The sequence below is a fragment of the Salipiger sp. PrR002 genome, from assembly GCF_010500775.1.
Lineage (GTDB): Bacteria > Pseudomonadota > Alphaproteobacteria > Rhodobacterales > Rhodobacteraceae > Salipiger.
In genome coordinates this window covers 1-94,702 of record NZ_JAAGOU010000017.1, presented here as the reverse complement: position 1 = coordinate 94,702, position 94,702 = coordinate 1, and the positions used below count along the sequence as shown (strand labels likewise).

The 94,702-nt window shown below is 65.7% G+C and carries 90 protein-coding genes; 34 read left to right on the top strand and 56 right to left on the bottom strand.

Features of this window, described 5'->3' with window-relative positions:
• Positions 1-100: 100 nt before the first annotated feature.
• From G0A00_RS17005 to G0A00_RS16960, 10 genes are all read right to left on the bottom strand, one after another.
• Positions 101-2,761, bottom strand: coding sequence for a Hint domain-containing protein (locus tag G0A00_RS17005; protein ID WP_164180855.1), 2,661 nt, complete (start codon positions 2,759-2,761; stop codon positions 101-103).
• Positions 2,762-2,940: 179 nt separating this feature from the next.
• Positions 2,941-3,330 (bottom strand): RidA family protein, encoded by a 390-nt coding sequence (locus G0A00_RS17000; protein ID WP_164180853.1) that lies wholly within the window; start codon positions 3,328-3,330, stop codon positions 2,941-2,943.
• On the bottom strand, positions 3,327-3,959 hold the full coding sequence (locus tag G0A00_RS16995) for a TetR family transcriptional regulator C-terminal domain-containing protein (RefSeq protein WP_164180851.1): 633 nt from the start codon (positions 3,957-3,959) through the stop codon (positions 3,327-3,329). The genes G0A00_RS17000 and G0A00_RS16995 overlap by 4 nt, the downstream gene beginning before the upstream one ends.
• Positions 3,934-4,578, bottom strand: coding sequence for an NAD(P)H-dependent oxidoreductase (locus tag G0A00_RS16990; RefSeq protein ID WP_164180849.1), 645 nt, complete (start codon positions 4,576-4,578; stop codon positions 3,934-3,936). The genes G0A00_RS16995 and G0A00_RS16990 overlap by 26 nt, the downstream gene beginning before the upstream one ends.
• 18 nt (positions 4,579-4,596) lie before the next feature.
• On the bottom strand, positions 4,597-5,607 hold the full coding sequence (locus G0A00_RS16985) for an ABC transporter substrate-binding protein (protein WP_164180847.1): 1,011 nt from the start codon (positions 5,605-5,607) through the stop codon (positions 4,597-4,599).
• 26 nt (positions 5,608-5,633) lie between these two features.
• Complete coding sequence (locus tag G0A00_RS16980; RefSeq protein WP_164180846.1) at positions 5,634-7,025, bottom strand: FAD-binding oxidoreductase; 1,392 nt, start codon at positions 7,023-7,025, stop codon at positions 5,634-5,636.
• Complete coding sequence (locus G0A00_RS16975; RefSeq protein WP_164180844.1) at positions 7,022-8,197, bottom strand: amidohydrolase family protein; 1,176 nt, start codon at positions 8,195-8,197, stop codon at positions 7,022-7,024. Before G0A00_RS16975 ends, G0A00_RS16980 begins: the two co-directional genes overlap by 4 nt.
• A 1-nt stretch (position 8,198) precedes the next feature.
• Entirely contained in the window at positions 8,199-9,074 is an 876-nt protein-coding gene (locus G0A00_RS16970) for an ABC transporter permease (protein ID WP_235952987.1), read from the bottom strand.
• Complete coding sequence (locus G0A00_RS16965) at positions 9,055-9,870, bottom strand: ABC transporter ATP-binding protein (protein ID WP_164180842.1); 816 nt, start codon at positions 9,868-9,870, stop codon at positions 9,055-9,057. Before G0A00_RS16965 ends, G0A00_RS16970 begins: the two co-directional genes overlap by 20 nt.
• Positions 9,871-9,880: 10 nt before the next feature.
• The gene (locus G0A00_RS16960; RefSeq protein WP_164180840.1) at positions 9,881-10,681 is read right to left on the bottom strand and encodes a creatininase family protein; all 801 of its coding nucleotides are present in this window, start codon (positions 10,679-10,681) and stop codon (positions 9,881-9,883) included.
• 405 nt (positions 10,682-11,086) lie between these two features.
• On the opposite strand from G0A00_RS16960, the gene G0A00_RS16955 reads away from it, so the two are divergent.
• From G0A00_RS16955 to G0A00_RS16945, 3 genes are all read left to right on the top strand, one after another.
• Positions 11,087-12,010 (top strand): AraC family transcriptional regulator, encoded by a 924-nt coding sequence (locus G0A00_RS16955; protein ID WP_164180838.1) that lies wholly within the window; start codon positions 11,087-11,089, stop codon positions 12,008-12,010.
• Between the two features lie 44 nt (positions 12,011-12,054).
• Positions 12,055-14,187 carry a TonB-dependent siderophore receptor gene (locus G0A00_RS16950; RefSeq protein ID WP_164180836.1) on the top strand — a complete coding sequence of 711 codons (2,133 nt, stop codon included), beginning with the start codon at positions 12,055-12,057 and terminating at the stop codon, positions 14,185-14,187.
• An 88-nt stretch (positions 14,188-14,275) separates the two neighbouring features.
• Positions 14,276-15,976, top strand: a complete 1,701-nt coding sequence (locus tag G0A00_RS16945; protein WP_164180834.1) for an ABC transporter ATP-binding protein — start codon at positions 14,276-14,278, stop codon at positions 15,974-15,976.
• Positions 15,977-16,042: 66 nt separating this feature from the next.
• Here the strand turns inward: G0A00_RS16945 and G0A00_RS16940 are convergent, their stop codons facing one another.
• From G0A00_RS16940 to fliL, 4 genes are read right to left on the bottom strand one after another with little or no spacing between them, the layout of a single operon-like run.
• The gene (locus G0A00_RS16940) at positions 16,043-16,696 is read right to left on the bottom strand and encodes a MotE family protein (RefSeq protein WP_164180832.1); all 654 of its coding nucleotides are present in this window, start codon (positions 16,694-16,696) and stop codon (positions 16,043-16,045) included.
• Positions 16,697-16,701: 5 nt separating this feature from the next.
• Positions 16,702-17,067, bottom strand: a complete 366-nt coding sequence (locus tag G0A00_RS16935) for a flagellar motor switch protein (protein WP_066111174.1) — start codon at positions 17,065-17,067, stop codon at positions 16,702-16,704.
• Entirely contained in the window at positions 17,051-17,992 is a 942-nt protein-coding gene (locus tag G0A00_RS16930) for a flagellar motor switch protein FliM (RefSeq protein ID WP_164180830.1), read from the bottom strand. The genes G0A00_RS16935 and G0A00_RS16930 overlap by 17 nt, the downstream gene beginning before the upstream one ends.
• Positions 17,989-18,564, bottom strand: coding sequence for a flagellar basal body-associated protein FliL (gene fliL / locus G0A00_RS16925; RefSeq protein WP_164180828.1), 576 nt, complete (start codon positions 18,562-18,564; stop codon positions 17,989-17,991). The genes G0A00_RS16930 and fliL overlap by 4 nt, the downstream gene beginning before the upstream one ends.
• 148 nt (positions 18,565-18,712) lie before the next feature.
• Between fliL and fliF the strand changes: the two genes are divergently transcribed.
• The 5 genes from fliF to G0A00_RS16900 are packed head-to-tail and all read left to right on the top strand — an operon-like array spanning position 18,713 to position 23,342.
• Positions 18,713-20,422 carry a flagellar basal-body MS-ring/collar protein FliF gene (gene fliF / locus G0A00_RS16920; RefSeq protein WP_164180826.1) on the top strand — a complete coding sequence of 570 codons (1,710 nt, stop codon included), beginning with the start codon at positions 18,713-18,715 and terminating at the stop codon, positions 20,420-20,422.
• Positions 20,419-21,087: a FliH/SctL family protein gene (locus G0A00_RS16915; protein ID WP_164180824.1), complete on the top strand. Its 669-nt coding sequence runs from the start codon at positions 20,419-20,421 to the stop codon at positions 21,085-21,087. Before fliF ends, G0A00_RS16915 begins: the two co-directional genes overlap by 4 nt.
• Before the next feature lie 3 nt (positions 21,088-21,090).
• Complete coding sequence (locus G0A00_RS16910; RefSeq protein WP_235952986.1) at positions 21,091-21,423, top strand: FliM/FliN family flagellar motor switch protein; 333 nt, start codon at positions 21,091-21,093, stop codon at positions 21,421-21,423.
• Positions 21,420-22,271: a flagellar type III secretion system pore protein FliP gene (gene fliP, locus G0A00_RS16905; RefSeq protein WP_164180822.1), complete on the top strand. Its 852-nt coding sequence runs from the start codon at positions 21,420-21,422 to the stop codon at positions 22,269-22,271. The genes G0A00_RS16910 and fliP overlap by 4 nt, the downstream gene beginning before the upstream one ends.
• Positions 22,272-22,292: 21 nt before the next feature.
• Entirely contained in the window at positions 22,293-23,342 is a 1,050-nt protein-coding gene (locus tag G0A00_RS16900; RefSeq protein WP_164180820.1) for a flagellar motor switch protein FliG, read from the top strand.
• A 54-nt stretch (positions 23,343-23,396) separates the two neighbouring features.
• Here the strand turns inward: G0A00_RS16900 and G0A00_RS16895 are convergent, their stop codons facing one another.
• The 7 genes from G0A00_RS16895 to G0A00_RS16865 all read right to left on the bottom strand — a co-directional run bounded on the left by G0A00_RS16895 (position 23,397) and on the right by G0A00_RS16865 (position 28,099).
• Positions 23,397-24,218, bottom strand: coding sequence for a DUF1217 domain-containing protein (locus tag G0A00_RS16895; protein WP_164180819.1), 822 nt, complete (start codon positions 24,216-24,218; stop codon positions 23,397-23,399).
• Positions 24,215-24,649: a flagellar biosynthesis repressor FlbT gene (locus G0A00_RS16890; RefSeq protein ID WP_164180818.1), complete on the bottom strand. Its 435-nt coding sequence runs from the start codon at positions 24,647-24,649 to the stop codon at positions 24,215-24,217. The genes G0A00_RS16895 and G0A00_RS16890 overlap by 4 nt, the downstream gene beginning before the upstream one ends.
• Entirely contained in the window at positions 24,618-25,055 is a 438-nt protein-coding gene (locus G0A00_RS16885) for a flagellar biosynthesis regulator FlaF (protein WP_066111477.1), read from the bottom strand. Before G0A00_RS16885 ends, G0A00_RS16890 begins: the two co-directional genes overlap by 32 nt.
• A 140-nt stretch (positions 25,056-25,195) precedes the next feature.
• Positions 25,196-26,134 (bottom strand): flagellin, encoded by a 939-nt coding sequence (locus G0A00_RS16880; protein ID WP_164180817.1) that lies wholly within the window; start codon positions 26,132-26,134, stop codon positions 25,196-25,198.
• A gap of 112 nt (positions 26,135-26,246) precedes the next feature.
• Positions 26,247-26,657, bottom strand: a complete 411-nt coding sequence (locus G0A00_RS16875) for a flagellar protein FlgN (protein ID WP_164180816.1) — start codon at positions 26,655-26,657, stop codon at positions 26,247-26,249.
• Positions 26,654-26,974, bottom strand: coding sequence for a rod-binding protein (locus tag G0A00_RS16870; RefSeq protein WP_235952984.1), 321 nt, complete (start codon positions 26,972-26,974; stop codon positions 26,654-26,656). The genes G0A00_RS16875 and G0A00_RS16870 overlap by 4 nt, the downstream gene beginning before the upstream one ends.
• A gap of 12 nt (positions 26,975-26,986) precedes the next feature.
• Positions 26,987-28,099: a flagellar basal body P-ring protein FlgI gene (locus G0A00_RS16865; protein WP_164180815.1), complete on the bottom strand. Its 1,113-nt coding sequence runs from the start codon at positions 28,097-28,099 to the stop codon at positions 26,987-26,989.
• Positions 28,100-28,298: 199 nt separating this feature from the next.
• On the opposite strand from G0A00_RS16865, the gene G0A00_RS16860 reads away from it, so the two are divergent.
• On the top strand, positions 28,299-29,063 hold the full coding sequence (locus G0A00_RS16860) for a response regulator transcription factor (RefSeq protein ID WP_066111145.1): 765 nt from the start codon (positions 28,299-28,301) through the stop codon (positions 29,061-29,063).
• Here G0A00_RS16860 and G0A00_RS16855 read toward each other — a convergent pair.
• The 4 genes from G0A00_RS16855 to G0A00_RS16840 all read right to left on the bottom strand — a co-directional run bounded on the left by G0A00_RS16855 (position 29,028) and on the right by G0A00_RS16840 (position 34,791).
• A complete protein-coding gene (locus tag G0A00_RS16855; RefSeq protein ID WP_164180814.1) occupies positions 29,028-30,089 on the bottom strand; it encodes a flagellin in 1,062 nt (353 codons plus the stop codon). The two genes, G0A00_RS16860 and G0A00_RS16855, sit on opposite strands and share 36 nt — an antisense overlap.
• Positions 30,090-30,103: 14 nt before the next feature.
• Positions 30,104-31,516 carry a flagellar hook-associated protein FlgK gene (gene flgK / locus G0A00_RS16850; protein ID WP_164180813.1) on the bottom strand — a complete coding sequence of 471 codons (1,413 nt, stop codon included), beginning with the start codon at positions 31,514-31,516 and terminating at the stop codon, positions 30,104-30,106.
• Positions 31,517-31,539: 23 nt separating this feature from the next.
• Positions 31,540-32,841 carry a flagellar hook protein FlgE gene (locus tag G0A00_RS16845; RefSeq protein ID WP_164180811.1) on the bottom strand — a complete coding sequence of 434 codons (1,302 nt, stop codon included), beginning with the start codon at positions 32,839-32,841 and terminating at the stop codon, positions 31,540-31,542.
• Positions 32,842-32,985: 144 nt separating this feature from the next.
• Entirely contained in the window at positions 32,986-34,791 is a 1,806-nt protein-coding gene (locus G0A00_RS16840; protein WP_164180809.1) for a hypothetical protein, read from the bottom strand.
• Between the two features lie 144 nt (positions 34,792-34,935).
• Here G0A00_RS16840 and flgF point away from each other — a divergent pair, with 144 nt between their 5' ends.
• From flgF to G0A00_RS16815, 5 genes are all read left to right on the top strand, one after another.
• Complete coding sequence (gene flgF, locus G0A00_RS16835; RefSeq protein WP_164180807.1) at positions 34,936-35,682, top strand: flagellar basal-body rod protein FlgF; 747 nt, start codon at positions 34,936-34,938, stop codon at positions 35,680-35,682.
• 13 nt (positions 35,683-35,695) lie between these two features.
• Entirely contained in the window at positions 35,696-36,481 is a 786-nt protein-coding gene (gene flgG, locus G0A00_RS16830) for a flagellar basal-body rod protein FlgG (protein ID WP_164180805.1), read from the top strand.
• A gap of 3 nt (positions 36,482-36,484) precedes the next feature.
• A complete protein-coding gene (flgA, locus tag G0A00_RS16825) occupies positions 36,485-37,168 on the top strand; it encodes a flagellar basal body P-ring formation chaperone FlgA (RefSeq protein WP_164180803.1) in 684 nt (227 codons plus the stop codon).
• Positions 37,165-37,929 carry a flagellar basal body L-ring protein FlgH gene (locus G0A00_RS16820; protein ID WP_164180801.1) on the top strand — a complete coding sequence of 255 codons (765 nt, stop codon included), beginning with the start codon at positions 37,165-37,167 and terminating at the stop codon, positions 37,927-37,929. The genes flgA and G0A00_RS16820 overlap by 4 nt, the downstream gene beginning before the upstream one ends.
• Before the next feature lie 97 nt (positions 37,930-38,026).
• Positions 38,027-38,668: a hypothetical protein gene (locus G0A00_RS16815; protein WP_164180799.1), complete on the top strand. Its 642-nt coding sequence runs from the start codon at positions 38,027-38,029 to the stop codon at positions 38,666-38,668.
• A gap of 21 nt (positions 38,669-38,689) precedes the next feature.
• Here G0A00_RS16815 and G0A00_RS16810 read toward each other — a convergent pair whose 3' ends face one another.
• The 7 genes from G0A00_RS16810 to G0A00_RS16780 form a co-directional block, all read right to left on the bottom strand.
• Positions 38,690-39,364, bottom strand: a complete 675-nt coding sequence (locus G0A00_RS16810) for a flagellar hook assembly protein FlgD (protein WP_164180797.1) — start codon at positions 39,362-39,364, stop codon at positions 38,690-38,692.
• Between the two features lie 15 nt (positions 39,365-39,379).
• Positions 39,380-40,729 carry a flagellar hook-length control protein FliK gene (locus G0A00_RS16805; RefSeq protein WP_164180796.1) on the bottom strand — a complete coding sequence of 450 codons (1,350 nt, stop codon included), beginning with the start codon at positions 40,727-40,729 and terminating at the stop codon, positions 39,380-39,382.
• Positions 40,726-41,475 carry a sigma-70 family RNA polymerase sigma factor gene (locus G0A00_RS16800; RefSeq protein WP_066111122.1) on the bottom strand — a complete coding sequence of 250 codons (750 nt, stop codon included), beginning with the start codon at positions 41,473-41,475 and terminating at the stop codon, positions 40,726-40,728. The genes G0A00_RS16805 and G0A00_RS16800 overlap by 4 nt, the downstream gene beginning before the upstream one ends.
• A gap of 76 nt (positions 41,476-41,551) precedes the next feature.
• Complete coding sequence (locus G0A00_RS16795; protein WP_164180795.1) at positions 41,552-42,277, bottom strand: hypothetical protein; 726 nt, start codon at positions 42,275-42,277, stop codon at positions 41,552-41,554.
• A gap of 378 nt (positions 42,278-42,655) precedes the next feature.
• Positions 42,656-43,651 (bottom strand): flagellar motor protein MotB, encoded by a 996-nt coding sequence (locus G0A00_RS26825; protein WP_164180794.1) that lies wholly within the window; start codon positions 43,649-43,651, stop codon positions 42,656-42,658.
• 9 nt (positions 43,652-43,660) lie between these two features.
• The gene (locus G0A00_RS16785; protein ID WP_164180793.1) at positions 43,661-44,083 is read right to left on the bottom strand and encodes a MucR family transcriptional regulator; all 423 of its coding nucleotides are present in this window, start codon (positions 44,081-44,083) and stop codon (positions 43,661-43,663) included.
• Between the two features lie 173 nt (positions 44,084-44,256).
• Positions 44,257-44,526: a MucR family transcriptional regulator gene (locus G0A00_RS16780; protein ID WP_164180792.1), complete on the bottom strand. Its 270-nt coding sequence runs from the start codon at positions 44,524-44,526 to the stop codon at positions 44,257-44,259.
• Between the two features lie 129 nt (positions 44,527-44,655).
• On the opposite strand from G0A00_RS16780, the gene G0A00_RS16775 reads away from it, so the two are divergent.
• Positions 44,656-45,321 carry a response regulator transcription factor gene (locus G0A00_RS16775; RefSeq protein WP_164180791.1) on the top strand — a complete coding sequence of 222 codons (666 nt, stop codon included), beginning with the start codon at positions 44,656-44,658 and terminating at the stop codon, positions 45,319-45,321.
• Here the strand turns inward: G0A00_RS16775 and G0A00_RS16770 are convergent.
• Genes G0A00_RS16770 through G0A00_RS16760 form a run of 3 tightly spaced genes read right to left on the bottom strand, consistent with a single transcriptional unit; the run spans position 45,318 to position 49,569 of the window.
• Positions 45,318-47,174, bottom strand: coding sequence for a hypothetical protein (locus tag G0A00_RS16770; RefSeq protein ID WP_164180790.1), 1,857 nt, complete (start codon positions 47,172-47,174; stop codon positions 45,318-45,320). The genes G0A00_RS16775 and G0A00_RS16770 overlap by 4 nt on opposite strands.
• Positions 47,171-48,502 carry an FkbM family methyltransferase gene (locus G0A00_RS16765; protein ID WP_164180788.1) on the bottom strand — a complete coding sequence of 444 codons (1,332 nt, stop codon included), beginning with the start codon at positions 48,500-48,502 and terminating at the stop codon, positions 47,171-47,173. Before G0A00_RS16765 ends, G0A00_RS16770 begins: the two co-directional genes overlap by 4 nt.
• The gene (locus tag G0A00_RS16760) at positions 48,499-49,569 is read right to left on the bottom strand and encodes a hypothetical protein (RefSeq protein WP_164180786.1); all 1,071 of its coding nucleotides are present in this window, start codon (positions 49,567-49,569) and stop codon (positions 48,499-48,501) included. The genes G0A00_RS16765 and G0A00_RS16760 overlap by 4 nt, the downstream gene beginning before the upstream one ends.
• 134 nt (positions 49,570-49,703) lie before the next feature.
• Between G0A00_RS16760 and motA the strand changes: the two genes are divergently transcribed.
• The 7 genes from motA (at position 49,704) to G0A00_RS16725 (ending at position 55,629) form a co-directional block, all read left to right on the top strand.
• Positions 49,704-50,570 (top strand): flagellar motor stator protein MotA, encoded by an 867-nt coding sequence (gene motA, locus G0A00_RS16755; RefSeq protein ID WP_066111107.1) that lies wholly within the window; start codon positions 49,704-49,706, stop codon positions 50,568-50,570.
• Positions 50,567-50,836, top strand: a complete 270-nt coding sequence (locus tag G0A00_RS16750; protein ID WP_164180784.1) for a hypothetical protein — start codon at positions 50,567-50,569, stop codon at positions 50,834-50,836. The genes motA and G0A00_RS16750 overlap by 4 nt, the downstream gene beginning before the upstream one ends.
• Positions 50,826-51,254, top strand: coding sequence for a flagellar FliJ family protein (locus tag G0A00_RS16745; RefSeq protein WP_164180782.1), 429 nt, complete (start codon positions 50,826-50,828; stop codon positions 51,252-51,254). The genes G0A00_RS16750 and G0A00_RS16745 overlap by 11 nt, the downstream gene beginning before the upstream one ends.
• Before the next feature lie 67 nt (positions 51,255-51,321).
• Positions 51,322-52,431 carry an FAD-binding oxidoreductase gene (locus G0A00_RS16740; RefSeq protein ID WP_164180780.1) on the top strand — a complete coding sequence of 370 codons (1,110 nt, stop codon included), beginning with the start codon at positions 51,322-51,324 and terminating at the stop codon, positions 52,429-52,431.
• On the top strand, positions 52,418-52,738 hold the full coding sequence (locus G0A00_RS16735; protein ID WP_164180778.1) for a (2Fe-2S)-binding protein: 321 nt from the start codon (positions 52,418-52,420) through the stop codon (positions 52,736-52,738). The genes G0A00_RS16740 and G0A00_RS16735 overlap by 14 nt, the downstream gene beginning before the upstream one ends.
• On the top strand, positions 52,735-54,207 hold the full coding sequence (locus G0A00_RS16730) for an NAD(P)/FAD-dependent oxidoreductase (RefSeq protein ID WP_164180776.1): 1,473 nt from the start codon (positions 52,735-52,737) through the stop codon (positions 54,205-54,207). Before G0A00_RS16735 ends, G0A00_RS16730 begins: the two co-directional genes overlap by 4 nt.
• A 237-nt stretch (positions 54,208-54,444) precedes the next feature.
• Complete coding sequence (locus G0A00_RS16725; RefSeq protein WP_164180774.1) at positions 54,445-55,629, top strand: carbohydrate porin; 1,185 nt, start codon at positions 54,445-54,447, stop codon at positions 55,627-55,629.
• Between the two features lie 99 nt (positions 55,630-55,728).
• Here G0A00_RS16725 and G0A00_RS16720 read toward each other — a convergent pair whose 3' ends face one another.
• From G0A00_RS16720 to uxuA, 18 genes are all read right to left on the bottom strand, one after another.
• The gene (locus tag G0A00_RS16720) at positions 55,729-57,345 is read right to left on the bottom strand and encodes a hypothetical protein (RefSeq protein WP_203595413.1); all 1,617 of its coding nucleotides are present in this window, start codon (positions 57,343-57,345) and stop codon (positions 55,729-55,731) included.
• A 100-nt stretch (positions 57,346-57,445) separates the two neighbouring features.
• Positions 57,446-59,440, bottom strand: coding sequence for a CocE/NonD family hydrolase (locus G0A00_RS16715; RefSeq protein WP_164180772.1), 1,995 nt, complete (start codon positions 59,438-59,440; stop codon positions 57,446-57,448).
• 42 nt (positions 59,441-59,482) lie between these two features.
• On the bottom strand, positions 59,483-61,084 hold the full coding sequence (locus tag G0A00_RS16710) for an ABC transporter ATP-binding protein (RefSeq protein ID WP_164180770.1): 1,602 nt from the start codon (positions 61,082-61,084) through the stop codon (positions 59,483-59,485).
• Positions 61,081-61,905 carry an ABC transporter permease gene (locus tag G0A00_RS16705; RefSeq protein WP_164180768.1) on the bottom strand — a complete coding sequence of 275 codons (825 nt, stop codon included), beginning with the start codon at positions 61,903-61,905 and terminating at the stop codon, positions 61,081-61,083. Before G0A00_RS16705 ends, G0A00_RS16710 begins: the two co-directional genes overlap by 4 nt.
• A 1-nt stretch (position 61,906) precedes the next feature.
• The gene (locus tag G0A00_RS16700; RefSeq protein WP_164180766.1) at positions 61,907-62,866 is read right to left on the bottom strand and encodes an ABC transporter permease; all 960 of its coding nucleotides are present in this window, start codon (positions 62,864-62,866) and stop codon (positions 61,907-61,909) included.
• The gene (locus G0A00_RS16695) at positions 62,866-64,419 is read right to left on the bottom strand and encodes an ABC transporter substrate-binding protein (RefSeq protein ID WP_164180764.1); all 1,554 of its coding nucleotides are present in this window, start codon (positions 64,417-64,419) and stop codon (positions 62,866-62,868) included. Before G0A00_RS16695 ends, G0A00_RS16700 begins: the two co-directional genes overlap by 1 nt.
• A gap of 168 nt (positions 64,420-64,587) precedes the next feature.
• A complete protein-coding gene (locus G0A00_RS16690; protein WP_066111475.1) occupies positions 64,588-65,478 on the bottom strand; it encodes a LysR family transcriptional regulator in 891 nt (296 codons plus the stop codon).
• An 89-nt stretch (positions 65,479-65,567) separates the two neighbouring features.
• On the bottom strand, positions 65,568-66,917 hold the full coding sequence (locus G0A00_RS16685) for a PepSY domain-containing protein (protein ID WP_164180762.1): 1,350 nt from the start codon (positions 66,915-66,917) through the stop codon (positions 65,568-65,570).
• 99 nt (positions 66,918-67,016) lie between these two features.
• The gene (locus G0A00_RS16680; protein WP_164214215.1) at positions 67,017-67,286 is read right to left on the bottom strand and encodes a hypothetical protein; all 270 of its coding nucleotides are present in this window, start codon (positions 67,284-67,286) and stop codon (positions 67,017-67,019) included.
• 263 nt (positions 67,287-67,549) lie between these two features.
• Positions 67,550-68,641, bottom strand: a complete 1,092-nt coding sequence (locus G0A00_RS16675) for an NAD-dependent epimerase/dehydratase family protein (protein WP_164180758.1) — start codon at positions 68,639-68,641, stop codon at positions 67,550-67,552.
• A 495-nt stretch (positions 68,642-69,136) separates the two neighbouring features.
• A complete protein-coding gene (locus G0A00_RS16670) occupies positions 69,137-70,444 on the bottom strand; it encodes a TRAP transporter large permease (protein ID WP_164180755.1) in 1,308 nt (435 codons plus the stop codon).
• Positions 70,441-70,944, bottom strand: a complete 504-nt coding sequence (locus G0A00_RS16665; protein WP_164180753.1) for a TRAP transporter small permease — start codon at positions 70,942-70,944, stop codon at positions 70,441-70,443. The genes G0A00_RS16670 and G0A00_RS16665 overlap by 4 nt, the downstream gene beginning before the upstream one ends.
• A gap of 5 nt (positions 70,945-70,949) precedes the next feature.
• A complete protein-coding gene (locus G0A00_RS16660; protein WP_235952983.1) occupies positions 70,950-71,918 on the bottom strand; it encodes a TRAP transporter substrate-binding protein in 969 nt (322 codons plus the stop codon).
• 114 nt (positions 71,919-72,032) lie between these two features.
• A complete protein-coding gene (locus G0A00_RS16655) occupies positions 72,033-73,217 on the bottom strand; it encodes a LysR family transcriptional regulator (protein ID WP_164180751.1) in 1,185 nt (394 codons plus the stop codon).
• Positions 73,218-73,311: 94 nt separating this feature from the next.
• Positions 73,312-75,135, bottom strand: coding sequence for an SLC13 family permease (locus tag G0A00_RS16650; protein ID WP_164180749.1), 1,824 nt, complete (start codon positions 75,133-75,135; stop codon positions 73,312-73,314).
• Between the two features lie 60 nt (positions 75,136-75,195).
• Positions 75,196-75,813 (bottom strand): GNAT family N-acetyltransferase, encoded by a 618-nt coding sequence (locus G0A00_RS16645; RefSeq protein ID WP_164180747.1) that lies wholly within the window; start codon positions 75,811-75,813, stop codon positions 75,196-75,198.
• A 163-nt stretch (positions 75,814-75,976) separates the two neighbouring features.
• Positions 75,977-77,431 carry a mannitol dehydrogenase family protein gene (locus G0A00_RS16640; protein ID WP_164180746.1) on the bottom strand — a complete coding sequence of 485 codons (1,455 nt, stop codon included), beginning with the start codon at positions 77,429-77,431 and terminating at the stop codon, positions 75,977-75,979.
• Positions 77,428-78,645, bottom strand: a complete 1,218-nt coding sequence (gene uxuA / locus G0A00_RS16635; protein ID WP_164180744.1) for a mannonate dehydratase — start codon at positions 78,643-78,645, stop codon at positions 77,428-77,430. The genes G0A00_RS16640 and uxuA overlap by 4 nt, the downstream gene beginning before the upstream one ends.
• A 134-nt stretch (positions 78,646-78,779) precedes the next feature.
• On the opposite strand from uxuA, the gene G0A00_RS16630 reads away from it, so the two are divergent.
• The 5 genes from G0A00_RS16630 to G0A00_RS16610 all read left to right on the top strand — a co-directional run bounded on the left by G0A00_RS16630 (position 78,780) and on the right by G0A00_RS16610 (position 83,459).
• Positions 78,780-79,478: a GntR family transcriptional regulator gene (locus G0A00_RS16630; protein WP_164180742.1), complete on the top strand. Its 699-nt coding sequence runs from the start codon at positions 78,780-78,782 to the stop codon at positions 79,476-79,478.
• 47 nt (positions 79,479-79,525) lie between these two features.
• Positions 79,526-80,503, top strand: a complete 978-nt coding sequence (locus G0A00_RS16625; protein WP_164180740.1) for a TRAP transporter substrate-binding protein — start codon at positions 79,526-79,528, stop codon at positions 80,501-80,503.
• A gap of 114 nt (positions 80,504-80,617) precedes the next feature.
• Positions 80,618-81,118, top strand: coding sequence for a TRAP transporter small permease (locus tag G0A00_RS16620; RefSeq protein ID WP_164180737.1), 501 nt, complete (start codon positions 80,618-80,620; stop codon positions 81,116-81,118).
• A gap of 1 nt (position 81,119) precedes the next feature.
• Complete coding sequence (locus G0A00_RS16615) at positions 81,120-82,397, top strand: TRAP transporter large permease (protein WP_164180736.1); 1,278 nt, start codon at positions 81,120-81,122, stop codon at positions 82,395-82,397.
• A 9-nt stretch (positions 82,398-82,406) separates the two neighbouring features.
• Complete coding sequence (locus tag G0A00_RS16610) at positions 82,407-83,459, top strand: L-idonate 5-dehydrogenase (protein WP_164180734.1); 1,053 nt, start codon at positions 82,407-82,409, stop codon at positions 83,457-83,459.
• Between the two features lie 97 nt (positions 83,460-83,556).
• Here the strand turns inward: G0A00_RS16610 and G0A00_RS16605 are convergent, their stop codons facing one another.
• A complete protein-coding gene (locus G0A00_RS16605; RefSeq protein ID WP_164180731.1) occupies positions 83,557-84,069 on the bottom strand; it encodes a hypothetical protein in 513 nt (170 codons plus the stop codon).
• 222 nt (positions 84,070-84,291) lie between these two features.
• Here G0A00_RS16605 and G0A00_RS16600 point away from each other — a divergent pair, with 222 nt between their 5' ends.
• On the top strand, positions 84,292-84,756 hold the full coding sequence (locus G0A00_RS16600; RefSeq protein ID WP_164180729.1) for a GNAT family N-acetyltransferase: 465 nt from the start codon (positions 84,292-84,294) through the stop codon (positions 84,754-84,756).
• Positions 84,757-84,783: 27 nt separating this feature from the next.
• Here G0A00_RS16600 and G0A00_RS16595 read toward each other — a convergent pair whose 3' ends face one another.
• Entirely contained in the window at positions 84,784-85,299 is a 516-nt protein-coding gene (locus tag G0A00_RS16595; RefSeq protein ID WP_164180727.1) for a DUF2478 domain-containing protein, read from the bottom strand.
• A 78-nt stretch (positions 85,300-85,377) separates the two neighbouring features.
• Here G0A00_RS16595 and G0A00_RS16590 point away from each other — a divergent pair, with 78 nt between their 5' ends.
• The 4 genes from G0A00_RS16590 to glp are packed head-to-tail and all read left to right on the top strand — an operon-like array spanning position 85,378 to position 89,553.
• A complete protein-coding gene (locus G0A00_RS16590) occupies positions 85,378-86,253 on the top strand; it encodes a formate dehydrogenase accessory sulfurtransferase FdhD (protein WP_164180725.1) in 876 nt (291 codons plus the stop codon).
• On the top strand, positions 86,250-86,900 hold the full coding sequence (mobA, locus tag G0A00_RS16585; RefSeq protein WP_164180723.1) for a molybdenum cofactor guanylyltransferase MobA: 651 nt from the start codon (positions 86,250-86,252) through the stop codon (positions 86,898-86,900). The genes G0A00_RS16590 and mobA overlap by 4 nt, the downstream gene beginning before the upstream one ends.
• Positions 86,897-87,388, top strand: coding sequence for a molybdopterin-guanine dinucleotide biosynthesis protein B (mobB, locus tag G0A00_RS16580; protein ID WP_164180721.1), 492 nt, complete (start codon positions 86,897-86,899; stop codon positions 87,386-87,388). Before mobA ends, mobB begins: the two co-directional genes overlap by 4 nt.
• Positions 87,385-89,553, top strand: coding sequence for a gephyrin-like molybdotransferase Glp (glp, locus tag G0A00_RS16575; protein WP_164180720.1), 2,169 nt, complete (start codon positions 87,385-87,387; stop codon positions 89,551-89,553). The genes mobB and glp overlap by 4 nt, the downstream gene beginning before the upstream one ends.
• A gap of 2 nt (positions 89,554-89,555) precedes the next feature.
• On the opposite strand, the gene G0A00_RS16570 is transcribed toward glp, so the two are convergent.
• Positions 89,556-89,795 (bottom strand): sulfurtransferase TusA family protein, encoded by a 240-nt coding sequence (locus tag G0A00_RS16570; protein ID WP_164180717.1) that lies wholly within the window; start codon positions 89,793-89,795, stop codon positions 89,556-89,558.
• A gap of 154 nt (positions 89,796-89,949) precedes the next feature.
• Here G0A00_RS16570 and G0A00_RS16565 point away from each other — a divergent pair, with 154 nt between their 5' ends.
• Positions 89,950-91,644: an NAD(P)H-dependent oxidoreductase subunit E gene (locus G0A00_RS16565; protein ID WP_164180716.1), complete on the top strand. Its 1,695-nt coding sequence runs from the start codon at positions 89,950-89,952 to the stop codon at positions 91,642-91,644.
• Between the two features lie 110 nt (positions 91,645-91,754).
• Positions 91,755-94,523 carry a formate dehydrogenase subunit alpha gene (gene fdhF / locus G0A00_RS16560; protein ID WP_164180715.1) on the top strand — a complete coding sequence of 923 codons (2,769 nt, stop codon included), beginning with the start codon at positions 91,755-91,757 and terminating at the stop codon, positions 94,521-94,523.
• Positions 94,524-94,702 lie beyond the last annotated feature (179 nt).

Genomic DNA, 94,702 nt, shown 5'->3' with positions numbered 1-94,702 from the left:
TTGCGGGGAGAGTGACATTCCTGAATTGTTCATGGGTGACATTTTAGCTTTGCCGCTACAGCGGCGCGTCCCGTGTAATCTGTCTTATGGTTAATTTGTGTTAAGCCTTCGCGCGCCGTGGCAGGCCATAGTCCGGCCCGGGCAGCAACGGCAGCAGCGGGCCGTCGCCGCCGCGCATATCGGCGCCGGGCAACACCGGCAGCACGGCGGGACCATAGAGGGCGCTCACTGGCTCGAGACCCCAGATCGCAGGCGCGAGCTCGGGTCTGACCGAAGCGAGTTCAAGCTGTGCCTTGGGGCCGAGCGCGCGCAGCGCCGTGGGACCGGGCCAGAGGCTCTCGACCAGCAGACCGCCTGCATTCAGCAGCGCGTGGCTGGGCAGCAGCAGGTGGTGGTAGCTGACCCCGCGCACCCCGCGCGCAAGCCGCAGGCGGCTGCCGCGGCGCTGCGCCAGATGCCCGGCGCGGGCCAGAGCGGGCTGGCCGCTGGCGGGGTCGGTGACCGCGATGCAATGCTGGCGCGACAGGCGCAGTTCAGCAGCATTGCCGAGCGCGCCGGGCTGGATCACCACCGGGGCAAGCATCGGGTCGGCCTCGATCTCATCGCCGGTCACGCTGCGCGCCCCGGCCCAGAGGATCGGTTGCGCGCCGCTTTCTGTCATCACCAGATCGCCGGGCTGCAACTCTTCGACCGGGGTCCAGCCGCCCGGTGTCGCAATCGGTGTGCCCGCCACGAGACAGGGCACACCCATGGCATAAAGCGTCTGATCGGCGGTGACGCTTTCCGGAGAAACTCCCATCAGAACAACGCTCTCGCCGGTCGGGAAGGTCAGCACGGCATTGCCCGAGCCGTCGTCGCTGACCACGACATCCCATGTGTTGACCGTCTCGCCCGCGTCGTCGAGCAGCCCGCTGGTGTTGAGCTGGTCGATGGTGCGATTGTCACCGTCCAGCGTCATGTCGAAGTCGGTGATCGTGTCGGCGCCACCGTCGGTGGTCAGGCTGAAACTGTCGCTGCCCGCGCCGCCGGTCAGCGTGTCATCGCCCTCGCCGCCGGTGATCGTGTCGCTGCCATCTCCGCCGCTGATCGAATCCGCGCCGCTGCCACCGGTGAGGCTGTCGTCGCCCGCGAGACCATATAGCTCCGCGTCGGCGTCGCTGGCCGAGGCGTCGATCGTGTCGCTGCCGGATCCGCCGACAACCTGCTCGATTTCCCAGAACTGGCCGGTGGAACCGGCGGCACCCACCTCGTAGCTGCCGAACTCCCAGCCGTCGAAAGTGACCGAGACCGGGTCCGTCGCATAGGTGAAGTCGAGTGCGTCTGTGTCGCTGTCGTCGCCATCCTCACCGCCATACACCATGTCGAAGTCTTCGGTGTCGGTGAAATAGAAGCGGTCCGATCCGGTGTCGCCCCACAGCCAGTCGTCTCCGGCGCTACCCCAGAGGACGTCGTCGCCCGCGGCGCCGTCCATCGAGTCGTTGCCGTCCTCGCCGAGCAGGTAGTCGTTGCCGTCCCCGCCCCAGATGGTGTCGGCGCCGGTGCCACCCCAGAGCGTGTCGCTGCCAAGGCCACCATCGAGCGTGTCGGCGCCATCTTCGCCGTAGATCAGATCGGTGCCGCCGTTGCCTTGGATCGAGTCATCGCCGGTCCCGCCCCAGATCTCGTCAGCGCCCGTGCCGCCGGAGATGCTGTCGTTGTCGGCGTCGCCATAGACCGTGTCATTGCCCGATCCGGCGGTGATCGTGTCGTTGCCGCTGCCGCCCCAGATGCTGTCGTCGCCGCCTTCGGCGTTGATCTGGTCGGCCCCGGCGTCGCCATAGACCGTGTCCGCGCTGTCGCCCGAGAAGATCGTGTCGTCGCCGTCGCCACCGTGGAACTCGTTGCCGCCGGTCAGGATCGGGCCGGTTTCGTCGTCGATGCGGTCGTTGCCCGCGCCGCCATAGACGGTGTTCGAACCGCTGCCCGCGTCGATGGTGTCGTTGCCGTCGCCGCCTTCGATATAGTCGTCGCCCGCGCCGCCCTCGATCGAGTCGTCGTCACCCTCGGCGTAGATCGTATCGTTGCCGTCGTCGCCATAGATGGTGTCGTTGCCGTAGCCGCCGTAGATCAGGTCGTCGCCCGCGCCGCCGTGCAACTCGTTCGCGCCGTAATATTGCGAGCCGGAGATATCGTCGATGTAGTCGTTGCCATCGCCACCGTAGACGGTGTCGGCGCCCTCGCCATAGATGATCGTGTCGTTGCCGCCGCCGCCTTCGATGGAGTCGTCGCCCGCCCCGCCATCGAGGGATTCCGAGAAATTCCCACCTTCCATGGTGTTGGCGTCGTCGCGCTCGTAGGCTTGCGGATCCAGCGCGCTATAGGCCACGCCCTCGGCGGGCAGCGTGCCCGCGCCGCCGTAGGTGTAGGTGACGCCGGGCGTGATCGGCTGGTCGGTGGCATAGCCGACAACGCCGTAGCCTTCGATCGCCAACTCATAGACGTTGATGGCGGTGCCATCGGGCGCGTAGACGATGTTGACGCTGCTGACGTAGAGCTTGCCCGTGGCGAGCACCGTGCCGTCGGCGTCGGTGGCCGTGGCGGTCTGCTGGCTGCCGTCGAGCGCGGCGCCGCCACCGCTGAGGTAATCCTCATCGTCGGTGACCGCGACGGTGACCCGCTGGCTCTGTTCCCAAGTGGGTGTGACGCCGGCACCAGCCACACCATCTTCGGAAAGGTAATAATAGTCGCCTACTGAAAAGGCGCTGATTTCGTAACTTGCCACAACACACTGCCTCTCATTCGGAAGCGCGGCCGCTGTACCCGACCGTTGCGGCAGCACTGGCACGCAGCCTGCGATTTCGCAACGTCAGGCAGCCAAACGGCGCCCACAGCGTCACCGGCGCGAGAGGGTTGTTGCACGAAAGTGTCTAATTTTGCCTTAAATGCTGGCGGCGCTCGCCCTTAAGAAGAAGGCCTGCGCAAAGCAATCGCCTCAATCTCGACAAGGAATTCCGGCCGGGTGAACCCCGAGACGATCATCAGAGTCGAGGCAGGCTTCACCTGCAGGTCCGCACAGGCGCGGTCGCGGGCGGCCATATAGCCCTTCATGTCTTCGCGCCGGGTGACATAGGCCGAGACCTTCAGCACATCCGAGAAATCCAGCCCGTCTTCGGCGAGGATCGCGCGCAACGCGTCGAAACAATAGTCGGCCTGCGCCTCGACGCCCTCGGGGATCGAGCCATCGGGACGCAGCGCAAGCTGGCCCGAGGTGACGGCGATGGGCCCGGCGGAAATGCCGTGCGAGTAGTGCCCGAAGGGCGCGGCGATGGTGTCGGGGGTCAGGGATTTCATCGGGGTCTCCTTGGCGCTCGGGCCAGTCCGGCGCGCATCAGGAACAGCTGCACCGCCTCATCGGCGATACGCTCGAAGTCCAGCGCGCCCTCATCGGGCACGTCGAGCACGCGGCGGCTCTGCAACTGATAGTCGGCGTAATGCTGGGTGACGGCCCAGATGTTCATCATGAAAAGCACCGGATCCACCGGCTTCATCCGGCCCTCGTCGATCCAGCGGCGGATCACCCCCGAGGCTTCGTCAACCGAGGCGCGCAGCCCGGCCCAGTGATCCTCCATTTCGGGCGCGCCGCGCAGCAGTTCCTGCACGAAGAGCCGCGAGCCCTCCGGCTGGTCGAGACAGAGTTTCAGCTTGCGGCGCACATAGCCGGTGATCACCTCGGCGGGATCGTCCTGCTCGCCCTCGACAAAGAAGATGTCGCGCCACTGCGCGATGATCCCTTCGAGCACCTCGCGGTAGAGGTCCTCTTTCGAGGTGATGTAGTAATGCAGCTGCGCCTTGGTGATCCCGGCGGCCTTGGCCAATTGCTGCGTCGAGGTGCCCGCCAGCCCGGTGGCGGCAAACTCGCGCAGCGCGGCCTCGCGGATCGCGCCGTGGATCTCCTTACGCTTCAGACTTGCGGCATTCATCGCCCCTACCCCTGTTCTTTTCGCCTCCAAGCCGCGACAGGCGGCGGTCGACCTTGGCCAGAAAGGCCTTCAGGTCCTTGGGCTTGCGGTGGTTCATGTCGTGTAGCTGCAACCACGTGATCCGGCAACGCGGATGAAACAGCACCCGATAGCCGCGCGTCAGCATAGAGCGTCCCGGATCGCGGATCAGCCGCAGCCACCACCAAGGAGAGCCCGAGGTGGTGATCACCGCCAGATGGCGGATGTTCTGCAGCCTGCCGGTGGCGCGCTTCTTGGTGGCGCTGGCCACTTCGAAGGCGACGCCGGGCAGCCAGACCCGCTCCATCCAGCCCTTGAGGATGGCGGGCGGGCCGTACATCCACGTCGGATAGACCATCACCAGCGCCTCGGCCCGGCGCAGGGCCGAGACATGGCGGTCCAGTTTCGCGATCAGCCGGTCGGTATCGCTCAGGTAGTCGGCCCAATCCTCGGCAGTGAGCACGGGATCGAAGCCTTCGGCGTAGAGGTCGATCACCTCGACCTCATGCCCGGCGCGCAGCAGGCTCTCGCGCGCGGTGGCAAAGAGGGCGGCGCCATAGCTTTCGCGGCCCGGATGGGCAAAAACCATCAGCACACGCATGACGCCGCCCTCTGCCGGTCAGTTGCCTTCGGCGGCGGCTTTGATGTCCATGCCGTGGCGCTGGTTGACGAAGGAGGTGTCGGCCACTTTGGTCAGATCGACCGAGCCCTCTTCGAGGATGCCGCTGCTCACCGCCGTCTCGTAGAATTTGGCGATCCGCGCCTCGGTCAGCGCGCCAATGCCCAGATCCAGCGCGTCGCCGCTGTCGATGATGCCGAGCTTGGCCATCTGCGCCATTTCGGCGTCCAGCTTCTCGACGGTCAGATCGGGGTTGGCCTCGATGATCGCCTCGTAACCGGCGGTGTGATCGCCGTAGAGGAAGGTGTACCAGCCCTCGATCGAGGCATCGACAAAGCGCTGCACCACGTCCGGGTTCTCGTCGATCATCTGCTGGCGGGTCTCGATGGTGGTGGCGTAGGTGTTCCAGCCGTAGTCCGCCATCAGATAGGTCGCCACATCCGCGCCCTCAGCGGCAGCATAGAGCGGCTCGGCAGTGGCATAGGCCTGCTGCACCATCTTCTCGTCGCCGAGGAACTGCGCGAGGTTGTAGCCGTAGGGGCGCACCTGCTCGTCGCGGAAGCCAAAGTCCTGCACCATCCACTTCCAGTAGGAGAACTGGCCGTCCTTGCTGAGCAGGATCTCGGGCGCGGTGGCGAGGTCTTCCCAGCTCTCGTAGGCACCTTCATGGGCGATCAGCGCCTGCGGGTCCTTCTGGAAGATCGCGGCGACCACGGTGGTGGGGATGCCGTTGCGCACGTTGTCGAACGAGAGCAGCAGGTTGCCCGCCATCAGGAAGTCGAGCTTGCCCGCGATCAGCATGGGGCGGTTGTTCACCTGCGGGCCACCCTGACGGATCTCGACCTCAAGGCCGTATTTCTCGTAGGTGCCGTCCGCCAGCGCCTGATAGAAACCGCCGTGGCCGCCCTGTGCCAGCCAGTTGGTGCCGAAGACAACCTTGTCACCGGCGAAAGCGGCGGAGGCGGCCAGCGACGCGGCGAGTGCCGTCAGCGAAATTCCGAGTTTGGTCATGGTTTTTGTCCTGTTGGTGGGTCGTGTTATGCGCTGCGCGCCATGTCGGGGCGCCAGCCCCGGGTCTTGCCCGGGTTCATCAACCCGTAGGGATCGGCGCGCTTCTTGAAGTCGATCTGCGCCGTGTCGATGGTCTTCATGCCGCCATCCTCGATGGTGACCACATGCGGATCGAAGATCGTGCAGCCGTCGGCCTCCAGCTCTGCGATCAGCGCGTACATCGCGTCCTTGCCGCGGAAACGCACCAGCGGCAGGGCGAAGATTTGGATCTCGCCGTCCTGTCGCGCCATTTCGTGGTGCCAGAACATCTCGTCGCCGTAGCGGGCCATCTGGCGCATCACCAGATCGATGTCGAAGGGCCGCGGATAGGCGACCTGCAGATAGGTCCAGCCCTTGTCCACTTTCAGCGCCTGCAGCGTGGTGTGGTTCCAGCCGCACTCATAGGCGGGCTGCAGGCGGTTGGCGTGGATCTCTTCCATGGTCATGGCAAAGGAGATCGTGGCGCCCTCGGCCTCGGCCCTTGCGCGGAAACGGTCCATGTCGCTGGGCGCGACCATGGCGAAGACGGCGTCGCGATCCTCGGGGAAATAGCCCTCGAACTTACGATAGTAGGGGGCAAAGCGGCGCTCTACCGGGGTCAGCAAGTAGCAATCCAGCCCGTCCTCCTGCGCGGCGGTGGCAAAGCGCAGCGCCTTGTCGTAGCCATCAAAGAGCGCGGCGGTGTGCAGCCAGTCGGTCGAGGGGGTGAGCGCAAGGCCAACCTCCAGCACGATGCCGTTGGTGCCATAGGCGTGGTGCACCTTCTGCACATCGGCGCCGCGCAGTTCGATCACCTGCGGCTCTTCTTCGAGGGTCAGCACCTTGAGATAGGTGAGGTTCCCCTCATCGCGCAGCATCCCGTGGCGCAGCGAGCCGATGCCGCCCGAGCCGCCCGCGATGAAGCCGCCGATGGTGGCGAGGCTGCGGGTCGAGGGGTACATGGTCAGCTCCTGCCCGGTCTCGCGCGCCGCATCGTCGAGCTTGGACATGCGGATGCCCGCCTCCACATGGGCGTGGCCGGGGGTGATCTCGAGGATCCGGTTCAGCCGTGTGAGGTCGACGACCAGCCCGCCCTCGAGCGGCACGCATTGCCCGTAGTTGCCGGTGCCACCGCCGCGCAGGGTGACCGGCACCTTGTGGCGCGCGGCGGCAGCGGCGACGCGGATCACCTCGTCCTGCGTTTGCGGGATCACCACCAGTTCGGCGCGCTTGTCCTTCAGTTCGGCATCAAGGATCTGGCTGTACCAGAAGTAATCCTTGGACCGCGCTTCGAGCGCGCGTTCGTCGTCATAAAAGCGCAGCCCGTCGAGTTCCTGTCGCAGCGCGGCGAGCGCCTCGGCGTGGCGGCCCTGTGGTTCGGCCAGTTGCGTATCGGTCATGCGGGGTCTCCGGAGGTCTCGGGGATGGGGGCGCCATCGCGCCAGACGGTGCGGACCGCGCGCGGGCGGTTCAGAGCATCGTCGAGGCTGCTGGCGGCGATATGGATGAAATCGGCGGGGGCACCGGCCTTGATCTGGACGTCATGGCCGAGCCACTGCGCCGGGGTCTCGGTGACGCTGGAAAGCCAGCCTGCCGGGTCGAGATGCCCGGCGAGCACGGCCATGCGGTAGACGTCGAATAGATCGTAATCGCCCTGCGGGTAGAACGGATCGCACACGTTGTCCGAGGCCAGCATCACCGGCATCCCGGCAGCGCGCGCCTCATGCACCGGCGCAAGCCCGCGCAGCCGCGGCGTGCGGCCGGGGGTGGCGTCCTGCAAAAAGGCGTTGGTGGTCGGCAGGGTGCAAAGGGCCATCTCAGCCTCCCCTGCCCGTCCCAGCAGATCGGCGACCTCGCCCTCGGGGCGGACCGAGAGCGCACAGCAATGCCCCACAAGCACTCGGCCCGCCATGCCCCGCGCTTCGGTCTCGTGCAGGATCGCATCGAGCCCCTGCGCGTCCGGCTCCAGCCCCTCGTCCACGTGGAAGTCGAGCTGCAGGTCGTGCTTTTCGGCCAGATCGAAGACCCTGCGCAGCTTTCCGGGAATGTCGTCGTTGCGGTAGACGAAGGCACCCAGCACGGCGCCGGTCCCGGCGATCTCCTGCGCGATCCGCGCGCCGAGATCGGCAAAGGCATCGAGCGGTGTCAGCGTGGCAAGCTGCAGATCGACGCTGCCGCGCCATTCCTCGGCCAACGCGCGCAGCACCGGCAGCGCCTCGGGCATCTCCGTCTCGGTCCAGTCCACGTGGCTGCGCATCGCCTTGGTGCCATTGGCAAAGGCGCGGCGCAGCCCGCGCGCGGCACGCTGGCGCAGGTCGTTGGCGGTCCAGTTCGGCTTGTCTCCGGCCATCAGCTCGATGGCGTCATGCAGCGACTTTGGGCGGCTCGGCACGCGGGCGACGGTGAAGGTCTTGTCGAGATGCACATGCGCGTCGGCAAAGCAGGGCAGCAGCAGCCCGCCCCCCTGCGCTTCGGACGGGGCGAGCGCCGTGATCCGTGCGCCCTCCAGCGTCACGTCCCACTGCCCCTCGCGCCCGGCCAGCGCGACGCCGTTCAACGTGGTCACGCTCATCTCAGCCCTGCCGCTTGATCTCGCTCTCGTGCCAGTGACCCAGCACGGCGCGAGAGAGCCACGAGGTGGCGAGGAAGATCACAATGCCCAGCATCGACACCAAGAAAAGCGCCGCGAACATGCGGGGGATCTCGCCCCGGAAGCTGCTTTCGAGGATGCGCGAGGCCAGCCCCGTGTTCTGCCCGGCGGTGCCCGCGACGAATTCCGCCACCACGGCGCCGATCAGCGCGAGACCCCCGGCGATCTTCAGCGCGGCCATGAAATAGGGCAGCGCCGAGGGGATCAGCAGGTAGCGCAGGCGCTGCCATTTGCTGGCCTCGTAGAGGGTGAAGAGGTCGCGCAGATTGTGATCGGCGCTGCGCATGCCGATGGCGGTGTTCGACAGGATCGGGAAGAAGGCGACGATCCACGCGCAGATCAGCAGCGCCGCGAAGGTGCTGTCCACATAGATCAGGATCAGCGGCGCGATGGCCACCACCGGCGTCACCTGCAGGATCACCGCGAAGGGAAAGAGGCTGCGCTCGACGGTGCGCGAGAGCGCAAAGATCATCCCCAGCGCCACGCCCCCGATGATCGCGAGCCCCAGCGACAGCAGCGTCAGCTTGACGGTGAACCATGCGCTCGACAGCAGCGAAGGCCCGTCGGTCCAGAGCGTCTTGGCGATGAGGCTGGGCGCCGGGATCAGGTAGTGCGGGATCTCGTTATAGCGCACGAGGAATTCCCACAGCCCAAGCGCGCAGAGCAGCGCGGCGCAGGGCATGAGGATCTGCAGGTGCCGCTCGCGCCGGGCGGCGCGCAGCGCGGAGTCTTCTGCGGTGTCTTTTGCGGGGGTGGCCTGCGGGGCCATGGTCACGGGGTCAGTGGTTGAGGTCGACATCGTCCATGGTCCCTTCCAGTGCATCGGAGACGAGACGGCAGGTCTCGGCATATTCAGGCGTGGTGCGGTAGTGCGCGTCGCGGGCAGAGGCATCGGGCAGCGCCATGTCGTGCACCACGCGGCCCGGACGCGGCGCCATCACCACGACGCGGCTCGACAGGTAGACGCTCTCGAACACCGAATGGGTCACGAAGATCACCGTCAGCCCGTTGCGCCGCCAGAGGTTCAGCACGTCGTTGTTGAGCTTGAAGCGGGTCATCTCGTCGAGCGCCGCGAAGGGCTCGTCCATCAGCAGCAGCTTCGGTTTGGTGACCATGGCGCGGGCGATCGAGACGCGCATCTTCATGCCACCCGACAGCTCGCGCGGGTAGCTCTCGGCGAATTTCGCCAGCCCGACCATCTCCAGCGCCTCGGTCACCTGCGCTGCGGCCTCGCGGCGGCCGAGCCCGCGCAGCTTCAGCGGCAGATAGACATTGTCGAAGACCGTGGCCCAAGGCATCAGCGTCGGCTCTTGGAAAACGAAGCTGACATCGCCGCCCTGCACGCCCTCTCCGGGGGCGTGGCCGTTCACGGTGATCTGGCCCGAGGACGGTGCCAGCAGCCCCGAGATCATCCGCAGCGCCGTCGACTTGCCGCAGCCCGAGGGCCCGAGAAGACTGACGAACTCGCCTTGCCGGATGGTGAGGTCCATGTCCTGCAGCGCCAGCGTGCCATTGTCGAAACGCTTGAAGACATGAGACATCTCGATCTGTGCGGCAGCCTGCACAGAGGGGGTGGCGGAGGTGTCGAGGGGCATGGCGGGCTCCTTACCAATCGGGATGCGCATCAAGGCGCGACAGCGGCGCGCGGTCGATCTCGTCGAAGATCCGGGTGAGCTGTGTCACCGCGTGATCGAGCGTCGCCTCGCCTTTTTCGGCGCTGGCGAGATGTGCCTCGCCGCAGGCTCCTGCGCTACTGAGATCCTGCGTCAGCCACGCCGGTTTTGCCGGTCCGGGCAGCGCGATCGAAGGGGTCTCCTGCGCCCAGACCTCTGCCTGAGAGGGGAAATCACGGGCCTGCGACATGTCGACGTTCGCAGGATCCAGCGTCAGCATCACCGAGGTTTCCATATCGCCCGCGTGAATGCCGTGGCGGCGTTCGCGCTCGGAATAGACCCCCTCGGGCATGCCGGCGGCGAACCAACTCAGCGCAAAGGCCATCATCTGGTGTTTCTCGCGCAGCTCGCGGGCGACGATGTCCATGGCGGGAATGTTGCCGCCGTGCCCGTTGAGCAGGACGATCTTGCGCACGCCCGAGCGCGCGACGCAGGCGCCGATCTCGGTCCATGCGCGCAGCAGCGTCTCGGCCGAAAGCGTCAGACTGCCGGGAAAGGCGCTGTGCTCATTGCTCTTGGTGATTGCTTGCGTGGGCAGGAAGACGACCGGGCTGGTCTCCGGCAGCGTCTCGGCGAGACGCGAGACCACGCCGTTCACCGTGCAGCTGTCGACCGACATGGGCAGATGCGGGCCGTGCTGTTCGATGGCGCCCAGAGGCAGCACCGCGATCAGCTTCTCGCGTTCGAGCGCGGCAAACTCGCGGCTGCTGTAATCGGCCCAGTATCGTTTCATGCGTGCCCCTTCATCTGTCTGCCCAGTGTGCTTGCCCGGTGTGCTTGCCTGCGCTGCTCTATGTCGGTTCATAGCAAGTGATCAAACCATTTGGTATGAAAATGCCGGTTGCCGCAACGGCGCAGCGGCGGCTTGGCTGTGCCATGGGCAAAAGATGCATCGAAATTGTGCAAAACCCGGGCGCGTCGCGTGGTTCCACAGGGCGGGGTGCGACAGGATCAGCCGAATCGAGCCGTGGAAAGGCTGGATGGGGCGGTACGAAGACCCATTGCTTGACTAAACTACTCAGGAAAGGCTATTGCGGGGTGACCCTATGGACCTGTCGGCCCGTGCAGGATCCTCTCCACGACGCTCCGCGGGGTTCCGGCCCAGCCCGGCCCCCACCCTTCTCCGATGCAGGCCGCCATGACCTTCATGCCTCGCATGACCTCTCAGACCCGAGCCATCCACCCACTGCGCCCCCTGCGCTGGCGGCGCTGGGGCGGTGCGATCGCCGATGTCTGGCATGTGCGGGGCGAGGCGGGCGGAGGCGGCTTCTACAGCTCTCCCGATCCGCGGCTGGTGGTTTTTCTCGGCGCTTCGGACAGCGCGCTGCGCTTGCGCACCGGCCCGGATGCGGCGTGGATGGAAGGGATCGCCGCCTTCTATATTCCAGCGGGAATGCCGCTCTGGAGCGAACTGACCGAGGGGCGGGACTATGCGCATCTGGATCTGCATCTGGAGGCGGGTCCCTTGGCGCAGCGGCTGCGCGCCCCCGGTGGCGGGTCGCAGATGGAACGCGCGCATTTCCTCTCCGGCGGCACCCGCGCTGCGGCGCTGGCGGCGATGCTGGCGGATGAGGTGCAAGCCCCTGCCCGGCCCGAGATGATGCTCGACGGGCTGCTGTCGGCCCTGCTTTGCGAAGTGCTCGACCTTGGCGTCACCGAGCAGGCCCCGCGCCGCGGCGGCCTTGCGCCGCATGTGATCCGCGATCTGCGCAGCCATGCCGTCGCCGCGCTGCACCGGCGGATCGAGGTCGCGGAACTGGCGGAACTCGCGGGCCTGTCGGAAAGCTGGCTGACCCGCGCCTTCAAGCAAAGCCTCGGCACCACCCCGCAACGCTGGCTGACGCAATTGCGGCTGGAGGCGGCGATGGCGCTGATGACCGACAGCCCCATGCCGCTTGCCGAGATCGCCGCCGAAGTGGGCTTTGCCGATCAGGCGCATCTCACCCGTGCCTTCCGCAGCGCCCATGGCGAGACGCCCGGAGCATGGCGGCGGGCGCGTTTGAGCGCGATTTCGTCAAATCACGGCGGTCTGGTTCAAGCGGGCGATGATTTCCCGAGTTAAATGCTCGGAAAATCAAAACAGACATCCGTATCTTGGGACGAGACATGACCAGCACCCCCCGCCTGTCCTTTATGGCCAGCGCCAGCCTGATCGCCATTGCCGGCGCGGCGCAGGCGCAATCCACCGCAGACCTCTTCGATCTCGGCGAGATCGTTCTTGAAGGCGAATATGATCCCTCGGACCCGGTGCCGGGCTATGTCGCAACCACCGCGCAGACCGCCACCAAGACCGGCACGCCGATCCTCGAGACACCGCAGTCGATCTCGGTGATCACCGGCGAGCAGATCGAGGATCAGGGCGCCACCACTCTGGGCGACACGCTGGGCTACACCTCGGGCCTGCTGGCGCAGCCCTATGGCACCGACCCGCGCTTCGATTCGCCGACCATCCGCGGCTTTGACGGCAGCAACGCGCAATATCTCAACGGCCTGCGGCTGCTGCGCGACTTCGGGGCGCCTGCCTTCGAGATCTATTCTCTGGAGCGTGTCGAAGTGCTGAAGGGCCCGGCCTCGGTGCTTTATGGTGCTGGCATCCCCGGCGGCGTGATCAACCAGATCCAGAAGCGCGCGCAGTTCCTCAGCTTCGGCGAGGTCGGCGTTGGTCTCGGCGATCCCAAGGCGACCGAAGGCTTCATCGATTACAACCACGCCTTCAGCGACACCTTCGCCGCCCGCGTCACCGCCGTGGCGCGCGACAGCGAGGAAGACGTCGAGGACCTGGAAAATTCCCGCAAGTACCTCGGGCTTGCCACCCGCTGGGAGCCGACCGAAGGCACCTCGCTGCAGGTCCTCGGCTCGTGGCTGAAGGACAGCCCGATCACCCCGGCCGGTGTGCCCTATGATCTGATCGGCGATGCCGACGATGAAGACCTGCGCGAGTTCTACGCGGGCGACAGCAGCGACGACGAAAGCGAGCGTGAGACGCTCAACCTCGGCTTCGAGCTAAATCAGGAACTGAGTGCAAACTGGGATCTGGACGTCAATTTCCGCTACCAGAAGTTCGACTGGGACTACACGGGCTTTTACGTCAACAACGGCGTGACCGACGGCGACACCATCACGCGCGGCGCCAATATCACCTCCGAGGACAGCTTCACCCAGAACCTCGACGCGCGGATCACCGGCACCGTCGACACCGGCCCTGTCGCGCATACGCTGCTCTTTGGCATGGACCTGCGCCGCTACGGCATCAAGGACTCCACCGGCTTTGCCTTTGCCGACGACATCAGCTTCTCGAACCCGTCGTACAATGGCGCGAACCTTTCTGATGCGTGGTACGTCGAGACCAACGACCTGACGCTCGAGCAATTCGGCATCTACGCGCAGGACGAGATGGCCTTTGGCAACTGGCGCGCATCGCTGGCGCTGCGCCACGACTGGTCCAGCCAGGAAGGCACCAGCACGATCTACAGCGCCTATGCCTCGCCGACGACCTCGAGCACCAAGATTGATCAGGACGACGAGGCCACCACTGGCCGCGCGGGTCTGAGCTATGTCTTCGCCAATGGCGTCGCGCCCTACGTCAGCTATGCCACCTCTTTTGATCCCGAGATCGGGGCGGACAACAGCGGCAACACCTACGAGCCGACCAAGGGCGAGCAGTGGGAACTAGGCGTGAAATACCAGCCGCTCGGCTTCAACGGCTTCTTCAGCGCGGCGATCTATGACCTCAAGCAGACCAACCTGCTGACCGCGACGACCGACGCAAACGGCGTGGGCGACTACAACCAGATCGGCGAGGCGCGCTCGCAGGGGCTGGAACTGGAAGGCTCGGTTGACCTCGACAACGGCTGGAACCTCCGCGGTGCCTATAGCTGGAACCTCGCCGAACAGACCGAGGGCGACAACGAGGGCAACGATCTGCCGAACGCGCCGATGCACAATGCCAGCCTCTGGGCCAACTACAGCTTTGCGCCCGATACGGTGCTGGCGGGCCTGACCGTTGGCGGTGGTGCGCGCTACATCGGCGAGCGCTACGGCGATGCGGCCAACACCTACCATATGGAAGATGTCACGCTGCTCGATCTGCAGGCGGCCTATGCGATCACCGAGGACATGCAGGTCTCGGTCAACGTCAGCAACCTGACCGACGAGGCCTATGTGGCCAACTGCGGCTCTTTCGGGTGCTACTATGGCGACGGCCGCACGGTGCAGGCGCGCCTGACCTACAAATGGTGATCCGCGCCAGCTGACACTTCGGGGCGCCGCACGACAGGTGCGGCGCCTTTTGCCGTAGAAAGACCATACCGCCTCAGGAGACAGCCGGATGCTTCGCCAGTTCTTCGCCTACTATCGCCCCCATATGCGCCTGTTCTGGCTCGACTTCGGCTCAGCCGTCGCCTCGGGCCTGCTGGAACTGGCTTTCCCGCTGGCCATCGCGGGCTTCATCGACCACCTGCTGCCGGGGGGCGACTGGACGCTGACCATTCTGGCGGCGATCGGGCTGGTGCTGGTCTATCTGGTCAACGCCGGGCTGATGATCGTGGTCACCTACTGGGGTCACAAGCTGGGCATCAACATCGAGACCGAGATGCGCAGCCGCGCCTTCGCCCATCTCACCAAGCTCAGTTGGCGTTGGTACGACCGCGCCGAGACCGGCAAGCTGGTGGCGCGGGTGACCCGCGACCTCGAAGAGATCGGCGAGGTCGCCCACCACGGCCCCGAGGACCTCTTTATCGCGATCATGACCTTCGCCGGGGCCTTTGGCCTGATGGCGTGGATCCATCTGCCGCTGGCGCTGATGACGCTGGTGATCGTGCCGGTGATGGTCTGGCTGGTGGCGGTCTACGGCGGGCGCATGACCCGCGCGTGGCAAGAGATCTATGGCAGGGTCGGCGCCTTCAACGTGCGTCTGGAAGAAAGCCTTGGCGGGATCCGGGTGGTGCAGGCCTTCTCGAACGAGCCGCATGAGCGCGCGCTTTTCGAAGAGGACAACCGGCGCTACCGCGAAACCAAGCTCGACGCGTACCGTGTCATGGCCAAGCTCACCGCCCTGCATTACGGCGGCATGCGGCTGGTGCAGGTGGTGGTGATGGTGGCGGGCGCGGGCTTCGTCTTTAACGGCTCGCTCAGCGAGGGCGGCTTTGTCGGCTTCCTGCTGCTGGTCAACGTCTTCTTCCGCCCGCTGGAGAAGATCGCCGCGGTGATGGAAACCTACCCGCGCGGCATCGCGGGCTTCCGCCGCTACACCGAACTGCTGGAAACCGAGGCCGATATCGCCGACGCGCCCGACGCGCAGGAAGCCCCGAAATTTCGCGGCGAAATCACCTTCGATCAGGTCAGCTTTGCCTATGACGGTGCGCGCGGGGTGCTGCATGATGTCTCGCTCGACATCCACCCCGGCGAGACCGTGGCGCTGGTCGGCCCGTCGGGCGCGGGCAAGTCGAGCCTGATGGCGCTGCTGCCACGGTTCTACGAACCCACTGGCGGCGAGATCCGCATCGACGGTGTGCCGGTCCACAAGATGACCCTCGCCTCGCTGCGCAGCCAGATCGGGCTGGTCTCGCAGGATGTCTTTCTGTTCGGCGGAACGCTGCGCGACAATATCGCCTACGGCAAACTCGGCGCGAGCGAAGAGGACATCCTCGCCGCCGTGGCCCATGCCCAGCTTGGCCCGCTGGTCGAGTCCCTGCCCAAAGGGCTCGATACGGTGGTGGGCGAGCGCGGCGTGATGCTGTCGGGCGGCCAGCGCCAGCGGGTGGCCATCGCGCGGGTCTTCCTGAAGAACCCGCCGATCCTGCTGCTCGACGAGGCGACCTCGGCGCTCGACCGGACAACCGAACGCGAGGTGCAGGCGGCGCTGTCTCGGCTCGCGGTCGGGCGGACCACGCTGGTCATCGCGCACCGGCTCAATACCGTGCGCGACGCGGATCATATCGTGGTGCTGGAGCGGGGCCGTGTGGTCGAGCGCGGCAAGCACGAGGCGCTGATCGAGGCGAAAGCGGCCTATTACGAACTGGCTAGCTGATCGCGAGCCCAGCAAAAAGCGCCGACCCACATGCGTGAGCCGGCGCTTTTCACGAGGGAAACCCGTTCAGAGTTTGATGTCGTCGAGCCGCTGGTCGCCCGGCAGCTTGGAACGCTCGAGGATGATCTGCGAGATCGCCCGCGCCCGCACCGGGTTCAGCGCGGCAAGGATCGGCGCGGCGTCGCGCTCGTTCATCGTGCCCAGCACCATGACCGAAACCTCGATGTCGAGATCGTCCATGATCACCGCCGCATCCTTGGGCTTCATGTTCCGGTAGAGCGCCACCAGCCGGTCCACATCCGAGGTATGCGCGGCCTTCACCTTCTCCAGCAGACCATCGAGTTCGACCTTCAGATCGGCCAGCCGCTGCTGTTCGACCTCCAGCGTCTCGGACGCGAGATCGAGCTCGGCTTCGCGGGCGTCGTTGCGCTCTTTTTGGGAGACCAGAAGCGCACGTTCTTCGCGGATCTCGGCCAGCAGTTCCTCGGGGCCGTCTTCGCATTGCAGCGGCGCGTCGCTGGCGGCGCTGACCTTGGGTTTGGCAGCGGGTTCCGGCTCTTCGCTGGCCGCAGCCGCCGCCGCGCCGACAAAGAGCGTCTGCTCGGGTTTGGGCGGCGTGTCGGTGAGCAGCGCCAGTTTCGGCTGTTCAGCCAGCGTCAGGGCGATCTTCGAGACCACCGCGACCGCAAGGCCGATCATGACGAAGGATATCGGTCGCATTGGCATCAGGCCTCGCGGTTGCGCACGGTCTCGAAGAAACCGCGCACCAGTTCGGATTTGCCCGACACAGACGCCGTGCCATTGGGGCGCGACGGCCGCTCACGGGTGGTGCGGAAGGAGGGCGCCTCGTCGCGGGACACCTCGGGTTCACGCTGCCGGCGCGCGCGCTGGTCGGCGACCTGCTCGCCCGCGCTGCGCAGGGCCGTGACCGTGCTTTCGGATTTGTCCACCGCGGCCGAGAAACTGCCGATCATCGGCTCGAGGTCCTTGAGCGCCGCCATCAGCACCCGCACCCGGCGGTCAACGACCCACGCATAGGTGAGCGTTCCGACGAGCAGCACCAGAATGGCAATGTCAATCAAGAAGGACATCTGGCAATTCCTCTTCTTCGTACAATTTATCAGAAACTTTGAGGGCGATTTTGCCGTTCTTCCGGCGCCCCACTTCGGCCTTCGCGATATCCTTGCCGATCACCGAAATGGTGACCGGGTCATCCACCTGCATCCCCAGATCGAGCACCTGCCCCGGCATCCACGACAGCACGTCGCGCAGCGGCATCACCGCCTGCCCCAGCACCGCCGAGACCGGGATCGCCGTGGTGCCCAGCTTCTCGGTGAGCTTCAGGCGCCAGCCCGTGTCGCCGCCAAGCTGGCCCCCGGTGAAGTTCTGCGACAGCACGTCGCCGACGCTGTCGAAGGCGGTGTTGGGCAGCAGGAAGACCATCTCGCTCACCCGGTCCTCGATGTTGAGGCTGAGCACCGCGCGCGCGCAGGAACTGGTCGGCGGCGCCAGAAGCAGCGCCTTGGGATTGGTCTCGAGGTGGCTGACCTCGAACTTTACGGGCGTGACCTTCTCGAAGGCCGACGAAAGCTCGCCCAGCGTCTGCTCGCAAAAGCTCTTGCCGACGCGCTTTTCGATCCCGGTGAAACTGCGGGCGCTGCGCGGGCTTTCCGGCACGGTGCGTCCGCCGAAGGTAATCTCCAGAACCGAATAGAGCAGATCGGGGCGCATGACCGCGGCGATCGTGCCGTTCCAGTCAAAGGCCTCGGTGACGGCGATCAGCGAGGGGTCGGGCAGCGCGTCGATGGCGTCCTGACAGGTCAGATAGTCGACCTGTTTGAGCGTCACATCAACCATCGCACCGAGGTAGCTTTTCAGCACCTGCGCCAGCGACAGGGCAAAGCGGTCAAAGACCACCTCGAGCATGGGCAGCCGGGTGTAAGATCGTTTCGCGCGCTCGACGATCAGTTCTTCGACCGCCCGTGTGTCGATGGTGATTTCGCTGTGCTCGGTCATTGGATGATGAGATCCGCGATGAGGAATTCCTGCGGTGCGTCGCTGCCGGTGATCGCCCGCGCCCGGCGCAGCAGCTCGGCCTTCAGCTTCGCCAGCCCGATCGAGCCCTGCAGATCGCTTTCGTTGAGCTGCCGCAGATAGTCCTGAAAGCTGTCACGCATGAAGAGTTGGCGGCTTTCGATCTTCTCGGATCCTGCGATGCGCGAGTCGTAGACGATGGCGAGGTTGAGCTTCAGGAACCGCGTGGTCTGCCGCCCGGTGGCCGTGGTCGCGGTGATGTTGACGATGATCTCTTGAAACGGCAGCACGACAATATGCTCATCGGTGCTGACGCTCTGCGCCCCGGGGCCCTGCGGCGCGCCATGCGCGTCGGTGCCGCCATGTGCCTCGTCAGGAACGGCTGCGGGGGGCTCTCCGGTGATCAGCGACATCAGCTGCCCCGGACCGGCCGAGGCCAGAAGGCCGATCAGCAGGGCCAGCGTACAGGCAAGCGCAACGGCGAGCCCGATGATGAGCTTGCCCCTCTTGGAGCCGCCGCCGGCACCATTTTCCGTTGTTGTCGCGTCAGCCATGAACCGTCATCGGCAGTGGTGGTTAATCTTGTAATATTATGGTCCGGATCTTCGCGTTAAGCAAGCAGAACCTCCGGTATAGTTCTTGATGATCAAGAACAGTTGTGTTTATTCTTGCTGTGGGTGACAGGGCAGGACAACGAGACACGTGCAGGCGCTACTGGAAAATCTGAAATCGCTGGGCTGGAAGCGCCTGTCGGTGCTGGGCGGAACGGGCCTAGCGCTTGTTGTTGCGCTGTTTTTCGGCCTGTCGGTTGCGACCACGCCCGAATATGTCTCGCTCTACCGCGATCTCAATCCGGCGGATGCGGCCCGCATCGTCGACTCACTCGACGCCGCGGGCATCCGCAGCCGCACCGACACCGCAGGCACCGCCGTCAGCGTTCCCGCCGAAGAAATGGCGCGCGCCCGTATGGAGCTTGCCTCGCTTGGCCTGCCCAGCGAGGGCACGCCGGGCTGGGAGCTCTTCGACGAGCAGAGCGGGCTCGGCATGAACAGTTTCATGCAGCGTGTGAACCGGATGCGCGCGATGGAGGGCGAGTTGGCCCGCTCGATCCAGACCATCGACGGGGTCGAGGCCGCGCGGGTTCACCTCGTGCTGCCCGAGCGCGAGCCCTTCACCCGCGAGCGCCCCACGCCGTCGGCCTCGGTGATCGTGCGCGGCTCGCGGCAGATCGGCATGAAGCAAGCCCATGCGATTCGCTCTCTGGTTGCATCCGCCGTGCCCGATCTCGCCCCGGCGCAAGTCACCGTGCTCTCGGCCTCGGGCGAGACGATCCTTGCGGATGATGGCGAGGCGGGCAGCGAGGCGTCGCTGCAATCGGCGCGGGCGCAGATCGAGGACCGGCTGAGCCAGCGCATCAATCAGATCCTCTCGGCCCGGGTCGGCGCGGGCAACGCGCGGGTCACCGTTAGTGTCGATCTCACCAGCGAACGGCAGGTCGTGCGCGAGCAAAGCTATGATCCCGATCAGCGGGTGGTGCGCTCGACCGAAACCCGAGAAGAGGTGACGCAGGACCAGCGCGCCGCAAGCGGTGAGGTCGGTGTCGCCGATGACGTGCCCGCCGCTCTGGCCGACGCGGTGCCCGGCGGCAACACCAACAGCTCGAACACCAACAATGAGATCGTCAACTACGAGATCGGCGGCAAGCAGGTCGAGACTGTGCGCGAACCCGGCGACGTCGAGCGCATGTCGGTGGCGGTGCTGGTCAACGGCATCTACAACGTGCAGCCCGACGGGTCGGTGGAATACGAAGAGCGCAGCGCCGAAGAACTGGACCGGCTCGAAGCCCTTGTGCAAAGCGCCATGGGCTTTGACGAGGCGCGCGGCGACAGCATCGAGGTGGTGAGCCTGCGCTTCATGGATTACTCGATGGACGTGGGAGAGCCGGTTTCGCGCAGCTTCACACAGATCCTGTCCGAGAATATCGGCACCATCCTGCGCGGGCTCTTTGCGCTGGCGCTTGTGGCCGCTGTGCTGATCCTCGGGGTGCGCCCGGCGCTGAACCGCCTGATGGTCGCCAACGAGGGTGAGGGCGAGGCCGCTGGCGGCCTTCCGGCCCCTGCCGCCGCCCCTGCCCTGCCGGGCGCTCAGGGCGCTCAGGGGCAGATCGGTCAGAGCAACGTCACCCACATTCATTCGGCGCAGCAGGGCGGCAATCGTGACGAGACGGTCTATCACAGCGGCACCGTGCTCGACCCGCTGCCCGACGGGTCCGACGAGATGGTGGCCGTGGCCTCGGTGCAGGGCGGCGTGCAGCGCGGCTGGATCAACACCGTGGGCGAGCTGATCGAACGTGAGCCCGAAGACGCGATCAAAGTGGTGAAGAGCTGGCTGGCAGAAGGGTCCGCGACATGAGCTTCATCTTCGACCGCAATTTCGATGCCGAGGCAGAGGCCGCCGCGCGCGGCCAGCAGATCCGCGCCGGGGCGATCTACACCCGCGCCGAATTCGACGCGGCGGTGGCCAAGGCCCATGCCGAAGGGCTCGAGGCCGGGCTGTCGCAGGGCCGCGACGAAGCCTCTCAGGCGGCGCAGCAAAGCGCCAGCGCCCGTCAGGTGAGCGCGCTCGAAGCGGTCGCTCCGGCGCTGCAGGCACTGTTTGCCGATGCCGACGCGCATCACGCCGTGCTGGAAGCGCAGATGGTTGGCTTTGCCCTGTCGGTGCTGCGGCAGGTGGCCCCTGCGGCCAGCGCGGCGCTGTCTGAGGCGGAGGCCACGCAGGAAGCCCGCAGCGCGGTGCGCATGGCGCTTGGCGCGGCGGAGCTGAAGCTGTGGTTCGCCCCCGAGGCTACGGAACGCGCCAGCGCCGAGGTGCATCGGATCGCCCGGCAGTCGGGCTTTGGCGGGCGTCTGGAAGTGAAATCCGATCCCTCTCTCGCCGCCGGTGACGTGCGGGCGGAATGGGACCACGGCGTGATGAGCTACAGTTTCAACGACATCTGTCAGCGGATCCTCGGCGCGCTCGAGGACAGCAAGGCGCGGATCGACGCTGCCATCGGGCAGGATCAGGCAGGAGAATAAGAGATGGCTGACGAGGCAGAGACCAAGCAGGAAGAGATCGGCGCCGAGGCAGCGCCCAAACCCGCGCCGGGCAAGGCGGACAGTCAGGGCATCGACGCGATGCTCAACGTCGGGCTGAATGTGCAGATCGTGCTGGGCCAGACCCGGATGCCGATCGCGCAGCTGCTCAAGCTCAGCCGGGGCTCGATCATCGAGCTCGACAAGAGCATCGGCCAGCCGGTCGAGGTGATGATCAACGAGCGCCTCGTGGCGCGCGGTGATCTGGTGCGGCTGCCGGACGACCGGCTTGGGGTCTCGCTGATCGAGATCGTCAAGGATTACGTGTCCGAAGAATGACCCAGCGATGCGGCCAGCTTGGAACGGTGCTGACCTGCCTGCTTCTGGCGGCGGGGCTGTTTCTTGCGGCTGCGGGCTCTGTGCACGCGCAATCGGCTGGCTCGGACCTTCTGGGCGCGATCGGGGATGCGCTGAGTTCCTCCCCGGCGGGCTCGGACGAGCGGGCAACGCTGTCGGGACGGATCATCCAGCTGATCGCGGCGATGACCGTACTGTCGCTGGCGCCGGGCCTTCTGGTGATCATGACCAGCTTCACCCGCTTCGTGATCGTTTTTTCCATGCTGCGCTCGGCGCTCGGCCTCAACCAGACGCCGCCCAATATGGTGCTGACCGCCATGGCGCTGTTCATGACCTTCTTTGTCATGCAGCCGGTGTTCGAGGACGCGTGGGACGGCGGCGTGCGGCCGCTGATGGAGAACTCGATCACCGAAGAGCAGGCGCTGGAGCGGATCGGCGCGCCCTTCAAGACCTTCATGTACGTCAACACGCGCGAGAAGGATCTGGCGCTGTTTCATGACTACGCCGCGCGCAGCGACGCCGGCGGCGCAGCGGTGGAGCCGGGTCCGGTGCCTACGACGCCCGAGGCGGTCGGCTGGCGCGAACTTGTCCCCTCTTTCATGATCTCTGAACTGCGGCGGGCCTTCTCGATCGGCTTTCTGATCTACCTGCCGTTTCTGGTGATTGACCTGATCGTCGCCTCTGTGCTGATGAGCGCGGGCATGATGATGCTGCCGCCGGTGCTGATCTCGCTGCCGTTCAAGGTGATCTTCTTCGTGCTGATCGACGGCTGGTACATGCTGGCCGGAAGTTTGATGGAAAGCTATTTGCCCCTCGCTGGTGGGGGATAAACCTATGATTGGAGCCTCCTGATGGCTGCTGCGAACGTGCAACGCACCACCACCTCCGACCCTGCCCCGACGCGGCGCAAGCTGTCGGGCCCGCAGAAGGCCGCGATCCTGTTCCTTTGTCTGGGCGAAAAGCGCGGCTCTGCCCTGATGCAGCAGCTCGACGACGACGAGATCCAGCGCGTGACCCGCGCCATGTCGGGCCTTGGCTCGATCTCCTCCGAGACGGTCGAGCAGGTGCTGAGCGATTTCGTCGAGGGGATGACCAACGGCGGCGGGGTCGTCGGCTCCTTCGCGGTGGCCGAGAACCTGCTCCGCTCGCTGCTGCCCGGCGATCAGGTCGAGGGCATCCTCAAGGACATCCGCGGCCCGCTCAAGGAGCGGGACCTCTGGGCGCGCTTCAGCGGGCTGTCCGAGAATGTCATCGCCAACTACCTCAAGGGCGAGCACGAACAGACCGTCGCGGCGATCCTGACCAATGTGCGCACGGATGTGACCGCGAAAGTGCTGCCGCTCCTTGGGCCGGAGAAGATGAACTCCGTGGTCGAGCGGATGATCCGCATGGAAGCGGTGCCGCACCATATGATGCGGCAGATCGAGGAGTCGCTGCAGAGCGACATCATCAACGCCGGGGCCCAGCCGACCGCGACCGAGCAGCACCAGCGGATGGCCGATCTGTTCAACAAGCTCGACCGGGGTGCCTTCGACGCGATGGCTCCCGCGCTCGAGGCCACGATCCCCGATGCGTTCATGGCCATCAAGGCCAAGATGTTCACCTTCGAAGACCTCGTGAAGCTCGAGCCGATGGATCTTGCGCGGATCATGCGCGGTGTGCCCGGCAACACGCTGCCCACCGCGCTGCGCGGTGCCAGTCAGGACGCGCGCGATGCCTTCCTCAACGCTCTGCCGGGGCGCTCGCGGGATATGCTGGTCGAAGAGATGGAGAGCATGGGGCCGGTGCGCCGCCGCGACGTGAACGCGGCGCAGACCCTGATGCTCGACTATGCGCGCCAACTGGCGGACGAGGATCAAATCCGTCTGCCGATCGGCGACGACGAAGACGAGGTTTACTGATCCGCGTCATTCCGAGAGAGCGGGTCCGGGACCAGCGCCGGGCCCGGCTTTGCGTCAGCGCAGTTTGTAGCCGCTGAACCCTTGGATGCTTTCGATGTCGATGGTCACCGGCACGAAGCTGCCCGAGCTGTTGCTTATGGTGCTGCTCATCAGCTGAACCGCTGCGTTGGTCGAGCTCAGGTCGGCGTTGGCGTCGGTGATCGCCACGTATTTCTGCACGAGGCTTTCCACGTAATCCGCATCGCCCAGCCGGTCGATGTCGATGCGCCGCGCGATCAGCGCCGCCTGTTTGTCGATATCACCGCTGGCGATCTCGTCGGGCAGGCCAAGCGCGGTGCGGACAAACTCGGCCAAATCCTCATCTGCAAGGATCTCATAGGCGCTGGTCACCTCTGCGGCCTTGCGGCGGAACTCCAGCAGCGTGCCGAGCGCCTCATTGTCGTCCGCCTTCGAGTTCACATAGGTGGTGTCCACATAGGCCGCGACGATGGTCGCCTTCCAGTCGTCGTCGACGGTGTTGAGGTTCGCCATGCCGTCTTCGCTGAAGCCCATGGCGTTGTAGAAGGTCTCGAAGCGGTCATCGGTGAGCCGGTTCACCAGCGCCTCGTCGTCTTCGATGTTGCTCTTGAGAACCTTCTCCATCATCGCCTTGCCGAAGATCTGATCCTCGAGGTCATAGGCTTTCATGACAAAGCTGTAGAGTTTGTAATCGTCCATCAGATCGTCGACGGTTTCGACGTTCTCGATGTTTTCCATGAAGTATTCGATCGCGCGCTGATGTTCCGCCTCGCTCTCGATCATCTCCTTTTCCTTGTCTTCCGTCTTGTCGATGATGCGGAGAGCAAGGCTGGTGGACAGGCCGTAAACCGAAATCATGTGGAGATCCTCGTTTGATCACCGGCCGAAACTTCGCTGCCCGGCGGCGGGCCGAGCACTTCGTCTTCGCGTTTGATCAGGGGGCGGAGCTGGCGCAGGGCGGCGAAATATTCGCTCTGGCTGACGTTGTTGGCGGCTTCGAACACATGGCTGCGCAACTCGGTGCCAAAGGCTGTGGCCAGTTTGGCCAGCTGCTGCTGCGCGGCACTGGCGAGTTTGTCGCGGCGTTCGGGATAGATCAGCGCGCTCTGGATAAGGAAATAGGCGGCGCGCACCGGAGTGGCGGCGGCCTCCGGTTTCAGAAGGTCGGTCTCACGGATGATGTCGGCGCGGTTTTCGATGGTCAGCGTGCTCTTGCGCCCGCCGTTCCGCATCATGCAGCCGTTTACGACAATCCGTTCATACGGTTTTAGCGTAAGGTTGAGCGCCATCTTGATCCACCCCTGACACGGCCGGACGCGCGGCAGAGAGCCCGGCAAGAATACTGTGGTTCACATCTATCAGGGCTGCGAGCCCCTCGCCACCTCCGATCACCGCGCCGCAGGTGCGGTCGGCCCAGAGCGAGATCGACAGAAGGTTCGCGCGCAGCGCCTCGGGCAGCGCGTTGCGGTTGCTGGACAGATCGTCGCGCAGCTGACCCCAGAGCTTGCGGTTCTGGGCGACGGCCTCGCGCAGGCCATCGGCGAGGATGGCGTGGCGTGCAGATCGGTCCTTTGCGGCGGACCAACTGTCGCGGTGCAGTTCCATGGCGCCAGTGATGCGCGAGAAGACCCGGGCTTCGATCTGGCGCGGCGACTCGCTTTCGCGGATCGTGCGTTTGTATGCGGAGATGCTCATTCCGTTCCTGCCTTTGCTCCCCCGACGATATGCGGGGTGACCTGTAAGCCGGGCCCGGTTTGTCCGATGCTCCGACGGAAAGGGGGCGCCTGTGGCGCCCCCTCATTATGCCATCAGAAGTTGTGTCACTTCCAGAGAAATTACTGGAACAGCGACAGAATATTCTGCGGCGAGGAGTTGGCGATCGACAGCGACTGCGTGGCCAGCTGTTGCTGAACCTGCAGAGCCTGAAGCCGTGCCGCTTCCTCTTCCATGTCCGCGTCGATCATCGCGCCGATGCCGCTGTCGATGTTGTCGACAACCGCCGTCAGGAATTCCTGCTGGTTCTCGATCGACTGCTCGGACTGGCCAAGCTTGGTTGCGATATCGGTGGTCAGACCCAGCACGCTTTCTGCCGAGGACAGAGCGCCGGCGAGGAAGGCCGCGCCAGTTGCCGAGTTGTCGGCGGCTGCTGCGAAGCCGGTGGCCAGCGTCTTGAAGCCGTCAACGAGGCTCGCGAGGTCATGCTCGGAGACCGAGATGGTCGTGGTGCCGAAGGTGCCACCCGCGCGGCTGATGCCGGTCACGACGTCACGCGATCCGCTGGCGGTCGTGAAGTTGGTCGAAAGGCTCAGCACGCCAGTGGTCGCCACGACGGCGGCACCGGTGATTGCGGCCGTGCCGTAGTCGCCAGCGGCCAGCATGTCGTCGCCGTTGAAGGTCGACTGGCTGAGCGTGGTTTCCATTTGCTTGACCAGCTCGTTGAGATCGTTCTCGATCTCGGTCTGGCCGCCTTCGGCGCCCTGCGCGAAGGAGATTTTGTCGAGGAACTGCTGAGCAAGGTCCTGGATCGTTTCGGCGCCGAGGCGCGCGGTGGCGACCGAGTTCTTGGTCAGGGTCAGACCTTCGTTGATCGACGAGTAGGCCGAGCTGTCGCCCTGCATGGTCTCGGAGATCGAGAAGTAGGCAGCGTTGTCTTTGCCCGACTCAACTTTGAGGCCGGTCGAGATGCGGCTTTGGGTGGACTCGAGGTCCTTGTTGATGCTGCGCAGCGTCGACAGCGCGTTCATCGCGCTTGTGTTGGTATTGATGGAAGACATTGTATCTGCTCCGATTTCTATCGTTGTTCTTCGCCTTTCTGGCGAAAACGGTCCTGCCGTGCGGTCACCGTATCACGTGAGATTGGAGCAAGGAGTTAAAGCAAAGTTAACGCTACACCGAGTGGTCGTAGCGTTGCGTCTGGGTAACGCATTGTGGCTTTTTCGAGCCATCTCTGCCATAAACACCGCGCAGACTTTGGCGTTCGCGGATCCGATCGATCTCGCGGGCCACGGCGCCGGTCGCTTCGGTCATGCGCTGCAGCAGCGACAGGTCGCTGTGAATCAGTTTGCGCAGATCTGAAAGGCGCGCGCGCAGCTTGGCCGAGGCCGCATCTTCGCCTTCCAAAAGCGCCTCGGGGTCGGCGAAGACGGTTTCGATCTCTGCCAGAAGCTCTTGCTTGCGCGGAAAGAGTTCCTCGACGCGGGCCAGTTCACCCTTGCCGATGGCGGCGATCTCATCGCGCAGCAGCCGTGCCAGCCGGTCAACGAGCGCGGTGGCGCGGGCGGGGGTCATTTCGGTCATGTGGTGCCTCCACGGCGGGCGGTTGCGTCATAGGCGGCCATCGCCTGTTCTAGGTTGCGCGCAATGCCGGCGCCGCCCTGTTCGGCCAGTTCCTTGCCGAAGGCTTCGGCGAGGAAATAGCGCCATTGCTCTTCGGCCTTGCCGCCACCGAAGTCGCCCAGATCGACCTCTTTGAGCATCTCGTCGACCATCTCGGTGAGGAACATCGCCTCAAATTCCTTGGCGGCGCTGGCCGGAGCGTCCGGCGCGATGGCGCCGGGCTGTGCGATCTGCGCGCCGGTGACCTGCAATGCGGCCATGGATGTCTTCACGTCCATTGGGTCCCTCCCCTAGATGATTTCCAAGTCGGCGTGCAGCGCGCCCGCGGCCTTGATCGCCTGCAGGATCGAGATCGTCTGCGTGGCGGTGAGGCCAATGGCATTGAGCGCATCGACGAGCCGCTGAAGGCTGACGTCAGCGCCTTCGAGAATGGTGAAATGCGCTTCCGCTTCGTCGACGCCCACGGTTGTGCGGGGCACGACGACGGTGGTGCCGCCGATGGTGATCGGGTCAGGCTGGCTGACCTCCGGGTCTTCGCGCACCATCACCGTCAGCCCGCCCTGACTGACCGCGACACGGTCGATCCGCACGTCCTCGCCGATGACGATGGTGCCCGAGCGCGCGTCGATCACCACTTTGGCGATGGCGTCAGGATCGACTCGGATGTTCTCGACGTCCGACAGGATCCCCGCGACGTCGCCCTTGCCCGCGCCATGAAGCGCCACTTCGACCGTTCCGGGATCGAGCGCCGTGGCGGTGTTGGTGCCCATGCGCTTGTTGATCGCATCGGCCATGCGCGTGGCGGTGGTGAAATCGGGATTGCGCAGCGCGAGGCGCACCGAGTCCAGCGTCGCCAGCGAGAATTCGATCTCGTTTTCCACCGTCGCGCCATTCTCGATCCGTGCGACCGTCGGCACACCTTCGACAACCGAGGCGGCCATGCCCTGTGCCGCGTAGCCAGCGACCGCGATCGGCCCTTGCGCCACGGCGTAGACCTCGCCGTCCGCGCCGGTGAGCGGGGTGACGATCAGCGTGCCGCCGCGCAGCGAGGACGCGTCGCCCAAGGACGAGACCACCACGTCGATCGGCGAGCCGAGGCGGGCGAAGGGCGGCAACATGGCGGTGACCATGACGGCGGCGGTGTTGCTGGTCTTGATCTGATCGTCCGACATGTTGCCGACGCCCAAACGCTCCAGCATCGCTTCGATGCTCTTTTCGGTGAACGGGCTGTTGCGCAGGCTGTCGCCCGTCCCGTTGAGGCCGACCACGAGCCCGTAACCGACCAATTGGTTTTCCCGCACGCCCTCGAAGGTCGCGATATCCTTGATGCGGACATCGGACGCCGCGGGAAGCGCGGCAAAGAGCGCCATGAGGGCGGCGCCAAGACAGGCTGCGATACGCATGAAACTCCCTGCGGCTGTGAAGCGGGCTGCGAAGACCGGTATATCAAGGATTAAACATCGGAACAGCGAATTCTTCAACGCTATTTTCCAAACTAATCATGCTATCCTTGTGTATTGCTTGACCAGTCGCAAATTTGTTAGCATGATCTGTGTATCCGATCATGGATAATAAGTGACCGCCGCCCACCGGGAGAGCAGTGTGCATATCTATCTTTACGAGCCACGTTCGAATTCCTTCCGCGGGCTGCTGTCCGAGCTTGATGCCGCGCATTGGCAGACGGTGGCCGTGAGCGATGATTTCTTCGAGCGAGAACTCGACCTGCTGAGCACCGATGGTTACGCCGACCGGCCGGTTTTGCTGTCAGAGCAGCCGCGCACCGTCGAGCACATCTACCGGCTGCGCAAATCCGGCTGCCGCAATCCCATCCTCGTGCTGCGCGACCAGCGCGACCCCGAGGCGGCGATGGAAGCACTGGATGCGGGCGCGGATGACGATATCGTCGGACCGCTGACCGGCCCCGAGCTGCGCTCGCGGGTCAATGCGATCACCCGGCGCTTCCATGGCCATGCTGCGGGCTCGGTGCAGATCGGCGACATCACCGCGCATTTCGATGGTCGCGACCCGGATGTGGCGGGCACCCCGATGCGCCTGTCGCAGCGCGAACTGGCGATCTTCCAACAGATCGCGCTGGCGGCGCCGCGCGTCGTTTCGAAGGCTGTAATCTATGATGCGGTTTATGGCATGTCCGAGGATCAGCCCTTCGACAAGGTGATCGACGTCTACATCTGCCGGATCCGCAAGAAGATCGAAGAGATGTCGCCCTCGGGCGATCCGCATATCCGCACGATCCGCGGCCGCGGTTACAAGCTGGCTCCGGGCGCCGAGAGCGTGCGGGAGGTCGAGACCCCCCGCCTCAGCCTCGCCGCATCAGGGCATGTAATTCAGAAAGCTCAGCTGGGATAGGCGCGCGGTGACGGTGTAGCTGGCCTCAAGCTGGGTCTGCAGCATCGTCACATTGCTCGCCGCCTCATAGGCATCCACACCATCAAGCTCCAGAAGGCGGCTCTTATACAGGGTCGCGCGGTCGGCGATGCGCTCGTTCTGCGCTTCGATCCGGGCCGAGGAGGATGACACCATGGTTTCGCTCTCCAGCAGGCCGCTGATGCCCGAGCCGAGCGTGCTGACCGACTCGGTCATCCACGCGCCATAGGCCGCATCATCCTCGATGTCGGAGGGATCCATGGTGGCCAGCATCGCCAGCCCCTTGATCACCTCGCGGAAGGCCTCGTCATTGGCCTGAACGCCGTAAGTGATACTGATGCCATCGCCGATCGAGGTGCTGGCCTGGTCGTTGCCGACCGAACCATTGTAGATCAGCGACTGGAAATTGGTGTCCGCATCGGCGGCGCTGTCGGAGAAGATCGCGTCGAACTGGGCCAGTGCCGCATCGACATCCGCGACCGACGTCAGGCCGCCCGAGAGAATGCCTTCGAACACCGCTTGCGGCGAAAGTCCGGTGTCGTCCTGAGCGGTGCTCCATTCCTGCAGCGCCGCTGCGGTGCCCGAGGTGCCCGAAAAGAGCGGCTGCCCGGCGTAGGTCTGCGAGGCCTGCGCGATCAGCGACACCAGCGCGCCCTTGGCTGCGGTCTGCAGCCCGGTGGCGGTGCCCGTCTGGCTGTCGACGCTGCTCACGGCAAGATCGAGCACCTCCTGCACCGTCTCGCGCATCGAGTTCAGCGACTGGCTGGTCATGTCCAGACGCGAGATCATCACGGTGTTCACCGAGGATTGCGCCTCATCCTTGTCGATTTGCGAATTGAGGTTGAGCGCCTCTGCGGCGCTGACCCCGAGCGACTTGTAGATGTCCGACTTGTAGCCGGTGGAAAGCTCCTGCTCGGCGCGCGCCAAATCGTTGTTGAGTTCGGCGGCCTGATTGCGGCGCAGCAGGCTGGAGTAGAGCGTCGAAGGGCCGGTGCTGAGATAGATCATGGCGGGCTCCGGGATCAGAAGGATTCGATCAGGGTGTCGAGCATGCTCAGCACCGTGCTCATGACCTGAGCGTTTGCCGCATAGGCCTGTTCGATGGTGACCAGCTGCTGCAACTCGTCATCGACGTTGACGCCCATGAAGCCAAGGCGCGTTTCCTGCACCGTCATGGCGCCCGCAGCGTAGGATTCGGCCTGCGTTTCGGCGTTGGCGCGGGTGCTGTTCTGGCTGGCGATCAGCGACGACATGTAGCCCGCGAGCGTGGCGCTGCCATCGAGCCCGACCGAGGAGTCGAAGCTGGTCGTGCTGTCGAGCGCCGAGATAAAGGCATTGAGCTGCGTGGCGTCATTGGCCTCGCCCTCGGTGGTTGCGGCCATGCCGTCGCGCAGACGCCACAGCGCGCCGCCCTCTTCGGGAAGCACGGCGCTGTTGACCGCGATGCGGCCAGCCAGCCCCGCTTCGACCGGATCGCCAAGGGCAGCGCCAGCATCGGTGAACAGGCCCGCATCTCCGGCACCGAGCGAGGCGTCGGCCTCTTCCATCACACTCACCAGAGCGCGCGCCACCTCGTCGAGCTGCGCGCTCATCTCGGGGATAATGTCATTATAGAGCGAAATCTTCCCGGCCAGAGACCCTTCGGAGATCCCGCGCGCGCCGCTGACGCCCGGCGTGATTTCGACGTCGCCCGCACTGAGCACGCCGGTGCTGGCGTCAAAGCTGATCTCGGTCGCGACCTCGCCCTGCAGCAGCGCGGTGCCGCCGGTGGTGAAGATCTCGACCCGCCCCTTGGAGTCGGTGCGCAGGGTGAAGTCCATCTGCTCGGCCAGACTGTCGAGCTTGGCGGTCATCTCGTCGCCAAGCGCCATCTCTTGGCTGTCGCTCAGCTTGCCGCTGGCGATCTGTGCGTTCATCTCGGCCAGATCGGCCAGCGCCGAGTTGATGCCCGCGACGTCGGTGTTGATCGCGTCGAGCGCTGTATCGCTGGCCTCGCCGAGCTTTTCCGAAGCGCTGTTGAGCTGATCCGCCAGTTCCTGCGCGTCGGTCACAGCAGCGCGCTGCAACCCGCTGTCCGAGGGCGTGGCCGCAGCCAGCGACAGCGAGCTTTGCAGGTCGGTGAGCCGGGTCAGCAGGGTGCTGTCGGATTCCGTATCCCCGAGCTCCGAGGTGTAGAGCGAGAGGCCGGTGGCGATCGCATCCTGCGTGGCGGTGCGCGAGACCTCGTCGCGGTACTGGCCGTCGAGCGAGCTGCTGACGGCGCGGGTGATCTCGCTGACCGTGACACCGCCCGTCGCGCTGCTTTCCATCACCGTCGTGCGCCGGGAATACGCGGCGTTGTTGGCGTTGGAAATGTTGCTCGAGGTCGTTTGCGCCCAGCGGGAGGTGGTGCTCATCCCGCTGCGCGCCGCGTTGAGTGCCCCGGTAAGGCTCATGATGCGATCCTATCTGCCGTGCGTCAGCGTTTGAGGTTGACCGTTTCGTTCAGCATATCGTCGGCGGTGGTGATGATCTTGGCGTTCGACGAATAGGCGCGCTGGCGCTGGATCAGGCTGGTCAGCTCCTGCGCGATGTCGACGTTCGATCCCTCGACCCCGCCAGAGGTCAGCGTGCCGGTCTGGCCGGTGCCAGCGGAGCTGAGGTAGAAGGCGCCGGAATCGTTCGACACCTGGAAGGTCGAGTTGTTCGACGTGGCCAGACCGTCGGCATTGGCGAAGGTCGCCAGCGGCACCGAGTAGAGAACCTTGCGGTTGCCGTTGTCGAACAGGCCCCAGACATCGCCGTTCTCGTCGAACTCGACGCTGGTCAGCACGCCGCTTTCCGCGCCATCGGCCTCGACGGTCATCGGCGTGTAGTCGCCAGCGAACTGCGTCAGCCCGTCGAACTCGTTCGGCGCGCCCAGCGACAGCGTCAGCTGCTGCGGCGTGTCGCCGTTGTTGATGGTCAGGGTCATCTCGCCGGTCGCGGCGTCGAAGGCAAAGGCGGCGGGCGCCGTGGCCAGCGAGGTGGCGTTTGCATAGCCGGACGGAGAGCCCGCGTTCGCGCCGCTGTTGTTGAAGCTCATGGTGACGGTGCCATAGTCGCCGTCGGTGCCCGAGATGGTGACTTCCCAAGTGTCGTCCACATCGGTGGGCTGGAAGGACAGCGTCAGCCGGTCAGCCTCGCCCAGCGAGTTGTAGTATTCGACCGAGGTGGTGAAGGCGTCGCCCGGCTCATCGACGCCGGTTTCCTGCGAGGGCAGCGTGCCGCTGATCGACACCTCGGAGGTCGCCGTGCCATTGATCGCCACACTGGCGATGTTCACCGGCTCGAGGTCGGCGAAGGTCGAACGGTCCACGGTGCCAAGGCTGCCGGAATCGTCATAGGCATAGCCCATCAGATAGAGCCCCTGCCCGTTCACAAGGTTGCCGTCTTCGTCCGGTGCAAAGCTGCCGTCGCGGGTGAACACATTGCCGGTGGTATAGCCGGTCTCGATGTTGGAATTCACCACGAAGAAGCCGGTGCCGTTGATCGTCAGGTTCGAGCCGACCGAGGTCTCGGTGTAGCTGCCTTCGGTGCTGTTGGAGTGGATGGTCGTGGTCGAAACACCGGTCGATGTGCCGCCGGTGGCCGCGGTAGAGCCGGAAGTGACCATCTGCGCAAAGCTGCGGCGATAGCCGATGGTGTCGGCGTTCGCGATGTTGTTCGAGATGCGCTCGACCGCGTTCGAGTTTGCCGTCAGGCCGCTGACGCCGGCCGCCATCGCGTTGGAAATACTCATGTCCGTCTCGCCCCATTGGTCGAAGGTGAACCTATCTTCTCCAATCACTTAGGAGGCGCGGGTTTCACCATGGTTAAAATCATCTTTACTTGTGTTAATTCAGCGAGAGGTCGCTGAATCTTGCCTGACCTTGCCGGGGCGCGGTCAGTTCAGTTTGTTGACGTCCGGAAGAACGTCCAGCGTCTCCTGCGCCTTGTCGATCCGCGCCCGCGCCGTGTCTTCGCGCAGGGGCAGCAGCGCCGGTGCATCGGTGGTCAGCCCGCGGGCGATCTCGGCCCAGCCCGGCAGCTCGGTCAGGCTGGGAAACTCGCTGGCAAGCGCCGCCGCACGATCCGCCGCCCCGCTGCGATGCTCCGACAGCAAAAGGCGGATGGCGTCGGGCAGTGGCATCTCCTTGCCTTCGCGCACATGCAGCGTCTCATAGGCCGCCGCCGCCGCGGGCCAGTCCTTGCGCTCGAAATGCGCCAGCGCCTGAAGCCGCAGGATCTGCGTCGTCTCACCGGCCCCGCCGCTGCTGTCCAGCAGTTCGGCGGTCTGGCCGGTCTCATCGAAATAGCGGGCCGAAACCAGATCGAAGCGGGTCTTCAAATCCGGATCCGTCAAGGTGATCGGCTGCAAAAGCAGCGTCCCGAGGGCCTCGAACTGGCCGCCCGCCAGCAGGGTCTCGGCTTCTTTCACCTTGAGGCGCGATAATTGCCCCTCGTCTGCGGTGGTGATGCCCAGGTCCTGCGCCGCCGTAAGGTAGTCGTGAGTGGTGGCATATTCTTCGGCGGCTATCTTGGTTGCGCCAGCCTTGCGGAACGTGTCCGCAAACTGCTCGGAGGCCAGCGCGAAATTCTGAGTAAAGCGGAAGTAACGCGCGATGCGCGCGTGATCGGCCATGAAGCGGCCGAGCGGGATCTCTCCCTCAGCGCCCTTGCGGTAAAGCTCTTCGATCAGCGCCCGCGCCTTTTGCTGCGCGGCGGTGGCCTGCGCGCTGCCGGGGCGGCGCGTGACGATGAGCCCATAGCTCTCGATGGCGTCGGTGGCCCGCCCGGCGATCACTTGCAGCGAGGCCAGCTGATCAAGCGTGTCGCCTTCCGAGGCATCGCCGCGCCACATCTCGGTTTCGAGCTTCAGAAGGCGGATGGCTTCGGTGGTGGCCAGCGCATCCTTGGTCAGCCCCAGCGTGATCAGCGCGCGGCGCGCGCGATGCGCCCAGATGTCCTGCCCCTCGATCGCCTGCGCGTAACTGTCGAAAGCGGCAAGCGGCTGGTCGGCGGATTCGGCAACCTTGCCGAGCAGGAAGTGATAGGCAGTGCCGCCCTTGAGTTCCGGGTAGCCCTCGAAAGCGGCGGCGATGTCCCGCGCCAGCCGCCATTGCCCGGTCTCGATGGCGCAATCCAGAAAGCCCGGCAGAACGCGCGCCTGCACGGGCTTCGGAAAGCGCGACAGCCGCGTGACCGCGTCGGGCAGCAGCGGGCCAGCTTCAGCGCAGGCCGCGTCGCGAATGTGCGAGATGGCAAGAAACAGCGGCTGGTCGGGCCAGCCGGAATGCGCCGGATCGAGCAAAGTGGCGGCGCGCTGGGTGAGTGGCCTGCCACGTGGATCGATCAGCCCCAGCGCCAGTTCGAAAGACCGCGCCCGAAGCTCATGCGCGGGCGGCACGCCTTCACCCTCCACAGCCTGCAGCACCGACAGCCCTTCGGGCGACATCGCATGGGCAAAGAAGAACTCTGCCAGATCGGTCAAGGCGCGGGCCTGTTCCGGCTGACTGTCCCCAGCGGCGATCACCGCATCCATCAGGCGCGCGCGCTCTTCGAGGAAAGGCTGCTCGGGGCGCTGACCGAGATAGAGCGCCGGAGGGTCGATCACCCGTGGCTCGGCAAGCAGCGCATGGGTGAACTGCGCGACCTGCTCGGGTCCGCCCCGCTCGGCGAGCACCGGGCAGGCGCAAAGAAGCAGGGCCATTACGGCCGCATGTTTCCCCACGAATGCACAAGAATAGCTCACCACTTACGCCTGTCTGGTCATCATTATGCTTGCGTTATCTTAGCAAACGCCGCATCATCAGCAAGAAAAGAATGGTCACGCAAACATTAATAGGCAATTTGCATGGATAATTCGATTTATGTCGCGCTTTCCCGGCTGACCGCGCTCGAGCGGCAGATGGACGTGACGTCGAACAACATCGCCAATGCCAATTCCACCGGCTTCAAGGCCGAGCGTGTGCTGTTCGAAACCTATCTGCAGAAAGACGACGCGGCGCTGGCCGGAGAAGGCACGAACTACGTGCTCGACCGCGGATCCTACGTGGACAACAGCTCGGGCGCGGTGATGCCCACCGGCAATACGCTTGACCTCGCGCTCAGCGGTGAGGGCTGGTTCGCCTATGAAACGCCGCAGGGCGACACGGCCTTCGGGCGTGACGGCGCCCTTATACTGGATGCGCAGGGGCGGGTGATCACCGCCAGCGGCGCGCAGATCCTCGATGCGGGCGGCGCTCCGATGGTGCTGCCCCCCGATCAGGCCTCGACCGTCAGCATCTCGGACGACGGGGTGATCTCGGACGCCGAGGGCGCGGTGCTGGGGCAGGTCGGCGTCTTCACCCTGCCTGACCGCCAGAGCCTTGGCCGTTCTGGTGGCGGCATGTTCGTGCCGCAGGATGGCAATGCCCAGCTGCTCGCCGATGAGACCAACACGCGGGTGATCCAAGGCGCGGTCGAGATGAGCAATGTTCAGGCGGTGACCGAGGTGACCCGGCTGATCGAGATCCAGCAGGCCTATCAGCAATCGCTGAACTTGGTGCAGCAGGATGACGAGTTGAAAAAGGAAATGCTGACCCGGATCCGGAACAGCTGAGGAAGGGACGATCATGAAGGCACTCGGGATCGCCGCAACCGGCATGATGGCGCAGCAGACCAACGTCGACGTCATCTCCAACAATATCGCCAACGCCAACACCACGGGCTTCAAGGCGTCGCGCGCCAGCTTCACCGACCTCATCTACGAGAACGTCACGCGCGAAGGCGCGGTGACCGCCGAAGAGGGCAACACCCGCCCCACCGGCCTCGACATCGGTCTTGGTGTGCGCACCGCGGGCACGGTTCGTCTGAACACCCAAGGCGGGCTGGCGCAGACCGAGAACCAGCTCGATATGGCGATCGACGGACGCGGCTATTTCACCGTGAATATGCCCGACGGCACGCAGGCCTATACCCGCGACGGCTCGTTCCGCCTGTCCGCCGAGGGGCAGATCGTCAACGAGCAGGGGTTCGAGATCGACCCCGGCGTCGTGCTGCCCGATGACACCGTGTCGATTTCGGTCAGCGAGACCGGCATCGTCAGCGCCTATGTCGGCGATGACACCATCCCGGTCGAGGTTGGGCAGCTGACGCTGACGACCTTCGTCAACGACGCAGGCATGCGCCCGCTGGGCAACAACCTGCTGGAGGCCACCGTCGCCTCGGGCGATCCGATCCCGGCGGTGCCGGGCGACGAGGGCGTCGGCATCCTGCGTCAGGGCTATCTGGAAAGCTCGAACGTCGACATCATCAGGCAGATCACCGACCTCATTCAGGCGCAGCGCGCCTATGAGATGAACTCCAAGGCTATCGAGACCGCCGATCAGATGATGTCTGCGGCCAACCAGATCAGGTAAGCCATGGCCCGCCTCGTTCTGCGCCCCGTTCTGCACCTCGCCTCGCTTCTGGTCGCGCTCGTGCTGGCACCGCTCGCCGCGCAAGCCGAAGACCCTGCGGTGCTCATCGAAGAGCAGGCCCGGATGAGCTGGGCCGAAGCGCTGCCCGCGGCGGCAGACCTGCGGGTGCGCTTCAAAGGCGCGCAGATCGAAGACGCCGAGATGATCTCGGCCTTCTGGATGGATCGGGACAGCGGCCAGTTCCTCGCCAATGCGGTCACCGATGAAGGTGTCACGCACCGGCTGCAGGGCTTCGTCGTCGCCACCCAAAGCCTGCCGGTGCCGATCCGCCGCCTGATGCCGGGCGAGCTGATCACCGAGGCCGACATCAAGATCGTGGACATGCCGCTGAGCCGTGTCGGCGCCTTCACCGTGACCAACCCTGACGGGCTGGCCGGGATGCAGGTGCGCCGGATGCTGGCGCAGGGCCGACCGGTGATGACCCAATCGGTGATGCAGCCGCTGGTCATCGGCCGCGGCGACAAGGTGAATATTCTCTATGACGACGGTCGTTTGGTGGTCACCGCCCCCGGCCGCGCGCTCACCGATGCCCATCGCGGGCAGGATGTGCGCATCGTCAATCTCGTCAGCAACACCCCTCTCGTCGCCGTCGCGCGCCAAGAGGGGCTCGTGGAGGTGATCCGATGACCCCGCTTCGCCATGGCCTGATGGCCGTTTCCGCGCTTGGCCTTCTGGCTGGCTGCGGCAGCCCCGCTTTCGACCGTGACCCCGAAGTGAGCCGGGTCGGACTGGATCCGCAGACGCTGGCCGAGGCGCGCAGCGTCAACATCCCGATGCCGCCGCCCAAGCCCGACCGCATCCCCTACCGTGCCGAGGGTGCCTCGCTGTGGGAGCGCGGCTCGTCCGGCTTCTTCGGCGATCAGCGCGCGACGCAGATCGGCGACATCCTCACCATCCTCGTCGAAATCGAGGACGAGGCCTCGCTGAGCAACGAGTCGGACCGGACCCGCACGGGCGGCTCGACATTGGGCTTCCCCAGCTTCTTTGGCTACGGCACGCAGATCGACAAAATCCTGCCCGGCGTCGGCCCCGAGGATCTGCCCTCCGGCGATAATATCGTGGACATCACCTCGACCACCGGCGCCTCTGGTTCTGGCTCGATCGACCGCGAAGAGACCATCAACCTGCGCATGGCCGCGCTGGTGGTGCAGGAACTGCCGAACGGCAATTTCGTTGTCGCGGGTCGGCAGGAGGTGAAGGTCAACGAAGAGCTGCGCGAACTGCGCGTGACCGGCATCATCCGCCCGCAGGACATCGACCGCACCAACGCCATCCCCTACGACAAGATCGCCGAAGCGCGCATCTCTTATGGCGGTCGGGGCTCGGTCAGCCGTCAGCAGACGCGCGGCTATGGCGAAGACGTCATGGACGTAATCCTGCCGTATTGAGTGCGAAGTGGCCGGATTATCGCCGCTATTTGAGAAAACTCTCGCCCGAATCGTCGGCCATACCGGACCCTGACAGTAGAAACTGCGGGACTTCGTTATGAAGAAATCATACATCGCCCTGGCCGCGCTGCCCCTTATTTTTGGGGCCGTGGGCTATGGTGCCGGACAAGCTCTGGCCCCCGCTGCGCATCCGCAGGAAGAGCAGACGGCAGAAGCCGGGCCTTCCGAGGCCGAGCAGATCCTCGACGATCTCGCGACAAAGGCCCCCGCTCACGCCACCTCGCCCGAGGATGGCGGCGCGATCGGAACGCCGCAGCACAATGAGCACGCCGACAATGGCACGCATCGGGAAACCGAGATCAAGGCCGAGGCCGAAACGCCGCCGGGCGTGCTGACCGAGGATCGTCTGGGCGATTCCAGCGTCGTGACGCTGGGCAAGATCAGCGTGCCGGTCTACCGCGCCGAGAGCATCACCTATGTGGTTTCGGAAGTCGGCGTTGCCATGCGTGACAGCCAGACCGCCGTCACCTTCAATGTGGCCGAGAACGCCTCGCGACTGCGCGACGCGATCCTGACCTCGATGCACCGCGCCGCCGACGGCCCGACGATGAAGGGTGTGAACATCGACACCGGCGAGTTGTCGAAAGCCCTGTCCGCAGATCTGAAAAAGGACTTCGGCGACGATGTCTCCGAAGTCCTCTTCCTGTCTTTGGTGAAGGCCGACGTGCCCCGGACCTGACGGTCCGGAGCGCGCGCCACATCAGAGGATTTCTTCCACAGCCCCCGCAAGCACGGTGTCGCCATTCTCCAGATGGAGCGTGGCGAGCCCGTCTTCATAGGTCATGCTGGCGACTTTCGCCGGCGCGTAGGTCTGCGAAGCGATAGTGTTGCCATCAGTGTCCAGCGCCTCGACGCTCACCGTATAGCTGCCCGCGGGCAGCGGCAGACCTTCGTAATCCATCCCATCCCAAGTGACGGTCTGGCGCTCGGCCGATGAGGTCTCGAGCCCGGTGTAGGTCCGCAGCACGGTGCCATCCTCGGCGGTGATCGTCATCGTCACGCTCGCGGCGTCCGATGCCAGCGCATAAGAAAGTTCCGCCGAAGCGCCATCGCTCTCCAGCGTCACCTCATCGGTCGCCGCCACCACCGAGCGCCCGATCAGCGAAAGCCCGGTGATCGCGCCCATGGACGCCAGCTGCGAGGCGATGCCTTCGAGGTTCGAGTTCGTCGCCACCGACTGTTCGACCTGACTGAGCTGCGCCAGCTGCGAGATGAACGTCGTGCTGTCCATCGGCTCGAGCGGGTTCTGGTTCTCGATCTGCGCGGTCAGCAGGGTGATAAAGCTCTCGTAGTCCTCGGAAAGCTGGCTCATCGAGGAGCTTGCCGAGGTCGTCGTGGTGCTTGTGGTGGTCGTGCCGAATGGATCAATCGCCATGGTGAACCGTCCCCGTCAAATCCTGATGTCCACGCTGCCCTCGGGCAGGCGGAGGGTTTCTGTCTGTGCCGCCCCGGCAAGGCCCGAGGCCTCGTCGCCCGCGGTCCCGTAAGTGATAAAGCCGCTGTCGGACCCGCCGCTGGCTCCGCCCTGCGCGCCGGTATCGCCGCCAAGGTCGGAGAAGCTGAGCGCGCCATCCTCCACCGCGTGCCCGGCGTCGCGCAGCATGGCGACCAGCCCGTCACGGTCCGCGCGCAGCGCCGACAGCACCGCCGCCTGATCGGCCCGCACGACCACCTGCATCTTGCCTGCCTCATCCGGTCCGAGCGAGATCTCGACCTTGCCCAGTCCTTCGGGTTTCAGCTCGACCTTGATCTGTCCATCGTCGCGCAGGTTGGCGCGGATCTGGCCCATGATCTCCTGCCCTTGCGGCGCCGCCATTTGCGGTGCGTTTCCGGCAAGCTGCGAGGCCGCCATGGCGCTCGCGGCGATCGGCATGGCCGACACCGGGGCCAAAGGCGTGGCCTGCCCCTGCAGTGTCGTGCTTTGCGCCACCTGTACCTGCGCGTCCCCACCGCTCAGAGCGGCGGGCGTGAAGGCGGCGGCAGAGGCTTGCGCCGCACGTTGCGTGTCCGTGCCAAACTCCGGGGCGTCCTCAGTGCCGGTCTCTGCCCCCTGCTCCCCGGTTTCGGCATTTGTGTCCGCCTGCGTGTCCTGCAATTGCTCCGTGGCCAGGTCGGTCAGATCCGCCGCCGCCTGCGGCGCATCGGTGCCTTGAACCATCCCCGCGCCGCGCAGCGGTGATGCGACCAGTTGGTCGAGCCCCACGAGGACCGGGCTGAAGGGCCGCGCAACCTCCTGCGTCATCTCCGCTGCCACATCCAGAACGTGGCTCAGCAGCGCAGCAAGCTCCGCGCCGTCGCCCTCGATCTCTTCGGAGACGTCGAGCAGATCCTGCAGGTCCGACACGCCCTCCGCGAGCTGCCGCCACGGCGTCTCGGTCTCTTCGGTCTCGGTACTTGCCTCAAGGGTCTCGGCCTGCGCATCGCCAAGGTCGGCCACCATGGCCTCGACCCGCGCCATCAGCGCCGGGTTCGCTGCCATCTCAGCCCCGAGGCGCGCAAGAAGCGGCGCAAGGATGTCGGCGATCTCGGCGTCGCTCAGATCGGGATCGGCCAGAGCCGCCTCGGTCTCGGCCAGAAGATCGGACAGCGCGCTCTCCTCGGCCTGCTCCCCTTCCGTCGCCGCCTCTCCGCCGAGCAGCGCAAGCAGCCCGGCAAAGGGTGTTTCCGCCTCAGCTTCCTGAGCCGTGTTCGTGGCATCGGTGGGCGTCGCCACGCCGATGGCACTGAGCAAATTGATCATGACAAAACGTTCCGTGAAAAACCCCGGTCAATAAGATTGCGGCGCAGCCTCAGCATCGCGCGCTTTTCCACCTGCCGCAGCCGGTCCTGCGACACGCCGAGATCGCGCGCAATGCTGCCGAAAGGTTCCGGATCAGGTTGCAGGCGGCGGCGGCGGATCACCTCGGCCTCTTCCGGGGTCATCGGGGCCAGAGCATCTGCCAGAAGCCGGGTCAGCATCGCCCGCTCGCTTTGCTGCGAGACAAGGTCTTCCGGCCCCAGTTCGGCGGAGACGAGGATGTCGCGCGGGCGCTGGTCTTCGTCATCGTCGCCACCATCGAGCGCCACCATACCCTGCGTTGCAAGCCGGATGAGCGCACGCTCTTCTTCCGGCAAACGACCGGAATGCGCATCGAGAAAGGTGCGTGCCGGGATATCGATCACCGCCTTGATCCGCGACAGAGCGCTTGAGATGCCATTCATCACCCACCATGCCGCATAGGTCGAGAAACGCACCTCCTGCTTGCGGTCAAAGCAATCGGCGGCCTTGATCAGCCCCAGCATCCCTTCCGCAGCGAGATCCTCCAGATGCACCGGGTTGTCGGTGAAGCGCGCGGCCTGAGACCACGCCTGCCGCGCGTGAGAGCGCAGCAGCACCTCCAGAGCCTTCCGGTCTCCGCTATCCTGCCAGCTGCAGATTGCGCTGCGTTCCTGCTCTACATCGAGGAACGGCTCGCGCATCGCCGCCTGGTACGTCATGGACATCATGAAGAAACGCCCAACTCATTCTTGCCTGCAAGAATAAGTAACCACAGTTCTTCAACCGGCGGAAGAATATAATGATTTATTGAAGGTTAAACCGGGTCGCGAGGCTGCTCTGCAACGGCACATCTTCGCGCTCGGGGGCTCCCATCACCGCGCGCAGCATGGTCTCGGTGCGCCCGGCCCAGTCGGCAAGACGCAGCGGCGCGTCGGACACCTGCAGCAGATCCGCCGGGACATCGAACGGATCCGGTGCCGAAAAGCCGGGGTCCAGATCGGCGAGATAGACGGACAGTTGACGCTGCCAAAGGAAATCCGGTCGCGCGAACAGCGCGGGATCGGGCAGCAGCGAGCGACGGTCCGCCAGCCAATGACGTCCCAGGCAGCGGCCCAGACCAATGCTGAAGCGCTGCGCATCCACGCGGTGCCCTTCCAGCCGCAGCGCGGCGGCACGGCGCGCCGCCGCATGCGCCATCAGGTAAAGCGCGTCGGTCTCATGCTCCATGGGCACGCCGCCAAGGCTTTGCGCCAGCAGCAGCGCCTCGCCCACAGCTTCACCCAACTGCTCCGAAAAGGACCGAGATCCTTCGGGCAGCATCACGATCATCGTGCCATAGGGCAGCTCGATCGGCAGCTCTTCGACCAGCACATCCCCCAGCGGAAGCGCGGGCGCAAGCTCAAGCTCATCCGCCATCACCAGCGGGCGCGTGCATGCGCCACCCGCCTGCAGCACCGCCACGCGAACCGGCAGGATCGCGGTGAAGGCCGCCTGAAAGCGCGCACCATAGCTCTTGGCTGGCAGAGACACGCCGTCCCGCCAGATAAGTGTAAGTACATCGCCACTACGCATGATCGTTACCCGTGCCCCAGTGAGTCTTTCCCCAGGTTCACATTAGGTTTTGAGAAGATTTCCGGATACCCACCAAATGTTAACCAAGCCGCTAGATATAGGTCTCTTGACCTTCTCAGACTCTACATGCGGATGGTGGGAGGGCTGCATTAAGGCGCTGTAATTGCGCGATTCTTGATCAAATGGAAAGGGGATTTCGCCGATGTTAGCGCTTTCCACACCCTCGGAGTTTTCTTAACATATCGGAAATTACGTGTGGATATGCGGCGTAGTGCTGCAAATCGAACACTAGATATGGTGAAAAATTGCGCCGTCTTGGGGTGCTCGCCCAGAGGATTAAGGCTGCGCCGCGGCGGGATACTGCAATGTGACGCTGATGCGGCGATTCTCCGGGGCGTCCGGGTGTTCGCCATCAAGCGGCGCAGTGTCCGCAAGGCCCGAGATCCGGCTGATCCGCGCCGGATTCACGCCGGTGTCGACCAGCACGCGGCGGGTGGCATTGGCGCGGTCGGCGGAAAGCTCCCAGTTCGAATAGGTGCCCGCGCGGGTGTAGGGCACCGAGTCGGTGTGCCCCGAAATGGTGATCTCATTGGGCAGATCGACGATGGCCTCGGCCACGATCCGCAGCAGATCACGCGTGCGCGCCTCGATCCGCGAACTGCCGGTGGCGAACATCGAGCTGCTGTTCTTGTCGACGATCTGGATCTCGAGCCCATCGGCGCTGCGCTCGAACAGCAGGTTGTCCTGCAGCGCCTGAAGCTGCGGGTCTTCGGCGACGCGATCGGTGATGGTTTCCTCGAGCCGATCCTGAGTCTCCTGCCAGTCCTGCTCGGCGCGCTCTGCTTCGGCGGCATCGGCGGCAGCCTGCGCTGCGGCCACGCCATCGGCGACGCCGTTTTCGCCGGTGTTGATCGTCTGGCTGTCCTGCTCGCCCTTGGGGCGGCTGTCAAACTCGACCACCACCTGCGAGTCCACGTCGCGCAATCGGCTGTCGAAGACCGCCAGCGGGTTCTCTTGCCCGAAGCTGGGCAGTTGCACCGGCGTATGCGGCCCGTCGGTACCGCTCATCACGCCATCCTCGGCGAGCACCATACCGTCGAGCAGGCCCTCACCCCGGCCTCCGGCCTCGGACAGGCTGGGCGTAAAGTAGTCGGCAAGCCCGCGCAGCTTTTCCTCATCAGACGCGGCGAGGATCCAGAGCAGCAGGAAAAACGCCATCATCGCGGTCATGAAGTCGGCGTAAGCCACTTTCCATGCGCCGCCGTGATGGCCGTGACCGCCACTCTCCTCGACCTTCTTGATGATGATCGCTTGCTCGTTCCTGCCTGCCATGGTGCCGTGTTACTCCTGCCCGGCCATTACGGCGCGGTCGTATTTTCCGAGGCCTGCCTCTTTGGCGTGGGCGGCCTTCTTGCGCGAGTAGCTCGGGGCCACCAGCGGGAAGTCTTCGGCCAGACCAAAGGCCGCACGATATTGCGCTTCGGTCATGCCATGTTCGGCACCGAGGTGGCGCTTCAGCATCTTGAAGCCGCGGCCGCAGCACAGGCAATAGACCTTGTCCTCGGTCACCGCCTGATCGACCGGCAGAGCCGGACGCAGGCCGCCTTCGGCCCTTGGCGCCGTGGTTTCGACCGGCGCTTCATGAACTTCACCGGTCAAGCGCCGGTAAAGGCTTACGATTTCATCCGGGCTCACATCGGGGCGCGAAGCATAGGCCGCCACGATACGGGCGACCATATCCTGAGAGTCGTCATGTCCGTTCATTCTACCATCCTGCCAATCGTCTTCTGCGTTCGCATCGCCGGAACCAGACGGTCTTCTGTCCGTCCTTGTCTGTACTTTGAGGTCTGTTCTTCATGTAGTCTGTTCTTGACCAGACGCGCCCGGCGAGGGGGACTGCACTTTTACCTTACAGAGATTCTTGTCTCTCGGGGTATTTAACCTTCACACTCCATGTTTCGAGCGGCTTCCCGCCGGTCAATATAGGCCTTCGAGGCAAGGGGAGAACCCTCGGGCAAGCGCCATTTCTTGCGGTATTGTTCGGGAGTCATGCCTAGTACTTCCTGCAAGTGTCGGCGCAACAAAGGTTTTTGCATTCCTGTTTCGCGGCAGACCAGCATCGAATATGACTCCTCGGAAAGCGGTGCCTCCTCGACCCGCCGCCAACGAAAGACTCGCGACAGAAACCCATGCAACACTTTACCCATTCCCTTGTCTCTTCTTGAGCATCTCCTGATGAGGCAAATAGGAAACTAAGGTTAATCTAGGTTGAACAAAAAGAGTTGACGTTGGTTCATGGGAATTTTTTTGACAAAACTTTGTCCGGGAGGTGACGCATGACCCAGCGTGCGTCATTTGCTGCGGTGGTCGAGCGCGATACCGCGCGCCGGAACGCATGGGCCGACCTGCTTGCACTGAATGGGGCGCGTCGAGTGCTGCGCCGCGCCCGACCCGCCGAAGCCCGCGATCTTATTGCGCCCGGCGTGCCGCTGACCGCGATGATTGTCGGGCTCTCCGCCCATGGCGCGCGCGACGACGACATGCTTGCGTTGATCGCTGGCGTCCGCAGGCACGCACCCGATGCGGTGATCCTTGCGATTGACCATGGCAACCGGCCCCGCGGTGCCGCCGAAATCTTTGCTGCCGGCGCCGATGACGCGCTGCGCGCCGATCACGATCCTTCGGAATTGCAGGCAAGGCTCTCGGTCCGGCTGCAGCGCGTCTCTAACGCCGGGCAACGCGCCGCGCGCTTGGTGCAGCTTGGGCTGACGCCGCTTGAAGAGCGCATTCTCGGCTGCCTGAACGCCCGGCGCGGAGAGATCATCAGCCGCCCGGCGCTCGCCGCCGAGGTCGAGGGCACCGAGTGGAGCTATGGCGACCGGCGCTTCGACGTACATATCGCGCATATCCGCAAGAAGCTGGCCGAGCATTACGGCGACGCCCTGCGCGTGCGGACGATCCGCGCGCAGGGCTATGTTCTGGAGGGTGACGCGCCGCTTTAGGCGGCGCAGACCTCGCGCAGCGCGGCGAAAGGTTCGGTCCAATCACCTGCCCGCTGCTGACGATGCAGGGTCAGCACACCGTACCAAGGATCGGTTTCCGCCTCGCGGCCCCAGTACCACATGCATTCAGCGCCGGTGGGCACCAGCACATGCGTCTCGGGATGACCCAGTGCGCCGCAGATATGGGCGGTGGTGTTGTCGATGGTGACCACCCGCTCGACCGCTGCGCATTGCGCCGCGAAGCTTGCCAGATCGCTCATCTGATCAACTTCGGGATCGGTGTAGAACTCCAGATCCGGCCGCACTGCGCGCGCCGCGGCGATCTCTTCGTCGGTGCGCCCATATTGCAGGTTCACCACAAAGGCGCCTTCGGGCAGCAGCTGCACCATCTCTTCCAGCGGCACCGAGCGCAGATAACCGATCAGGCTGCGTGCGGCCCAGGCCATGCCAAATATCGGACGATCGCCCGCAAGCGCGGCATAGCGCTGACGGATCTCGCGCACCTTGCGCGGGTCGGGTCGGAGATAGCTGCCGCGACGCGCCGCCGCCGGGTGATCGGGAATGAAGCGCACCAGATCGCCAAGCGCGACGGCCTGCCCCTTTGCCGGGGTTTCGATGGTCACCCCAATGTCGTCCTTCGCGATCACCTTCAGCCCCAGCGCGTTGCCGTCCAGCAGATCGACCTGCCGCGGGTCCGCCGCAAAAATCACCTCACAACCCTCTTTCACCGGCAGCACGCGGGTCAGCGCCAGCAGCGCCAATTGGTCGCCGATGCCCTGCTCGCCAATGAGCAGGATCCGGTCCTGCGCCATGAGGTTTTCTTTCTCCGAGTTTTCGGAGGGCACGGTCGCACGGTAGTTCGGCGTATGGCGGCGGAAGTAGTTCGGCACACCCTCCTCGTAATCGCCCAGCGAGAAACAGAAGGTGCCATAGGCGCGGGCGGGCTCTTCAAGCTCGGCCACCATATGCATCGATTCCAGATAGGCGTGGCGCGCCTCGGTGTAGTCGCCGGCATCAAGATAGGCGTTGGCAACAAAGGCACGCGAACGGGCATAAGACGCCGGATCGGTGAACTCATAGCCCTCGGCGGCTTCGATCAGGTCCTGATGGCGCGACTGGAAGCGCAGCGCGCCCAGCAGGATCACCATCGCAAGGTCGCGCGCGCTGAACGCGCCCGCCAGCAACTCGCGCGCCCACTCCTCGGCCTCGACCATACGCCCGGCATGGAACAGCGCCGACAGCCGCGCCATCTTGCCCTGATCGGTGTCCGGCGACAGCTGGTAGCCACGCTCAAGCCATTTCACCGACGCCGCCTTGCCGTCCTCGGTTTCGGCAAGCTGCGTGCCGATCTCCAGCGTCAGTTCTGGATCGTCGATCTTTTCGGCAATGGGCCCGAGCACTTCCACCGCTCTCGGCACGCGGGCGGCCTTTGACATCAGGCTCAGATAGAGCTTCATCATCGGAACTTCGCGGTTCCCGGCCTGAAAGGCTGCGGCCATGTATTTCAGCGTCGGCTCGGGCTCACCGCAGAGGAAGTGCGACTTGGCCAAGCCCGTCAGCACCTCCATCAGCTTCGGCGCGGTTTCCTCGGCCTTGGCGAAGAACGCCTTCGATGTCTGCGCCTCACGCCGCTTCAGCGCCGCCATGCCAAGGATGACCCAAGGGTGGGGGTTGTCGGGGATCGCACGGGTCAGCGGCACGACCAATTGGCAGGCTTCCGGCAGCTGGCCCGCCTTGATCAGCTGATAGGCCTGATGGATCGCCAGAGCCGCATCGCCTCCCACCCCATAGAGCTTGGCTCCGCGGGCCGCGATGGCCCGCTTTTCCTTGCGCGAGAGGACTTGGGTGCTCATGAGCTCTCCTTCGGGATAGCAAAATATTCGGTGCTGCTTGCGGCGAATGTGCTGTCGGCGATGCGATACCCGGCCTTGCGGCACCAGCCTTGGGCAAAGCCGATGATGTTCTGGCGCTGGACCTCGATCCAGATCACCGGCCGGTCGCGGGCGATCAGATCCGCCGCTCCGGCAAGCACATCAAGCTCCATGCCTTTGGCGTCGATCCTGACAATGTCGATCCGCTCTTTGGTCAGCAGATCGTCAAGCGCAGGCGCCTCGGAGCGCCGCGCGGGGGCGGTCATCAGGCCGGTGCTGATCATCGGCATAGGCGCGGGCGCGGGCGCTTCGGCGGGAGCCGGGCGCAGCCGCTCTACCAGCGTGTCGAGCCCGTTGGCCGTGATGTTCTCTGCAAGCAACTGTGCCTCGGACTGCACCGGTTTGGGTTCGAGCAGGTAAATCTTCTCGGGCGCGAGGTTGCGCGCATACCAGACAAGGTGGTTGCCGACATTGCCGCCGACCTCGGCGATGCGCGGGCGCTCGGCCTTGACCAACTTCTTGAGCTTGGCGAGCGACTCCGCGCCGTAGAAATGCCCCTCGACAAAGCTGTGCTGGATCGCATCTGCCGGGTCGGTCAGGCGCATCCGCACCGGAGTGCCCTGCCCGTCGTCGAACTCGGCCCAGACCGGGACCTGCGCCAACTGCGCCCGCCATTGCAGCGCGACCGCGCGGCTCCAGTCCGCGCCGGTGGCCGACCGCGGGCCGGTGGAATGCATGCCGCGTTTGTTGAGGAAGAAGATCTCTGGCCGTTTGGCGCAGCGCGCTTCGGCCCAGAGACGGCAATAGAACTTATAGTCCTCGCCAGTGTCGAGCGCCGTGTCGAAACCGATCCGCGCCGCAAGGCCGGTGCGGTAAAAGCCGCCGATCTGCACCGCGTTGTAGGGCGCCACCGCCAGATATTCCGCGCGGCTGTCCAGCGTGGCGGGTTGACCCTCGCGCAGTTCCGGCTCGCCGGTAGGCTCCAGCGTGCAGATCAGCCCCCAGACCACGTCCAGTTCGGGCTCGGCGGCGATCACCCGGCCAAAGGCCTCAAAAGCGTTGGGGGTGAGCACGTCGTCCGCGTCGAGAAAGAACACCCAGTCGATGCCCTCAGCCATCGCCCGCTGCAGTGCCTCGTTGCGCCGGGCAGAGCGGCCATAGCGGCCCGCCGTGTCGTCCATCATGAAGTGGTGGACCTCGGCGAACGGCCCCATGTCAAAGGCCCTGGCCTGCGCCACGGAGGGCGCGCAGACCTGCTCAAACAGCGCTTCGTGACCCGGACCGACCGGCGTGATCACCGCGCATTTCATTTCTCGGTTCCCGGCACAGTGTCGAAGGCGAGATCGAACATCGGCGCATCGAAGGCCAGCGGCAGTTCCACCGCGTCCATCATGGTGCCGGTCATCAGCCCAGCCCCCACGAGCGCGGCCAGCGCCACACGCACCGGCGACAGGATGCGCCGCGACCGGGCCTTGCGCGGCGCCACAAGCGGCTGCGGCGCGATCTCTTCCGCCGCGGGCTCGGGGGCGGGCGGCGGCACGATGGCACCGGGGGCGACGAACACCCCATGATCCGTCACCGTGACCTCTGCCAGACGCGGCGACGCGGCAAAGCGCTGGCGCAGCCCTGCGGGGAAGCGCGCCTCGGGGATGTCGATCACCAGCGGCTCACCGGCGCTCCAGCCCGCGACCGCCTTGCGCGGCAGGACGAAGCGCGAGAAGTCATCGCGAAAGCCGACCTCTTCGACCAGCACGGTGCGGGCGGTGATCGTCACCAGTTCCGGCGCCAGCGTCACCCGCACGCCGCGATAGCCAAGGCTGATCTCCGCCTCGACGAACTGGCAGTCGGCATCACGCACGACCTCGGCAGAGGCATAGCCTTCGGGCATCTCGCTGGCTTGCGGCTTGCGGCGGCGCAGGGGCTTGGGCGCTGGCTCTGAAAAATGCAGCCTCGGGCGCCAGCGGAAGGGCTCGGCGGGCTTCGGCGCGGCGGCGACGGGCTCGGGCGCAGGGGCAGGCGCGGGACGCGCCTTGCGCTCTTTCTCGAAGCGGTAGTTGATCAGATAGTCCTCGGCCATCTCGGCAAGGTCATCCTCGCCCGCCACCAGCTTGAGCAGCTTCTGCTCATCCGAAAACAGCACCCGGCGCGTCGGATAGCCCTCGACCGGCGGCACCACCGCAAAGCCGCCCTTCGGCGCATCCAGCACCGCCGCCGCCTTGCGCAGGACCGCAGCCCCCTCGTCGTGATGGTGCAACAGCATCTCGCAGGTGCCGGCCTCATCAAGGCACAGCGCCAATCCAATCTCTTCGGGCCATTCGGCGAAAACCGTGCGCAGCTCGCAGGCCTCGAAGAAATAAGCGAGTTTTTCGGCTTTCATGATCAAGGCCTCGAACAGTTCTTCGACTTCCCGATCTATTCTTGATTATACTTGAACAAAAGTCAAATTTACTTATGCTTGGACATGAGCACCGGCGTTTTCCGGCAACAAGAGCCCAAGCAGAGATCCCATCCATGACGTTGATACTCGGCCTCGCCCTCGTTTTCGGTCTCGTGTTCGGCGGGTTCATCCTGTCGGGCGGCAAGATGGACATCGTGCTGCACGCCCTGCCCTTCGAAGGCATGATGATCGGCGGCGCGGCGATCGGCTCTTTCGTCATCGCCAACAGCTTCTCGGTGATCAAAAGCTCGGGCAAGGGCATCGTGAAGGTGATGAAGGGCCCGCGGTGGAAGACCAAGGATTACACCGACCTTCTCAACCTGATGTTCGAACTCTCGCGCATCTATAAGGCCAAGGGCATCCTCGCGCTCGACAGCCACATCGAATCCCCCAAGGAAAGCGACATCTTCGCCCGCTACCCGCGCATCGCGGCGGATCACTTTGCCATCGAACTGATCCGCGACAGCTTCCGCATGCTGTCGATGCAGTTCGACGACAAGTACCAGACCGAGGATGTGATCAACCGCAAGATCAAGAAGCACCACCACGAGGCCATGGCTCCCGCCCATGCGATCCAGCAGGTGGCCGACGGTCTTCCGGCGATCGGCATCGTCGCGGCGGTTCTGGGTGTGATCAAGACCATGTCCTCGATCGACCAGCCGCCCGAAATCCTCGGCGCGATGATCGGCGGCGCGCTGGTGGGCACCTTCCTCGGCGTGTTCCTCGCCTATTGCATGGTGCAGCCGATCTCGGGCCGTCTGACGCAAATCGAAGACGAAGACGCCGCCTTCTACCACATCATCCGCGACATCTTTGTCGCCATGGTCGCCGATCATCCGCCCAGCATCTGCGTCGAGATCGGCCGCGGCAACATTCCCACCCGCATGCAGCCTGATTTCTACGAGGTCGAGGCCGCGCAGAAGGAACTGCCCGCCGCATGACGCGCAGCGCCGCCTTCGCCCTCCTTGGGCCCCTGCTTCTGGCGCTGCTCGCGGGCGGCGCCTTTGCTGCGGGCGCTCCGAAGGACGAGGCGGAAGAGGAAGACCCCGGCTTCATGTCGGCGGCGCGCGGCGGCACGTTTACCGAGATGCCCCCCTCCGGCAACGGCTTCCCCGCAGATCTGCTCGCGGCCATGCGCCGCAAGCTCGGCGGCGAACGCCCGGTGCCCGATGCGCCGGACGCGCCGGCTCCTGCCAATGGCCACTGAGGCCGTCCGCCGCCGCCTGCGCGCGCTCGAGGTGATGGAGCGCCTCAAGTCGCTCGAGACCGAAAAGCAGGCCGCCGAGACCGGCGCGATCCGCGCCCGCATGGACAAGCTCGAAAACGACAAGACCGCCCTGCTCGACCGGCTGTCGGGCGAGTCGCGCATCGACGGGCTCGAAGGCGCGCCCTATCTCGGGCGGTTCATCCGCTCCATCCGCGCCGAGGTCGACCGCATCTCCAGCGATGCCGCAAGGCTCGCCCCGGAACTGGCCCGCTCCGAAGAGAAGCTCCGCGCCGCGCTGGCCGAACAAAAGACCTATGAGATCCTCCGTCTCAAGCGTCTCGCCGAAGAGCGCCGCGCCGCCGAAAAGCGCGAGGCCGAAGCGCAGGACGAGTTGTCGCTGCTGCGCTGGCGGCGCTGATCGCGGCTGGACAAGCCCGACCCGGGGCGGGAAAAGCACTGGCAAAGCCATCCCGCAAGAGGACCCCATGCAGCAGCACGACATCACGGTGATCGGCGGCGGTCTCGTCGGCAGCGCGCTGGCGCTCGGACTGGCCGCCGCGGGGCAGCGCGTGCTGGTGCTGGATGGCGCGGATCTTTCCGCCCGCGCCTCGCGCGCCAATTTCGGCCTCGTCTGGGTCTCGGGCAAGGGGCTGGGCAATCCGGCCTATGCGCGCTGGTCATATGAGGCGGCCAAGCTTTGGCCCGCCTTCGCGCGCGATCTCGCGGCGCGCAGCGGTCTTGACGTGGCGCTCGACCAACCCGGCGGCTACAGCTTTGCGCTCTCGTCTCGCGAACTGGACGAGATCACCGCCGACATGGCCCGGATCACCGAAGAGACCGGCGGCGAAGGTGCCCCATGGCGCAGCCTGTCGCGCGCCGAACTGCTGCGCGAGATCCCCGGCATCGGCCCGGACGTCGTTGGCGCGACCCATGGCTCCGCCGATGGCCATGTGAACGCGCTGCGGCTGTTCCACGCGCTGCACCGCGCCGGGGCCGCTGCGGGCGTCACTTATCAGGCGCAGCGCATCGTCGAGCGGATCGAGCCGCGTGCCAGCGGCTTCCACCTCACCGGCGCATGGGGCGAGATCACCACGCCGCGCGTCGTGCTGGCCGCAGGCACCGGCACCGAGGCGCTGGCCCCGATGGTCGGTCTGCGCGCGCCGCTCAGGGCCAGTCGCGGGCAGATCGTGGTGACCGAGCGCGTCTCGGGCCGCCTGCCGTTTCTCAGCGCGATCATCCGCCAGACCGACGAGGGCAGCGTTTTGATCGGCGACAGCGACGAGGGCGATACCGCAGAGATCCCCGGCAACCCCGAGATCGCAGCGCTGCTCGGCGCCCGCGCCATCCGCGTCTACCCGCCGCTGGCGCAGCTTGGCGTTGTCCGCAGTTGGACCGGCTTTCGGGTGAAGCCACTGGATGGCGCGCCGATCTATGACCACTCGGCGCACCACCCCGGTGCCTATCTGGTGCTCTGTCACAGCGGCGTCACCCTCGCCGCGCTGCACGCCCTGCGCGTCGCGCCAAAGATCGCCGAGGGGGCGCAACAGATCGGCCCTTCGGCGTTTTCCTCCGCGAGGTTCCATGTTCCGGCGTGATCCCCTGCCCCCCGAAGACACCATCGAGATCCTGCTCGACGGCGAACCCCTTGCTGCCCGCCGCGGCGAGACGGTGGCCCTTGCGATGCTGGCGGGCGGAGTTCAGCACTTCCGCGGCAGCGCGGTCAGCGGAGCGCCGCGCGCGCCCTATTGCCTGATGGGCGTGTGCTTCGAATGCCTCGTGACTATCGACGGCGTTGCCAACCGGCAGGCCTGCATGGTCACCGTCGCGCCCGGCATGCGCGTCACCCGCCAATCCGGTGCCCCCGAAATCCTCCCCGGCCTTCCCCCGGAGTCGCCGCAATGAGTCGCACGCTGCCGGACACCGCCGAACTGGTGATCATCGGGGCCGGTCCCGCTGGCATGGCCGCCGCGCTCGAGGCGCGGGCGGCGGGCGTCGAGGTGCTGCTGCTCGACGAGGCCCCGGCGGCGGGCGGCCAGATCTGGCGGGGGATCGGCGCGGCCCCGGAGGCGCGCAAAACGCTGCTCGGGCCGGACTACGCCAAGGGCGCACCGCTGGCCGAGGCCTTTGCCAAATGCGGCGCGCAGCATGTGCCGGGCGTTTCGGTCTGGGGCGTCATGCCGGAGGCCGAGGGCGGCGGCCGGATCGGCCTCACCCTTGACGGGGCCGCACATCTTCTGACGGCCCGCGCGGTGATCTTCGCCACCGGCGCGCAGGAGCGCCCGCTGCCCGTGCCCGGCTGGACCTTGCCCGGCGTGATGGGCGCTGGCGCCGCGCAGATCGCGCTCAAAAGCGGCGGCCTGCTGCCCGAGGGGCGGGTGGTTCTGGCCGGGATCGGCCCGCTGCTCTACCTGCTCGCCGACCAGTTCCTGCGCGCGGGTCTGCGCCCTGCCGCGCTGATCGAGACACCCTCCGAAACCCGCCGCGCCGCGCTGCGCCATCTGCCGGGCTTTCTGCGCTCCGAAGGGTTCCGCAAGGGTGCCGGGCTGATGGCACGGGTGCGCCGTAATATCCGGGTGATCTCGGGCGCCGAGGCGCTAGAGGTGCGCGGCGAGACCCGCGCCGAAGCGCTGCGCTGGAAGCGGCGCGGGCGCTGGCAGGAGATCGGCGCAGAGATGGTGCTGCTGCACGCAGGCGTCATCCCCTCGCTGCATCTCGCCGCCGCCGCGGGCGTCCCGACCCGCTGGAAGCCGGTGCTGCGCTGCTTCGAGCCCGAGGCCCGCGAGGATGGCAGCACCGCACTGCCCGGCCTCTTTCTCGCCGGGGATGGCGCGACGATTGGCGGTGCAGACCGCGCCCTGCCCTCCGGGCGGCGCGCCGCACTGGCGGCGCTGGCGCATTTGGGTGCCCCGGTCGATCCGTCCCGCCACGCCGAAGCGCTGCGCGCATGGCGCAAGGCCGATCTTGGCCGCGCCTTCATCGACCGCTGGTTCGCCCCGCCGCCCGCACTGCTCGCCCCGCGCGGCGACACGCTGGTCTGCCGCTGCGAGGAGATCAGCGCCGAAGCCATCCGCGAGGCGGCGCGGCTCGGGGCACCCGGGCCGAACCAGATCAAGACCTACCTGCGCTGCGGCATGGGCCCCTGTCAGGGCCGCATGTGCGCCACCAGCGTGACCGAGATCATGGCCGATGAGACCGGACGCGCGCCGTCCGAACTGGGCCATCTGCGGCTTCGCACGCCCGTTCGCCCGCTGCGCCTTGGGGAACTGGCGCAGCTTCCTGCGGGCCGCGCCGCACAGCAGGCCGCACTGGGAGATCACCCGCTGCCGCAGACACCTCTGCCCGGCCTTACGGGCCGCAAAGACCAAGGGTGACGTAGGGGCAATAAGGCCACATCTCCGCCCAGCATTCGCGCATGGGTAGATACAGAATTGCTTTTTTCACGCGGCTGTGAAATCCTTTTGACAGGGATTTCGCACCGCGAATTAACTCAGCGAAATCATATATTTCTAGATCATGTTTCTTGCGAGTTCCGCCTCGGCAGCGCGCGAAATCCATCCCGGGCCGACGGTTTTCAAAGTCAGAGTCACCTCAGGAACGAGGATATTTCCATGCCCCTGCGCCCGTCCCTTCCCTTCTGCCTGATTGCCACCAGCCTCGCCGCCACCGCCCTACCGCTCGCCGCCACCGCGCAGCAGGGCGGGCCGCAGTTCAGCTTTGGTCTGACCACCTATGCGGATGCGGCCATCGAGGGCGACGCCGATGACGACGGGCGCTACAGCTGGCGCGCCGACATCAAGATGTCCTACGGCGAGATCTGGGACGGCGGCTCGGTCAGCGCCCATCTTGAATATAACGACGGCGACGATTTCGTCGGCTTCGGCGAGGGCGGGGTGATCTGGCCGACCAACGTTTTCGCGGCGCTGCCGCGCGCCACCGCCAATGAGAACACCACGCTCTCGCTGACCGTGACACAACAGTTCTCGCCCAGCACCAGCCTGACCTTCGGCAAGTTCAACGTCATTGATCTGGCCGAGCAGACGCCGCTTATCGGCGGGCAGGGTCAGGGCGGCTTCCAGTACACCGGCCTTGCGGCGCCCGGCAACTTCGTGCTGCCGCCCTATGTGTTCGGCGGCATGCTGGCGGTGAAGACCGATCCGATGATCTTCTCGTTCTTCGTCTATGATCCGAACAACGCGCAGGGCGAGGATTTCTGGGACAATCTGTTCGACGATGGCGCGGTCTATAACGGCACCGTGACCTTCGCGACGGCGCTCAACGGCCAGCCGGGGTTTTACAACCTCAACCTCGTGCATTCGACCAAGAAGGGCACGGACTATGAATCGCTGCTGCTGTCGCCCGACGACGACAGTTTCGCCGGCAGCAAGCAGGGCGTGAGCTACGCCGGGATCAGCTTCCAGCAGTACCTCTGGAGCAACCCTCAGAACCCGATGCAGGGCTGGGGGGTCTTCGGTCAGGTCGGCTTTGGCGACGGCAACCCCAACCCGCTTGATGCGCTCTATCTCGTCGGCGTCGGCGGCAACGCCCCCTTCGCCGGGCGTGAGAGCGACCGCTGGGGCCTCGCATGGTCGCGCTACGACTGGTCCGACAAGCTGGGTGAGGCGCTGGATGCCTATGGCGTGAAGCTGCAGGACGAATGGGCGGTCGAGGCGTTCTATGAGGCGGCGCTGAACGAGAACTGGCGCTTGGGCGGCAACATCATGCGCGTGCAGCCGAGCTTCGAAAGCTTCGACGATTACACGCAGATCGGCTTCCGCCTGCGCGCCACCTTCTGATCCTGCGCACCCCACAAAAAAGACTGTCCCCGCGGGGACAGTCTTTTTCGTTGCGCGTCAGACGAAGGTGAAATTGCGAGGCGCGCCCCGAGCGCCGCGCTACAAAGCACCCTCATCAGAGGTGCCGGGCTCTGGCGCTGCACCCCCTGACCCCGAGGTGTCGAAGCTGATCTCGATCACCTCGAACGGGTCGAGCGTCACCTGCACCGTGGTGCTGTTCACCGCGATATCGGTCAGCTCGGCGCGCACGTCGTTTTCGTTGATGGAGTAGCGCTGGCCGTTGACGAGGAGGCTGTCGGCCTCCTGAAAGCCCTCGCCCGGCACGTAATGCACGCCGTCGCTGGAGTTGGCCGAGACATCCGCGCCGATCTTCACCGCCGAGGCGGAGGTATAGCCCGGTACCAGCGCCCCGAGGTCAAGCTCCAGCTCGATGGTATCCGTGGCGCGCGAGGCGACGTAGACGACCGTGCTGTCCTCGGACTGCCATGCGTGGAAGGTGAAGCTGCCGTCCTCGATCGACAGATCCGTGTCCAGCAGTTCGAGCCCCGGCAGGCTGGAACTCATCAGATCGAAGGTCGCGCCGTTGATGGTGTTGAGCACCCGCCCCTCGGCATCGGTGATCACCTCCTCATGCTGTTTGCCCGCCAGATCGGTCGGCGTGTTGTGCTGCACCGGCCAGACATGCGCGGCGTCCACCCCCAGCGCGTTCATACGCGCGACCATCTCGACCAGCACCGAGGCCGAGCGCAGCCCGGTTTCAGTGGTATCGGAGGTGCGCACGTTCCATTCGGTGATGTAAAGGTCCAGATCCTTGTCGAACGCCTCGTCCCAGACGGCATAGTCGCGGTCGATGAAGTTCATCTCGCCGCTGGTGCCTTCGAATTCGGTGACGGTCTTGTTGTAATAGTAATGCTCGACCACCCCGTCGATCGCCTCGCGCGCCTCGGTGCCCAGTTGGGCGATGATCGTGCGGTTGGCATCCTGCACGCGCTGCAGATAGGGCCGGTCATCGACCGAGCCGTGGTATTCCGAGCCCGCGAAGGGCGAGGCCATCTGCACAATGATGGCGGCCTGATCCTCTTCGCCAAAGCCCGCATCCTCCATGCCGCGCGCCAGAGCGACGGCGGCGACATCGGCCTTCGAGCCATAGGCGGTCTCACCCATGCTCCAGTATTCATTGCCGATCTCGAAGGCTTCGACCACATCGCTGTAGTCCGTCATGACGGTCTGCGCGAAGCGCGCAATGTCATCGTCCAGCGCCTCGAACTCAGCCACGCTGTAGTTCTTGGTGGGCAGCACCAGCGTCACCTGCGCGCCGTTCTCGCGCGCCCAATCGAGCATGTCGGTGAGCTCCTGCCGCAGCACCCATGCGCCGTCCGAACGCTTCATTTGCAGGATATTGAGAAAGCCGTCGCCGTCCTCTTCGAGATCGCCGCTGTCGCCCTGCCCCGCCGGGAAGCGCAGATGGCTGATGTCGAGCGCATCCGCCGCCGCGCCGAAGTTGTCCAGCGGCAGGCCGCTCTCGGTGTTGACGCTGAACACGAGGTTGCCGCCAAAGAAGGCGCCATCCAGCCACTCGCCCGTGCCGGTGGCGGCGGTGACGGAGATATGCGTGCCGTTGAACGCGGGCGGCGCTTCGGCGCGCGCCGTCGCGGGCCAGAGGCTGCCGGAGGTGAGCGCGCCGGACAGCAGCAAGAGCATGAAGATCAAACGCATCGGAAATACCGCTTAAAGGCACAGGCACAGGATCACGCCATGCAAACATGAAAACGGGCACGCCGGAAGGCATGCCCGTGTTTTGCGCCGCGATGCGATCTTAGATCAGCGCGCGCGGGATCGCCTCGTCCCATGTCTTGGCAAAGACCTCTTCGCCGTTCAGCGTCACGACCATGGTGGCCTTGAGGAAGAAGGTCTCGGCGTCGCAGGTCATCTCGCCATCAAGCAACGAGCGGGTCATCCAGCCGTCGCGCCCCATCTCATAGTCCTGATGCAGCTTGTAGCGCGCCGAGGTGGGATCCTCGGGATGGATGGTCAACTCGCGGCGCAGGCTGTGCGAGAGCACCGTGCCGATCTCGTCGAAGCGCAGCACGCCCTCGCCGAAGAGCCCGCCCTCGCCGTTCGTCACATAGGTGACCTCGCCGGTGAGATAGTCGGTGGTCACTTGCCGCTCGAGCTTGGCGGGTCGGATCATGGTGATCGGGCAGGCCGGACCATGCGCCGGAGGCTCGAAGCCGGGATGCGCATCGTCGCCCGCGCGCTGCGGCAGATGCAGCAGGCTGTGCGCGGTGTCGATGGTCAGCGTGGCGGCCTCGGGCGCGGGCCAGATAATCGGCCAATAGGCGGTGCCCACCGAGATGCACAGCTTGTGGCCCGCGGCGAAGCGGTGGCCGCAGGTCGAGAGTTTGACCTTCACCGTCTCGAATTGGCCCGGCACCAGCGCCTCGGGCGCCTCATGTCCGTTGCGATGCGTGAGGTTCAGCACCTGATAGCTGACGCGCGTGACCTTGCCGTCGGGCGCGACGTCGCCAAGGCGCACCACCACCTGCGCCACCGGTTTGTCGGAGGCGAGATGCAGGTCCAGTTCGGGCACGCCGAGGATTTCCAGATCGTCCTGCAGCACCTCGGTCTCGAAAACCAGCGCGCCGCCATCCTCGATGCGCTGGTCGGCGGGCATCTCCCCCGCGCAACCGACGCCCATCCATTCGCCCGAGGCAATGCCGTGGCTCTGCGGCGAGCGGATCGGCAGCAGGCCGCCCTCTTCCGGCGCATCGGTGAGCGCGCCGCCGGGTGTCAGATGCATCGCGCGCATCGGCTCGGCGAGGGGCCAGTCAGAGCCCACCCAGCGGCCCGGCTGATCGGGGCGCGAGGTGTCGGGCGCGATGGGATCGTTGATGTAGGCGCGCAGCTTGGGCTCCTCCATCACGCCGCTGTCCTCGCCCTTGAGCCATTGGTCCCACCAGCGCACCGCCTCTTGCAAGAAGCCAATCGCCGGGCCGGGCACGCCGTCTTGCGGGTAGACGTGCCCCCAAGGCCCGATGATGCCACGGGTGGGCACCGACAGGTTCTCGAGCAGGCGCGGCACGGAGTTGGTGTAGCTGTCGGCCCAAGCGCCGACGACCATCACCGGGCATTCGATCGCCGCGTAATCCTCCTGCACCGAGCCGTGCTTCCAATAGGCGTCATAGCTTTGGTGCTCGGCCCACATCGCGGGGAAGAAGGGAAGCGTTTCCAGACGCTTCTGCCAGTCCTCGCGCCAGCTTTCGCCAACCACCTCGGGATCGAGCGGGCGGGCTTGATAGCCCATCATGATCGAGCCCCACCAGAAGTTGTCGTTCAGCAGGCAGCCATTCATGAAGTGAATGTCGTCCTTGAAGCGGTCGTCGGTGGAGTAGCAGGTGATGATCGCCTTCAGCGCCGGGGGCCGCCGCGCCGCGACCTGCAGCGAGTTGAAGCCCGACCAGCTTTTGCCCATCATCCCGACGTTGCCGTCGCACCAATCTTGCGCCGCGATCCATGCGATGACCTCGCAGGCATCGTCCTGTTCCAGCTCAAGGTATTCGTCGGCCATATGGCCCTCGGACTCGCCGGTGCCACGGATATCGACGCGCACGGCGGCATAGCCGTTCTCGGCAAAATAGCCGTGCATCGCCTCGTCGCGGCCACGGGTGCCGTCGCGCTTGCGGTAGGGGATGTATTCCAGAACCGCCGGAACCGCGTGGCTGCGGGCGCCTTCGGGCAGGAACAGCCGGGCGCTGAGGCGCGTGCCGTCGGCCATGGGGATCCAGACGTGTTCGATGAATTCGGTGGCCATGATGACTTCCGTTTATCGTGTGTATTCAGATGTGTGTTCGGGTCAGGACGCGCGGGCGGCCAGCACCTTGTCGAGCCACCCACGATCCAGCTGCGGCACCGAGTCCAGCAGCTTGCGGGTGTAGGGATCGCGCGGCGTTTCAAACAGCGTGGCGGTGTCAGCCTCTTCGACGATCCGGCCCTTCTGCATCACCACCGTGCGGTCGGCGAGGCGGCGCACCACCGACAGATCGTGGGTGATGAAGAGGTAGGTCATGCCAAGCTCGTCCTGCAGCTTGCGCAGCAGGCGCAGGATATCCTCGGCGACCAGCGGATCGAGCGCCGAGGTGACCTCGTCGCAGATCATCAGATCGGGCTCGGCGGCGAGCGCGCGGGCAATGCAGACGCGCTGTTTCTGCCCACCGGAGAGGGCACCGGGCAGACGTCCGGCCATCTCGGCGGGCAGGCCGATCAGATCCAGAAGCCGCGCCACCTCGTCCCGTTGCGCCTTGCCCTTCAGCCCGCGGAAGGTCTGCAGCGGGCGGCCGATGGTCTCGGCTACGGTCTGGCGCGGGTTCAGCGCCACGTCGGGCAATTGGTAGATCAGCTGAATGCGGCGCAGAAGGTCCGGGCCGCGCTTGCGGTAGCTTGTCGGAAGCGCTTGTCCGTCGAACTGCACTTGCCCCGCCGAAGGCGGCAGCAGCCCCGCGACCAGCCGCGCCAGCGTGGATTTGCCCGAACCGGACTCGCCGACGATGGCGACGGTCTCGCCGCGCTTCACCGACAGATCGACGTCATGCAGAACCGGCGTCTTGCCGTAGGCGGCAGAGACATGATCCACCCGCAGGATCTCTTCGCCGGTACGGTGATGCGCCCCCGCCTCGGCGTTGAGGCTCGCCTGCCGTTCCGAGACCAGCCGCTGCGTGTACTCCTCGCGCGGCGCGCTCAGGATCTGCTCGGTGGTCCCGGTCTCAACCTCGGCGCCGTGGCGCAGCACCATCAGCCGGTCGGCGACCTGCGCGATCACCGCAAGATCATGGGTGATGTAGAGCGCCGAAGTGCCGTATTTGCGGATCGTCTCGCGCAGCAGCAGCAGCACCTCGATCTGCGTGGTCACGTCGAGCGCCGTGGTCGGCTCGTCGAGCACGAGGATGTCGGGCTTGCAGGACATGGCCATGGCGACCATCGCGCGCTGCAGCTGCCCGCCAGAGACCTGATGCGGGTAGCGGCGACCGAAGGTTTCGGGCTCGGGCAGGCCGAGCGCGGTGAAAAGCTCGATCATCCAGCCGCGCGCCTCACCGGCATTCATCAGCCCGTGCCGCAGCGGGCCTTCCATGATCTGCCGTTCCAGCCGGTGCGCGGGATTGAAGGCCGCCGCCGCGCTCTGCGCCACATAGGCGATGCGCGCGCCGCGCACGGCCTCGCGTTCGGACCTTGTCGACGACGCCAGATCGTGGCCTGCCAGTTCGATGCTGCCGCCGGTGATCCGGCAGCCGCCGCGCCCATAGCCCATCGACGCAAGGCCGATGGTCGATTTGCCCGCGCCGCTCTCGCCGATCAGGCCGAGGATCTCGCCCTGTTCGAGGTCGAGCGACACGCCATGCAGCAGTTCCACGCCCTCGGCGGTGGCGACGCGCAGGTCGCGGATACGAAGGATATCGCTCATCGGTTGTCTCCCTGCACGGTGGTGTGGCCTGACAGCAGCCAGTCGACGGTGAGGTTCACCCCGATGGTCACCAGCGCGATGGCGGCGGCGGGGAAGAGCGGCGCGTAGAGCCCGTAGAGGATGCCCTGCTGATTGTCGCGCACCATCCCGCCCCAGTCGGCGAAGGGTGGCTGCACGCCAAGCCCGAGGTAGGAAAGCCCCGCGACGAAGAGGAAGGTGAAGCAAAAGCGCATGCCGAACTCGGCCACCAGCGGCGGCAGGGCGTTGGGCAGGATCTCGCGGCGGATCATCCAGCCAAGGCCTTCGCCACGCAGCCGGGCGACCTCGGCGTATTCCATCACGTTGATCCCCTGCGCCACCAGCCGTGCGAGGCGGAAGACGCGGGTGCTGTCGAGGCAGGCGATGGTGACGATCAGCACCGGCAGCGACGAGCCGAGCGCCTGCAGCACCACCAGCGCCGAGATCAGCACCGGGATCGACATGACGGTGTCGACGACGCGCGACAGCACCAGATCAAGCCAGCCGCCCCGGATCGCCGCAAGAATGCCGAGCGGCACGCCAATGGCGAAGGACAGGCACACGGCGGCCAGCGAGATGCCGATGGACATCTGTGCGCCGTAGAGCAGACGCGAGAGCATGTCGCGGCCGTTCTGATCAAAGCCCAGCGGATGGCCCGGCTGCGGCATGTCGAACGGCATGCCGACGATCTCTTCCTGTCCGAAGGGCGCGAGCATCGGGCCGAAGAGGAACAGGATCGCGTTGGCGGCGATCAGCGCCATGCCGATCCAGCCGGTCAGCGGGATATTGGAAAGACGGCTCATCTTACGCCTCCTTTCCGCGCGGGTGGCGCAGGCGGGGGTTGAGCGCGATGGCGGCGATGTCGGCGATCATGTTGAGGATCACGTAGGCGGCCCCAAAGATCATCGCGGCGGCCTGCACCATCGGCAAATCGCGCTTCGACACGGCGTCGACCATGAAGCGGCCCAGCCCGTTGTAGTTGAACACCGCCTCGACCAGCACGACGCCGGTGATCAGATAGGCGATGTTGAACGACACCACATTGACGATCGGCGCGGCGGCGTTGGGCGCGGCGTGGCGCATGACCACACGGCCATTCTTCAGCCCCTTGAGGAAGGCGGTCTCGATATAGGGCTGGTCCATCACGCCCAGAACCGTTGTCCGGGTCATGCGCAGGATTTGCGCCATTGTGACCATGACCAGCACCAGCATCGGCAGGGTGGTGGCGTTGAACCAAGCGGCAAGCCCCATGCCCTCGTAAGTGTCGGCAAGGCTCGGCAGCCAGCCGGTTTTGACCGACAGCCAGAGCACCAGCAGCAGGCCCAAGAAGTATTCCGGCAGCGACACGAAGGCGAGCGCGGCGATATTGGCGGCGCGGTCAAAGATCGTGCCACGCTTGGCGGCGGCGAGAATGCCAAGGCCCACGGCCAGCGGCACGGCGATGACCCCGGCGTAGGCCGCCAGCGCCATGGTGTTCCAGAAACGCGGCCACAGCAGATCCGAGACCGGCTGGCCCGAGGCCATAGAGCGGCCCATGTCGCCGGTGAGGATCCCGCCCAGCCAGTCGAAGTAGCGCTGCAGCGCGGGCACATCGAGGCCCAACTCACTGCGCAGCGCGGCGAGGGACTCGGGCGTGGCGCTTTGTCCGAGGATGGCCCCGGCCACGTCGCCCGGCAGGATCTCGGTTCCGGCAAACACCAGAACCGAGACCAGCCAGAGCGTCAGCAGCCCGAGGCCGGCACGTTTTGCGATCAGCGAACCCATCAGGCGTCCAGCCAGACCTTTTCGGCCATGCGCGCGCCCATCAGGTTGAACATCGCATGGGGTTTCACACCCTTCACATCCGTCGACACCGCGTCGAGGTAATCGCCGAACATCGGGATCATCGCGCCGCCGTCCTCATGGATCAGCGCCTGACACTCCCAGTAAATCTCGCGGCGCTTTTCCTCGTCGAGCAGCGCCCGGGCTTCTTTCAGCAGCGCGTCGAAACGCTCGTTGCTCCAGCGCGTGTCGTTGTAGGAGGAGGTGGACTCATAGGCGATCGAGAGCATCTGGTCGGCGGTGGGGCGGCCACCCCAATAGGACATGCAGAAGGGCACCTGCATCCACACGTCGCTCCAGTAGCCATCCGCCGGTTCGCGCTTGATGGTCACATCAACGCCCGCGCCGGTGGCCGCGCTGCGGAAGACCGCCGCCGCATCCACGGCGCCGGAGAAGGCCGCGTCGGAGGCCGAGAGCGTGACCGCGAGCGGATCGAACCCCGCTTTCTTGGCGTGGAAGCTCGCCTTCTCGGGATCATAGGCGCGCTGTTCCAGCTCGGAGTTGTAGAAGCGGTCGGTCTGCGGGATCGGGTGGTCGTTGCCCAGCTGGCCGAACCCTGCGAGCGCGGTCTTCAGCAGCTGCTCGCGGTCGACGGCGTATTTGATCGCGAGGCGCGCGTTCACGTCGGTGAAGGGCGCCTTGGTGCAATCCATCAGGAAGGTGAAATGCTGACCACCGGCAGAACGGACGATCTCGACCTTGGGGTTGCGGCCCAGCAGGTTCACGGTCTTGAAGTCGACCGCGTTGATCGCGTGCACCTGCCCCGACATCAGCGCGTTGGTGCGGGCGGTCACATCGTTGATCACCACCACTTCGACGGCATCGACGTTGGCGCAGCCGGGCTTCCAGTAGCTCTCGTTGCGGACAAAGCGGCCACGCACGCCGGGCTCGACACGCTCGGGGATGAAGGGGCCGGTGCCGACGGGATTGGACCAATCGTCGAAACCTTCGGGCACCACCAGCAGGTGATAATCCGACAGCAGGTAGGGCAGATCGGCGTTGCCGCTCTCCAGCGTGATGCGGATCTGATGATCCGACAGCTTCTCGATCTCGGTGATCGGCGCGAGGATCGAGCGCGCCGCAGAGGAGCTTTCGCCCCGATGCAGGTTGAGCGAGTAGATCACGTCATCGGCGGTGAGGCTTTTGCCGTTGTGGAAGGTCACGCCCTGCCGGATGTCGAACACCCAGGCTGCGGCGCCCTCTTCCGCGTCCCATGCCGAGAACAGCTCGGGCTGGGCGATGTTGTCGCTGTCGATCTCGACCAGACCGTTCATGACCATATAGGCTTGGTTTACCGGCACCCAGTCGGCCAGCTTGCGGATGTCGAAATCATCGGTGGTCGAGCCGCCGCTGATCCCGAGCTTCAGCGTGCCACCCTTGCGCGGCGCATCCTGCGCACGCAGCGGCAGGCCACTGAGGCCCACGAGGCCCATGCCTGCGGCCCCGGTAAGAAGTCCGCGGCGGCTGATACCGGACATGTCATGAACGATCGTCATGTCGTCTCTCCTGTGGATTTTTCGTTATACGCGGCTCTTGGCCGGCTTGACGCAGAACATCCGGGGGATTGCTTAGAGGCACAAATGATTTTTTGTCATACCCCTCTGAGCGGGTCTCAGGGCTCGGGTTTTCCGGCGCTATATCAGCGGCTTGCGAAGGGGTGCGCGCTAGGCCCCGCGCCAGCGGCGATTGCTTTCGACCAACCAATCACCAACCTGCCGCGCGACCTGCCGTTGGTGCCGGGTGGTGGGACGCATGAGGTAATACTGGCCATGACCGCGGAAGGGCCGCGCGTCGGCGGGCACCAACTCGCCACTGTCGAGATAGTCGACGATGAACCACGTCCAGCCCATGGCGATGCCCACGCCGCGCCGCGCCGCCTCGACCGAGAGGTGGTAGTCGCCGAGCTTCCAGCGCGTCGCCGCCTCGGGCAGTTGCACGTCCATCGCGGCGAGCCAGTTGCCCCAGTCCGTCCACTCCTTGTGGGTCTCTTCGACGGTCAGCAGCAGCGGCGCCTCGGCCTCGGTCAGCGGCGTCGCGCCCGGTGCCATCACCGGCATCATCTCTTCGGGCCCCAGCACATCGACCACGTGATCGGCGGGACGGTTCGGACGGTAGTAGATCGCGAGGTCATACTCGTCGTGGCGCAGCTGCTGAAAGAAGTCGTTGACGATCAGCTTCAGTTCCAGCCCCGGAAAGGCGTCGCGCAGCCGGGTCAGGCGCGGCAGCATCCACAGGTCGGCCACGGCGCGCGAACAGGCGATGGTCACCTGATCCTGCCCGCGCCGGGTCAGCTGCCCGGCCTCAAGCGATTGCAGCGCGTCGAGCGCGCGTCCCACCTCCTTGGCGTATTCCTCGCCGATGCGCGTCAGCACCACGCCCGAGGGCTGGCGTTCGAAGAGCGCCGCGCCGACGTGATCCTCGAGCTGCGCGATCTGCCGACTGATGCCGCTCTGAGTGAGCGCCAAAAGCTCGGCGGCGCGGGTGAAGCTGCCGCAGCGCGCCACGGTCTGAAAGGCGAGCAGGCTGCGCAGCGGCGGGAGACGACCAATATCCATGCGCCGCTTATAATGCGCCACAGCGGGGCTGCGAAGGGGGATGCGCTGGCCCCGTCTGATACGGGGCCAGCACAAGGATCCGCGCGGGATCAGGCGAGTTGCCGACGGCGTCCAACCAGATGCACGGCGATCTCGACCGCCGCCAGCACCAGCATCGACAGGCCAACCAGCGGGAAGAAGATGCCCGCCGCCACCGCCATCAGCAGCAGCGCGCGCGGGATACGCCAGTCGGCAGGCACCTGCGGCACGCCGAGCGCACCCGAAGGGCGGCGCTTCCACCACATCGCCGCGCCCGAGACGCAGAGCCCGACCATCGCGAGGCAGGCCAGCAGCAGCACGATCTGGTTCACCAGCCCCCATTCTTGGCCCATGTGCACGCTGATGCCCCATTCGGCCCAGCGGCCCAGCGTGCCGAGGTCTTCAAGCATCGCGTCATAGAGCACCTCGCCGCTGTATTGGTCGAGGTGGATCACCCGCTCATAGGTGATGTCGTCAGGATAGACCGAGGCAGTAAACACGCCTTCCGGCCCGCCGGGCATCGAGACCGAATAGCCCGGCACGATGCCCAGATCCTCGACCTTGGCCACCACGGTATCAAGCGCCTGCGGGACGCCCGCGCTCTCACCCGACAGCGGCAGGGGCTGTTTCTCCATGATCCACGGCGCGCGATCGACAGCGTCAGCGACCGGCACCGTCGAGACCGGTTTGCCCGACCAATAGCCATCCGGCATGCCCATCCCCAAGGCATAGGCATAATCGTAGAACTTGCCGCCCCAGACCCCCGACCACGGCAGCCCGGTCATCGCCAGAAAGACGATGAAGACGCCGGTGTAGATCCCCGTGACCGCGTGCAGATCGCGCCACCACGGACGGCCGCGCTTGGCCTTGATGCTGACCGTCCCAAGCTTGCGTCCGCGCGGCAGCCACAGGAAGATCCCGGTGCCCACCAGCAGCACCATCCAGCCCGCCGCGGCCTCGATCAGCCGGTTGCCGAACCAGCCCACATATTCCAGCGAGTGCAGCTTGCGCACCACATACATCGCCGGGCTGCCCGCCGCGCCGCCGTCCCAGAGCGTGCCGAGAACGTCGCCGGTATAGGGATCGACATAGACGGTATCCTTCAGCCCATCCTCGCCGAGGATGTCGACCTCGGCGCTGCGGTCCGCGGCCATGGCGGGCGTGTAGGCTTTCATCTCGCCGGGATGGGCGGCAAGCGCGGCGGCGGTGATCTGCGACGGGGCGAGCGGCGCGCTGCCCTCCTGCACGAAGCGCAGGTTTTGGTAGGCGGCGTCGTTGATCTCATCCTTGAAGAGATAGATGCCGCCGGTGATCGCGAGGATGAGGACGAAGGGTAGGATCACCAGTCCCGCGATAAAATGCCAGCGCCAGACGGCGCGGTAGAGCGCGGCAGAGGCCGCGCGGTGTGTCTGTTCTGTCATGAATCCATTCCGATTGGCCCGCCGGTGGCGGGGCCTTTGCAAGAGCGATCCGGCGGGCTCTCCGCGCGGACCGGTGTCGAACGTGACGGCAGGGTGCCGTCAGAGGGCGACGGGCGGCGCTCTTGGGGAATGGTTGATATTGCGGGCCTGCGCCTCGCGCAGCAGATCCGCGCCCTGCCGCCAGCTTTCATGCGGCACCAGCATCTGGCTGCAGTCGTGGCGGCTGAGCACGGGCGCGTTGGGCAGGCCGTGGCAGAACGGGCAGTGATGCTCGTGCGCTCCGCCCGAGCCGCAGCCATCGCCGTGCAGCATGCCGACCGTCAGCTCAAGCACTTCGAGCGCGGCAGAGCCGCGGTCGGGCGCCATCATGGCTGCCGAGGTCGCGCTGGTCAGGGCCAGAAGACCGACCAGGATCAGCGCAAGGGGATATGTCAGAAGGCTCCGCACCCGCGTGATGTCGCACGAGGCTGCACGCTTGAAAAGCGACAGCTTGTCACGTGACCCTTCGTCCTGCGCCCCGTGACGCAACGGCGCGGCGGGCGGCGCTTCGCTGTGGCGGTGAGCGGCGGGCTAAAACGAAAACTGCCGCGCCCGGGAGGGGGCGCGGCAATCGAATTGGCGAGGGGAGGCTTTTATTCGGCTACATGCGCACGCGCCATGGTGCCGGAGTATTGCTCGTGGAAGTAGGTCATCGTGTCGAGCAGCACATCCTCGAGCGCGATCTTCGGCTCCCAGCCGAGCAGTTCCTTGGCCTTCGAGATGTCGGGCATCCGGCGGTCGCAATCTTCATAGCCTTCGCCGTAGAACTCTTCCGAGCTGACCTCGATGATCGGGTAGTTCTCGTAGGAGGGATCACCGGTGATCTTGGCGTAGGTCTTGCGCATCATATCCGCCAGCTCGGCCATGGTGACCTCGTTGTTGCGGTTGCCGATGTTGAACGCGTGACCATTGGCCTTCTCGGGGTTGTCGAGCATGCGGCAGATCGCATCCACGGCCTCGTAGATCGACACGATGGTGCGGCGCGCCTTGCCACCGTCCACCAGCTTCATCGGATCGCCATTGAGCAGCGCGCCCATGAAGCAGGCCAGAACCCGCGGCACACCATCGCCGTCGCGCTGCGGAATATAGTCCATGCGCGGGCCGAAGAAGTTCAGCGGACGCACCACGGTGAACGGCAGGCCGTCTTCCTTGTGGTGGGCGTAGACAAGACGCTCGACCATCTGCTTGGCGCAGGCGTAGGTCCAGCGCTGGTTGACGATCGGCCCCATGATGAGCGGCGTTTCGTCTTCCTTCAGCTCGTAGAGATCGGGGTTGGCGTATTCGGTATCGCCGACGTAGCTCGACAGCGTGCGGCCGTAGCATTCGCTGGTCGAGAAACTGATGAGCCAGCGCTTGTATTCCACGCAAAGCTCGACGATCGGGTAGACGTCGAAGAGGTTCGACTTGATCACGCTGATCGGGTTGGTGTTGTACTCTGACGGGTTGCAAATCGCCGCGAGGTTGATCACGACGTCGCTGCCTGCGACCGCATCACGCAGATCCTGCTGCGTATCGGGGTCATCAACGTACTTTTGGTGGAGCGTGAAGTTCGGGTGATCCAGATGCTTATGGATCTTCTCGCTCGACGGATCCCACCCAATGATCTTGTGATCGGTGGTGGTGAGCAGACGATCAAGCAGATGGCTGCCAATAAAGCCCCCGCATCCCAGGATAACAATATTCATCGGATTCTCCGTTCCAATTCGCATATTAAAAACACCTCTGGCAGACCCCTGAAAAATTTGGGGGCCCAAAAGGAAATTACGTAAAGTCTTTAGTATCCAAGTTAATAGGAATTAACCCACCTGAATCCTCTACACGATGTTCAGTCAGATGGCCATGACTCGCGCACCCAACCAGCGGCGCGCTCAAGGTGGCTGCCCCATTGTTGGGCGAAACGTCGGGAAGCCTGTCAGCAACCGTATGTTTCAGACCCTCAGCCAGACCGCTTCACGCGCCGATCAGCCTTGAAACCTGCCCCACTCGCCCGAGCACAAAAGCCCGAAGAAGCAGAATTTCGCTGGCCGACGGGTGATCCTTACATGATTCGCCCTTCAGACCCAGAGACTTTGCCGACGGCGCAGCCTTGCGCTGCGCTTCCCCGCTCAGACAGGCAAGGCCCCGCCGATCGCTCGGCGGGGCCCCCTCGCACGGTCCCTCGTGCACAGCCGTTGTCGGCTTTAGTTGAACATCGTGTCCGGGATAAAGGTGGCGATCTGCGGAATTGCGATGATCAGCACCAGTCCCACCACCATAGCCAGAAGGAAGGGCGTCACACCGCTGAACACGGTGGTCAGCGGCACCGAAGGTCCGGCCACGCCGCGCACCACAAAGACGTTCATTCCGACCGGCGGGGTGATCATCCCCATCTCGATGACGATCACCGCGACCACGCCGAACCAGATCGGATCGAAGCCGAAACCGGTGATCACCGGGAAGACGATCGGGATCGTGATGACCAGCATCGACAGCCCGTCCATGAACATGCCCAGCACCACATAGGCCAGCAGGATCACGATCAGCGTGCCATAGGCGCCCAGACCCAGCGTTTCGAGCTGCGCGCCGAGCGTTGCCGGAATGTGGGTGATGGCAAGGAACGGGTTCAGGACGTTGGCCCCGATCACCACCATATAAAGCATGGCGGAGGTCTTGAGCGTGTCGAGCACCGCGGCCTTGAACCCCGTCCAGTCGAGCTTGCGCTGCACCAGTGCCAGCAGGATCACCAGACCCGCGCCGATGCCCGAGGCCTCGACCGGGGTGAAGACCCCAAGGTAGATGCCGCCGATCGACACGATGATCACCCCGAAGAGCGGCCATGCCTCGGACGAGATGCGGATGCGCTCGGCCCAGGTCAGCTTTTCGCCTTTCGGGCCAATCGCCGGGTTCAGCGTGGCCTGGAGCCAGATCACCCCGATGAACAGCACGCTCAGCAGGATGCCCGGCAGGATCCCTGCCATGAACAGCCGCCCGATGCTTTCCTCGGTGAGGATCGCGTAGAGCACGAAGCCGGTCGAGGGCGGGATCAGAAAGCCCAGCGTGCCGCCCGCGGCAACGGATCCCGTCGCCAGCCCGTCGCTGTAGCCAAGGCGCTTCATCTGCGGCAGCGCCACTTTGCCCAGCGTGACCGCCGTGGCCACCGAAGAGCCCGAGACCGCCGAGAAAGCCGCGCAGCCGATCACCGAGGCCGAGGCCAGCCCGCCTTTGAAGCGGCCAACCCAAGCGTAGGCGGCATCATAAAGCCCGCGCGAATAGCCCGCCGCCGAGGCGATATTGCCCAGCAACACGAACATCGGCACGACGATCAGCGAGTAGGACGCGACCGCCGAGTAGCTTTCGGTCAGCAGCATGGCGCTGGCGCTTCGGAACCCCGACAGGGCCCAGTAGCCGAAGAAGCCCACCAACAGCATGGCGAAGGCCACCGGCGTGCGCAGGATCATCAGCAGGAAGAGGCAGGCGATACCGACAAGGCCTGCGGAAACATCCGTCATTGTTCCTCTCCGTAGATGATCACCTTCAGGATCTGCAGCGCAAAGACCAGCACGCAGAAGGCACAGCCGAGGGCGAGAATTCCGTAGAAGGGCCAGAGCGGCAGGCCCAGCATATTGGTGGTGTCGCCGAACTCGGCGGCATCCAGTGCCTTATAGACAGCGCGGTGGCACAGCACGCCCAGCACATAGCCCGACAGCAGCCGCGCCAGAACGTCCCCGGCCATGCGGCCAAAGCGGCCCAGCACGCGGTCAAAGACGTCGACGGTCACATGGCCGTTGAGATGGGTGCAATAGGGCAGCGCGGACATCACCAACGCCACGGCGGTCAGCTGGATGATCTCGTTGGAGCCGAGGATTGGCTGGCCGAAAACGTAGCGCAGCACCACACCGGCAAAGATCAGGACCACCAGCAGCAGCAGGGCCAGCCCGCCGATCACCGCGAGGATCGAGGTGGCCCTGTCGGAGATGACCGACAGGACCCGGGTTTCAGAGCGCGTCATGGCGCTTACTTCGACAGAGCGTCGACGATGGCCTGTGCGCTGCCGCCGGTCTCGGCGACGACGCTTTCCACCACGGGGGCGGCCAGATCGTTGAAGGCGGCGGCTTCCTCGGCGCTGAGCTCGATCACTTCGTGACCGTCCATCTCGGCAAAGGCTTCGACACCGCCAGCGGCAACCGACAGCTGCACCTCATTGGCCTTGACCGACGCTTCCTTGCCCGCTTCGAGCAGCGCGGCCTGCTGGTCATCGCTGAGGCTGCCAAAGGCGTCGCGGTTGGCGAGGATGAAGAACGGCGAGTTGGTGGTGTCCATGCCGATGGTCAGATAGGTCGCCACTTCGCCCAGACGGAACGCGCGGGTCGCGGTGGTGTCGATCATCGCGCCGTCGATCACGCCGGTCTGCATGGCGTTGTAGATCTCGCTGACCGGCATCGAGACCGGCGTCGCGCCCCATGCCTCGACCAGCAGGCCGGTGTTGCGCGAGGGCACGCGGATCTTCAGGCCCTTGATGTCGGCCGGGCTGCGCACGGCTTTGTCGCGGGTGTAAAGCTGGTTCGGCGCCGAGGACCACAGGCTGACCAGAATGGCGCGGCGGTACTCGGGCTGGAACAGCTCGATGTTGTTCCAGATGTCGGCGGTGCCGGTCTCGGTGTCCAGCACGCCCGGCAGTTCAGCGGTGAGCGTCAGCGGGAAGGTCGAGGCGGTGTAACCCGGCAGCGACACGGCAAGCTCGGCAACCCCGTCCAGCACGCGGCTGTACTGCTCGGCCGGGCCCGGGCCCAGTTCGCCACCGTTGTAGATGGTCACCGACAGATCGCCGCCCGACTTTTCTTCGACCGCCTTGGCGAAGGGCTCGAAGGCGCCTTCCGCATAGGGGTGGGTCGGGGCGAAGAAGCTGGCAAATTTGAAATTTTCTGCAAAGGCCGCAGTGGTGGAGGCGAGGCCAAGGGCCGCGGCAAGAATAACAGAACGCATGGTAATCCTCCCAAGATCACGCCTGCCTGCGTGACAGGCCGTGTGCGGCACAGGTTGTGCAGGCATCTCTCCGGAGGCACCAATACATTCGATGCATTTTTGCATAATTTCTTGCTATAGGTCTGGAAGCCCCTTCGCTGCACCGCGCAGGCAATCGAGCATCAGCTGCTGCGGGCGCGAGGCCAGCCAGCCCACGCGCATGGTCAGCCCGATCTGCCGCAGCGGTAGATTTTCCGTGACCTGCAGCTGCACAAGGTTGCGGCGGCTCAGTTCCGGCGCCGCCTGCCGCCCCGAGGTAAACGCCAGCGCATCGCTCAGATCGAGGTATTCGCGTATAAGCAAAATGAAACCTGCCTCGATGAGGCTGGCCGGAAGCGGCAGGTCGTGCGCCGCGAAAATCGCTTCGAACTGGTGCCTTAGCTGAGTGCCCGGGCCGGGCACGACCCAAGGGAAGCGGGCCAGTTCGGAGGGGTGCAGCGGCCCGCGACCGGCCAGCGGATGTCCGGGCCGGGCGACGATGGCGAAACGGTCATGAAACAGCGGTTCTTGCACCACGTCGGGCGCGGGCTGGGTGCCGCGCAGCGCGCCGAGCATCAGATCCACATCCCCCCGGCGCAGCGCCGCCAGCAGCATCTCATAAGTGCCATCGATCACCGAGACCCGCATGTTGGGGCGCGCCTGCCGGAAGGCTGCAAGCGCGCGCGGCAACAGCACAGAGCGCGAAAGCGGCAGCGTGCCGATCGCGATCCGCCCGGTCTCCCGCCCGTCGATCTCGCCAAGGTCCATGTCCGCCTGATCCAGCTCGCTCAGCGCCAGCCGAGCGCGCGGCACAAGCGCGCTGCAGGTGCGGCTCGGGATCAGCCCCTGAGGCGTGCGCTCGAAAAGCCGCTCGCCCGCCTCCTCTTCAAGCTGGCTGACGGCGCGGTGCACGGTGGGCTGCGCCAGATCGAGCGCCTTGGCCGCGAGGGTGAAACTGCCGGTATCATGCACCGCGATCATGCCCTGCAACTGACCGCTGGTGGCCAATGCGGGCAGCCGAGGCGAGATCGCACCAAGCGCCGCATCAAGCTGGCGGAACGCCCGGCACAGACGCGCGGCCAGCGCGGTGCCCCGCTCGTTGAGAATGAAGCCGCGGCTGGTCCTGTCGAAAAGCGCCCCGCCCGCCTGTGTCTCGAGCTTGCCCAGCATCTGGGTGACCGCCGGTTGCGAGACGTTGAACCGCTCGGCAGCGGCGGTGATCTGGGCCTCTTCGGCCACCGCCAGAAAAACCCTCAGGTGCCGCAGGTTGCGCGAAATCATCGTGCCGCGCCTCTTGCTCTGTCCATCACGCACCCCTGCCCTGCCGCCTGCCCCGCCGGTTATAACGCCGCGGCAGCAGCGGGGTCCATGCCGCTCAGAGCGGCAACAGAATGGGCAGAAGCGTGATGCAGACCGCCATGGTGACCAGCGTGAAGGGCGCGCCGATGCGCAGGAAGTCGGTGAACTTATAGCCTCCGGGCACCATCACCAGAAGGTTCACCGGCGACGAGACCGGCGTCATGAAGGCGGTCGAGGCTGCAAGCGCGACGCACATGGCGAAAGGATAGGGCGAGGCGCCAAGCCCGTCGGCCACCGCCATGGCCACCGGCCCCATCAGCACCGCCGTCGCGGTGTTCGAAATGAACAGGCTGAGCAAAGTGGTCGCAAGGAACAGCGCCGAGAGGATCGCGCGCGGCGGCATCTCGCCCATCAGCCCCAGCACCGCCTGCGCCGCCAGATCGACGCCCCCTGCCCGTTCGAGCGCGGTGGCAAAGGGCATCATCCCCGCGATCAGCACCAGCGTCTGCCAGTTGATCGCGCGGTAGGCGCCATCCATGCCGATGATGCGAAAGGCCCCCATGGCAAGGCAACCCAGAAGCGCGGCCTGCGCGTTGGGAAGCGCGCCGGTGGCCATCGCCAGCACCACCGCCAGCAGCACGGCCACGGCAAGCGGCGCACGGCGATGCTCGGGCGCCACCGCGTCGGCCTCTTCCGGCAGATCGAGCGGCAGCAGATCGCTGCGGTCTTCGGACATACGGCGCAGCGCGGGCCAGCGCCCAAGCAGCAGCAGCGTGTCGCCCGCGCGCAGCTTGGTGTCGGCACCCGCCCCCTCCAGCGGTCCGCTGCCGCGGCGCAGGCCGATCACGGTAAGCTCGCGGCGCGTCCGCAGCCGGGCCTCGGCGGGGCTGCGCCCGGCAAGGTGCGATCCGGGCGGCACCATGGCCTCGGCGATGCCGACCTCGCGGTCGGGGCGCGTGAGGTCCTCGGCGCCCAGAGACCGCATCTGCAACTTCCGGTCCCGGCGCCAGCCTTCAAGATCGAAGCTTTCGCCAATGACCCCCAGCAGCAGAATGTCCGACGATTGCAGCACCGTCTCGCGGGTCGGGCGCAGCATCTCGGTGCCCCAGCGGCGCGGGCGCTCGATGGTCAGGATGGTCACCCCGTCCCGGCCGCGCAGATCAAGCTCGCCAAGCTGGTGGCCGATGAGGTCGGAGCCGGGCGTGATCTGCAGCCGCGACAGCCGCCCGCGCAGCCCGTAGCTGTCGATCATCTCGGCCATATGGCGCCGCTCGGACACCGGCGGCGGGGCGTCCGGAGCCAGAAACCGCCCCGTGGCCAGCATATAGAGCATCGCCAGCACCAGAACCGGCAGGCCGAACGGCAGGAAGGCGAAGAAGGAAAACCCCTCGAGCCCGCGCCGTAGCAGTTCGGCATGGATCACCATATTCGGCGGCGTCGCGACCAGCGTGAGCATGCCGCTGATCAGCGCCGCCATCGACAGCGGCATCATCAGCCGCCCCGGTCCGATCCCGGCGCGGCGGGCGATGCCCAGCACGATGGGCACGAAAATGGCGACGACGCCGGTAGAGCTCATGAAGGCCGACAGCAGCGCCGCGGCGAGCATCAACAGCACCAGCAAAAGCCCCTCGCGCCCGCCGGCGCGGGTGGTGATCTGATCCCCCATCCATTGCGCCACGCCGGTGCGCACCAACCCCTCGCCAATGACGAAGAGCGCGGCGATGAGCACCACGCTGGAATCGGAAAACCCCGACAGCGCTTCGGACATGCTGAGCACGCCGGTGAAGGGCAGCGCGACCATCACCAAAAGCGCCACCGCATCCATGCGCGGCCTGCCCCGTGCGAAAAGCACGAGCGCCAGCACCAGCAGGCCGAGCACCATGGCCAGCTCGAGCGTCATCCGTGCCGCACCTCCATTGGCTGCGCCCGCCTGAAGCGGCGGGCTCAACCTTCAGTGAAGCTAGGATCTGTCGTGGTGATCAAGCGGAGTTCGGGGAATGCGGAACATCGCGCCCGGTGTCAGCTCGTGATGCTGAAACCCGTGGCGGTTGTAGAAGGCTTCGAGCGCGGGCTTGTCGAGCCCCTCTTCGCCGAACGGTTCGTGATGCAGCTCTATTCCCAGCTCGGCGTCATCCGCCGCATCCACCAGCTGCCGCAGGATACGATGCGCGATGCCCTGACCGCGATAGGTTGGCGCCACCCAGATGCCGCTGAGGATGAACCGTTTGTTCCACAGCGAATGCTCGATATAGGCGACGTTTTCGTGGCTGTTGCGGTAATAGGTCCGCTCGCCGGTATCGCCGACGCACGCGATCAGCCCCGGCACTTTGCCGAGGCGGGCCATCACCCGCTCGTATTTTGATTCGGCCTGTTGACGCGCGCGCTGTAGGCCCGCGTCCAGTTCATGGGTCAGCTCGGGATGGCGAATCTCGCAATAATCGCGCAGCCCGTGCTGCAGAGCGATTGCAACAAATGCACGCAACTCGTTCTCAAGGCGGGAAATTTCGGCCTGCTCCGCGCTCTTGCGACGCGGTGTGATATGGGGCCGGTACCCGCGATCAATGTCGGTATATGGCATGGTGTCCTCCCACGCCGATCATACAGGGTCATTCGTAACGGGACAGTAATTCTGGACATACCGTTTGCGCAAACACCGGCAATGAGCGGAGTTTGGGCGAGGATTGTATACCAATGGCCACCGCGCGGCCCCCAATCACAGGGATGCCGCGCGGCAGAAACTCTCAGACCGCCGCTTCGCGGGCGATCACATCCTGCATGGGCTCAAACAGCATCTCGGCCAGCAGGCCGGTAACTTCGGCCCAATAGGCATCGTCCGCCGAGACCGCAGGCGGCACGAAAGCCGCGCCGCGCAGGGCCTCGACGATCTCTTCGGCGTCCTTGCCCGCAGCCATGGCCTGCAACTCCGAGGCCCGCGGATCGCGCAGCTCGTAAGCGTCGCAATCATGCGTCGCACCGCTCACATGGCGCAGCCATGCCGCCGTCGCGAAGGTGAAGGCGCGGCAGTCCACGCCCTTGGCGCGCGCATCGGCCACCGCCGAGAAGATGCGCTGCGGCATCTTTTCCGACCCGTCCATGGCGATCTGGAAGGTCTCATGCGCGATCGCCGGGTTCTCGAAGCGGCTCGCCAGCGCGTCGGCATAGGCGGCCGTGTCGATGCCGGGAATCGGCGGAAGCGTCGCGGCGGCGGTGGCGAGATGGCGGCGCACCAGCTTGGCGAGCGGCGGGTTGGCCATCACGTCGCGCACATAGGTGCAGCCCGCGTGGAACCCGGCGTAGGCCAGCATCGAGTGGCTGCCGTTCAGCATCCGCAGCTTCATCGCCTCGAAGGCGGCGACGTCATCGGTGAAGATCGCGCCCGCAGCTTCCCAAGCCGGACGGCCCTGCGGGAAGTTGTCCTCGATGACCCATTGGCAGAAGCTCTCGGTCTCGATGGCGGCAAGGTCTTCGCAGCCGGTGAACTCGGCCGCCTCGGCCAGCGTCGAGACTGTGGCGGCGGGGGTGATCCGGTCGACCATCGTCGAGGGGAAGGCGACGTTGAGCGCGATCCATTCCGACAGATCCGGGTCGATGCGGCGGGCGAAATCCACCACCGCGCCGCGCAGCAGCACGCCGTTCTCGGGCAGGTTATCGCAGCACAGCACGGTGAAGGGCGCGAAGCCCGCATCACGGCGGCGGCGCAGCGCCTCGGTCAGCAGGCCGAGCACGCCCTGCGGCGCTTGCGGGCTTGCCAGATCGGCGGCGACAGCGGGATGCGCCACGTCGCAACCCTGCGCGGCGCGGTCGAGGCCATAGGCCTTTTCCGTCACCGTCAGAGACACGATCTTGGTGCCTTCGGCGGCCATGGCGGCAAGCGCGGGCTCGGGGTGGCCCGCCGAGCAGATCGCGTCGGCAACAGAGCCGATGACCTGCGCCGAGGTGCCCTCGGCCCCTTTGACGATCAGCGTGTAGAGCCCGTTCTGCGGGTGCAACTCGTCCGACGCCTTGGGCGAGCGCAGCGAGACGCCAAGGATGCGCCAGTCGCCGCCCTCTGCGGTCATCGCCAGATCGGTCAGCGCCGCCTGATGCGCCTTGTGAAAGGCGCCGAGGCCGAGGTGGACGATGCCCACCCCATGGGCCTGCGGATCATAGCCCGGACGCAGCGCCTCGGGCACTTGGGTCAGGGAGGTCAGCCTCATGCCGCCCCCGTGACCAGCTTGTGCTCGAAGCTGCGGTAGATGCCGCGCAGTTCCGCCAGCCCCTTGAGACGCCCGATCGCCGGGTAGCCCGGCTGCGCCTCGCGACCGATGTCATCGAGGATGTCCTGCCCGTGGTCGGGGCGGAAGGGGATCGACCAGTCGGCGCGGCCCTCGGCCTTGCGGCGGGTCTCTTCGGCGACCACGGCGGCGACCATGGCAACCATGTCGGTGTGGCCAGACAGGTGCTCGTCCTCATAGAGCGAGTTCATCACCTCGGTGCCTTCGATGCTGACGTTGCGCAGGTGCAGGAAGTGCACGCGATCCGCCAGCGCCTTGAAGATCTCGACCGGGTTGTTGTCAGGACGCGCGCCAAGCGAGCCGGTGCAGAGCGTCACGCCATTGGCGCGCAGGTCCACCGCATCGAGGATTTTGCGGTAATGCGCCTCGGTCGACATGATGCGCGGCAGGCCGAGCAGCGGGAAGGGCGGATCGTCGGGGTGGCAGCACAGGCGCATGCCGAGGTCCTCGGCCAGCGGCGTCACTTCCGACAGGAAGTCGATCATGTGCTGCTGCAGCTTTTCTTCGGAAATGCTGTCGTATTCCGCGAGGTGCAGCTTCACATCCTCGAGAGTGAATTTCTCTGCCGCGCCCGGCAGACCAAAGACGACGTTGCCCGCCAGCTTCTCTTTGAAGGCGTCATCCATCTTGGCGAAGCGCTCGGCGGCCTCGGCGACCACCGCTTCGGGGAAGCTCTCGGCGGCCCCGGCACGTTCAAGGATATGGATGTCGAAGGCGGCGAAATCGATCAGGTCGAACCGCATGCAGCGCGCACCGCTGGGGCGCTCCCACGCCAGATCGGTCCGGGTCCAGTCGAGCACCGGCATGAAGTTGTAGCAGATGGTCTCGAGACCCGCGTCGCGCAGGTGCCGCATCGAGATTTTCCAGTTCTCGATGTGGGTTTTCCAGTCGCCCTTCTGCTTTTTGATGTCTTCCGAGACGGGCAGCGATTCGACCACATCCCAGACCAGCGGCGACGGGCGGCCGTCCTTGCGGGTGGCGATCTCTTGCTGCCGCTGCGCGATTTCCTCGGGGGACCAGACGGTGCCGGTGGGCACGTGATGCAGCGCCGAAACAACGCCTTCAACGCCTGCTTGCATCATGTCGTCGATGCTCACGCGGTCTTTCGGACCGAACCAACGCCAGGTCTGACGCATCGCTATCCCTCCCTTTCGTCAACTGTTCCGGCACGCTCCGTGGTGCCGGTGGTGGTGGCCGGATCCATAGCAAGGGATTCCGATGTTGACTAGTATGGAAGTATGGAGCAATTTCCCGGCTCAGGAGGAGTGCCATGGGAATCGGAACAATCCAGATCGAGCAGGTCGACCTGTCGGCCCCTGTCGGCCCGCAGCTGACCAGGGCGCTGCGCCAGTGCATCAGCCGCAATCAGCTCGAACCCGGCACCCGCCTTTCAGAGGCCGAGATCGGCGCGCGCTTCGGCGTCTCCCGCCAGCCCGTGCGCGAGGCGTTCATCAAGCTGGCCGAAGAGGGCCTGCTTGAGATCCGGCCCCAACGCGGCTCTTTCGTGCGCAAGATTTCCGTCGGCGCGGTGATGGACGCGCGCTTCGTCCGCGAGGCGGTCGAGGCCGATATCGTCAAGCTCTGCGCCACCGCGCGCCCCGAGGGACTGGTCGAGGAGTTGCGCGCACAGATCGCCGCGCAAGCCGAGCTGGTCGACGAACACCCCACTGCCTTCGTGCCGCTCGACGACGAGTTCCACCACACTCTGGCGCGCGGCGCGGGCCGCCCTAACGCTTGGGCGGTCATCGTCGGCATGAAGAGCCAGATGGACCGGGTGCGCCAGATGACCTCGGCGCATTTCCCGCTCAAACACCTTATCGCCCAGCACACCGCGGTGGTCGACGCCATCGACGCGGGCGACCCGATTGCCGCAGAGACGGCCATGCGCGGACACCTGCAGATGATCCTTTCGGACCTGCCGGCCATCCGCGAGGCCTTCCCCGACTATTTCGACCCCGATGCCGCGTGAGTGCGTATGCGGCATCGTCCCCAAGCGACCTTGAAAGGGAGGACACCATGACCGTCGCAAAAACCCTGAAGACCCTCATGCTCACCGGCATTGCCACCGTTGCGCTGAGCGCCTCGGCCATGGCCGCCGACATGACGCTGAAGCTCGGCCACCCGGCCAATGAGGACAACATCTGGCACAAAGCCTCGATGAAGTTCGCCGAAGAGCTTGCCAGCCTCACCGACGGCCGCATCGAGGTCGAGGTCTACCCGAACGAGACGCTCGGCAAAGAGATGGACGTGATCAACGGCATGCAGCTTGGCACCGCCGACATGACCATCACCGGCGAGTCGCTGCAGAACTGGGCGCCGATGGCGGCCCTGCTGGCCGTGCCCTACGCCTATACCTCGCTCGAGGACATGGACGCAGCCGCCGGCGGCGAACTGGGTGACCGCATCGAGGCGCAGATCATCGACAAGGTCGGCATCCGCCCGATCGCCTATTTCGCCCGTGGTCCGCGCAACCTGACCTCGAACCGTCCGATTTCCACGCCCGAGGATCTCGACGGCCTGAAGATGCGCGTGCCGAACGTGCCGCTGTTCCTCAACGTCTGGAAGGCGCTTGGCGCAAGCCCGACCCCGATGGCCTTCTCCGAGGTCTTCACCTCGCTGCAGAACGGCACCATCGACGCGCAGGAAAACCCGCTGGCGCTGATCAAATCGGCGAACTTCAACGAGGTGCAGGGCTACGTCAACAAGACCGAGCACGTGCGTTCGTGGATCTACCTGACGATCTCGGAAATGGCGTGGAACCAGATGTCCGAAGAGGATCAGGCCAACGTCATGGAAGCCGCCAAGCGCGCGCAGGACTACGAGCGTGAGCTCTTCCTCGCCGACGAAGCGCAGCTGGTCGATCAGCTGACCGAACTGGGCATGGAGTTCAACGAAGTTGACACCGAAGCCTTTGCCGCCGCGGCCAAAGACGCGGTGCTTGCTTCGGTCTCCGACGAGATCAAGCCCGAGGTGGAAAAGCTCTTCGCCGAGTAATCCACCACCTATCGTGGGCCCCTTCTCCCTCCTCCGGGGCCCACGCTCCCGGGGCCGGACCCTCCTCCCCTCTTGGTCCGGCCCCATTTCTCTAATTTCACAGCGAGCCATCCCATGCAGAAGGTCGTCTCGATCCTGACCACCATCGCCCGCATCGCGACAGGGCTCAGCTTTCTTGCCATCATCGTCGCCGTCGTGATCCAGCTTCTGGGCCGTTCGGGGGTGATCGACGCGTTCGTCTGGACCGAAGAGCTGACCCGTTTCGCCCTGCTTTACCTTGCCGCTTTCGGGGTCGGACTGGCCTATAGATCCGGCGATCTGGTCAATGTCGACATCGTCTGCGAAGCCCTGCCGGGGCGCGCCCCTTGGGTGCTGCGCCTGATCTCGGCGGCGATCACCGTCGGCTTCGGCGTGCTGCTGATCAAGGCCACATGGCTTTATGTCTCGATCGGCGTGCGGCAGACCGCCCCGTCGCTCGGCGTCCGTATGGACTTCATCCACGCCTCGATGCTTGTTGCGCTGGTCTCCCTGAGCCTGTTCGCGCTGTTGCGCGTCATCGGGATGCTGACCCGCCAAGAGCAGGGGCTCCCCGAAAAATCCGAAGAGGAGCTCTGAAATGGAGCTGACTATCCTGCTTGGCTGCTTCCTCGGCGGCCTGATCATCGGCCTGCCGGTGGCAATCACCCTCGGCGTCTCGTCGATGGCCTATATCCTGTTCAAGGGCATGCCCCTCGTGGTGATCCCGCAAAAGATGTACGCGGGCATGGACAGCTTCGTGCTGCTCTGCATTCCGGGCTTCATCCTCGCGGGGAACCTGATGAACGCCGGTGGCATCACCGGGCGTATCGTGCGTCTGGCGCAGGCGCTTGTGGGCTGGATGCGCGGCGGTCTGGGTCTGACCAACGTCGCCGCCTCGATGCTGTTCGGCGGCATCTCGGGCACCGCCGCGGCTGACGCCGCATCGATCGGCGGCATGATGATCCCCGGCATGAAAAAGGCAGGCTACCCCGCCGACTTCTCTGCTGCGATCACCGCCGCCTCGTCGACCGTCGGGCCGATCATCCCGCCCTCGGTTCCGATGATCATCGTCGGCACGCTGTCGGGCATTTCGGTCGGCAAGATGTTCATCGCGGGCGCCCTGCCGGGCATCCTGATGGGCGTCGCGATGATGATCACCGCGTGGATCATCGCCAAGCGCAACAATTTCCCGCGTCAGGAATGGCAGGGTTTTGGCGAGCTGTGGAAAGCCTTCCTCGGCGCCTTCTGGGCCGTGGCCATGACCGGCTTTATCGTCGGCGGCCTGATGATCGGCTTCGCCACCCCGACCGAGACCGCCATCGTCGCCTCGATCTACGCTTTCGTCGTCGGCGCCTTCGTCTACCGCGGGCTGAAAATCCGCGACGTGCCGAAGATCCTGATCGACAGCGCCGTCTCTGCCGCCGCGATCCTCGTGCTGGTGGGGCTTGCCAACGTCTTTGGCTGGATCCTCGTCTCGGAGCGCATCCCGCAGATGATCGCGGACTCGGTGCTCTCGCTCACCGACAACAAGTTCCTGGTGATCCTGCTGATCAACCTCGTGCTGCTCTTCGTCGGCATGTTCATGGAGACGATCGCCGCGCTGATCATCCTCTTTGGGCCGCTGCTGGCGCTGGCCACCGGCGTGGGCGTCGATCCGCTGCACTTCGCGGTCTTTGCGGTGCTCAACCTGATGATCGGCCTGACCACCCCGCCCGTGGGCGTCTGCCTCTTCATCTGCGCGGGCATCGGGCGGATCTCGCTCTGGGAAGTGACCCGCGCGATCATGCCCTTCATCCTCACCAACATCCTTGTGCTGCTGCTCGTGTCTTACGTGCCGTTCTTCAGCACTTGGCTGCCTTCCTTCCTGTCGAACTAGGACATCACCATGACCAACCGCATCGCACGGCTGCACGGACAAAAAGACCTGCGCGTCGAGACCATCGAAGACCCGAGCCCCGCTGCGGGCGAGGTGGTGGTCGCGATCGGCGCGGGCGGCATCTGCGGCTCGGACATCCACTACTACGCCGACGGCGGCATCGGCACGATCCGGGTGCGCGAGCCGATCATCATCGGCCACGAGGCCGCGGGCACCGTGGTCGCGCTTGGCGAGGCGGTCGAGGGCGTGTCGGTGGGTGACGTTGTGGCGGTGAACCCGTCGCATCCCTGCGGCACCTGCAAGTTCTGCGCGCAGGGCGATCACCAGCACTGCATGAACATGCGCTTCAAGGGCTCGGCGATGTTCCTGCCGCACGAGCAGGGCTTCTTCCGCGACCGCGTCGCGATCGGGGCGGGCCAGTGCTACAAGATCGCCGAGGGCGTCCCCATGGCCGAGGCCGCGCTGGCCGAGCCGCTCGCCGTCTGCTGCCGCGCCCTGACCCGCGCCGTTCAGGTGGCCGGATCGCTCGAAGGCAAGCGCGTGCTGGTCACCGGCGCAGGCCCGATCGGCGCGCTCTGCGTGGCGCTCGCCAAGCATTACGGTGCCGCGGAAATCGTCGTCACCGACCTTCAGGATGCCACGCTGGCGGTGGCCAAACAGGTCGGCGCAACCCGCACGATCAACGTGGCCACCAATGGCGCCGAGCTTGCCGAGTATGAGGCCGAGAAAGGCCAGTTCGACCTCTGCTTCGAGTGCTCCGCCGCTGGCCCCGCGATCCGCTCCGCCATCGCCTGCACCCGCCCGCTTGGCACCATCGTGCAGGTCGGCGTGATGGGCGACACGCCGGTGCCGTTCAACATGCTGGTCTCGAAAGAGATCAACCTCTGCGGCACGCATCGCTTCGACGCCGAGTTCGGGCAGGCGGTCGAGCTGATCAACGGGCGCTCCATGACTTTGGCCCCGATCGTCACCCATTCGCTGCCGGTTGATGAGGCACCGGCGGCGGTGGAATTGGCGATGGACCGAGGCAAGGCGGTGAAGGTCCAGCTGACGTTCGGCTGATCTCCCGTCTTCCGCAGAGAGCCGCGCTGCCCACCCAGCGCGGCTCTCATTTTATTCAGGCCCTACTTATTCAGGCCCCATCCCTCGGACGCGGCCCTCAATGCGTCGGCTGACGCTCGGCCGACGGGCGCAGCGGCACCCCCGGCATGGCCGCGGCCAAAACGCCCATCGCGGCGATCAGTCGCTGGACCCCATTGCCCTCGCAAAGCAGCAGCGCATGCGCCTCTGCATCGCCCTGCCGCCCGCGCCGCATGGCCCGGAAAATGTTGAGGAACAGCCGCTCATGCCCGCACAGCCGCGCGGCGCAGCCGGGGCAATCCGGGTTGGAGAAGTTGAACGGGTTGCGCCGCGCATGGCGCATCTCCTGCACCGCGCGCAGCACGGCAAAAACCACCTCGGGCGCCTCCTGTGGGCCCAGCACCTGCTCGGCCCCCGACATGGCGCGCAGCCAGCCCTCGGATTGCGGATGCGCGAAGGACTGGAAGAAATAGCGCGCGATCATCAATACCGTCAGGTCGTGCCGCCCCAGTCCGGTCAGGTCCGAAATGCCCGCCGAGCCGCCGCAACGGGCGTGTCCCGGTCCTTGGGGTGTCGCGTGATGATCAGCCATAGTGCCTCCGACTGTCCGGGGGGTCGCCGCGCGACCCATTAGGGTGCCTGAGCTGGCGTCGAAGCTGGCCTCTTTTCATTTCTGACAGTTTTAATCAGATTAATCAAGCGCCGCGTGGCATGACCGGGCCGCATGGCGGAGTGTCGCAATTGGCGGTGGTTGCGCCCCCACCCTGCCCCTATCTCGGTCCCAAGCGACGATGACCCTGCCCGGAGTTCCCTGATGGCACAGGCCGAAGCACATCTTCATTCCGTCCCCACCGAAGGCTCCCTGCGGCGCGCGACGGTTCTCTTGATGCGCCATTGGCAGCGGCTCAGTGCCGCCGCCCGCCGCAGCCGCTTTCAATGCCCCGCCGGACCCGACTGGCTGCAACGCCGCGCCGAGACCAGCCGACCCGATCTGCTGCTTGGGCTGGAGGCGGATGGCGAGACCCGCGCGGTCATGGAGCTTTACCGCGCCGGGGCCGCGCATGCCGAAATCGCGCTGTCGGTCGAGGATGCCTATCAGGGTCGCGGCTACGGGCGGCGCCTCTTTGCCGCCGCGCTGGATCATGCCCGCGAGATGGGCGTCGAGACCGTCGAGGCCACCTTCAGCCATGACAACCGCGCGATGCTGCAGATCGCCCTTGGGGCCGGTGCCAAAATCGTCTCCGAACACGGCAACCGCTGCGCAACTGTACGCCTTTAAACCGTACGCCTCTAAGGTCCTGCGCCTTTAGACCTCCGCCGCCTCGCGCATGCGCGCCCGGCACCAGTCGGTGACCGACTCCACATCGGGGGGCAGAGCCTCGGCAAGATCCTCGGCGAAGGTCAGGAAGGCTTCGAGGTTGCCCTCATTCACCGCCACCAGCACCGGCACGCCCGACGACAGCGCCTCGCCAATCACCGGACGAAAGCCGCGACCGTCCACTTCCTGCTTGCCGAACTTATTCACCAGAAGCAGCGCCGCCCCCTTCGAGAGCCCGGCGCTCACCAGCCCGACAACCCGCTCCAGCCCCTGTGGATCTAGACGGCAACCGCGCGACAGCGCGCCCAGATCCTGACTGATCCGCACCACGTCCGCGCCGCTCAGCACCTGCAGATCCATGTGGCATTTGCTGGTCGGGCCGGTCTCGATGTTGTGCTGCACCGCGCCAGCCAGAGGCCAGCCCTCGGCGCGCAGCCGGTCAGCAACCTCGCGCATCAGCCGGTCCACCTCACCGCGACCCAGACCCGTTACGTACCCTAGCATGTCCGTCCCCTTGAAACTCCCCGGCGCAGGTTACAAGATGCCCAACGCGCAGGCCAGAGGAGGCGCAAGATCATCCGCATGCCCGAATTTCCCCTGCTCCCGAACCCCGCAGACGCGCGCCTCACGCGGCGCATCTCTGGCACCGACCAGACCGGTGCCGAGACAGAGATCTCGGTGGTCGAGGAGCGCCCGCTCACCATCTATCTCAACCGTCAGGAAATCGTCACCGCGATGACCATCGGCGACTACCCCGAGTATCTTGCGCTGGGATTCCTGCGCAATCAGGGGATGCTGCGCGCCGATGACGTGGTGACCGGCATCGACTATGACGACGAGATCGAGACCGTCGTCGTGCGCACCGAGCGCGAGACCTCCTATGAGGAGAAAGTGCAGAAAAAGACCCGCACTTCCGGCTGCGCGGTCGGCACGGTCTTCGGCGATATGATGGAGGGGCTCGAGGGTCTCACCCTCCCGCAGGCCGAGGTGCGCACCTCGTGGCTCTATGCTTTGGCGAAAGAGATCAACACCACTCCCTCGCTCTACCTAGAGGCGGGCGCGATCCATGGCACCGTGCTGTGTCAGCAGGACAAGCCATTGGTTTATATGGAGGATGTCGGGCGGCACAACGCCGTCGACAAGATCTCGGGCTTCATGTTCCGCCATGGGCTGAGCGCCGAGGACAAGATCCTTTACACCACCGGGCGGCTCACTTCCGAAATGGTCATAAAGACCGCGCTGATGGGCATTCCGGTGCTGGCCTCACGCTCGGGCTTCACCGCATGGGGCGTCGAGATCGCCCGGCAGGTGGGCCTCACGCTGATTGGCCGGATGCGCGGACAGCGCTTCGTCTGCCTCTCGGGCGAGGAGCGGCTGCTGCGCGACGTCGACCCGGCCTCGGTGCCCGAGGAAGACCGCAAGTCCCGTCGCAAATCCGCAGATGAGGCCGCCGAATGACCCGCCCATTGCAACAGCCCTTGGGGGTGATCCTCGCAGGTGGCCTCGCCACGCGCATGGGCGGCGGCGACAAGGGGTTGCTGGAGATCGGCGGCGAGCCCCTTCTGCAGCGCGTGATCGACCGGATCGAGCCGCAGGTGGGGGGACTGGCGCTCAACGCCAATGGCGATGCCGCGCGCTTTGCCCGCTATGGCCTGCCGGTGCTGCCCGACACGATCCCCGGCTTCCCCGGCCCGCTCGCGGGCGTGCTCGCCGGGCTCGACTGGGCCGCCGAACAGGGGGCTGACAGCATCGTCACCGTGGCCGCCGACACGCCGTTCTTCCCCTGCGATCTGGTGCCGCGCCTGCTGCTGGCCGCCGAAGATTGCCCGCACCTGCTGGCGCTCGCCTGCACGCCGCGCTCTGGCGACGAAGCGCTGAAATCCGGCGGCGGCAAGAAGATCAACCGGCACCCGACCTTCGGCCTCTGGCCGGTTTCGTTGCGAAACCACCTGCGTAGGGCGCTGGAGGAGGGCTTGCGCAAAGTGGTGCTCTGGACCGACCAGCACGGCGCCGGCGAAGCGCTGTTCCCCGCCAAGCCCTTCGATCCCTTCTTCAACGTCAACACGCCCGAGGATCTGGCGCGGGCCGAGGCGCTCGCCTCATGAGGATCTACGGCGTCACCGGCAGCAAGAACTGCGGCAAGACCGGGCTGATGGAGCGTCTGGTCGCCGAGTTCTGCGCCCGCGGCCTCTCGGTCTCGACGCTCAAGCACGCGCATCACAGCACCGATGTCGACCAGCCCGGACGCGACAGCTATCGCCACCGGCAGGCCGGGGCGCATGAGGTGCTGCTTGCCTCGCCGCACCGCTGGGCGCTGATGCACGAGCTGCGCGATGCCCCAGAGCCGCCGCTGTCCGAGCTGCTGACCAAGCTCTCCCCCGTCGATCTGGTGCTGGTCGAGGGCTACAAATCCGCGCCGCACCCGAAGATCGAGGCGCATCGCGCCGAGACCGGTAAACCGCTGCTTTCGCCCGCGAACCCCAGCATCCGGGCCGTCGCCGCCGACAGCGCGGTGGACACCGCCCTGCCGCGCTTCGATCTGAACGACACCGCCGCCATCGCCGATTTCATCGCGCGCGAGGTCGGGCTGTGAGATTTGACACCTTCGTCGTCGTGGACTGGTCCGGGGCGTCGAAACCCTCGCCCGTGGGCGAGAGCAAGGATGCCATCTGGATCGGCATCGCCCGCGACGGGACCATAGAGGCCAGCTATCACCGCACCCGCGAGGCGGCGACCGAGACGCTTGCGCAGCTATTCGAGGCAGAGCGCGCCGCCGGGCGGCGGGTGCTGGCGGGGTTCGACTTCCCCTTCGCCTATCCCAAGGGATTTGCCGAGGCGTTAACCGGGCGCTCGGACCCTTTCGCGATCTGGGAGGCGCTGGCGCAGCGGATCGAAGACGCGCCCGACAATACCAACAACCGCCTCGAGGTGGCCGCAGAGATCAACCGTCTCTTCCCCGGAAGCGGCCCGTTCTGGGGCAACGGCATGGCGCGCGACATCCAAGACCTGCCGCGCACCAAGCAGGGCTATGCCAATCCCTTCGCCGAGACCCGCACCTGCGATGAGACCCCCGGCGCGCAGCCGGTCTGGAAGCTCGCCGGGGCCGGATCCGTCGGCTCGCAAGGGCTTTTGGGCATTCCGCGGCTGCAGGCGCTGCGCGAGCGGTTCGGCAAGGACATCGCCGTGCGCCCCTTCGAGCAGCAGGACGCGCCCCTCGTGCTGGTCGAACTTTTCCCCTCGCTGATCAAAGGCACGGTGGCGGCGCTGGCCGAGCCCGATGAGATCAAGGACCGCGCGCAGGTGCGGGTGCTGGCCGGGGCGCTGCGCGCGCTCGATCCGGCGCTGCTCGACGCCCTCACCCGCGCGGGCGATCCGGAAGAGGGCTGGATCCTCGGCCTCGGGCATGAGAGCAGTCTTTCCGACGCCGCGCAGTCCGCCTTTCCACAGCTTCCCGAGCCCGCCATGCCTGCTGAGACCCCTAGCGCCAACGATGACCTGCAGCCGCCGCGCCTGCGCAACGACTGTTTTGCCATGCCGCAGGGCGTGTCGTGGATGCCGGTGGACGAGGCGCTGAGCAAGCTGCGCGAAGCCCTGCGCCCGGTCACCGGAACCGAGACCGTTCCGACCTCCGAAGCTGCGGGGCGCGTGCTGGCGGCGGATGTTGCCGCGATCCGCTCGAACCCGCCGATGCCGAACTCGGCGGTGGATGGCTACGGCTTTGCCCATGCCGCCACCGGCAGCGGCGTGCAGCGCCTGCCGCTGGTCGCGGGCCGTGCGGCCGCCGGGCAGCCCTACCCGCATGCGGTGCCGCCGGGCCACGCGGTGCGCATTCTCACCGGGGCGATCCTGCCCGAGGGGGTGGATACGGTGGTGCTGGAAGAAGACACCAACAGCGACGCCACCACGGTTGTCTTCGACGGCCCCATCAAGCCCCGCGCCAACACCCGCAAGGCGGGCGAGGATGTGGCCGCCGGGGCCGCCGCGCTGCAAAAGGGCCGCCGCCTGCGCGCCCCCGAGCTTGCCCTTGCCTCGGCCTTGGGGATTGCGCAGCTGCCGGTGCACCGCCCGCTGCGCGTTGGCGTGCTGTCGACCGGCGATGAGATCATTCCGGCACCGTCAATGCCCGCAGAGCCGCATCAGATCTGGGACGCGAACCGCCCGATGCTGCTGTCGCTGGCGCAGGGCTGGCAGTTCGAGCCGGTGGATCTGGGGCATGTCAGGGATGACGCGGGCCTGATCGAGGCGCGGCTGAACGAGGGCGCGCGGGAGGCCGATGTGATCCTCACCTCCGGCGGCGCCTCTGCGGGGGATGAAGATCACGTCTCGGCCCTGTTGCGCGCGCGCGGCTCGCTGTCGGCGTGGCGCATCGCGCTGAAACCCGGACGTCCGCTGGCGCTGGCGATGTGGGAGGGCGTTCCAGTGTTTGGCCTGCCGGGCAACCCGGTCGCGGCGCTGGTCTGCGCGCTGGTCTTCGCGCGTCCCGCGCTGTCGCTGATGTCCGGCGCGGGCTGGACCGAGCCGCGCGGCTTCACCGTTCCCGCCGCCTTCTCCAAGCGCAAGAAACAGGGCCGCCGCGAGTATCTGCGCGCGCGGCTCACCGACGACGGCCACGCCGAGGTCTTTGCCTCTGAAGGGTCGGGCCGGATCAGCGGTCTGTCATGGGCCGATGGGCTGGTGGAATTGCCGGATGCCGCCATGGACGTAGAGCCGGGCACCCCGGTGCGCTACATCCCCTATGCGTCCTTCGGGCTGATCTGAACTCAGCCCTTCCGAACCAGATAGACCTGCGCCTCTGCCTCTTCGGCTGTGCCGATCAGGTCGTGCCCGGCCTCATTGCAGAAATGCGGCACGTCGATCACGGCGGCCGGGTCGGTGGCGATGATGCGCAGCACGTCGCCCGTGCCCATGGACTGCAGCCGCTTGCGCGCCTTCAGCACGGGAAGCGGGCAAAGCAGCCCGCGGGCGTCGAGTTCCTGTGTCCAAATCTGATCGCTGGTCATCTGCTTTGCTTAGGCAAGAGCTGCGGCGCTGTCCATCCTTTGCGTTCTTCGCTTGATAGGGATTCTCTATCAACTGACGGGATACCGATATTGACCTGAAATGAGCCGATGCCTCACAACCGATCAACCCACCGACGTGAAAGGGAGGCACTCGATGGCGCTCGACGAGCAGCAGGGAATCTGGAAATCCGGACGCAAGGGCGGCAAGGGCCGCGCCACGCCCAAGGGGCGGCAGCTGGAGGATCAGGCATGGGACGAGGTCCGCGCCTTGCTCGGCGACCAGCCGCGGCGGCGTGACCTGCTGATCGAGTTTCTGCATCTCATTCAGGACCGCTATGGGCATCTGTCCGCCGCGCATCTGCGCGCGCTGGCCGAAGAGATGCGCCTGTCGATGGCCGAGGTCTGGGAAGTGGCGACCTTCTACGCCCATTTCGACCCGGTGAAAGAAGATGCGACCCCGCCCCCCGATCTGACCATCCGCGTCTGCGACTCGCTGTCGTGCGAGATGGCGGGCTCTGAGGCGCTGTTCGACGCGCTGGCCGCCGGGCATGATCCGGCCAAGGTGCGGGTGCTGCGCGCGCCCTGCATGGGCCGCTGCGACACCGGGCCGACGGTCGAGATCGGCCATCTGCACGTGGATCACGCCACCCCCGAGAAAATTCAGGCGGCGCTCGACAAAGGCGATTTCGAGCCGGTGATCCCCAATTATCAGGGCTTTGACGCCTATCGCGCCGCGGGCGGCTATGAAGAGCTGCTGGCGCTGCGGGGCAGCGGCGACTGGCAGCAGGTGCAGGAGGCGATCTTTGCCGCCGGGCTGCGCGGCATGGGCGGCGCGGGCTTTCCCTCGGGCAAAAAGTGGGAGTTCGTGCGCGCCAATCCCGGCCCGCGCTATCTGGCGGTGAACGGCGACGAGGGCGAGCCCGGCACCTTCAAGGACCGCTTCTATCTCGAGCGCACCCCGCATCTGATGCTTGAGGGCATGCTGATCGCCGCATGGGCGGTGGAAGCAGAGAAGTGCTTTATCTACATGCGCGACGAATACCCGGCGATCCTGCACATCCTGCATAAGGAGATCGCCGCGCTTGAGTCGGCGGGGCTGGTGGCGCCGGGCTATATCGACCTGCGCCGCGGCGCGGGTGCCTATATCTGCGGCGAAGAGTCGGCGATGATCGAGTCGATCGAGGGCAAGCGTGGGATGCCGCGGCTGCGCCCGCCCTATGTGGCGCAGGTGGGCATCTTCGACCGCCCGACGCTGGTGCATAACGTCGAGACGCTGCATTGGATCGCCCGCATCACCCGCGAAGGCCATGAGATCAAATCCGAGGTCGCGCGCAACGACCGCAAGGGGCTGCGCAGCTATTCGCTCTCGGGGCGCGTGGCCAATCCCGGCGTCTATGTGCTGCCCGCGGGCAGCACGATCAACGATCTGATCGGCGCCGCCGGGGGCATGGCCGAGGGCCATGTGTTCAAGGCCTATCAGCCGGGCGGGCCCTCCTCGGGGCTGCTGCCCGCCACGCTGGGCGATGTGCCGCTGGATTTCGACACGCTGCAGCCGCATGGCACCTTCATTGGATCGGCGGCCGTGGTGGTGCTGTCGGACAAGGACAGCGCCCGCGGCGCGGCGCTCAACATGCTGAAGTTCTTTGAAAAGGAAAGCTGCGGGCAATGCACCCCCTGCCGTGTCGGCTGCGAGAAGGCGGTGAAGCTGATGCAGGCCGAGACATGGGATGGCGATCTGCTTGAGGACCTGTGCCAAGTGATGACCGACGCCTCGATCTGCGGCCTCGGTCAGGCCGCTCCGAACCCGATCCGGCTGGTGATGAAGCACTTCCCCGAGGAGGTGAAATGATGCGCGTTCCCTCCCCCCGCCCTCTCCGGGACGCGCAGCAGCGCGGCCGTGGCGCTCAGTTCGCCGCGGCCGCGTCCGAACCGCAGCACAGCCATCGGGAGGCATGAGCCATGGCCGACGGATCGAACATTCCCCAGACCTCTTTCATCCTCGACGGAAAAGAAGTGAGCGCCTTTCCGGGTGAGACCATCTGGCAGGTCGCCAAACGCCTTGGCACCACCATCCCGCATCTGTGCCACAAGGATGCGCCGGGCTACCGGCCCGACGGCAACTGCCGCGCCTGCATGGTCGAGATCGACGGCGAGCGCACGCTGGCCGCCTCCTGCTGCCGCGCCCCTGCCGAGGGCATGACGGTCACCACCGACAGTGCCCGCGCCAAGAAATCGCGCGAGATGGTCATGGAGCTTCTGCTCGCCGACCAGCCCGCGCGCGCCGAGGCGCATGACCGCAGCTCGCATCTGTGGGACATGGCCGAGATGACCGGCGTCAGCGAGAGCCGCTTTCCGAAGCTGGAAGAGGCGCGCATCCCGCTGCTCGACGACAGCCATGTGGCGATGAAGGTCAATCTCGACGCCTGCATCCAGTGCAACCTTTGTGTGCGGGCCTGCCGCGAAGTGCAGGTGAACGATGTGATCGGCATGGCGGATCGCGGGCATGACGCCTTCCCGGTCTTCGACATGGACGACCCCATGGGCGAAAGCTCTTGCGTGGCCTGCGGCGAATGCGTGCAGGCCTGCCCCACCGGCGCGCTGATGCCCGCAACCGTGGTGGATGAGGCGCAGCACGGCGACAGCCGCGATTTCGACGAGGCGGTGCAATCGGTCTGCCCGTTCTGCGGCGTCGGCTGTCAGGTCTCGCTGAAGCTCAAGGACGGCAAGGTCAAATACGTCGAGGGCATTAACGGCCCCGCCAACGAGGGGCGGCTCTGCGTCAAGGGGCGCTTTGGCTTCGACTACATCCACCACCCGCACCGGCTGACCAAGCCGCTGATCCGTCTTGAGGGCGCTCCGAAGGGGCTGAACGTCGATCCCGCCAACCCCTTCAGCCATTTCCGCGAGGCATCGTGGGATGAGGCGATGGAGGCCGCGGCCAGCGGTCTGGCCAAGCTGCGCGATACGGGCGGCGAGACGGTGGCGGGTTTCGGCTCGGCCAAATGCACCAACGAAGAGGCCTATCTCTTTCAAAAGCTGATCCGTCAGGGGTTTGGCCACAACAACGTCGATCACTGCACGCGGCTGTGCCACGCCTCATCGGTCTCGGCGCTGATGGAGAACGTCGGCTCTGGCGCGGTCTCGGCCACCTTCAACGAGATCGAAAACGCCGATGTTGCCATCGTCATCGGCGCCAATCCGATCGAGAACCACCCGGTCGCCGCGACCTTCTTCAAGCAGTTCGCGCAGCGCGGCGGCAAGCTCATCGTCATGGACCCGCGCGGCCATGCGCTGAAGCGTTTTGCCAGCCATATGGTGCAATTCCGCCCCGGTGCGGATGTGCCTCTGCTCAATTCGATCATGTCGGTGATCGTCGAGGAAGGGCTTTACGATCAGGGCTATATCGACCGTTTCACCGAGAACTGGGAGGCCGAGAAGCAGCACCTCGCGGGCTTTGCGCCCGAGACGCTGGAGGATCTGACCGGCATCGACGCCGCCATGGTGCGTGACGTGGCGCGGACCTTTGCGCAGGGCAAGGCGGGGCTCATTTTCTGGGGCATGGGGGTCAGCCAGCACATCCATGGCACCGACAATTCGCGCTGCCTGATCAGCCTTGCGCTGATGACCGGCAACGTCGGCAAGCCCGGCGCGGGCCTGCACCCGCTGCGCGGCCAGAACAACGTGCAGGGTGCCTCGGACGCGGGGCTTATCCCGATGTTCCTGCCCGATTATCAGGATGTGACCGACGACGGCGTGCGCTCGGCCTTCACCGAGATCTGGGGGTCTGACGATTTCAGCGCTCAGAAGGGTCTGACGGTCACCGAGATCATGGACGCGGTACATGCGGGCGACATTCGCGGCATGTATATCCTCGGCGAGAACCCGGCGATGTCGGACCCGGATGTGGTGCACGCCCGCGCCGCGCTCGCCAAGCTCGAGCATCTGGTGGTGCAGGACATTTTCCTCACCGAGACCGCGAATTATGCCGATGTGATCCTGCCCGCCGCCGCCTTCTACGAAAAGACCGGCACGGTGACCAACACCAACCGGCAGGTGCAGATGGGCCGCGCCGCCGCAACGCCGCCGGGCGAGGCGCGCGAGGATTGGGCGATCACCACCGAGCTGGCGCAGCGGCTGGGGCTGGGCTGGAGCTACGCCCATCCGCGCGAGGTCTTTGCCGAGATGACGCTGGGCATGCCCTCGCTCGACAACATCAACTGGGACCGGCTGGAGCGCGAGAACGCCGTCACCTACCCCTCGCTCTCGCCCGAGGACCCCGGCCAGCCCATTGTCTTTGCCGATGGCTTCCCCCGCGAAGGGGGCCGGGCGCGGTTCACCCCGGCCTCGGTGATCCCGCCGGACGAGACGCCCGACGCCGACTACCCGATGATCCTGACCACCGGGCGGCAGCTCGAGCATTGGCACACCGGCTCGATGACCCGCCGCTCGAAGGTGCTGGATGCGGTGGAGCCGGGGGCGAACTGCTCGCTGCACCCATCGACCCTGCGCAAGCTGGGGGTGGAGCCCGGCGGCATGGTCAAGCTGCAGACAAGGCGCGGCGAGATCGAGGTGATGGCCCGCGCCGACCGCGCGGTGGCGCCGGACATGGTGTTCCTGCCCTTCGCCTATGTGGAGGCGGCGGCCAATATCCTGACGAACCCGGCGATCGACCCCTACGGCAAGATCCCCGAGTTCAAATTCTCGGCGGTGCGGGTGACGGCGGCGTAGCGGGGCGGAAGCCGGGCGGGCGCCAGCCCGTGGGGTGGCGCTGTAACTTTCGAGGTCTGCGCTTTATCCCGCCCAAGTCCGGCTGAAATCCGTTCGGTGCGCAAAGATGACAAAGCGCCAGCCCGGCGGGATCGAGGCCGAAGGCCGCCGGGCAGGCGCCTGCCCGGCGGCCTTCGGCC

Bases quoted from the DNA above. Each gene is read 5' to 3' on its own strand.
- G0A00_RS16570 (WP_164180717.1), bottom strand. From the start codon at position 89,795: ATGACCAGCGATCAGATTTGGACACAGGAACTCGACGCCCGCGGGCTG.
- fliP (WP_164180822.1), top strand. From the start codon at position 21,420: ATGACCCAGCGATGCGGCCAGCTTGGAACGGTGCTGACCTGCCTGCTT.
- G0A00_RS16685 (WP_164180762.1), bottom strand. From the start codon at position 66,917: ATGACAGAACAGACACACCGCGCGGCCTCTGCCGCGCTCTACCGCGCC.
- G0A00_RS16760 (WP_164180786.1), bottom strand. From the start codon at position 49,569: ATGAAAGCCGAAAAACTCGCTTATTTCTTCGAGGCCTGCGAGCTGCGC.
- G0A00_RS16615 (WP_164180736.1), top strand. From the start codon at position 81,120: ATGGAGCTGACTATCCTGCTTGGCTGCTTCCTCGGCGGCCTGATCATC.
- G0A00_RS16880 (WP_164180817.1), bottom strand. From the start codon at position 26,134: ATGTCTTCCATCAATACCAACACAAGCGCGATGAACGCGCTGTCGACG.
- G0A00_RS16805 (WP_164180796.1), bottom strand. From the start codon at position 40,729: ATGATCAATTTGCTCAGTGCCATCGGCGTGGCGACGCCCACCGATGCC.
- G0A00_RS16565 (WP_164180716.1), top strand. From the start codon at position 89,950: ATGGCGCTCGACGAGCAGCAGGGAATCTGGAAATCCGGACGCAAGGGC.
- flgA (WP_164180803.1), top strand. From the start codon at position 36,485: ATGGCCCGCCTCGTTCTGCGCCCCGTTCTGCACCTCGCCTCGCTTCTG.
- G0A00_RS16865 (WP_164180815.1), bottom strand. From the start codon at position 28,099: ATGCGTATCGCAGCCTGTCTTGGCGCCGCCCTCATGGCGCTCTTTGCC.
- G0A00_RS16650 (WP_164180749.1), bottom strand. From the start codon at position 75,135: ATGACGCTCGAGCTGGCCATGGTGCTCGGCCTGCTGGTGCTGGCGCTC.
- G0A00_RS16875 (WP_164180816.1), bottom strand. From the start codon at position 26,657: ATGACCGAAATGACCCCCGCCCGCGCCACCGCGCTCGTTGACCGGCTG.
- G0A00_RS16770 (WP_164180790.1), bottom strand. From the start codon at position 47,174: ATGAGCACCCAAGTCCTCTCGCGCAAGGAAAAGCGGGCCATCGCGGCC.
- flgG (WP_164180805.1), top strand. From the start codon at position 35,696: ATGAAGGCACTCGGGATCGCCGCAACCGGCATGATGGCGCAGCAGACC.
- G0A00_RS16955 (WP_164180838.1), top strand. From the start codon at position 11,087: ATGACCTTCATGCCTCGCATGACCTCTCAGACCCGAGCCATCCACCCA.
- G0A00_RS16775 (WP_164180791.1), top strand. From the start codon at position 44,656: ATGACCCAGCGTGCGTCATTTGCTGCGGTGGTCGAGCGCGATACCGCG.
- G0A00_RS16815 (WP_164180799.1), top strand. From the start codon at position 38,027: ATGAAGAAATCATACATCGCCCTGGCCGCGCTGCCCCTTATTTTTGGG.
- G0A00_RS16855 (WP_164180814.1), bottom strand. From the start codon at position 30,089: ATGATCTATCTCAGCACCGGCCCTTCGACGCTCTACTCCAGCCTGCTG.
- mobA (WP_164180723.1), top strand. From the start codon at position 86,250: ATGACCCGCCCATTGCAACAGCCCTTGGGGGTGATCCTCGCAGGTGGC.
- G0A00_RS16945 (WP_164180834.1), top strand. From the start codon at position 14,276: ATGCTTCGCCAGTTCTTCGCCTACTATCGCCCCCATATGCGCCTGTTC.
- G0A00_RS16655 (WP_164180751.1), bottom strand. From the start codon at position 73,217: ATGATTTCGCGCAACCTGCGGCACCTGAGGGTTTTTCTGGCGGTGGCC.
- G0A00_RS16645 (WP_164180747.1), bottom strand. From the start codon at position 75,813: ATGCCATATACCGACATTGATCGCGGGTACCGGCCCCATATCACACCG.
- G0A00_RS16675 (WP_164180758.1), bottom strand. From the start codon at position 68,641: ATGAATATTGTTATCCTGGGATGCGGGGGCTTTATTGGCAGCCATCTG.
- G0A00_RS16725 (WP_164180774.1), top strand. From the start codon at position 54,445: ATGCCCCTGCGCCCGTCCCTTCCCTTCTGCCTGATTGCCACCAGCCTC.
- G0A00_RS16700 (WP_164180766.1), bottom strand. From the start codon at position 62,866: ATGGGTTCGCTGATCGCAAAACGTGCCGGCCTCGGGCTGCTGACGCTC.
- G0A00_RS16900 (WP_164180820.1), top strand. From the start codon at position 22,293: ATGGCTGCTGCGAACGTGCAACGCACCACCACCTCCGACCCTGCCCCG.
- G0A00_RS16715 (WP_164180772.1), bottom strand. From the start codon at position 59,440: ATGGCCACCGAATTCATCGAACACGTCTGGATCCCCATGGCCGACGGC.
- uxuA (WP_164180744.1), bottom strand. From the start codon at position 78,645: ATGCGTCAGACCTGGCGTTGGTTCGGTCCGAAAGACCGCGTGAGCATC.
- G0A00_RS16960 (WP_164180840.1), bottom strand. From the start codon at position 10,681: ATGAAACGATACTGGGCCGATTACAGCAGCCGCGAGTTTGCCGCGCTC.
- G0A00_RS16995 (WP_164180851.1), bottom strand. From the start codon at position 3,959: ATGAATGCCGCAAGTCTGAAGCGTAAGGAGATCCACGGCGCGATCCGC.
- G0A00_RS16605 (WP_164180731.1), bottom strand. From the start codon at position 84,069: ATGGCTGATCATCACGCGACACCCCAAGGACCGGGACACGCCCGTTGC.
- G0A00_RS16640 (WP_164180746.1), bottom strand. From the start codon at position 77,431: ATGAGGCTGACCTCCCTGACCCAAGTGCCCGAGGCGCTGCGTCCGGGC.
- G0A00_RS17000 (WP_164180853.1), bottom strand. From the start codon at position 3,330: ATGAAATCCCTGACCCCCGACACCATCGCCGCGCCCTTCGGGCACTAC.
- G0A00_RS16670 (WP_164180755.1), bottom strand. From the start codon at position 70,444: ATGACGGATGTTTCCGCAGGCCTTGTCGGTATCGCCTGCCTCTTCCTG.
- fliL (WP_164180828.1), bottom strand. From the start codon at position 18,564: ATGGCTGACGCGACAACAACGGAAAATGGTGCCGGCGGCGGCTCCAAG.
- G0A00_RS16695 (WP_164180764.1), bottom strand. From the start codon at position 64,419: ATGACGATCGTTCATGACATGTCCGGTATCAGCCGCCGCGGACTTCTT.
- G0A00_RS16780 (WP_164180792.1), bottom strand. From the start codon at position 44,526: ATGGGTAAAGTGTTGCATGGGTTTCTGTCGCGAGTCTTTCGTTGGCGG.
- G0A00_RS16890 (WP_164180818.1), bottom strand. From the start codon at position 24,649: ATGGCGCTCAACCTTACGCTAAAACCGTATGAACGGATTGTCGTAAAC.
- G0A00_RS16895 (WP_164180819.1), bottom strand. From the start codon at position 24,218: ATGATTTCGGTTTACGGCCTGTCCACCAGCCTTGCTCTCCGCATCATC.
- G0A00_RS16885 (WP_066111477.1), bottom strand. From the start codon at position 25,055: ATGAGCATCTCCGCATACAAACGCACGATCCGCGAAAGCGAGTCGCCG.
- G0A00_RS16970 (WP_235952987.1), bottom strand. From the start codon at position 9,074: ATGTCGACCTCAACCACTGACCCCGTGACCATGGCCCCGCAGGCCACC.
- G0A00_RS16745 (WP_164180782.1), top strand. From the start codon at position 50,826: ATGGCCACTGAGGCCGTCCGCCGCCGCCTGCGCGCGCTCGAGGTGATG.
- G0A00_RS16980 (WP_164180846.1), bottom strand. From the start codon at position 7,025: ATGACCGATACGCAACTGGCCGAACCACAGGGCCGCCACGCCGAGGCG.
- G0A00_RS16990 (WP_164180849.1), bottom strand. From the start codon at position 4,578: ATGCGTGTGCTGATGGTTTTTGCCCATCCGGGCCGCGAAAGCTATGGC.
- G0A00_RS16680 (WP_164214215.1), bottom strand. From the start codon at position 67,286: ATGATGGCGCCCGACCGCGGCTCTGCCGCGCTCGAAGTGCTTGAGCTG.
- G0A00_RS16710 (WP_164180770.1), bottom strand. From the start codon at position 61,084: ATGAGCGATATCCTTCGTATCCGCGACCTGCGCGTCGCCACCGCCGAG.
- G0A00_RS16910 (WP_235952986.1), top strand. From the start codon at position 21,091: ATGGCTGACGAGGCAGAGACCAAGCAGGAAGAGATCGGCGCCGAGGCA.
- G0A00_RS16730 (WP_164180776.1), top strand. From the start codon at position 52,735: ATGAGTCGCACGCTGCCGGACACCGCCGAACTGGTGATCATCGGGGCC.
- mobB (WP_164180721.1), top strand. From the start codon at position 86,897: ATGAGGATCTACGGCGTCACCGGCAGCAAGAACTGCGGCAAGACCGGG.
- G0A00_RS16665 (WP_164180753.1), bottom strand. From the start codon at position 70,944: ATGACGCGCTCTGAAACCCGGGTCCTGTCGGTCATCTCCGACAGGGCC.
- G0A00_RS16935 (WP_066111174.1), bottom strand. From the start codon at position 17,067: ATGTCCTTCTTGATTGACATTGCCATTCTGGTGCTGCTCGTCGGAACG.
- G0A00_RS16785 (WP_164180793.1), bottom strand. From the start codon at position 44,083: ATGAACGGACATGACGACTCTCAGGATATGGTCGCCCGTATCGTGGCG.
- G0A00_RS16595 (WP_164180727.1), bottom strand. From the start codon at position 85,299: ATGCTAGGGTACGTAACGGGTCTGGGTCGCGGTGAGGTGGACCGGCTG.
- G0A00_RS16930 (WP_164180830.1), bottom strand. From the start codon at position 17,992: ATGACCGAGCACAGCGAAATCACCATCGACACACGGGCGGTCGAAGAA.
- G0A00_RS16660 (WP_235952983.1), bottom strand. From the start codon at position 71,918: ATGCGTTCTGTTATTCTTGCCGCGGCCCTTGGCCTCGCCTCCACCACT.
- G0A00_RS16870 (WP_235952984.1), bottom strand. From the start codon at position 26,974: ATGGACGTGAAGACATCCATGGCCGCATTGCAGGTCACCGGCGCGCAG.
- flgF (WP_164180807.1), top strand. From the start codon at position 34,936: ATGGATAATTCGATTTATGTCGCGCTTTCCCGGCTGACCGCGCTCGAG.
- G0A00_RS16750 (WP_164180784.1), top strand. From the start codon at position 50,567: ATGACGCGCAGCGCCGCCTTCGCCCTCCTTGGGCCCCTGCTTCTGGCG.
- G0A00_RS16690 (WP_066111475.1), bottom strand. From the start codon at position 65,478: ATGGATATTGGTCGTCTCCCGCCGCTGCGCAGCCTGCTCGCCTTTCAG.
- G0A00_RS26825 (WP_164180794.1), bottom strand. From the start codon at position 43,651: ATGGCAGGCAGGAACGAGCAAGCGATCATCATCAAGAAGGTCGAGGAG.
- motA (WP_066111107.1), top strand. From the start codon at position 49,704: ATGACGTTGATACTCGGCCTCGCCCTCGTTTTCGGTCTCGTGTTCGGC.
- G0A00_RS16985 (WP_164180847.1), bottom strand. From the start codon at position 5,607: ATGACCAAACTCGGAATTTCGCTGACGGCACTCGCCGCGTCGCTGGCC.
- G0A00_RS16705 (WP_164180768.1), bottom strand. From the start codon at position 61,905: ATGAGCCGTCTTTCCAATATCCCGCTGACCGGCTGGATCGGCATGGCG.
- G0A00_RS16765 (WP_164180788.1), bottom strand. From the start codon at position 48,502: ATGAAATGCGCGGTGATCACGCCGGTCGGTCCGGGTCACGAAGCGCTG.
- G0A00_RS16720 (WP_203595413.1), bottom strand. From the start codon at position 57,345: ATGCGTTTGATCTTCATGCTCTTGCTGCTGTCCGGCGCGCTCACCTCC.
- G0A00_RS16820 (WP_164180801.1), top strand. From the start codon at position 37,165: ATGACCCCGCTTCGCCATGGCCTGATGGCCGTTTCCGCGCTTGGCCTT.
- G0A00_RS16975 (WP_164180844.1), bottom strand. From the start codon at position 8,197: ATGAGCGTGACCACGTTGAACGGCGTCGCGCTGGCCGGGCGCGAGGGG.
- G0A00_RS16630 (WP_164180742.1), top strand. From the start codon at position 78,780: ATGGGAATCGGAACAATCCAGATCGAGCAGGTCGACCTGTCGGCCCCT.
- G0A00_RS16600 (WP_164180729.1), top strand. From the start codon at position 84,292: ATGGCACAGGCCGAAGCACATCTTCATTCCGTCCCCACCGAAGGCTCC.
- G0A00_RS16840 (WP_164180809.1), bottom strand. From the start codon at position 34,791: ATGGCCCTGCTTCTTTGCGCCTGCCCGGTGCTCGCCGAGCGGGGCGGA.
- G0A00_RS16590 (WP_164180725.1), top strand. From the start codon at position 85,378: ATGCCCGAATTTCCCCTGCTCCCGAACCCCGCAGACGCGCGCCTCACG.
- G0A00_RS16800 (WP_066111122.1), bottom strand. From the start codon at position 41,475: ATGATGTCCATGACGTACCAGGCGGCGATGCGCGAGCCGTTCCTCGAT.
- G0A00_RS16915 (WP_164180824.1), top strand. From the start codon at position 20,419: ATGAGCTTCATCTTCGACCGCAATTTCGATGCCGAGGCAGAGGCCGCC.
- fdhF (WP_164180715.1), top strand. From the start codon at position 91,755: ATGGCCGACGGATCGAACATTCCCCAGACCTCTTTCATCCTCGACGGA.
- flgK (WP_164180813.1), bottom strand. From the start codon at position 31,516: ATGAGCCTTACCGGGGCACTCAACGCGGCGCGCAGCGGGATGAGCACC.
- G0A00_RS16610 (WP_164180734.1), top strand. From the start codon at position 82,407: ATGACCAACCGCATCGCACGGCTGCACGGACAAAAAGACCTGCGCGTC.
- G0A00_RS16740 (WP_164180780.1), top strand. From the start codon at position 51,322: ATGCAGCAGCACGACATCACGGTGATCGGCGGCGGTCTCGTCGGCAGC.
- G0A00_RS16810 (WP_164180797.1), bottom strand. From the start codon at position 39,364: ATGGCGATTGATCCATTCGGCACGACCACCACAAGCACCACGACGACC.
- G0A00_RS16625 (WP_164180740.1), top strand. From the start codon at position 79,526: ATGACCGTCGCAAAAACCCTGAAGACCCTCATGCTCACCGGCATTGCC.
- G0A00_RS16950 (WP_164180836.1), top strand. From the start codon at position 12,055: ATGACCAGCACCCCCCGCCTGTCCTTTATGGCCAGCGCCAGCCTGATC.
- G0A00_RS16940 (WP_164180832.1), bottom strand. From the start codon at position 16,696: ATGCGACCGATATCCTTCGTCATGATCGGCCTTGCGGTCGCGGTGGTC.
- G0A00_RS16735 (WP_164180778.1), top strand. From the start codon at position 52,418: ATGTTCCGGCGTGATCCCCTGCCCCCCGAAGACACCATCGAGATCCTG.
- G0A00_RS16620 (WP_164180737.1), top strand. From the start codon at position 80,618: ATGCAGAAGGTCGTCTCGATCCTGACCACCATCGCCCGCATCGCGACA.
- G0A00_RS16965 (WP_164180842.1), bottom strand. From the start codon at position 9,870: ATGCCCCTCGACACCTCCGCCACCCCCTCTGTGCAGGCTGCCGCACAG.
- G0A00_RS16845 (WP_164180811.1), bottom strand. From the start codon at position 32,841: ATGAGTATTTCCAACGCGATGGCGGCCGGCGTCAGCGGCCTGACGGCA.